Raw genomic sequence first — 115,343 nt, forward strand, 5'->3', positions numbered from 1 at the left:
CTCTTCCTGTCCCAGCTCGATAACCGCATCCGCACGCATCTGACGCATCTCTGCCTCCGGCAACCAATATACCGAAAGGCTTGCAAAAATCGTGCAAGTTATTTTTGCGACAGGACAGTAGGACATGTCTTCGCTCCTTTGGGTTGATCGGTCAGCGCGCTCGCCCGAGTGCGCCTCGCATCCTATCGACGAACGAACGCAATCCAGATCGACATGGCCTGCCGGGCAGGCATGACACGCGCGCCCTGTGTCGGTACGGCAGCCGTGCCGCAGCTGAATGCGTGCCGGGTCAGCCGCCGCAGCGGCCTTGGTCTACCCCCCTCGCGATCCTCGAACGCTGACTGCACGGCCTCGATCGGACGCGAAGCCGAGGCCTCATCCCTCCAGCCGCGGGTACTCCTTCGCCGGCTTGCCCGACACGCGCCACCCGTTCTCCTGAATCGAGCGAATCATGCGAACGGCATCTGCATCGGGCATCTCCAGCACGTCCTTCATGCGCTGCTGCGCGCGCTGAAAGCGCATGAGGCCCCGCGCAGCTTCGCCCACGGGACTACTTCAACGTAGGTCGCAAGACGACGGGTTCGTGCCCGCCCTCCACGCAAGATGGGCCATCCCCTCCTCACCTTGGCCCGTCCACCCCCATGAAAACCACTTCCCTGCGCACCGTCAGCCGATCGACCCCCTTGCAACTCGCCCTGCAGGGCGGGGGCGCCCACGGCGCCTTCACCTGGGGCGTGCTCGACCGCCTGCTCGACGAGGAGGGCATCGACCTCGGCCAGATCAGCGGCACCAGTGCAGGCGCCTTGAACGGTGCGGCCCTGGTGTCAGGCCTGGCGCACGGCGGCCGGGCCGGCGCCAAGGACCACTTGAACCGCCTTTGGCATGGCGTTGCCGTAGTGGGCACGCCACTGGCCTGGCTGTTGACGCCACTGCGCAAACCCGGGCTTGGCCTCTGGGACGACGCCATGCCGTTGGTGTCTCCCTACCTCGTCAACCCTCTCGCGATGGAACCCCTGCGTGCGCTGCTGGCCGGCGTGGTCGACGTGGACGCACTGAACGTCACGGGGCCGAACAGCCTGTTCGTCAACGCCACGAATGTGAACACCGGTCGGTGCCGGGTGTTCGGGCCGGGCGAACACAGTTTGCAGACGATTCTGGCCTCTGCCTGTGCGCCGATGGTTTTCCAGGCGGTGGTGATCGACGGGCAGTCGTATTGGGATGGCGGCTATGCCGGAAATCCGTCGATGTGGCCCCTGTACCAGAGCGCCCCGCAGACCGACATCCTGCTCGTTGAACTCACGCCTTTGCAACGGGTAGAGACGCCGACCACGGCCAAGAACATCCTCAACCGGATCAACGAGATTGCCTCGATCCAGGGGCTGGTCGCCGAGCTGCAGGCGATCGATGCCATGAACCGAACGGCGCGGGACGTAGACGTCCGGCTGCACGTGGTCAGTCTGCCAGACGCCGGGACGGCGCTGGAGATCGAACCGTCCATCAAACGCACGGTCGCGCTCGAACTGTTCTATGTGTTGCGGCAACGCGGTGTCGCTGCTTGCGAAGCCTGGCTGGCAACGCGCAGAGGCAAGCAACTCCCCACGCCGGTCGACATCGCGACCCGGTATCTGGGCCGCGAAGAGCCAGCAGTCCATCGCGCGGCATGAGTGGCGGGGCGGCGCACCTGGGCAGTGCGGCGTAGCATGGCCGGCGTGGTTGTAGCCCATCCTTCAGGAGACACCCCGTGGAAACGACCTTCGAAGCGACACGCAACGCGACGATCGGCGCCATGCGCAGGATGACCTTCATGGTGTTCGCCGTGGCGGGCACGCTCTCGTGCGGCGGCGGTGGCGAGGGCAATGACCCTGCCCCCACGCCGCCGCCCGCACCACTGGCAGCGCCGCAACTCACCACCCTGCACACCACCTTGCAGAACCCGTGGGGCCTGGCGGTGCTGCCCGATGGCCAGATGCTGGTGACGCAAAAGGCCGGTAGCCTGCTGCGCCTGTCGGCTGACGGGCGCACCACGCTGGCGCCCATCGGCGGCGTGCCGGGCGTGGCGTCAGCCGGCCAAGGCGGCCTGCTCGACGTGGCGATCGACCCGGACTACTCGGCCGCTGCGCCGTGGATCTACCTGAGCTATGCGGAGCCCGGTAGCGGCGCCGAGGCGGGGCTGGCCGGCACGGCCGTGCTGCGCGCGCGGCTCGTGGGCGATGCGCTGGCGGACGTCACGGTGATCTTCCGCCAGGCGCCCAAGGTGGCTGGCGGCAACCACTTCGGTTCGCGCCTGGTGTTCGCGCGCGACAAGACGCTGTTCGTGACATTGGGCGAGCGCTTCCTGTTCGACCCCGCGCAGGATGTGGCGCAGACGCTGGGCAAGGTCGTGCGCATTGCACGCGACGGCACGGCGCCCGCCGACAACCCGAACTTCGGCGCCCAGGCGCGCCCCGGCCTGTGGAGCATCGGCCACCGCAACTCGCAAGGTGCGGCGCTGCACCCGGACACCGGCGAACTGTGGGTCAGCGAACACGGCCCGCAGGGCGGCGACGAGATCAACATCGCGCGGGCCGGCGCCAACTTCGGCTGGCCGCTGCGCAGCTACGGCTGCCCCTACGACGTCGCGCCCAGCGCGGCCTGCCGCTATGGCGGCGGCGTGCACGCGCCCACGTTCGTCGAGCCATTGACGACCTGGGGGCCGCCCTCCATCGCGCCTGCGGGGCTGGCCTTCTACACCGGCACCATGTTCCCGGAATGGCAGGGCCAGCTGTTCAGCGGCGCACTGGCCGGCCGGGCGCTGTGGCGCCTGACGCTGAGCGGCAATGCGGTGGCGGCGCGCGAGGCCATGTTCGACACCCTGGGCGAGCGCTTTCGCGATGTGCGCCAGGCACCCGACGGTGCGCTTCTGCTGCTGACGGACAGCGGCAAGCTGATGCGGCTGGCGCGGTGAGCGCGGGCGCTAGACTTCTTCGGACTTGTCGAAGTCCAGCTCCACCTTGGCGCCATTGGGGTCATGGCAGAAGAGCTGCCACAGCCCGCCTGCCTGGCGCCGCAGGTCGTACTTCCAACCCGCCGCATCGAACCGGCCCTTCACGGCCTTCAAGCCCTGCGCGGTGAACGCCATGTGGTCGATCACCCCTGCGCGCTGCGCCGGCACCGGCCGGTCGAAATAGACGTGCAGCACGGCCTGCTTGGGGTCTTCGCCGTAGAGCCAGGCGCCGGGGAAACCCAGGTCGGGCCGAAAGCCTGGCTTCAGCCCGAGCAGACCGGTGTAGAAATCCATGGTCGCCTGCGGGTCCTCCGCGATCACGGTGAAATGGTTCATGCCGAGGATCATGGTGTGTGCTCCTTCAAGGGACCAGGATGATCGCACCCGTGCGCCCGCGCGATTCGAGGCGTGCGTGCGCCTCGGCCGCGGCCTCCAGCGTGTAGCGCTCGATGGTGGGCGCCTGGATGCTGCCGTCGGCCAGCGCGGCCCACAGGCGTGTGGCGCGGCGGGCCAGCGTCTGCGGCTCGGCGGTGTACGCGAACACGACCGGGCGTGAGAACGTGGCGGACTTCATCAGCAGCGCGTCCGGGTCCAGCGCGCCCAATGGGCCACTGGCCTGGCCCAGGCTGATCCAGTGGCCGCAAGGCGCCAGCGCCGCCATGTTCTCGCGCTGCGCCTCTTTGCCCAGCCCGTCGACGATGACGTCGGCGCCGCCTACGGCGCGCTGCACGGCGTCGGCGAAGCGGTAGTCCGGCGTGACGATGACCTGCGTGCAACCATGCGCGCGTGCCAGGCGGGCCTTGGCCTCGTTGGAGACGGTGCCGATGACCTGCGCACCCAGCCGGGCCGCCCAGCTGCACAGAACCAGGCCCAGCCCGCCGGCGGCCGCGTGCACCAGCCAGCGCGCACCCCGCTGCACGGGCGCGAGATCGTGCAGAAGAAAGTCTGCCGTCAACCCCTTGAGCAGCAGCGCGGCCGCCACCTCGTCGTCCACCGCCGGCGGCAGCCGCACCAGCCAGCGGGCCGGCACGCTGCGCACGGTGGCATAGGCGCCGGGCTGCGGCCCCAGGTAGGCCACGCGCTCGCCGGGCAGAAAGCCGTGTACGCCCTCACCGCAGTCCAGCACGCTGCCGGCCGCCTCCATGCCGGGCGTGCCGCCAGGCGCGAGCATGGTCGGCAGCTGGCCACGGCGCTGGTACACGTCGATGTAGTTCAGGCCGACGGCGCGCTGGCGGATGCGGACCTCGCCGGCCGCGGGCGGCGGCGCCTCGCCGTCCTGCACGCGCAGGTTGCCAGCGCCGCCATAGTCCTGCAGCACAACGCGCCGCGTGGGCAGCGCCAGCGCCGAGGGCATGGGCGCGCTGCCAGGGTCGCGCAGATCGGCGCCACGCTCCAGATGCCGGCGCAGGTTGGCGAAGCCGGCCTCATAGACGCCGTTGGCCACCATGTCGCGCAGCTCGCGCTCCATGCCCGGGGGCGTGGCGAAGGTCGATTCCCAATGCCAGAAGGTGCGGTCGCTGTCGGTGACGGGTTTGAGCGTGACGGTGGCCACATAGCGCTGCAGCGGCACCGTGGCCTCGACGATGCAGTAGGTGCTTTTGTAGAGTCGGTCGTCCAGCGTCAGCAGCTGCTCGCGGATGCGGTTGCCGTCCTTGAGCGAAAAGCTGCGCACACAGCCGACCTGGTCGCTGCGCTCGCCGCCCTCGATGCGGCTTTGGTCCACCACGTCGTGCCACTGGTCGTGGCTGTTGAAGTCGCGCAGCACGGCCCACACCCGCGCAATCGGCGCGTCGATGATGGTGGAGCGGACGACCTTTTGCAGCATCAAGCCCTCCGCCGGGCCGCCCCAAGGAGGGCCTGCACCCCCTCGGGGGGCAGCAAGTACACGGCGTGACGTGCGTGGGGGCCCATGCTCAGCGCCAGTGCTGTTTCAAGGCGTTGAAGCCGCCCTGGAACACACCCTCGGCGATGGTCTGCGTCAACGCCCGCTCACGGCCCTCGTCGCAATCGAACTCGGCGCTCCACTCGGCAAAGCAGCGGTTGCCATCGGTCACCGGCGTGAGCTTGAGCGTCGCCACGTAGTTGGCCACGCCCATCGGGCTCTCCAAAATCTCGTAGGTGCAGCTGAAGTCGTAGTCGGACAAAGCCAGCAGCCGTTCGCGGATGGTGCCCCCGTCGCGCGTGTGGAAGTGGCGGATGCAGCCGATGCGGTCCGAAGGCTCACCGTTCTCGATGCGGCTGTCGGCAATGCCCGGGTGCCACTGCGGCAGGCCGTTGAAGTCGCGCACGCGCGCCCACACGTTGTCGGCGCTGGCCTCGATCACGCTGGAGACGTAGAGGCGGATCATCGATCAAGCTCCCGCCGGGCCGCCCCAAGGGAGCTTGGCGCCCCCTTGGGGGGCAGCGAGTGCGTGCAGTGACAGCAGTGACGCGCGTGGGGGCTCATCGTGCCTCCTGCGGTTGTGGATGCGGCTGCGCCGGCGGCAAAGCCGCGTTGGCGCCAGAAGCGCCCCCGGCCAGCCGCTGGATGTCACCTGCATCCAGGCCGATCTCGCGCAGCAGCTGGTCCACCAGCGGCGCCTGCGCGCGAAAGCGCAGCGCGGAGTTGACGACCCCATCGGCAAACCCGCCGCCGCTGCTGCTGCCGTCGCCACCCCCGCCGCCACCGCCCAGCCCATCCACATGCAGGATCTTGATGCCCTCGATGCGCTCCATCGGCCGCACGGATTCGCGGATGATGCCCTCGGCTTTCTCGACCAGGCGCATGCGCAGGGCCGACAGACGCGCCTCGGGCGACAGCACGTTCTGCGCCTCGTTCATCCAGCGCTGGGCTTCGGCCTCGATCTCGGCGCGCACGCGGATGGCCAGCGAGCGGATGCGGTCGGCGTCGGCATCGGCCTCGGCCTGCGCGCGGATGGCGGTGCCACGGTCGGCGCTGGCCGTCATCTCGGCATGTGCGGCCACCGTCAGCTGCAAGGCCTCGCGCTCAGCCGCCTGCGATGCGCCGATCAGGTCGATGGCCTTCTTGCGTTCGGCCATCTCGACCTCGCGCGCGGTGAACACCTTCTCTTCGGCCGCCACCGCCAAGGCCCGCGCCACCTCGGCCCCGGCCTGCGCGTTCGACAGCGCCTCGCTCTCGCGCGCCACGGCAATCGCGCGCTGCTGCTCGGCCAGTTCCAGCGACTGCCGGCGTTCGATCTCGGCGGCCTGGATGCTGCTTTCCTTGCGGATGCGTTCCTGCTCCAGGCTTTGCTCGCTGCGGATGCGCGCCAGGTCGATGGCCTGCTTGGCGGTGATCTGCGCGCCTTCGGCATCCTGCTCGCGCTGGGCGCGCTCGCTGGTGAGCTCGGAGCGCTGGCGCGCGCGCGAGAACTCCACCTCGCGCTGCTGCGACAGGCGCGCCTGCTCGGCCTCGCGGTCGATGTCCAGGCTGAGCTTCTCGGCCTCCAGGTTCTTGTTGCGGATCGCGATCAGCGTGTCCTGCTCCACATCGTTGCGCTGCTTCTTGCGGTGTTCGATCTGCTCGGTCAGCCGCGTCAGGCCCTCGGCGTCGAAGGCATTGCTGGGGTTGAAGAACTCCATGCCGGTCTGGTCCAGCTGGGTCAGCGACGCGGCCTCCAGCTCCAGCCCGTTCTTGGTCAGGTCGCCGGCCACGGCCTCGCGCACGCGCTTGACGTAGTGGCCGCGCTTCTCGTGCAGCTCCTCCATGGTCATCTCGGCCGCCGCCGTGCGCAGCGCGTCGACGAACTTGCCTTCCACCAGCTCCTTCAGCTGCTCGGGCTCCATGGTGCGCAGGCCCAGCGTCTGCGCTGCTGCCGCCACGGCGTCGGGCTGGGCCGCCACGCGCACATAGAACTCGGCGATCACGTCCACGCGCATGCGGTCTTTGGTGATGAGGGCCTTGTCGCGCCCGCGGCTCACCTCCAGACGCAGCGTGTTCATGTTCACGGGGATCACGTCGTGCACGATGGGCAGCACGAAGGCGCCGCCGTCCAGCACCACCTTCTGCCCGCCCAGCCCGGTGCGCACGAAGGCGCGCTCCTTGCTGCTGCGCAGGTACAGCCAGTGCATCAGGCCGACCACGATGGCGACGACGATCGCCACCACGATCAGGCCCAACAGAAAACTGCCAAATTGCGTGCCGGTCATCGTGCGATCTCCGTGAAACGTCGGGTGGTTTCGGTCAAGGCGATTTCGGTGGGGAGGCGCTCCATCGAGCTGGCGCCGTAGAAGCCGTGCAGTTCAGGGCACTGGCCGAGGATCCAGCGCGCATCCTCGGGCGTGGCGATCGGCCCGCCGTGGCACAGCACCAGCACTTCAGGGTTCACGGCCTTGGCGGCGGCCGCCCACTCGCGGATCGGCGCCACGCAGTCGGACAGCTGCAGGGCGGTCTCGGCGCCGATGTTGCCGCCCGTCGTCAGCCCCATGTGGCACACCACGATGTCGGCGCCCGCCTCGGCCATGGCACTGGCCTCGGAGGCGCGGAACACATACGGCGTCGTCAAGAGATCCATCGCACGGGCGCGGCGCACCAGGTCCACCTCCAGCCCGTAGCCCATGCCGGTTTCCTCCAGATTGGCGCGGAACGTGCCGTCGATCAGGCCCACCGTCGGAAAGTTCTGCACGCCCGAAAAGCCCAGGTCGATCAGCCGGCGCAGGAACTGGTCGGGGATCATGAACGGGTCGGTGCCGTTCACGCCCGCCAGCACCGGCGTGTGCTGCACGACCGGCAGCACCTCGCGCGCCATCTCGCAGACGATCTCGTTGGCGTTGCCATAGGCCAGCAGCCCGGCCAGCGAGCCACGCCCGGCCATGCGGTAGCGGCCCGAGTTGTAGATGACGATCAGGTCGATGCCGCCGGCCTCTTCGCATTTGGCCGACAGGCCGGTGCCGGCGCCACCGCCGATCAGCGGCCGGCCCGCGGCGATCTTGGCGCGAAAGCGCTGCAGCAGCTCTTCTCTAGCGATGCGTGGCATGGGCCCGCTCCTGTGGATGGGTGGTGGGGGCCGAAACTTCGCGCCACGCGGCGACCAGCGCGTCGGCAAAGGCTTCGTCGTTGATGTGGTGCGGCAGGCGCACCAGCTTCCTCTGCGTGCCGGCGCGAAAGTTCTGCTCGATGGCGGTGAACAGCGCGCGGTCGGCCTCGGGGTCGTGGAAGGGCTGGCCAGGCTTGTCGATGGCCGAGACGCCGCCCTCGGGGATCAAGAGCCGCACCGGCCCGCGCATCGCGTTGCACTTGGCGGCCAGGAACTCGCCCATGGCGCGGCACTCATCCGGCGTGGTGCGCATCAGCGTCACGCTGGCGTTGTGCTGGTAGAAGCGGCGCTGGCGAAAGCGCTCGGGCACGGTGCCCTTCGCGCCGAAGTTCACCATGTCCAGCGCGCCGACCGAGCCGACCCAGGGCAACGCATGGCGCGCAAACACATCCAGCCGCGTCGGCCCGGCCGACATGATGCCGCCCACGATCTCGTCGGCGATCTCGGTGGTCGATACATCGATCACGCCGGCCAAGAGGCCCGAGTCGGCCAGCTTCTCCATGCTCTGCCCGCCCGTGCCGGTGGCGTGGAACACAAGGCAGTCGTAGTCGGCCTCCAGCTGCTTGGTGACCGCCTGCACGCAGGGCGTGGTCACGCCGAACATGGTCAGGCCCAGAGCGGGCTTGCGCACCGCGCTGTCGGGCATGGGGTGCGTGACCATGCCGGCCAGCGCGTGCGCGGCGTTGGCCAGCACCTTCTCGCTGATGCGGTTGATGCCCTGCACGTCGGTGACCGAATACATCATGCAGATGTCGCTGGGGCCCACATAGGGCCGCACGTCGCCGCTGGCCACCGTGCTCACCATCATCTTGGGCACGCCGATCGGCAGCGCGCGCATGGCCGGTGTGGCGAGCGACGTGCCGCCCGAGCCGCCGGCCGAGATCAGGCCGCCCAGGTCGCGCCGGGTCAGCACATAGCGCTCGAAGGCCAGCGCCATGGCCGTCACCGCCGTGCCACGGTCGCCGCTGAACACTGCCCCTTCTCCGCCGGGGTGGTGGCGCGCCACCTCACGCGGGTGCACGCTGGCGGGTGAGGGCTTGCCACTGGTGGCCAGGTCCACCGTCACCACGCGCAGGCCCAGCTTTTCCAGGCACTGGCGCAGGTAGGCCAGCTCACGGCCTTTGGTGTCGAAGGTGCCGGCCACGTAGGCCGCGCGTACGCTGGTGGCGGCAACGGGAAACTCGACGACGACGGCCGGCGCGGGTTTGGGGTTAAGGGGCGCCTCCGCCGCGCGTGAGATGTCGGTGACGGGCGCGGCCGCGTCGCCCGCGTTCCAGCGGTTGAAGCCGCGCACAGTGCGCGGCAACAAGGCGTCGAGCGAAGGCGCGCCGTCGCCATGGGCACGCGCCACGGTGAGGATGGTGGCGGGGGCACCAGCCGCAGCTGGCTGGGCAACGTCGTCCGGCTCGTCGGCGACAGAGCGCACCCCCAGCAGCCGCTCCTGCAGCGCGCGGTCGGCGCCCAGCTCGGCTGCCGGCATCAGCTGCGCGATGCGGCCGTTGACCATCACGCCGATGCGGTCCGACACCTCGATCGCCACGCCCAGGTTCTGCTCGATCAGCAGGATGCCGATCTCGCCCTCGGCGGCCAGCGCGCGCAGCGACTGGGCGACGTGTTCGACGATGACGGGCGCGAGCCCTTCCGTCGGCTCGTCCATCACCAGCAGGCGGGGTTTCAACAGCAGCGCGCGGCCGATGGCCAGCATCTGCTGCTCGCCACCTGACAACTGCGCGCCGCCATTGCCCTTGCGCTCGGCCAGGCGCGGGAACATGGCGTAGACGCGGTCCACATCGCCGCGCCTGGCCGCCACCAGGCGCAGGGTTTCGTCGACCGTCAGCGAGGGCCACACGCGCCGGCCCTGCGGCACGTAGGCAATGCCACGGCGTGTGATGCGGTCGGCCGGCAGGCCCAGGATCTCCTCGCCCATGAAGCGCACGCTGCCGGTCGCGCTGCAGTGCGCAGGCACCAGCCCGGTGATGGCATTGCACAGCGTGGTCTTGCCCATGCCGTTGCGGCCCACGATGCCGAGCACGCCGCGCTCCAGCAAGAGGCTCACGCCCTGCAGCGCGTGGGCGCGGCCGTAGTAGACGTCCAGGCCCTCGATGGCCAGAAGTGGTGCGGCCATATCAGTTGTCCATGGCGCCGCGCGCCAGGTCCAGCATGGTGGCGCGGTGCGGATGCATCAGTGGCGCCCTCCCATGTAGATCGCCTGCACTTCGCTGTCGTTCTCGATCTCGGCCGGCGTGCCGCTCTTGAGCACTCGGCCGTTGTGCATCACCGTCACGTACTCGGTCACGCGCAGCGCGATGTCCAGGTCATGCTCGATCAGCACGAAGCTCATGTGCGCCGGCAGCGAACCCAGCAGCGCCACCAGCTCGCGCCGCTCAGCCGGCGACAGCCCGGCCGCCGGCTCATCGAACAGAATCAGCCGCGGCGCGCCGGCCAGCGCCATGCCGATCTCCAGCTGGCGCTGCTGGCCGTGCGCCAGGTTGGCGACCAGCTCGTCGGCGATGTGCGCGAGGCGCGCACGCTCCAGCAGGTCTTGCGTGGCCAGGGTGGACGCATGCGTGGCCCCGGCGCGGCGCAGGCTGAAGCGGCCATTGGCCACGCCGCGCACGGCCAGGAACAGGTTGTCGCGCACCGACAGGTCGCGAAACAGCAGCGACGACTGGTAGGTGCGCCGCAGCCCCTTGCGGATGCGCTCGTGCGGCGGCAGCTCGGTGATGTCTTCACCGAAGAAGCGGATGCGCCCGCTGGTCGGCGGGAAGTCGCCCGTGATGGCGTTGAACAGCGTGGTCTTGCCCGCGCCGTTGCTGCCCAGCACCGCATATTTCTGGCCCGCCGCCACCGCGAACGACACCTCGTCGACGGCGCGCAGCGCACCGAAGGCGCGCGTCACGCCTTCGAGCACCAGCGCGTCGCCCGAGGCCAGCGCGCGCGGTGCTGCCGCGCGCGCAGGGCCGGGTCGCAAAGGGGTGACAGTGGCCATCGCTCAGAGCCTCATGGGCACGCTGGCACGTCGCGTGTACCGGTCTTGAAATCTTCCTTCTTCATGCCCAGCAACTGGTCGATGTTGTCGACCTTCTTGCTGACCTTGGTGGTGAGGTTGCCCTGCGCGTCCTTCACCACCTCGGTGACGAAGGTGGTGCCGATGGCCTGCCGGTTGCCGTCCAGCCGCACGTCGCCGGTGGGCGTCTTCAGCACCATCTTCTGCAGCGCTTCGCGGTACTTGGCCTGGTTGCCGGTCAGATCGCCCTTCACCGCATCCAGCCCGTCGAGCGCGGCCTTCATGTTCGTGTAGTACACGTAGGCGAACAGGCTGGGGCTGGGGAAGGCGCCGGAAGACACGGGGTAGGTCTTCTGGTAGTCCGCCACGAATGCCTTCCAGCCGGCGCCGTCGTAGCTGTCGGCCACGGGGCCCGCTGACAGCGTGCCCACCAGCGAATCACGCCGCTTGCCACGGTAGTTCAGCACGTCCTGGCTCACCGTGATCGAGCCGCCCAGCAGCGGCTTGTCGCCCCCGGCGTTCTCGTACTGCGTGAGGAAGTTGACCGCGTCGGCGCCGCCCAGCACGACCAGCAGCGCGTCCACATCCTTGGGAATGCGCGCGATGACGGAGCTGTAGTCCTTGCCGCCCAGCGGCACCCAGGCCTTGATCGGCACCTTACCGCCCTTGGCGCAGAACTCCGACATGAAGCCCTGCACCTGCGAGTACGGAAACGCGTAGTCCTCTGCGATGACCATCACACGCTTGTAGCCCTTGTCCAGCGCGGCCTGGCCCAGGCCCATCATCCACTGCGCGCCCTCGGTGTTGAAGCGAAAGAAGTTGGGGCTGGGGCTGTCCAGCGTGGTTGCCTGCGCGCCCGAGGCGCCGTTGATGAAGGTCACCTGCGGCTGCGTCTTGGAATAGTCCTTGACGGCGATGCCCTCGCCGCCCGACAGCGGGCCGACCATGATGTCGACCTTGTCCTGCTCCACCAGCTTGCGCGTGGCGTTGACGGCCACGTCGGGCTTTGCGTCCGAGCTGGCCTTGATGATCTCGATCTTGCGCCCGGCCACCATGCCGCCGCGCTCCTTCACCGCCAGTTCGGCCCCGCGCATGCCATCCGCGCCGCCGGCCGCGAACGGGCCCTCCAGCGTGGCCAACAGGCCGATCTTGATGGGCTGGCCCTGGGCCCAGGCACCGGTCACGACGAGGGCGGCCGCAGCCGCCAGCAATGTCTGCTTCATGTTCACGCTTGTCTCCTTGGGGTTGGCGTTGTGGCTTGCCGGGGTCCAAAGCGCGCACGCGCCTTGACCCACAATCCGAGCAGGCCGTCGGGGGAACACAGCACGATGGCGAGAAACACGCCACCGATGACCAGGTTGAAGCGTTCGCGGTCGACCAGGTCGATGGCGAAGGTCTGCAGCAGCACGAACAGCACGGCGCCGATGAACGCGCCGATGGGGTGCCGCATGCCGCCGAGCACGGCGATGACGAGGATGTTGATCAGCCAGCTGGTGCCCACCGAGCCCGGCGTCATGAGCCCGTTGTACCAAGCCAGCAGGATGCCGCCGACCGCCGCCAGCGCGCCCGCGAGCGCATAGGCCGCCACGCGGTGCGCCACCACGGCATAGCCCAGCGCGGCCATGCGGCGCGGGTTGTCGCGGATGCCCTGCAGCGCGATGCCGAACGGCGCGCGCACCACCCATTTGATGAGCCAGTAGCCGCCGAGCGCGCAGGCCAGCGACAAAAAATAGAACGGCAGCGGGTCGCGCCACTGCAGGCCGAACACTGTCGGCGGCTTGAGCTCGCGCAGGCCCTGGAAGCCGTTGAACACGCTGTAGTTCTGCAGCACCAGGTAGTAGAACGCCACGCCCACGGCCAGCGTGATCATGATGGTGTAGATGCCCTCGGTGCGCACCGACAGCCAGCCGATCAAGGTGGCGCAGGCGGTGGCGATCAACACCGCAAACGGGATCGCCACCCACCAAGGCCAGCCCAGGCTGATGACCGTGCTGCTGCTGGTGCCCAGCACGGCCACGCCGTAGCCCGCGATGCCGGCCACCGTCATCTGCGCCAGCGACACCATGCCCCCGTAGCCGCCCAGGAAGGTCAGCGACAGCGCGATAAGGCCGAGCACCAGCGCCTGGGATGCGACCTGGAACGTGAAGAAGGGCGAGGCGACGAAGGGCAACAGCAACAGCGCGATGAGCGTGATGGCGTGGCGGATGCGGATGGCGCGCCAGGAGGAGGTCCAGCGTGGTGTGGTGTCTGCGGTGGGTGTGACTTGCGTGAGCGGGTTGGGCACGCGGGTGCGAGCTGACGAGCCAGCCGGTTGCCGGTTCATGGCGCGGCGCCATTGGGATGCGCTCATGTTGGCTCTCCATGGCGCTGCGCTCTGGATGCAACTTGGGCGCGGAGGGCTTGGGGGCGCGGGCCGAGGTCACCGGGTAGCCCCTTCCGCGAATGTCCCCCGCCAGGGCCGCAGGCGGCCCAGGCTCCTCCTTGATTTCGCTGCAGGGGCCACCCGATACCCTCGGCCCTGACCACGGCGCGTCGTGCCGAGCGGTCAAGAACTGCGCTGACGGACCGCGACGATGGTGTGCTCTGCGCAGCGAAATAAAGGAGGAGGCCGCGCCGGCCGCAGGCCGGCGCGGCCGGGGGACATTCGCGGAGCGGAGTACACCGTCGGCGTGGGCCCGCCCCGAGCCTCTCCTCGCCCGTGCACCCAGATGGCATCACAAGGGTTGCCATCAAGCTGCCTTCCCCATGATCCCGCGCGGCCGGAACGCCAGCACCAGGATCAGGATCACGAACGTGAACACCACGCTGTAGGTCGGCGCGTAGGCCAGCCCATACGTCTCCGCCAGCCCCAGGATCACCGCACCGATGGCGGCCCCCACCACGCTGCCCATGCCGCCCACGATCACCACAATCAGCGAGGCCAGCAGCAGCCGGATGTCTTCGCCCGGCACCATCGACAACTCCACCGCGCCGATGACGCCGCCCAGGCCCGCGAGCCCGGCGCCCAGCATGAACGTCACCGCGAAGACGCGATCGACGTTGACGCCGGCTGCGGCCAGCATGCCGCGGTCGTCCACACCGGCGCGGATCATGGCGCCCACGCGCGTCTTGTTCAGCAGCCACCACAGGCCGATGCCGATCACGATGCCGAAGCCCAGCAGGCTGAGGCGAAACGCACCGTACGCATTGATCAGCGGGATGCCACGGATGGGACCCTGCAGCAGCGAAGGCGCTTCCATCTGGTGCACCTGGCCGGTGAAGATCCACAACAGCACATCGGCGATCACGATCGACAGTCCGATGGTCACCAGCGTCTGCCGCAAATCTTGCCCCTGCATGCGGCGCAGGACGAGAACCTGGATCAGCAGGCCCGCGATGGCCGCCGCCGCGAAGCCCGCCGCCAGCGCCAGCACCCACCAGCCCGTCTTGTCGGCCACCACATAACCCACGTAGCCGCCCAGCAAATAGAGCGAGCCGTGCGCCAGGTTCACGTTGCGCATGAGGCCGAACACCAGCGTGAAGCCGCTGGCCACGATGAAGTAGAGCGAGGCCAGCGTGAGGCTGTTCAGCAGCGTGACGAAGTACAGCCGCGTGTTGTCGGCCACGGCCCAGACCGAGAAGACGAGGATCGGGCCGCCGACCAGCAGCCACAGGGCGATGCGCTGGTTGCGGGTCATGTCGACCGCCTCCGAACGGTGGTGTTCAGGTCGCAGGTCGCGTGGGTCGGCGGCAGAGCGGCATCGCTGGGCCGATTCCCGCAAGCGGGGCCCCTCGTCCTCGCGCTCATGCAGCCCTCTCCCATCTGCGCTCATGCGCGACCGGCGGCGCCTTGGCGAACTCGCCATCCTTCATCACCGCCAGGATGCGCTTGGGGTCGCGCAGGATCGCCAGGTTGGCCAGCGGGTCGCCGTCCACCAGCAGCAGATCGGCCAGGCAGCCGGTGCGCACCAGGCCCAGCTCACCGGGCTTCATCATGATCTGGCCACCCAGCTCGGCGGTGGAGCGGATCGCCTCCAGCGGCGTCATGCCCAGGTACTTCACAAAGAATTCCAGGTCGCGCGCGTTCTGGCAATGCGGCGTGAACGCGAAGCCGTAGTCGCCGCCGGGCAGCACGCGCACACCGCGCTTGTGCATGGCCTTCAAGGACTCGATCGCGTGGTCCCACTCGTCCTGGTAGCCCATGCCGGTGGCCATGGCCTTGGTGATGCCCCAGGGTTCGGCCTCGTGCAGCATGGCGTAGAGGATGGCGATGCCGGGCGCGACGAAGACCTTGTCCTTGGCGGCCTCCAGCAGGTCCAGCGTCTCGGTGTCGGTGTAGCTGGCGTGGTAGATGATCTCGATGCCGTGGCGCAGCGCCTGCTTCACGCTGTCGGCCGAGCGCGCATGGGCCACGCCGCGCTTGCCGCGCATCTTGACCTCCTGCATGGCGGCGGCCACTTCGGCGTCCGTCATCCAGGTGGTGCCGGCGGGCGACTGCGGCGTGAAGTTGTCGCCGGACAGGTTCAGCTTGACCGAGTCGACGCCGTACTTCAGAAACCTGCGCACCGCGCCACGCATGTCGTCGGCGCCGGTCACGTTGACGCCGAAGCTGAACTCGGGGAACGGCAGGTGCGGCAGCGTCTCGTCGCCCAGGCCGCCGAGCACCGTGATCTCCTGGCTGGCGGCCAGGTAACGCGGGCCCGGGATCTGGCCGCTGTTGATCGCGTTGCGCGTGACCACATCCAGGCGCGGCTTGGCGCAGGCCGCGCCCACGCACGATGTGAAGCCGGCCTGCAGGTAGCGCCCCGCCACCTTGGCGCACCACAGGACGTGCTCTTCAAGCGGCATGGCCTGGATGGCGGCCAGCGTCGCCGCATCGTTCCAGCTGAAGTGCGTGTGCGCCTCGCACATGCCGGGCATCAAGGTGGCGCCCGCGCCGTCGATGACGGTCACGCCGCTGTTGAAGCCGCCGACGGGTGCCAGGCTGCGGCCGACCTCGCGGATGCGGTTGCCGCTGACGCGCACGCTGCCCTGGTAGGGCTGCTGCAGGTTGCCTTCGAGGATGCGGACGTTGGTGAACAGGACTTCGGCCATCGTGGTTTCCTCAAGCGGCCCAGCGGTTCATGGGGCGCGTGTCGGACTGCCCCGCCATGGCGCGCACCGGGGGCGCGCGGTGGAACTCGCCGTCCTTCATCACGGCCAGGATGCGCGCCTTGTCCTGCAGGATGGTGATGTCGGCCAGTGGGTCGCCGTCGATGAGCAGCATGTCGGCCAGGCAGCCTTCGCGCAGGTAGCCGATGTTCTTGCCCTGCTGCATCATCGGCCCGCCCCAGGCGGTGGCGGACAGCAGTGCCTCCATGGTGCTCATGCCCACGTACTTGACGAAGTACTCCAGGTCGCGTGCGTTCGTGCCGTGGGGTGTCCAGGCAAAGCCGTAGTCACCGCCGGGCAGGATGCGCACGCCGCGCCGGCGCAGGGCCTGCATGCTGGCAATCGCCGCCTCCAGCTCGCGGTGGTAGCCCATCTTCCTCGTGACCTCGGGCGTCAGGCCGTACTCGCTGGCGTTGTTCACGGTGCGGATCAGCCACGCCAGGCCCGGTGCGATGAAGTGCTCGTGCTTGTGCGCCTCCAGCAGGTCCAGCGCCTCTTCGTCGCAGAAGCTCGCGTGGTAGATCACCTCGATGCCCAGCTGCACGCAGCGCTTGATGGCCGGCGTGCTGCGGGCATGGGCGGCCACGCGCTTGCCCCAGGCCTTGGCTTCTTCGACGCAGACACGCACCTCTTCCGCGGTGAACTGGCTCATCTCCGACGACATGCCGGTGATCGACTCGCCGGACAGGTTGATCTTGAGCGTGTCCACGCCGTACTTGGCGAACATGCGCACGCAGCGGCGCATCTCTTCCGCGCCGCTGACGACAGCGCCGAACGCGAACTCGGGTTGCGGCAGGTGCGGCTGCGTGGTGTCGCCCAGGCCGCCGGGCACCGTGATCTCCTGGCTGGCGGCCAGGTAGCGCGGGCCGATGATGGTGCCGTCGTTGATGGCGTTGCGGATGACCACGTCGAGCCGTGGCTTGGCGGCGGCTGCCCCCACGCAGCTCGTCCACCCCATGTCCAGATAGCGCTTGGCGACCTCGGCGCACCACAGGATGTGTTCTTCGGGTGGCATGCGCTGGATGGCGTCCAGGCTGGGCTGGTCGTTCCAGCTGAAATGCGTGTGCGCCTCCACCATGCCCGGCATCAGGAAGGCGCCGCCGCCATCGATGACGGTGGCGCCGGCCACCGGTTGGCTGCGCTGGCCGAAACCGGTCTTGACGACGCGGCTGATGCGGTTGCCCGCCACCAGCAGCTCGCCCATGAAGGGCTGCTCGCCGCCGCCGTCGAAGATGCGCACGTTGGTGAAGTGGGTGTCGGCCATGTCAGTTCCTTTGGGACGACAGGAACTCGCTCAGCGCGCGCTGGCATTCCTCGGGCTTTTCCACCGGCGCCCAGTGCCCGCAACGCGGCAGCACCTGCACGCGCGCGCCGACGATCTTCTCGGCCATCGAGCGCACGGCCTGGGGTGGCGCCACACCGTCTTCGTCGCCGGTCACCAGCAGCGTCGGGCACACGATTCGGTCCACGGCGGCGGGCTGCGCGTTGGCCAGCGCCTCGCAGCTGCGCGCATAGGCTTCCGGCTCCTGGCGCATCAGGCTCTCGCGCACATAGGCCACGGCCAGCGGGTTGCCCTGGCGCGTCTCGGTCGACAGGGCCGCCTGCACCAGCGCGACGACGATCTCCTGCAGACCAGCCACGCCTTCGCGAGCCTTCACGGCGCGTGCGCGCATGGCCGCGCGGGCCGGTTCGGGCGGCGCGATCAGCGGGCCGAAGAGTGCCAGGCTGCGCACCAGCCGGGGCGCCTGCACGGCCAGGTGCTGGGCCACGATGGTGCCCATCGAATGCCCCAGCACATGGGCGCGCGTGACACCGGCGCGGCTGCACAGGGCCTGCACCGCCTCCACATAGCGTTCGATGGAAAGTTCGCCCTCGGCACGCTGCGAGCGCCCGCTGCCCGGCAGGTCCAGCCGCAGCACGCGGTGGCGCGACAACGCCGGCAGCAAGGGGCCGAAGCTGTTGGCGCTGCCGCCCAGGCCGTGGATGCAGACCACGGCATCGCCCTCGCCTTCGTCCTCGGCGACCAAGCGCTCGATCAGGTGCAAGGTCATGCGCTGGTGCTCACTGGAACCTGTTCTCGATCACGCCGATGCCATCGATCTCCACCTTGAACACATCGCCCGCCTTCAACCAGCGCGGCGGCGAAAAGCCCATGCCCACGCCCGAGGGGGTGCCCGTGGCGATCACGTCGCCGGGCAGCAGCGTGATGCCGCGCGAGCAGGTCTCGATCAGCGTGGGGATGTCGAAGATCATGTCCTGCGTATTGCCGTCCTGCCGCAGCTCGCCGTTGGCCCAGCCGCGCACGCGGGTGCGGCGCCCGTCCATCTCATCGGCCGTCACGATCCACGGGCCCATGGGGCAGAAGGTGTCGAAGCTCTTGCCCAGGTCCCACTGCTGGTGACGCGTCTGCACGTCGCGCGCGCTCACGTCGTTGACCACCGTGTAGCCGAACACATGGTCCATCGCGCGGGCCTTGGAGATGTCGCGCCCGGCGCGGCCGATCAAGACAGCCAACTCGCTCTCGTAGTCGATCTGCTCGGTGATGGCCCGGCCCGGCAGGCGCACGGTGTCGAACGGGCCGATCACGGTCTCGGGCGTCTTGGTGAACACGATGGGCCAGACATCCTCCTGCGGCAGGCTGTCGCGGAACACCGTGCCGGCCAGCTCGGCCGCATGCGCGCGGTAGTTGCGGCCCACGCAGAACAGGTTGCGGCGCGGCTTGGGCAGCGGGGCCCGCAGCGTGATGGCCGAGACGGGAAGGCGGGTGCCGCTGGCGGCCGGCAGCTGGCCGCCTTCGGCCAGCGCCAGGACCAGCGGCAGCACGCCGGCGGCGGCGTCGCGACACGCCAGCGGCGTCGCCTCGCGGCCGTCGGGCGAGATCAGCCCCACGTGGTCGGTTCCACCCCAGCGCCAGCTTGCCAGTCGCATGTGTTGTCTCCGTGCGGCCCACATGCAAGCACCAGGCCCGCTGTGAGATCTGTTGTCCAATATAAGACTTGCGTCTCAAATTGAAGGTGGCGCATCATAAGCAGCAAGCGCGGACACTCACAAGACCGAACAAGCCCGCAACGACCGGTACAAACCCGCATGGCGCGTCCCAAACACCAAGTCACCCCGCCACCCTGCGCGCCCGAGCGCGGCGTCAAGGCCTCGACCTTCAAGCTGCTGCTGGAGACGGCCATGGCCATCATTCAGCAGGACGGGCACATCCCTTCCGTGGCAGAGACGGCCGTGCGCTCCAACGTCTCGCGCGCCACGGCCTACCGCTACTTTCCCAGCCGCAGTGCGCTGGTGACGGCCGTCATCGACACCTCGCTCGGCCCGGTGCGCAGCCATGCGTCCGACCTGCCGGATGCGCGTGCGCGGCTGCACGAGCTGTTCAAGAGCACGTTCCCGCGCTTCAAGGAGTTCGAGCCGCAGCTGCGCGCCGCCGCCCAGCTGGCGCTGGAGCAGTGGGCCTTGGCACGGGCCGGGCTGCTGGAGGAAGAGCCCTACCGGCGCGGCCACCGCGTGGGCATCCTCGAACACGCGCTGGAGCCGCTGGCGCCGACGCTGCCCAAGACCGTGTATGACCGGCTGCACCGCGCGCTGTCGGTCGTCTACGGCATCGAGCCCTATGTGATCCTGAAGGACATCTGGGGCGTGTCCGACCGCGAGGTCGAGCGCACCGCGCTGTGGATGGCCGACGCCATGGTCGACGCCGCGATGCGCGAGGCCGGCCTGCCCCTGCCCACCCGCAAACGATGAAGGAGACGCCCGCCATGCCGCAGCACCCGCCCGCCTGGTACGACGCGCAGTACCACACGCGCGCCGCCATCCCGGAGCACCCCGCCATCCTGCAGTACTGGACCGAGGCCTCCGAGGCCGCGCGCGCCTCTCTGGTGGGGCGGCTCGACCTGCGCTACGGCAAGGGCCAGAACGAGACGCTGGATCTGTTCCCCGCCGCGCAGCCGGGCATGGGCGCGGGTGCGCCGCTTCTGGTCTACATCCACGGCGGCTTCTGGCGCGCGCTGGACAAGCGCGACCACAGCTTCATCGCCACGCCGTTCGTGCAGGCAGGTGTCTCGGTGATCCTGCCGAACTACGCGCTGGCGCCGGTCGTCAGCATCGCGCACATCGTCATGCAGCTGGTGCGCGCCATCGTGTGGATCTGGCGCGAGGCCGACACGCTGGGCGTGGACCGCAGCCGCATCGCCGTGGCCGGCCATTCCGCCGGCGGCCACCTGGCCACGATGCTGCTGGCCTGCCGCTGGCGCGATGTCGAGCCGCGCATGCCGGCGCAGCCGCTGCGCGGGGTGCTGTCGCTGTCGGGCCTGTACGAGCTGGAGCCGCTGCGCCACGCGCCCTTTCTGGCGCCCGATCTGCGGCTGACCGAAGCCGAGGCCCTGCGGCTGAGCCCGGCATGGATGCCGGCGCCACCGGGCCCGCTGATGGCGCTGGTCGGCGGCGACGAGAGTGAAGAGTTCCAGCGCCAGAACGCGTTGATCCGCGAGCGCTGGGGCGAGGCCGCAGTGCCGGTGTGCGAGAGCGTGCCGGGACGCCACCACATGAACGTGCTGCACGAGCTGGCCGACCCGCAGGCTCGCGCGCATGCGTTGGTGCGGCAGTTGCTGGGGCTGGACGGATAGAGCCGGTAGAGGCCGGCAAAGGCCGGATAGAAGCCGGGTAGCAGCGGCGTGAGAAGCCGTGTGAGAAACCGAGTGGAAGCCGAGTGGACGCCAGGTCTGTCCCGGCGCCGGCTTCAGTAGGTCTCCAGATGCAGGCGCCCTTCGCGCTTCAGCCCGGCAGCCACCGCTTCCCAATCCAACCCCGCCTCGGTCGCCACATCGCGCAGCGCCAGCACCACGCCCTCTTCCATGCTCTTCAAGCCGCACACGTAGAAATGCGTGTTGCCGTCTTTGAGCAACTGCACCAGATCCGGCGCGCGCTCGCGCATGCGGTCCTGCACGTAATGGCGCGGCTGGCCAGGGGTGCGCGAGAACGCGAAGTTGATGTCGATGAAGTCCTTGGGCAGGCTTTGCAGCGGACCGAAGTACGGCAGTTCCTGCTGCGTGCGCGCGCCGAAGAACAGCATCAGCTTGCCGCCTTCGAACTTGCCGCTGTTGCGCAGCCTGCGGCGCCACTCGGTCATCGCCCGCATCGGTGCGCTGCCGGTGCCGGTGCAGATCATGACGATGTGCGACTTCGGGTGGTTGGGCATCAGGAAGCTGCTGCCGAACGGGCCGACCACCTGCACCTTGTCGCCGACTTTCAAGTCGCACACGTAGTTGGAGCACAGGCCGCGCACGGGCTTGCCCTGGTGGTCTTCGACGACGCGCTTCACGGTGAGCGACAGGTTGTTGTAGCCCGGCCGCTCGCCGTTGCGCGGGCTGGCAATGGAATACTGGCGCGGCTGGTGCGCACGGCCCAGCGCATCGCTGCCGGGCGGCACGATGCCGATGGACTGGCCTTCGAGCACCGGGAACGGCATGGCGCCGAAGTCCAGCACGACGTGGTGCGTCTCGCTGTCGAAGCCGGCCTCGGTGCAGTTGAAGTTGCCGACCACGGTGGCGGTGGTCGCCTTCTTCGCCGTGTAGAGGTTGGTGTAGGCGTGCGCGGCCGACCAGGGGGGCAGAGTAGCGCCGTACTGCGCGGAATTGAAGGGCACGGTGCCCGGCTCGGGCGCGGCCTGCTCGGGCGCCGGGGCTGCGGCGGGCGTGGCAACTTCTGCATGGCCCACGCCCTCGGCGGCCAGTTGATCTGCCGTCCACTCGGCCGGCAGTTCGTCCCAGGTCAGCTGCTCCTCGATCGAATACGCACGCACCGTGGGCATGGTGCGCCAGTTGTCGATGGAGCCTGTCGGGCACGGCGAGATGCAGGCCATGCAGCTGTTGCACACGTCCGCCTTGACGACGTAGTTGCGGTCGTCGTGCGTGATGGCGCCGACCGGGCAGATGGCCTCGCAGGTGTTGCAGCGGATGCAGATCTCGGGGTCGATCAGGTGCTGCTTGATCACTGCAGCGTGTACGGCCATGTCCATGGGAGTCTCCTTCTTTTTGCTACAGCACCAACGGAGATGCTCCATGCCAGGGCACCCGCGGAACTGGCTCTGCCAGGCCGCTGGGTGCGCCCCCTGCAAGGGGGTTGGCGGAGCGACACGAAGTGCGCGGAGACTGGGGGTTAGCCAAAACGTACATACTCGAAATCCACCGGCTGGCGATTGATGCCCATCACCGGCGGCGCGATCCAGCCGGCGAACTTGCCGGGGTCGACCACGCGCCCCATCAGCGAAGCGACGAAGGCGAAGTCTTCCGGCGTGGGCAGCCACTCGGCCTTCTTCGCGGCCCATTCGGCCTCGCTCACCACACGGCCCTCGGGCGACAACTTGATGCCGGCCAGCGCGCCGATCTGGCGGTTGAAGGCCTTGTGGGGCACGACCAGGCGCGTGGGGATGCCGGCCTTTTCCAGCACCTTGTTCCAGCGGTTCACGCCGGCGACCGAGTCCTTGATGAAGTCGTCGCGCAGCACCTCGTTCAAGGCGTTGAGCATCGGCACTTCCTTCTCGACAAGCTGCCCGTTGACGACTTCGAGCACCTTGTAGGTCTGGCCCTTGAGCTGGTGGTCGTCAGTGCGCTTGCCTTCTTCGTAGCGGCCCTTCAGGCCCGAGCTGTAGAAGATGGCGGCGTTGCTCGACTGGTCGGCGCCGAACAGGTCGATGGTCACGCTGTAGTGGAAGTTCAGATAGCGCTGGACCGTGCCCAGGTCGATGGCGCCGGCCGCGCGCACCTGCTGCGGGTCGTCGGTCTTCAGATCGTTCATGACCTGCGCCGTGCGCTGGATCACACGCGAGACGCCGCTCTCGCCCACGAACATGTGGTGCGCCTCTTCGGTCAGCATGAACTTGGTGGTGCGGGCCAGCGGGTCGAACGCGCTCTCGGCCAGCGCGGCGAGCTGGAACTTGCCGTCGCGGTCGGTGAAGTACGTGAACATGAAGAAGGCCAGCCAATCCGGCGTCTTCTCGTTGAAGGCGCCCAGGATGCGCGGGTTGTCCTCGCTGCCCGAAGTGCGCTGCAGCAACGCGTCGGCCTCTTCGCGGCCGTCGCGGCCGAAGTGCTTTTGCAGCAGGTAGACCATGGCCCACAGGTGGCGGCCTTCTTCCACGTTGACCTGGAACAGGTTGCGCAGGTCGTACTGGCTGGGGCAGGTCAGGCCCAGGTGGCGCTGCTGCTCGACGCTGGCGGGCTCGGTGTCGCCCTGCGTCACGATGATGCGGCGCAGGTTGGCGCGGTATTCGCCGGGCACGTCTTGCCAGGCTTTCTCGCCCAGGTTGTCGCCGAAGTGGATCTTGCGCTCGGCATCGCCCGGGTTCAGGAAGATGCCCCAACGGTAGTCGCGCATCTTCACGTGGCCGAACTGGGCCCAGCCGTTCGGGTCGACGCTGACGGCGGTGCGCAGGTAGACGTCGTGGTTGGTCGAGGCTTCCGGGCCGACGTCGTCCCACCAGTGGATGAAGTTGGGCTGCCAGCCTTCGAGCGCGCGCTGCAGCGTGCGGTCTTCCGACAGATTGACGTTGTTGGGGATCTTTTCGCTGTAGTTGATCGTGCTCATGGGAATCTCCTTGAAGCTTGGAATGACGTTCAGACGCGGTTGAAATCGAAGCCGACTTTTTCGCCCTTGCCATACAGCTTGAGCGCACCCTTTTCGCCGACGGCGTTGGGGCGTTGGAAGATCCAGTTCTGCCAGGCCGAGAGGCGGCCGAAGACGCGCGTGACCATGTTCTCCTTGCTGGCGAAGCGCAGGTTGGCCTCCAGGCCGGTCAGCGCGTCGGGCGACATCGCGGAGCGCTCCTCCAGTGCGATGCGGATCTCGTCGTCCCAGTCGATGTCGTCCGGTGCGGCGGTGACCAGGCCCAGCGCCATGGCGGCGTCGGCGTCCAGCGGCTGGCCGGCTGCTGCGCGGGCTGCGTCCAGCGGGCCGGTCTCTTCGTAGAAGCGGCGCTGCAGGCGGCTCTGCTCGGTGACCAGCGGCAGCAGGCCGAAGTTGAAGTCGTCGAGCGTGAGCTTGGGCGCCTTGTCGGCATCGTCCGGCAGGGCCAGCATGTAGGTGCGGTCGGCGGCAAAGGCCAGTTCGGCCAGCATGCCGGCAAAGCACGAGCCGGCCTCGACCAGCGCGAACAGCGAACGCGAAGACACATCCAGGCGCGCGAAGGTGCGGCGCAGCAGGCCCAGGGTCTGGCGCACCAGCCAGTGGTCTTTGTTGGCAAGGATCGCAGCGTCGGCGGCCAGCACGGCGGCGGCATCGCCCTCGGTCTTCAGCAGCCAGGTGCCGATGTCCAGTTCGTTGGTGCGCAGGTTCAGGATGGCGTCGTCGAGCTGGCGGCCCATGGCCAGTGGCCACCAGGCGGCCCCTAGAGCCTCGATGCCGGCGATGTCGCTCGGCTGCGTGCCGGTGGGCGCCTTCACCGTCAGCGTGGCCGTGCGGCGAGCGCGGTCGATCACGACCTTGACGTGTTCGTAGGCGATGCCGTCCGCCGTGTCTTCACGCTCGATGCGCGGCAGCGTGATGCCCTTCGGCGCCGTGGAACGGCCACCTGCGGCGCCCATGCGCGTCGCCCGTTCCTGCACCGCCGCGCCGAACTGCGCGGGTTTGGCTACCGCATCGACCAGTCGCCAGTCCACCGCACGCTGGCCGCGCACGCCTTCCACGCTGGTGCAGAAGATGTCGGCCAGGTCGTGGCGCACCTTGCGCTTGTCGGTCACGCGGGTCAGGCCGCCGGTGCCGGGCAGCACACCCAGGAGCGGGACTTCGGGCAAAGAAACAGACGAGGACCGGTCATCGACCAGCACGATCTCGTCGCAGGCCAGGGCCAGCTCGTAGCCACCGCCGGCGCACGCCCCATTGACTGCGGCCAGGAACTTCAGCCCCTCGTGCTTGGACGAGTCTTCGATGCCGTTGCGGGTCTCGTTCGTGAACTTGCAGAAGTTGACCTTCCACGCGTGGCTGGACAGGCCCAGCATGAAGATGTTGGCACCCGAGCAGAAGATGCGGTCCTTCGCGCTGGTGACGATGACGGACTGCACTTCAGGGTGCTCGAAGCGCACGCGGTTCAGCGCGTCGTACAGCTCGATGTCCACGCCCAGGTCGTAGCTGTTGAGCTTGAGCTTGTAGCCCGGGCGGATGCCGCCGTCTTCCGCGATGTCCAGCGTCAGCTTGCCGATGGCGCCGTCGGTGCTGAGCTTCCAGTGGCGGTACTGGCTGGGGTCGACGCGGTAGTCGACTTGGGGGGACGCAGAAGCGGTGGGGTCGGTCATGGCAGGTCTCCTTGGGGCGGGCAACAGGCAAAATAGTGCACATCGCTTGTCTGGCATGCATCATCGTGCATGTTTTGTCGCGCGTCAATGCCTGGCTGGCTTTTTTGTCCAGGCTCTTCTAGTGCGCGGCGATGGACTGCCGCACCACGCCGCGCAACAGCTCGAACGCGTGCTGCAAGGTCTTGCCGCTGGTGTCCACGCGCATGTCGGCTTTGGAATAGAAGGCAGCCCGCCCGTCCAGGATGCGGCGCAGATCGTCCATGGCCTCGCGGCTGGCGGCCATCGGCCGGGTGTCGCCCTGGGCGGCCACGCGGCCCATGTGTTCCTCGGGCGCGGCCTGCAGCCAGACGGTGGTGCAGTGCGCCAGCAGCTCGTTGAAGGTGGCCGGGTCGGACACGATGCCACCGGGCGTGGCGATCACCGCCTCGCTGTAGATCTGCACGACTTCTTCCAGTGCGCGGCGCTCGTAGCGGCGGTAGGCGTTGGTGCCGTACAGGTCATGGATCTCGCGCACGCTGCAGCCGGCCATCTTCTCGATCTCACGACTGAGTTCGATGAAGGGCAGATCCAGGTCGTCGGCCAGCATCTGGCCCAGCGTGGACTTGCCGGCCCCGCGCAGCCCCACCAGCGCGATGCGGCGCGCACGGCCCGGGTCGGCGGCGGCCGTGCCCAGCAGTTCGCCGATGGCCAGGCGCACGCGGCGCAGGTCGGCCTCGGTGCGGCCGTCCAGCAGTTCGCGGATCAGCAGCCATTCAGGTGAGCTGGTGGTGACATCGCCGACCAGCTCGGCCAGCGGGCAGTGCAGCGCGCCGGCCACCTGCTGCAACACCAGGATGGACGCATTGCCGATGCCGTATTCCAGATTGGCCAGGTGCCGTTCGGACACATCGGCCGCCACGGCCACGGCCCGGCGTGTCAGCCCCCGGCGCGCGCGCAGGCTGCGCACGCGGTCGCCCAGCGCGGCCAGCAAGGCGTCGCGCGGCTCGGCCGGCTCGGCGGCCACGCCAGAGGTTTCGTTGGTGGCCACGGCGCGACCTGCCGTTGCCACTGCACTGTCTTCGTTCATTCGCTTGTCGATCCCCATGCCGCATTCTCAGGGTTAACACCATGCATGCACTATATTGCTTGACATGGGTCTTGGCGCCTACTATGGTTTGGCCACACGCACGATACTGCATGCAACCGGCCGCCGCAAGACGGCGCGACCCCCGCCCACGAAAGCCTGGCGCGATGATGGAACTACTGCGCCAGCACGCGGCGGGAAGCGGCGCCAGCACAGCCGCGCTGCAAGCGCCGAGCCCACAGGCGCACGACGGAAGACACCGGAGACACCACGATGAGCCTGCCCGCCCGCTTCAACTTTGCCGAGCACCTGTTCGCGCTGAACCGCGCCCGCCCTGAACGCGTCGCCTACATCGACGACCGGGGCGCGCTGACCTATGGTCAGCTGGAGCAGCGCGCGCGCCAACTGGCAGGTGCCCTGCGCGCAGCCGACCTGCGCCGTGAGGAACGCGTGCTGCTGCTGATGCACGACACGCACGACTGGCCCGTCAGCTTCCTCGGTTGCCTGTACGCGGGCGTGGTGCCGGTCGCCGTCAACACGCTGCTGACGCGCGAGGATTACGCCTACATGCTGGAGCACAGCCGCGCCCAGGCCGCGCTGGTGTCTGGCGCGCTGCTGCCCACGCTGGTGTCGTCCATGGAGACGGCCGCGCACGAGCTCGGCACGGTGCTGGTCGCGCAGCCGCAGGGCGATCTGCCCCCCGGCACGTTGGCGTTCGACACCGCCTTGGCCCAGGCCGAGCCGCTGGGCGCGCCGGCCGCCACCACGCCCGACGACCCGGGTTTCTGGCTCTATTCCTCCGGCTCCACCGGCAAGCCCAAAGGCACGGTCCACACGCACGGCAACCTGTGGTGGACGGCCGAGCTGTACGGCAAGGCCGTGCTGGGCCTGACCGAGCGCGACGTGTGCTTTTCCGCCGCCAAGCTGTACTTCGCCTACGGGCTGGGCAATGCGCTGACCTTCCCCCTGAGCGTGGGCGCCAGCGTGCTGCTGATGGCCGAGCGGCCCACGCCCGATGCTGTGTTCCAGCGCTGGACGCGGGCCACGCACCAGCCGACGGTGTTCTTCGGCGCGCCCACGGGCTTTGCCGGCATGCTGGCGTCGCCCCGGCTGCCGGCGCGCAAGGATGTGGCGCTGCGCATGTGCTCGTCGGCCGGCGAGGCGCTGCCGGCCGACATTGCGCACCGCTTCAAGGCCCACTTCGGCTGCGACATCATCGACGGCATCGGCTCCACAGAGATGCTGCACGTCTTCCTGTCCAACCGCCCGGGCGACGTGCGCTACGGCACCACCGGCAAGCCGGTGGACGGCTACGAGATCCAGCTGCGCGGCGAAGACGGTGGGCCGGTCGCCGATGGCGAAGTGGGCGATCTCTACATCAGCGGGCCCAGCGCCGCGCTGATGTACTGGGGCAACCGCGCGAAGACGCGCGACACCTTCCAGGGCGGCTGGACCAAGAGCGGCGACAAGTACGTGCGCGACGCCGACGGCTACTACACCTACGCCGGCCGCAGCGACGACATGCTGAAGGTCAGCGGCATCTACGTCTCGCCATTCGAAGTGGAGGCCACGCTGATGCAGCACCCCGCCGTGCTGGAGGCCGCCGTCATCGGCACGCTGGATGCCGAGGGCCTGACCAAGACCAAGGCCTTCGTGGTGCTGAAGGATGGCGCCGGCGCGAGCGACGAGGAGTTGAAGGCCTTCGTCAAGGAGCGGCTGGCCCCGTACAAGTACCCGCGCCTCATCGAGTTCCTGGCCGAGCTGCCGAAGACGGCGACGGGCAAGATCCAGCGCTTTCGGCTGCGCGAACGCGAAGCACAATGAACGGCGAGATCCGACACGTCCATCTTCCCTGCCAAGGCATATCGACATGACGCAGTTACGCGAAGCTTTCGTCGACATCGGCTGGCGCGGCCGCACGGTGCGCATCGAGCACCAGTGGATCACGCCTGCTGGTACGAACGAAGCGCCGGCCGCCGCCCCGCTGTTGGTGTTCCTGCACGAGGGCCTGGGCTCGCTGGCGATGTGGAAGGATTTCCCGCAGCAGCTGTGCGAGGCCTGCGGCATGCGCGGCCTGGTGTTCTCGCGGCCCGGCTATGGCCGCTCGACCCCGCGAGAGGCGGACGTGGCGTGGGCGCCAGACTTCATGCACCGCCAGGCCGATGAAGTGCTGCCCCCGCTGTTCCACGCGCTGGGCGTCACCGGCAAGCCATGGCTCTTCGGCCACAGCGACGGTGGCTCCATCGCGCTGCTGTACGCGGCCCACCACCCGCGGCGCGTGGCCGGCCTGGTGCTGCTGGCGCCGCACCTGTTCGTCGAAGACATCACGGTGGCCAACATCGACAAGGCGCGCGAGACCTACACGACCAGCGACCTGCGCGCCGGACTGGCGCGCTACCACGACGAGCCGGACTCGGCCTTCTGGGGTTGGAACCGCATCTGGCTCGACCCGGCGTTCCGGGACTGGAACATCGAGGCGGAGATCACCGCCATCCGCTGCCCCGTGCTAGCCATGCAGGGGCTGGACGACGCCTACGGCACGCTGGCGCAGATCCGCAACATCCAGTGGGCGGTGCCCAGCACCGAGCTGCTGGAACTGCCGGCCTGCGGCCATTCGCCGCACCGCGACCAGCCGCAGGCGGTGATCGCGGCGACCAAAGCCTTCATCCACCACCAGGCATCCAGCCAGGTACAACAACAGCGCAGCACGCGCACCGAGGAGACGCTATGACGACATCTTCGCCCCCCCAGGCGCGGCTGCGGCACGGCGCAAGACTGTGCCTGGGCCTGGGTGCCCTGGCCCTGCTGGCCGCCTGCGACCCTGACGCGCCGATCCCCGACCGCGCGGCCTTGCAGCAGTCCTGCCCCAAGCTTGGCGGCAAGACCGTCGCCGCCAACGCCATCGGCCTGCCTAGCGGTGCGGCCACCGTCACGCGTGCCACGCTGGTCGCGGCCGCCGGCGCCTTGCCCGAATACTGCGAACTGCAGGGCGAACTGGCCGCGCGCACAGAGGGCGCGGACGCCATCCGCTTCCAGCTGAACCTGCCGCTCACCTGGAACGAGAAGGCGCTGATGGTGGGCGGTGGCGGCTTCAACGGCACGCTGACCACCGGCACGGCCGCGCTGCGCGACGCCGCGCCCGGCCAGCCCCAGCCGCTGGCGCAGGGCTACGCCACCTTCGGCACCGACTCGGGCCATGACGCTGCGGCCTACAACACCACCGACCCAGGCAAGTTCGCGCTGAACGACGAGATGTTCGAGAACTTCGCCCACGCCTCTTACAAAAAGGTCAAGGACGTGGCGCACGCGCTGCTGCGCGAGTACTACCTGCGCGCGCCGGCCCACCAATACTTCTACGGGGGCTCGGAAGGCGGGCGCGAAGGTCTGGCGATGGCGCAGCGCTACCCCGAGGATTTCGACGGCATCGTCTCGGTGGTGCCGGTCATCCAGTGGACAGGCCTGTTCAACGGCTTCATCAACTTCACGCAGCCGCAGTTCAACGGCGGCACGCTGAGCGCGGCCAAGGTGCGCACGGTGGCCGACGCCGTCAACACCGCCTGCGATGCGCTGGACGGCCTGGCCGATGGCGTGGTCAACGACTACCTGGGCTGCCCCACGCGCTTCAACCTGGACAGCCTGCGCTGCCCGGCCGGCGCGGACACCGCCGACAGCTGCCTGTCGGACCCGCAACTGGCCACGCTGAAGGCCGCCTACGGCCCCACCGTGATGCCGTTCGCGCTGGCCAACGGCATCACCACCTACCCCGGCCGCCTGTTCGGCGGTGAGATCCAGACGGGCGGCGAAGGCATCGCGCGCTGGGTGTCGACCGGCGCCGTGCCCACGGTGCCCACGCCGCTGGCCACTGATGCGCGCGGCGTGAACTACGGCGGCAGCTACGCCCGTTACGTGATCGCGCGCGACGCCAGCTTCGATGTGCGCAACTACACGGCCCAGGCCTACGCGGCGCGCATCCAGGAGGTCTCGGCGCTGATGGACGCGACGAACCCGGATCTGTCCGCGTTCTTCCGCCGTGGCGGCAAATTGATCATTCGCGAGAACGCGGGCGACATGGCGCAGAGTGCGGTGGCCGGCATCCAGTACCACCAAAGCGTGGTCACGCGCCTGGGCCAGGCCGAAGCCGACAAGTCGATGCGCCTGTACGTGTCGCCCGCCTCGCACCACGGGGGCGGCGCCACGAGCCTGACCACGGGTGTGGAGGTGCCCACCAACCACGACATGCTGACCACGCTGGACCAATGGGCCAGCGCCGGCACGGCCCCGGCCGATGCGCTCGTGCAGGTGCGCAAGGCCACGGCAGCGCCCTACACCACGCTTGCCACGCGGCCGCTGTGCCGCTATCCGAACTATCCGCGGTATGTGGGTGGCGACACGCTCAGCGCGGACAGTTACCGCTGCGTCGCATCGGCACCGTGACCCGGCTGGTGCCGGCCCCGCGTTGGCGGGCCGGCCACCGGCAGGCTACCGAGCCTTGGCCGGCGCCGCTGCCGCACCGGCGAACGTCGCGCCGCTGATGTCGTTCGCCGCGTAGCCCCGGTTCACATCCAGTCCGGTGATGCGCCAGTCGTGCGCCGGCAGTGCGAGCGGGTGCACGACGCGCTCGTACGAACGCATCGGCCACACCACGCCGAAGTGGCGCTCGTGCTCGAAGGTGTCCACCTCGGCCACCGCCCCGCGCGTGTTCACAAAGCCTTCGAGCGTGAAGCGCATGCGATGCACCAGACCGTCGCCCCGGTCGATGCACAGCGCCACACGGTCGGCCGCGACACGGCCGAGGCCCGGCCGCAGCCACACATCGACCACATCGCACAGGCGGCCATCGACACGCTCGGTGCCGCGCGTGCGCACCGGCAGGCCGCGGTCGGCCAGCCACAGCGGGCCCAGCAGGAACAGGCCATAGGCCTCGGCCACCAGCGCGGCGGCGTCCTGCGCGGCGGTGTCGCTGCTGCGCACGCCGTTGAGCCAGACCGACACGTCGCCCAGGCCATCTCTGGTGCCCACCGCAGCGCCACGCCGCCACACCACCTGCTTGCGGCCCTTGGGACCGGTGTAGGCCTGCGCGACCAGGCCCTGGCGCGGCAGCAGCCGCTCTTCGGAGCGGCCCCGAAAGCCGGCATCGACCAGCTCGGGCTGGATGCGGTCGATCAGCGGCCGCCATTCGCCGTTGTAGGCCACGTTGATGTCGGTCAACTGGCGGTAGGCAAGCAGGCCGTGGGCCAGCGCGGTGTCGCGCAGCCGTGCAATGGCATCGGCGGCGTTGGCCGCATCGGCATCGGCACCCGGTGCCGGGCCCAGCGGCAGCGGTGTGCTGCACCCGGCGACGAGCCAGGGCAGTGCCAGGCCGGCCAACATGGCGCGGCGCGAGACGGGATGTGCTGTGTGTTCCATGTCGTTCCTCGTCGGGTCGCGTGCGCGCCTCACCGAACCAGCGGGCGAATGGTGGTGAAGCCACCGTCGACGGCAATCACCTGGCCGGTGATGCGCGCGGCAGCCTCGGACAGCAGCCAGGCCATGGCATCGGCCACCTGCGCTGCGCTCTGCACGCCGCCCAACGGGTACTGTTTGCCGGCGCCCTCGCGCATGGCGTCCACGCGCAGCATGCTGGCGGTCATCGGCGTGTCCGTCATGCCTGGCGCCACGGCATTGACGCGCAGCCGCAGCGGCGCGTAGGTGGCGGCCGCACTGCGCACCAGCGCCTCGATGCCGCCCTTGGCCGCGGCGATGGCCTCGTGGTTGGCCACGCCGATGCGGGCCACCACGCTCGATGCAAACACCGCCGCGCCGCCCTCGCCTGCGGCACCGGCTTCTCGCATCGCGTCGACCCAGGCCTGCAGCATGTAGACGGCGCTGTCCAGATTGATGCGCATGACCTCGCGGTACTGGGCCGGGCTGGTGCGGTGCAGCGGCGCGATCAAGGTGCTGCCGACGCAGTGCGCAAGCAAGGTGGGCACCGCGCCGAGTTGCGCGCGGCAGGCGGCGATGGCCTGGGCGGCGCCCTCGGCGGTGGTGGTGTCGAACGCGAGATGCGCGTCGGCCTGGACTGTGGCGAGCGCGGTGGCGTCGCGGCCGACGGCGGCCACGCGGTGCCCGGCGCTGCGCAGGCGGGCCACCACCTCGGCGCCGATGCCGCCGCGTGCGCCGGTGACCAGGGCCACGAAATTGTGTGGAGCGTTCATGGTGTCGGTTCGTTGGTTCAGAAATGAAGAGTCAAGCCACCGGAGAGGCCGCTGCAAGCAGCCCGACCTCGCCGCGCCGGATGGCGCCGGCCCGCTCGACCACGGCCTGCCGCTGCGCATCGCTCAGGCGCGCCAGGTTCTTCACCTGCAGCGCCATGCGCGGGTGCGCGGCCAGCAGCGCCTCGTGGCGCATCAGGAAATCCCAATACAGCGTGGTGAACGGGCAGGCGCGCGCGCCCTCGCGCTGCGCGGGGTCATAGCGGCAGCCGGCGCAGAGCGCGCCGCCCATGCGCTCGATGTACTTGCCGGTGGCGATGTAGGGCTTGCTGCCCATCAGCCCGCCATCGGCGTACTGGCTCATGCCCAGCGTGTTGGGCAGCTCGACCCACTCGACCGCGTCCACATAGACCGCCAGGTACCAGGCGTGCACCTGCTGCGGCTGCACGCCCAGCATCAGCGCGTACAGACCAGTGACCATCAGGCGCTGGATGTGGTGCGCGTAGCCATGCGTCAGCGTCTGCGTGATCGCGTCGTGCAGACAGGCCATGTCGGTGCCGCCCGTCCAGTACCACGCCGGCAGCGGTTCCTGCGCGTCCAGCGCGTTCAGGTCGAGGTAGGACGGCATCTGCGTCCAGTAGATGCCGCGCACGTATTCGCGCCAGCCGAGGATCTGCCGCACGAAGCCCTCCACGCTGGCAAGCGGCGCACGGCCCGCGTGATACGCCGCCTCGGCCGCCTGCACCACCTCCTGCGGGCTCAAGAGCTTCAGGTTGAGCGCGGCCGACAACAGCGAGTGGTACAGCCACGGCTCTCCCGGCCACATCGCGTCCTGGTACTGGCCGAACAGCGGCAGGCGGTGGTCGATGAAGGCGCTGAGTGCCTGCAGTGCCTGCGCACGCGTCACGGGCCAGCCAAAGCTGTCGAGCGTGCCGGGGTGGTCAGCGAAACGGGTGTTGACGAGGCCGATGACCTGGCGCGTGGTCGCATCCGGTTCGAAGCGCGGCGGCGCGGGCAGCGCGCCGGGGCCGCCCGGGCCAAACGCACCGCGGTTCTCGGCGTCGAAGTTCCATTGGCCGCCGATGGGCTTGCGCCCTTCCATCAACACGCCGTGGCGCTGGCGCATCTCGCGGTAGAAGTACTCGAGCCGCAGGGATTTGCGGCCCTGCGCGTGGGTCGTGAACTCACGCACGGTGCAGTAGAAGTGCCGGTCGTCGCGCACGTCGAGCGGCAGGTCGGCCAGCTTCGCCACGCTGCGGATCGATTGGTAGACGCGCCAGTCGCCGGACGCGCACAGCACCAGCTGCTGGGGCTTCAGCCGTGCGATGGCCTGGCGCAGTGCATCGGCCAACGTGCCGCTGTCCGAGGCCTCGTCGAGCGCGGTGTAGTCCACGCGCCAGCCTTCGGTGCGCAGGCCCTCGGCGAAGTGCCGCATCGCTGCCAGGAAGACGGCGATGCGCTGCTTGGCGGACCAGACGTGCGTGGACTCTTCTGCGACCTCGGCCATCCACACGGCGTCATGCGCGGAGTCGAACCCGTCGAACGCCGACGACTGGCGGTCCAGCTGGTCGCCCAGCACGATGACCAACGCGCGCAGTTCAGGCATCGGCTGGCGCCTTCGCGTGGCCGCGCTGTCGGCAGGCGTCGGAGCAGAACTTCACCTCGGCCCAGTTCTTCGCCCAGCGCTTGCGCCAGACCATGGGCCGCCCGCAGGCCACGCACAGCTTGCTGGGCAGCGATGCCTTGTTGCCTTTGAACGATGGCACAGGGTTTGACTTCTGATTGAGTTGGGTTTGACGCATGATTTTTTAGCGCATGACGCCGAAATGTACCGTTTACCCGCATGGTTTGCATGAAACCTCGATTCAACCCCAAGTCATACGGCCACGGGCGGGCCTCAAACTGCCCATGTGCCTGTCTGGCAACGCCACAAGAATCGGTCTAACCTTCCTCTTGAACGTGCGGGTCTTCCACCCGCTGCCCACACCGTGGAGCCCGCCCATGCACACCTCATCCACCTTCCTCGCGACCGATGGCGACGGCTACGAGCTGACCATGGGCCGCTGGAGCCGCCGCCTCGCGCAGCCGTTCCTGGACTTCATCGACCTCGGCGCCGCCACCCGCGTGCTGGACGTGGGCTGCGGCACGGGCCATCTGGCTGGCGCCGTGGTTGCCCGCAGCCCCAACGCGCAGGTCCACGCCGTCGACCTGTCACCCATCTATGTCGAGGCCGCAACAGCGCGGTACGCCGGCGCGGGCGTGCAGTTCAGCGTGGGCGATGCCTGCGCCCTGCACTTCCCGGACCAGCACTTCGACGCCGTTCTGTCGCTGCTGGTCCTGCACTTCGTGCCGGACACGCGGGCCGCGTTGGTGCAGATGCGCCGCGTGGCGCGGCCGGGCGCCGTGGTGGGAGCGGCCGTGTGGGACGTGCGCGGTGGCTTCGTGGCCAACCGCATGTTCTTCGACACCGCCGCAGCGCTGGACCCCAAGGCCGTGGAACGGCGCGCCAGGAACTACACGCGGCCGATGACGCGGCCGGGCGAACTGGCTGCGGCATGGCGCAACGCCGGCTTCGCCGATGTCGTGGAGACCACGCTGCAGATCCGCATGGAGTTCACCGAATTTGCCGACTACTGGGCGCCCTATGTCGGCAAGGAAGGGCCGGCCGCCGAGTACGTGGGTTCGCTGGACGCGACGGAGCGGGCCAGGCTGGGGGCGGGGGTCAGGTCGGCATACCTGGACGGAGAGCCGGATGGCCCCCGCTCCTACGCTGCGCTGGCCTGGGCGGTGAAGGGCACGGCTTAACGGCGGGCGGGCTCTCGGAACCCGGCTGGCCCGCCAGACCGCCGAATGGTTCGCCGCCGCCGGCGAGCGCCCGCAGCCGCGCATCGAGCTGAACTTCAACGATGCGATGAAGAGCCTCGTCGCGGCAGGCTATGGCGCAGCGCTGTTGCCGCACGAAGCAGGCGCGCCGGCACCCGATCCCCGCATCAGTACGCGGCCGCTGCAGCCGCCTCTGTTCAGAGCCCTGGGCATTGCGCATCGGACCAAGCTGGATGACGCCGCGACGCAGGTGGCGCTTGCGGCCTTGTGGAGCATGAAGGAGCGCTGAGCGGACGGTGGGTCGCGCGAGGCCCGCTCCGGCGGCGACTGTCCCTGAAAATCGCGGCATGACCATGTACGAGATCAGCCTCCTCCTGCCCGATGCAGACGACAAAGGCGTTCACCGATTCCGCGTGAGCGAGCACTACATCGCCAGTGAGCACAGCTTGAGCGACGACCAAAAGGCCGCCATTCGCGCGCTGCCCCCAGGGGGCGTGTGGTCTGGGAACGTGATTCAGGTGCAGCGGCTCATGGAACACTGAAACGGCCCGACACCCCCCGAGCGGCCCGCATGGCGCCCCCTTCTCCCCCACCCGCCGCTCCCGCGTCCGCCGGGTTCTCCTTTCGCCGCATCGCCATCCCGGCCTTCGGCCCCTCGCTGTTGTTCGGCCTGGGCGAGGGCGCCATCCTGCCCATCATTGCCCTGATGGCGCGCGAGCTGGGCGCCTCGGTGCCGATGGCCGCGCTGGTCGTCGCGCTGATCAGCATCGGCTCGCTGCTCAACAACATCCCGGCCTCGCTGATCACCATGCGCTGGGGCGAGCGCCGCGCCATCGTCGGCGCGGGCATCTGGAGCGCGCTGGGCATGGTGCTGTGCGTATCGACGTCGCGGCTGGGCCTGTTCGCGGCCGGCTGCCTGATGGTCGGCATGTCGCAGGCCATCTACAACCTGGCGCGCCAGAGCTACATGTCGGACGCCGTGCCGGTCCAATACCGCGCGCGGGCGCTGTCCACGCTGGGCGGGGTGATGCGGATCGGCATGTTCATCGGCCCGTTTGCCGGGGCGGCGGCGGTGCATGCGTTCGGCCTGTCGGCGGCCTTCGGTGTCGGCATCGCCGGCGTGCTGGGTGCCGCGGCCCTGGGCGCGCGCGTGCCGGATCTGGTGGCGCCGCCGCTGCCGGCCGGCCAGGCGCCGCCTGCCTCCATCACCATCGTCTCGACGCTGCGCGACCACCGCCGGGTGTTCCTCACGCTGGGCATCGGCGTGCTGCTGGTCAGTGCCGTGCGATCGTCGCGGCAGGTGGTCATTCCCCTGTGGGCAGACCATCTCGCGCTGGCCCCAGCCGTGGCATCGCTGGTGTATGGCCTGGCCGGTGGCATCGACATGCTGGTGTTCTACCCGGCCGGCAAGCTGATGGACCACAAGGGCAGGCGCTGGGTGGCGGTGCCGTCGATGGTCATCATGGGCACGGCGCTGTTGCTGATGCCGCTTGCCACCGGCTTCACCTCGCTGTTGATCGCCGCGCTGGCCGTTGGCTTCGGCAACGGCATTGGGTCGGGGATGATCATGACGCTGGGCGCCGACCACGCGCCGCGCCACGGGCGGGCGCACTTCCTGGGGGTGTGGCGGCTGATGTCGGACATCGGCAGCTCGTGCGGGCCGGCGCTGCTGTCGTTTCTGGCGGGCAGCCTGTCGCTGGCGGCGGGGATTGCCACCATCGGCTTGATCGGGTTCGCGGCGGCGGCGGCGCTGGGGTACTGGATTCCGGGGCGTCTACCGGATGGGCAGGCGCGCTGAGCCGGCACGGGTTGCGTATCGGGCCGCCGTTCCCGCGCTGCCCGCCGGGCGTCTGAACCAAACGCGCGTCGCTCGAGCGCATGGTGGTGGCGCCGACGCTGATCCGGTCGCCCGCAGCTGATCTGATGCTGTCTGGCCGCCCACGCATGCGGCATGATCGACAGCGTGAATGCCATCTCCTGCCTGCGCGCATTGCGCAACCCATTGCTCGCCGCCGCCCTGCCCCTCACGCTGCTGGCGGCCCCCGCCGCAGCGGCCCCGCCCACCATCGAAGACAGCATGGCCCAGCGCATGGTGGCCTGCACCGTCTGCCACGGCCCTGCCGGGCGCGCCGCGGCCGATGGCTATTACCCGCGCATCGCAGGCAAGCCGGCCGGCTATCTGTACCACCAGCTCGTGAACTTTCGCGATGGCAGGCGCCACTACGGCCCGATGACGCGCATGGTCGACTTGCTGAGCGACGACTACCTGCGCGAGATTGCCGGTTACTTTTCTGCGCTAGACCTGCCGTATCCGCCGCCTGCGCGCACCGGCGCCACGGCGCAGCAGCTGCAGCGCGGCCAGCAGCTGGTGCAGCAGGGCGATGCGGCGCGCGGCTTGCCGGCCTGCGCGCAGTGCCATGGCACGGCGCTGACCGGCGTGGCGCCCCACGTGCCCGGCCTGCTCGGGCTGCCGCGCGACTATCTGAATGGCCAGCTCGGCGCCTGGAAGACGCAGGAACGCCGGGCCCATGCGCCCGATTGCATGGCCGACATCGCCCGGCGCCTGCCGGATGAAGACGTGGCCGCCGTGTCTGGCTGGCTGGCCGCACAGCCGTTGCCGGCACAGGCCAAGGCTGTGGCCCAGGCGCCGGCCTGGCCCGCACAAGTGCCGCGCATTCCGTGCGGCAGTGCGCCTGAATTGGGAGCCGTGCCATGAGCCGCCGCCTACTGCAGGCAGCCGCGCTGCTGGCCGTGTTGCTCGCCGCCGGTGCCGCGCTGGTCTGGTGGCTGAACGTGCGGGGCGAGCCCGATCTGTCCGCCGCCGGGCCGGCCGTGCCCGCGACCCCGGCGCAGATCGCCCGTGGCGCCTACCTGGCCCAGGCCGGCAACTGCGCGGCCTGCCATACGAGCCGGGGCGGCACGCCGTACGCCGGGGGTGCGGCCCTTCAGACGCCGTTCGGCACGCTGTACGGCAGCAACCTCACCCCCGACCGCGAACACGGCCTGGGCGCCTGGTCGTCCACCGCGTTCTGGCGCGCGCTGCACCATGGACGGTCACGTGATGGAAGGCTGCTGTACCCGGCGTTTCCGTACACCAGCTTCACGCAGGTGACGCGCGGGGATTCCGATGCGCTGTTCGCTTACCTGCAGAGCCTGCCGGCCAGCCCCGAGCCGAACCGCGCGCACGCGCTGCGCTGGCCGTACGACCAGCAGGCGGCGCTGGCCGTGTGGCGGGCGCTGTTCTTTCGCGCCGGCGAGTTCCAGCCCAATGCGGCGCAGTCCGCGGAATGGAACCGCGGCGCCTACCTGGTGCAGGGCCTGGGCCACTGTGCGGCCTGCCACAGCGCCCGCAACACCTGGGGCGCGACGGACGACCGCCAGGCGTTGTCCGGCGGCCTGATTCCGATGCAGAACTGGTATGCGCCAGCGTTGACCTCACCCAGCGAAGCCGGCGTGGCCGACTGGCCTCTGGCCGACGTGGTCGCGCTGCTGCAAAAGGGCGTGTCGCCACGTGGCTGGGTCAGCGGCCCGATGGCCGAGGTGGTGCTGCGCAGCACCCAGCATCTGACGGATGCCGACCTGTCGGCCATGGCCGGCTACCTCAAGAGCCTGCCGCAGTCGCCGGCCAGCCCGGCCCCCCAGCGCATCGCGCCGCCCGCCGCGGTCGCCACACTCGGCGCCAAGCGCTACGAGCAGCATTGCGCGCAGTGCCATGGTGCGGACGGCCAGGGCGCTGGCGGCCTCTATCCGTCGCTGGCGGGCAACCGCGCCGTGACCATGGCGTCCACGGCGAACCTGGTGCAAGTGGTACTGCACGGCGGTTTCGCGCCGGCCACGGCCGGCAATCCGCGCCCATTCGGCATGCAGCCCTTTGTGCTGGCGCTGCCCGACAGCGAGATCGCGGCGGTGTTGACGCATGTGCGCGGCGCCTGGGGCAACAGCGCGCCGGCGGTCAGCGAACTCGATGTGAACCGGCTGCGTTCGACGACGCCGCCTTGAGCGGACCGCATCGCGCGCTGCTGGCGCTGCAGGCGCGGTGAGCGCGGTGAGCGAGCTGAATTGCGCTCAGTGCGCCGACACACCGGCCGTGGTGCGCTCGACCACGTGGCGCGCCATCGACTGGGCCAGCTCCTGCTCACCCAGAAACACCCGGCCCGCCTGCTCTTCGTTCAGCAGGCGCGCCTCGGTCTCGCTGTGGGTGCGCACGGCGATCTCGATGGCAGGGTTCAGCGCGCGCGCCACGCCGATCATCTGGCGCACGTTCAGCGAATCGGGCGTGGCGATGACCAGCATGCGCGCGCGGGCGATGTGGGCCTGGATCAGCGTGGCCGGCTCGGACGCATCGCCGAACACCGCGGCCATGCCTTCTCCGCGCAGCCGCTCGACGGTCTCGCGGTTCTGCTCGGCCACGACGAAGGGGATGTGGTGCGCCTGCATGGCGGCGGCGATGCGACTGCCGACACGGCCATAGCCCACCAGCACCACCTGGCGCGCCAGGTATTTCTGTTCGGTGTGCAACGGCAACTCGGCCATGGGATCGTCACGCGCCTCCATGCGGCGGGCCAGCGGCGAGCGTGCGAGGATCCAGCGCTGCATGGGCTCGGCGCAGTAGAAGGCGGCCGGGTTCAGCGCAATGGAGATCAGCGCGCCGGCCAGCACCAGGCTTTGCCCCTCGGGTGGCAGCAGGCCCAGGGAGGCCCCCAGGCCGACCAGGATGAACGAGAACTCGCCGATCTGCGCCAGGCTGGCCGACACCGTGAGCGCCGTATTCAGCGGGTAGCGGAAGGCCAGCACCAGCGCAGCAGCGGCAATGGACTTGCCCACCACGATGACGCCGACGACGGCCAGCACCTGCAGCGGCCGCTCGATCAGCACCCAGGGGTCGAACAGCATGCCGACCGAGACGAAGAACAGCACGGCGAAGGCGTCGCGCAGCGGCAGCGACTCTTCTGCCGCGCGGTGGCTGAATTCGGATTCGCGCATGACCATGCCGGCAAAGAACGCGCCCAGGGCGAACGACACGCCGAACAGCGCTGTCGACCCCACGGCGATGCTGACAGCCGCCGCCACCACGCACAGCGTGAACAGCTCGCGCGAGCCGGTGCGCTGCACCTGCCAGAGCAGCCACGGGAACAGGCGCCGGCCGACCACCAGCATCAACCCGACAAACAGGCCCACCTGCAACAGCGTGACGCCCAGCGTATGGGCCAACTCGCGCAGGTCGGTCGCCTCGCTGCCGGCCAGCCATCCGCCCAGGGGTGGCAGCAGCACCAGCACCAACACCATGGCCAGGTCTTCGACCACCAGCCAGCCCACTGCAATGCGGCCGTTGAAGGTGTCGAGCAGGCCGCGGCTCTCCAGCGCGCGCAACAGCACCACCGTGCTGGCGACCGACAGGGACAGGCCGAACACCAGTGCGCCGCCCAGGTTCCAGCCCCACCAGCAGGCCAGGCCCATGCCCAGGGCCGTGGCCACCGCCATCTGCACCACAGCGCCAGGCAGCGCGATCTTGCGCACGGCCAGCAGATCGTCCAGCGAGAAATGCAGGCCCACGCCGAACATCAGCAGCATCACACCGATCTCGGCCAGTTGGGCGGCGATATCGGCATCGGCCACGAAGCCGGGTGTGAACGGCCCGATCACCACCCCGGCGAGCAGGTAGCCCACCAGCGCGGGCAGCCGCAAGCGCGCCGCCAGCATCCCGAAGATCAGCGCCAGACCGAGGCCGGCCGCCACGGTGCTGATCAGGGAAACGCTGTGGGGCATGGGGTGGGCTTCTGGTTGCAACGCGCGGGAATGTCCAAGTCAATTTACTGTACCGACGCGGCACCCGTTCGCGCAGGCGAAAAAAAACCCGCCGCAGCGGGTTTCGGGGTGGGCGGGCAGCCCCGGATGTGGGGCCGTCCGGCGTCAGCCCATGTGCAGGCCGCCGTTCACCGAGAAGTCGGCGCCGGTGGAATAGCCACCTTCTTCGGACGCCAGCCACGCGATGATGGAGGCGATCTCTTCAGGCTGGCCCAGACGCTTGACCGGGATGGTGGCGACGATCTTGTCCAGCACGTCCTGGCGGATGGCCTTGACCATGTCGGTGCCGATGTAGCCCGGGCTCACGGTGTTGACCGTCACGCCCTTGCCTGCCAGCTCTTGCGCCAGCGCCATCGTGAAACCGTGCATGCCGGCCTTGGCGGCCGAGTAGTTGGTCTGGCCGGCCTGGCCCTTTTCGCCGTTGACCGACGAGATGTTGATGATGCGGCCCCAGCCCTTCTCCACCATGTCCGCCACCACTTGCTTGGTGACATTGAACATGCTATTCAGGTTGGTTTCGATGACGGTGTCCCAGTCCTCGCGTGTCATCTTGATGAACATGCGGTCCTTGGTGATGCCGGCGTTGTTGACCAGCACGTCAATGCTGCCGTGCTCGGCCTTGGCCTTGGTGAAGGCCTCGACCGTGGAATCCCAGGCGCCTACGTTGCCTGCCGATGCGTAGAAGGTGTAGCCCTCGGCCGCCTGCTCGGCGATCCATTTGGCGTGGTCACGCGTGGGGCCGCAGCCGGCGATGACCTTGAAGCCCTCCTTGTGCATACGCCGGCAGATGGCGGTGCCGATGCCGCCCATGCCGCCGGTAACGTAAGCGATCTTTTGTGTCATGTAAATTCTCCGTTATAGGTGCGAATGACCTACCGGGAACTGTACCGAAAGTGACACAGCCCACGCCCTGCGGAAAACACTGAAGGGTTAAGCATTTGTAAGGACGCGGCGCATCCTGTGGGGTACGCCAGCGCCTGAAGTCGGTGCACGGAGCCGCACGCTCTCAGCGGCCGGTCCAGTTGGGCGCGCGTTTTTCCGCGAATGCGGCCGATCCTTCGCGCGCATCGGTCGAGGTGAACACCGGTGCCGCGATCGGCCGCTGCAGCGCGAACATCTCCTCACGGCTCCAGTCCGCCGACTCGGTCACGATGCGCTTGCTGGTGGCAACAGCCAGCGGGCCGTTGGCGGCCACGACGGCGGCGAACTTCAGGGCCTCCTCCAATGCCTGGCCCGGCTCGGTCAGCCGGTTCACGAGGCCAAAACCGTGAGCGCGCTCGGCGTCCAGCATCTCGCCGGTGAGCGCGTATTCCATGGCGACGTGGAACGGGATGCGGCGCGGCAGCCGCATCAGCCCACCGGCCGACGCCACGAGCCCGCGTTTGACTTCGGGCAAGCCAAACTTGGCCGCCCGGGAGGCCACGACGAGGTCGCAGGCCAGCACCAGCTCGAAGCCACCGGCCAGCGCGTAGCCCTCGACGGCGGCGATCAGCACCTTGCGCGGCGGGCGCTCGGTCAATCCGCCGAAGCCGCGGCCCTCGACACTGGGCCGCTCGCCCCGCAGAAAACCCTTGAGGTCCATGCCCGAGCAGAAGGTGCCGCCGCCACCGGTGACGATGCCCAAGCGCAGGTCGTCGCGGGCGTCGAGTTCGTCGAGCGCGGCGGCCAGGGCGTGGGCGGTGGCCTGGTCCATGGCGTTGCGCGCCTCCGGCCGGTGGATCGTCATGACCAGCACGTTGCCGCGCACTTCGGTCTGCAAGCTGTCTGCCATCGAAAACTCCTTTTGCTCCGTAAGAGCGCCGAGTTTCAGATCTTTCGCGCACGGCGCTGTTACCGGGGCGACAGGGCGCACACCGGCGGCCCCCCAGCAAAAAGCCCCGTGGACACGAGGTTCACGGGGCTTGCTGGCTGGCGGAGAGGGTGGGATTCGAACCCACGGTAGGGTCGCCCCTACGCCTGATTTCGAGTCAGGTACATTCGACCACTCTGCCACCTCTCCTGAAATTCTGCGTGGCGATCCCGGTGGTCGACCCGGGTTGCGAAGCCCGCGATTCTAGCAGGACAAACGCGCAAGACCGCCCAGATACGGGCGCAAGGCTTCGGGAATGCTGACCGAGCCGTCCTCGTTCTGGTGGTTCTCCAGCACTGCCACCAGCGCACGGCCCACGGCCAGGCCAGAGCCGTTCAGCGTGTGCAGCAACTCGTTCTTGCCCTGCGCGTTCTTGAAGCGTGCCTGCAGCCGCCGCGCCTGGAAGGCCTCGCAGTTCGACACCGAGCTGATCTCGCGGTAGGTGTTCTGCGCCGGCAGCCAGACCTCCAGATCGTGCGTGCGCGTGGCGCCAAAGCCCATGTCGCCGGTGCACAGGCACATCACGCGGTACGGCAGGCCCAGCGCTTTCAGCACGGCCTCGGCATGGCCGGTCATCTCGTCCAGCGCTTCGTAACTCTTGTCGGGGTGCACGATCTGCACCATCTCGACCTTGTCGAACTGGTGCTGGCGAATCAGCCCACGCGTGTCGCGCCCGGCGCTGCCGGCTTCCGAGCGAAAGCACGGCGTGTGCGCGGTCAGGCGCATCGGGAGCTGGTCCAGCGGCACGATCTCGTCGCGCACGAAGTTGGTCAGCGGCACTTCGCTGGTGGGGATCAGGTAGAGCGCGGTGTGGTCGGGCACCTCCTCGCCCTCCTGGCCACCCTTCTTCGCGGCGAACAGATCGCCCTCGAACTTGGGCAGCTGGCCGGTGCCCTGCAGCGTCTCGGCGTTGACCACATAGGGCACATAGCACTCGGTGTAGCCGTGCTGCTGCGTCTGCAGGTCCAGCATGAACTGCGCGAGCGCGCGGTGCAGGCGGGCGATCGGGCCTTTCATGACGGTGAAGCGCGCGCCCGCGAGCTTGACGCCCATCTCGAAATCGAGCCCCAGCGGCGTGCCCAGGTCGACGTGGTCGCGCGGCGTGAAGCTTAGCAGCTGGGGGTCCTGGCCCGAGGGGCTCCAGCGGCGCAGCTCGACGTTGCCGCGCTCGTCGGCGCCCACCGGCACGCTGGTGTGCGGCAGGTTGGGCACGGCCAGCAGCAGGGCGTGCAGTTCCGGCTGCAACTGGTCCAAGCGCGCGGCCGAAGCGTCGAGCTCGGCCTTCAGGGCGTTGACTTCGGCCATCACGGCGTCGGCACTCTCGCCCTTGGACTTGAGCTGACCGATCTGCTTGGAGAGACTGTTGCGCCGTGCCTGCAGCTCTTCGGTGCGCGTCTGCAGGCTCTTGCGCTCGGCCTCCAGCGCTTTGAAGGCGGCAACGTCCAGGTAGGGTTGGGGGCTCTTGCGTTGTTCGAGACGCGCGACGACCGAATCCAGGTCTTTGCGAAGTAGGTTGATGTCCAGCATCGTGGGATTCTAAATTTCAGGCCAAGGTGGCCGGGTCGACGTTGCCGCCGCAGATGATCAGGCCCACGCGCTCGCCGGGCTGCGGGCAGTAGGCGCCGCAGCGCAGGGCCGCCAGGCCGAGGGCGGCCGCCGGTTCGACGGCCAAACGCAATTCGCGCCACAGCCACCGCTGCGCGTCGCGGATGGCGTCGTCGTCCAGCAGCAGCGCGGTGTGCACATGGCGCTCCGTGATGTCCCACGAGATCGCGCCGATGCGGCGCGCACCCAATGCGTCAGCGGCGATGCCGGCCACGTCGACATCGACCGGCGCGCCGGCTTCGCGCGCACGGAATAGGGTGGGCGCCAGCGCAGGCTCCAGCGCCACCACGCGCGCGCGGTCTTCACACCAGGCCGCGATGCCGCCGATCAACCCACCGCCGCCCACGCTGACGAGCAGACTGTCGGGCAATGCGCCGGCCTGCTGCTCGATCTCGCGCGCGAGCGTGCCGGCGCCGGCGACCACCTCGGGCTGGTCGTAGGCATGGGTCAGCAGCGCGCCCGTCTCCTGTTGGCGCGCCAGGCAGGCCGCCAGCGCCTGGGCGTAGGCCTCGCCCACGACGAACAGCTCAGCCCCCAACGCGCGCAGCCGCGCCTGCTTGGCGGGCGCGCTGATGGTGGGCACGAAGACCTCGCAGCGCACGCCCAGGGCCTGTGCGGCTGCGGCGGTCGCGATGCCGGCGTTACCGCCGGAGGCAACGACCACGCCACTGGCGGGAATCGGCTGCGCCAGCAAGCGGTGCAACATGCCGCGGGCCTTGAAGCTGCCCGACACCTGCAACTGCTCCAGCTTGAGCCAGACCTCGGCGCAATCGATGCCCAGCTGCGCGCCGGTCAGGCGCCACAGCGGCGTTTGCCGCAGGAAATTCGCGGGGCCTTGCTGCAGCCGTGTGGCTGCGGCCTCGATGTCGGCACGGTGGACGGTCGCCTCCATCAGTAGCCGCCTTCGGAACCTGCGGCCAGGCTCTCGAACTTGGTGATGTTGCGCAAGAAGGCGAGCTTGACGGTGCCGGTCGGGCCGTTACGCTGCTTGGCGATGATGATTTCGGCGACGCCCGGCTCCTTGCAGGCGTCCTTGGTGTAGTACTCGTCGCGGTAGATGAACATGATGATGTCGGCGTCCTGCTCGATGGCGCCGGATTCGCGCAGGTCGCTCATCATCGGGCGCTTGTCGGGCCGGGTCTCGACACTGCGGTTGAGCTGGGACAGCGCAATCACCGGGCACTGCAGCTCGCGCGCCAGCATCTTCAGGCCACGCGAGATTTCACCCAACTCCGTTGCACGGTTCTCGTCGCTGCCGCCGCTGGAGCCGCTCATCAGCTGCAGGTAGTCCACCACGATCAGGCCCAGCTTGCCGCACTGGCGCGCCAGCCGGCGCGAGTTGGCGCGCAGCTCGCTGGACGTGAGGCCCGGTGACTCGTCGATGTGCAGCGAGATGGTGCGCAGCTTCTCGATCGCCTCGGTCAGCCGCGGCCATTCGTCATCGGTCAGCTTGCCGGTGCGCAGGTGCCCCTGGTCGATGCGGCCGATCGAGCCGACGATCCGCACAGCCAGCTGGGCCGCGCCCATTTCCATCGAGAAGATGGCGACCGGCAGGCCTTCGTGCAGCGCTACATGCTCGGCGATGTTGACTGCGAACGCGGTCTTGCCCATGGACGGGCGTGCCGCCAGCACGATCATGTCGCCGGCCTGCAGACCCGACGTCATGCGGTCCAGATCGGCAAAGCCGGTGGGCACGCCCGTGATGTCGTTGTCGTTGTCGGCCATCTCCTGTACGCGGTCCAGCAGGTTGACCACCAGACTGTCCATGCCCTGGAAGCCCTGCTTGTTGCGCGCGCCCTCTTCGCCGATGTTGAAGATCTTCTGCTCGGCTTCGTCCAGGATTTTTTCGACCGCGCGGCCCTGGGTGCTGAAAGCGCTGGTGGCGATCTCGTCGCTGGCGGTGACCAGTTTGCGCAGGATGGCGCGCTCGCGCACGATCTCGGCGTAGCGCCGGATGTTGCTGGCGCTGGGAACGAACTGCGCCAGCGAGTTCAGGTAAGCCAGCCCGCCGATGTCGTCGGCCTTGCCGACCGACTGCAACTGCTCGAACACGGTGATCACGTCGGCCGGCCTGTCGCCGTTCACCAGGTCGCGGATGGAGCCGAAGATCAGCCGGTGCTCGTAGCGGTAGAAGTCGTTGTCCTTGAGCAGGTCGCCCACGCGGTCCCAGGCGGTGTTGTCCAGCAGCAGCCCGCCCAACACGCTGGACTCGGCCTCGATGGAGTGCGGAGGCACGCGCAACTGGGCGATCTGGCGATCCTGCGGATCGTCGTCGATGGTGTACAGGGCGGACATGGAGACCCTCAGGCGAAACGGCGGATGCTACGGCGCGGGGCTGTCCGCGTCATGGGACAAGCCTGTGCATAAGCGGTGGAGCAGCGGTGATTTTGCAGCCGCTGCCTGTGCAGAACCCAGCGCTTGGGCAGCCCCAAAAGAAAAGCCGCCGGGCTTGCGCCTGGCGGCTCGTGTCACGGAAAACGGATCAGGCCGTTTCGCCGTAGACCGACACGTTGATCTCGACCACGACGTCGGTGTGCAGGGCCACGCTGGCCGTGCTGTCGCCGACATTCTTGATCGGGCCGTTCGGCATGCGCACTTGCGACTTGACGACCTTGTAGCCGAGCTTGTTCAGCTCTTCGGCAACGTCGGCGTTGGTGACGGAGCCGAACAACCGGCCATCGACGCCAGCCTTCTGCGTCAGCTTGACGGCGGTACCGGCCAGCTTTTCGCCTTGGGCCTGCGACTCGGCCAGCTTGGCAGCTGCGGCCTTTTCCAGTTCCACGCGGCGGGCTTCGAACTCCTTCTTGGCCGTCTCGGTGGCGCGACGGGCGCGGCCGGAGGGGATCAGGAAATTGCGCGCGTAGCCGTCCTTGACCTTGACGATCTCGCCCAGGTTGCCCAGGTTCACAACCTTGTCGAGCAGAATGATTTGCATGTTCGGCTTTCCTTAGATGCGGTGCTGGTCGCTGTACGGCAGCATGGCGAGGAAACGCGCACGCTTGATGGCCGTGTTCAGCTGACGCTGGAAGAAGGCACGGGTGCCTGTCAGTCGCGCGGGGATGATCTTGCCGTTCTCGGCAATGAAATCGCGCAGCGTGTCGATGTCCTTGTAGTCGATGTGCTCGACGCCGGTCACCGTGAAGCGGCAAAAGCGCTTGCGCTTGAACAGAAGCGATTGCGTGTTGCGCTTGGGACGCTTGTCCTTGTTATTGAAACGCCTGGGTCCAGCCATGGTGGGCTCCTGTCAATCTGTTGAATCTGGTTGAAACTCTTGCACGTGCAGAACGACGCTCTTGCCGACGCGCTGGTTGGCGATGAATCCGTCGAACCGCCAGCTACTGCCGACGGTGGTTTGACGCATTCTCTCGGCCACCGCGCCGAAAGCGACTGCCTTGATCGTGGCCTTGACCTGCCGGACTTGCCCTGCCTCTTCGATCTCTGACTCGTGTTCGAGCACCAGATCTTGGACGGGGATGCCGGACGGTGTGTAGCGCAGGGCCTTGACCTCTGCGATACGGGCCGTCAAGTGCAGCTGGTTCAGTCCCGCTGCGATGCGAACTCGGCCTGCTGCGTCTTGCGCGCTTCTTCGCGCTCGACGGTCTTCATCATCGACGACGGGCCGGTTTCGGCCTTCTTCAACTGCACCGTCAGGTGGCGCAGCACGGCGTCGTTGAACTTGAACGCGTGCTCGAGTTCGGCCATCACGGCCTGATCGGCCTCGATGTTCACGCACAGGTAGTGCGCCTTGGCCAGCTTGTTGATCATGTAGGTCAGCTGACGACGGCCCCAGTCTTCCACGCGATGGATCTTGCCACCGCCGTTGGTGATCATGGACTTGTAGCGCTCCAGCATGGCGGGCACTTGTTCGCTCTGATCCGGGTGGATCATGAGAATGATCTCGTAATGACGCATGGACTCTCCTTGAGGTTAAAGCCACCCGCTGCGTCCAGGATCTGCGGATGATCCAAGGCGGTGTGGCAAGGCAAAGCCGGCGATTATAGCCCGCTACCCGCCAGCCTTGCCAAGTGGGCCCTGCCGCGCGGCCAGACTCACGGCCACGATCATGACGGCGCTGGCCGCGACGCCGAAGACGCCGGCCGACACGGGCTGGATGCCGAACCACAGTCCGTGGCCACTCAAGCCCAGCGCCGCGCGCACGGTGGCGGTGTGCAGCAGCATGTAGGCCAGCGTGGTGCCGGCACCGGCCAGCATGCCCGCAACGACCCCGGCACGCGACGCGCGCGGCCAGAAGATGCCGGCCACCAGCGCAGGAAAGAACGTTGAGGCCGCGAGCGAGAACGAAGCGGACACCAACACCAGGATGTCAGCCGAGCGCAATGCCGCCACATAGGCCGCCGCCAGTGCCACCATCAGCAGCGCGAACTTGGAGAACACCACGCCGTAGATGGCACTCACACGCTGCTTGCGGCTCTTCAGGTAAATGTCGTGGGCAATGGCGTTGCCCATGGTCAGCAGTAGGCCGTCGGCGGTGGACAACGCGGCCGCCAGCCCGCCGGCCGCCACCAGGCCGGACACGACGTACGGCAGACCACCCAGCTCCGGCGTGACCAGCATGATGATGTCCGCACCGATCCGGATCTCGGCAAACTGGAGCAGCCGGTCGCCATTCACGTCGGCCACCGAGATCAGGGCAGGGTCCACCTGCGCCCATTGCGCGATCCAGGCTGGCAGCGTGTCGAAGCTCTTGCCGACCAATTCGCTCAGCACCTCGTACTTGACCAGCACTGCCAGCGCAGGCGCGGCAACGTAGAGCAAGGCGATGAACAGCAGTGACCAGGCCACCGAGCTGCGCGCCGTCGCGGCCGAGGTGGTGGTGAAAAAGCGCGTCAGCAGATGCGGCAGGCCGGCCGTGCCCAGCATCAGGCAGAACATCAAGGCCATGAAGTTCAGCCGCGACCCTTCGAAGGCTGCGCGCTCAGCTGGCGTGCCGGCGGGATCGCCGGCGAACGGCAGGCTCATCGGTGCCACGCCGGCAAGCGGGCGGGCACGCTCCAGGTTGTCGGCCCGCGCACGGGTCCAGCGCTCGCGCGCGGCCTGCACGCTGACTGGCAGGGCCGCCAGCGCGCGGCTGGCGGCCTGCTGCACGGCGTGCGGCGCCTCCTGCCGGCGCAACTGCAGGACGCGTTCGCGCGCGGCCTGGCGCTCGCGCAACAGCGCGGCCGGCACGTCCTGCAGCATGACGGCGTAGGTTGCCGCCCGGCGCGCGTACTCGGCCAACACCGCCTGCTCGGCCGGCGAGTCGTGCAGCGCGCGCTCCATCGCGGCGATCTTCCCCATTTGCGGCCCGTAGACCAGCGGCGCCAATGGGTTGCCCAGCTGCTTGTAGGCCAGCCAGGAGACCGGGATCATGAAGGCCAGGATCAAGATGACGTACTGCGCGACCTGGGTCCAGGTCACGGCCCGCATGCCACCCAGAAAAGAACAGACCAGCACGCCACCGAGGCCGAGCAGGATGCCGATCTCGAACTGCACGCCAGTCAGCCGCGAGGTGATCAACCCCACGCCGTAGATCTGCGCGACCACGTAGGTGAAGGAGCACAGCACCGCGGCCAGCGCCGCCAGCAACTGCGGCCAGCGGCCACCGAAGCGCACGGCGAAGTAGTCCGGTACGGTGTAGATCTCGGCGCGGCGCAGCGCCGGGGCGATCAGCAGCGCGACCAGGCAGAAGCCGCCCGTCCAGCCCAGGATGTAGGCCAGCCCGCCGGCCTGCGTTTCCGAGCCGGAAAAGCCCTGCAGGTACAGACCGCCCGACAGGCTGATGAACGAGGCCGCGCTCATCCAGTCTGCGGCTGTGGCCATGCCGTTGTAGACCGGCGGCACGCGGCGGCCGGCGACGTAGTACTCGTTGGCGTCCGACGTGCGGCAGAAGATCCCGATGCCGGCGTACAGCGCCAGGCTGGAGAACAGGAAGATGCCGCCGATCCACGCGCGTGGCAGGCCGGCGCGCTCGGCCAGCGCCATGCCGGCCAGGAACAGCAACAGGCACAGCACGTACAACCCGAAGATGCGGTGCAGCCGCCCGTCGGTGGCAAAAGGGAGGCGGTCGGGCCTAGCACGCGCGTACACGACCACGATGGCGATGAACCCGAGCACCGCGCCCTGCGCGCAGAGCCAGTAGTTCAGCGGCCAGCCGGCCACCGTCAGGTTCAGGTCGCGGGCGAACCAGGCCGGCCCGAAAGCCAACAGCGCCCACAACGACAACAGCACGCCTCGCAACAACCGCATCTCCTCCCGGCTGCAGCACGCAGCCCGCTCAACAAAAAAGCGCCCCGCAGGGCGCCCTGGCGGTGCGGGCCGGGCGGCCCGCTCCGTCCTCGCGCTACGCCGCTTTCAGGCTGGGGTAGCGTACATGCTCGACCAGCTCCTGGATCTGCCGGTTTGGCGCCGGCGTGACCAGGCTGACCAGCAGGATCACCGCGAAGCCGACCGGCACGCCGAACAGGCCCGCCGAGATGGGCTGGATGCCCCACCAGAGCTCGACCGGCGAGGTCACGCCGAACATGCCGCGCAGCCAGGGTTGGGTGGTCACCATGTAGTAGACGGTGACCCCCAGGCCCGCGACCATGCCGAGCGACGCGGCAATGCCGGTGGTGCGTTTCCAGAAGATGCCCAGCACCAGGGCCGGGAAGAACGCCGCCGCCGCGAACGAGAACGCAGCGGAGACCAGGAACAGGATGTCCGCCGGTTTCTGCGCGGCCACATAGGCGGCTGCGAGAGCCACGACCAGCAGCAGTGCCTTGGAGATGGTGACGCGGCGCTTGGTGGACGCGTTCGGGTCGATCATCTTGTAGTACAGGTCGTGGCTCAGCGCGTTGGCAATCGTCAGCAGCAGGCCGTCGGCAGTGGACAGCGCCGCCGCCAGGCCACCGGCCGCCACCAGACCGGAGACGACGTAGGGCAGCCCGCCGATCTCCGGCGTGGCCAGCACCACGATGTCGCCGCCGATGCTCATCTCGCCCAGCTGCAGGATGCCGTCCTTGTTGATGTCGGTCACCGACAGCAGGGTGGGATCGACCTGGCTCCAGGACGCGACCCAGGCCGGCAACTGCGCAAACGGCGTGCCCACCACCGCCGTGAACACCTCGTACTTGACCAGCACCGCCAGCGCTGGCGCGGTGAAGTACAGCAGGAAGATGAAGAACAGCGACCAGGCGACCGACTGGCGCGCCTCCTTCACGCTGGGCACGGTGTAGTAGCGCATCAGGATGTGCGGCAGCGCAGCCGTGCCCACCATCAGGCAGAACACCAGCGCCAGGAAGTTGCGGCGTGAGGTGTCGTAGGCCGTCTTGGCCGCCGCGTCGCCGTTCGGGTCGCCCGCGAACTGCGCCGCGTGCGGCGGCATGCCGGCCAGCGGCCGCGATCGGGTGTCGGCGCCGGTCTTGGCCGCCGTCCACGCGCGCACGGCGGCGGCTTCGTCTGTCGGCACAGCGGCCAGCGCCGTCTCGGCGGCCGTCAGCTCGGCGGCGGGGGAGTTGGCGGCCTTGAGGTCGGCCACCCGCTTTTCTGCCGCAGCACGGTCTGCTGCCAGCGACGGGCCGGGGTTCTTGATCTTCTCGGCCAGGGCGTCGGAGCGCTGCTTGTAGATGGCGCGCACTTCCAGCTCCTTGGGGTCGCTGGTCAGGCGCTTCTCCTGCTCGGTCACCTTCTGCAGCTGGTAGCCGTAGGAGATCTGCGGCACCGGCATGCCGGTCTGCTTCACGCCGAGCCAGACCACCGGGATCATGTAGGCAATGATCAAGATGATGTACTGCGCCACCTGCGTCCAGGTCACGGCGCGCATGCCTCCCAGGAAGCTGCACACCAGGATGCCGCCCAGGCCCAGGAAGATGCCCAGCTCGAACGCTACACCCGTCAGGCGCGAGGTGATCAGCCCCACGCCGTAGATCTGCGCCACCACATAGGTGAAGGAGCACAGGATGGCCGCCAGGATGCCGATGAACCGCGGCAGGTTGCCACCGTAGCGCTCGCCCAGAAAGTCGGGGATCGTGAACTGGCCGAACTTGCGCAGGTAGGGCGCCAGGAACAGCGCCACCAGGCAGTAGCCGCCGGTCCAGCCCATGATGAAGGCCAGCCCGCCGTAGCCCGTCAGGTAGAGCGTGCCGGCCATGCCGATGAACGAGGCCGCGCTCATCCAGTCGGCGCCCGTCGCCATGCCGTTGTAGATGGCCGGCACGCGGCGGCCGGCCACGTAGTACTCGGCCGCATCGGTGGTGCGGCTCATGATGCCGATGCCGGCATACAGGCCGATGGTGGCCAGCAGAAAGGTGAAGCCGATCCACCGGCGCGGCAGGCCCATCTGCTCCAGGATGGCCAGCGCCACCACGAACACCAGGAAGCCACCCACGTACCAGCCGTAAATCTTATTGAGCTGGTCCTTGAACGCGCGGTTGGAGGCAGCCGTATTGGTGCCGCCGTCAGATCCGAACATGCCAGCCATGTCAGTCCTCGCTTTCTGCGACGCCGTACTCTTCATCGAGTCGGCCCATGTAGCGCGCGTAGTACCAGATGATCACGCAGTACACGACGAGCGCGCCCTGCGACGCCATCCAGAAGCTGAACGGCCAGCCGAAGAAGGTGAAGTTGAGATCGCGGGCGAAGAAGCCCACGACGAAGGTCACGAGGAACCAGATCACCAGCAGGATCGCCGTGATCCTGAGGTTCTTTTGCCAGTACTGGCGGTGTCGGTCGGTCAGTTGCACGATGCCTCCACGAACAACAAGGCCCTTACGGGCATATCGCGGCCACCACCTGTCCCCGGGTGGTCTGCCTCCGGGCCGCGTCCTTCAACTGCCGTCCGCCGGTCGCTCGACTCACTGCTCCGTGCGCAGACCCGTCTCGCGTTCCAGCTGGGCGGCCACTTTGGGCTCGAACCGATGAAGGTGGCGAATGATCTTCGCCGCCTCATCCGGTCGCTCCCGCTCGACATGAACCCGGGCCAGCTGGTACCAGCCGTACGGGCTCATGGGCTGCAGTTCGGTGTTCTTGCGCAAGGCCTGGGCCGCCTCGTCCAGGCGGCCCAGGCGGATCAGCACCAGGCCGAGTCCGTACCAGGCGCGGTCGAGCGTGGGCTGCAGCGCGACCGCGCGGCGCAACGTGACCTCGGCTTCGTCGAGCAGGCCCGCCTCTTCCAGCATGAAGCCCAGGTTGAACAAGGCCGCTGCGTCGTCGGGGTGCGCCTGCAGCAAGGCGCGGTGGGCCGCGATGGCCGCGTCTGGTTCGCCCAGTTCGGCCAGCACATGGGCGCGGCTGGCCAGTGCGTGGCGGTCGCGCGGGGCCAGGGCCAGCAAGCGTTCAAACCGGGCCAGCGCCGCGCGCCGCTTGCCAAGCACCAGCAACGCGCGCGACTGCAGGCGCAGGCAGGCCGCGTTCAGGCGCTCGGCCCAGGGCGTGCGAAGGGTAGGCGCGCTGGTGGAAGAAAAAGGATGGGTCATGCAAAGCCCTTTGCGCCAGGCACTGCGGCACAGACCTCATGAAGCGAGCGGGCGATGGTCATTGGCACAGCGCGATCCCGATGCGCAGGCAGGTCTGGATCTTGGTGACCGTGGCGACCAGCCAGACGAAGCTCAACAGCAGAAAGGCCACAAGCGGCACATGGCGGTCCAACACCACGCGGGGCGACACCCAGCGCGCCAGACGCACGAACGGCCTGCCAACCGTGGCCAGCACTTGGTAGAACAGGTTGTCTTGCTTGCGGTTGCCGGCCAGCAGACCGACGACCCACTGGCCGAGCAGCGCCAGCAGGGCGATTTCAGCGATCAGCTTGACGGACGAGACCAGCAGCAGCATCCGGGGGCTCCGAAGTTGCCGCCATTCTTCGCGCCGCGCTTACCAACGGCTTACAAATTCACACCATTGACGCGAGGCCCGGGGAAGTCCCAAGAGGGTTGACACCGAGCAAGCTGAGCGCGCCGCCTTCGGCACGGCTCTGCGCCAGCGGCAGTCATTGAAAGCGCTGGTGCACAGGCCGTGTCAGCCAAAGATCAACTTGAGGACTAGATGCGCAAACCACAGGGCGGCTGCGATCAGACCCAGCACGAACACCCAGAGGAAGAAGTTGGGCGCCACCCACCCCACACACATCGGTAGCAACAACAACAGCCGAATGGGTGGTGGGAGCATGGGCGCAGATTGTGGCGCCGTGGGAGCGCCCCGCTCTTGCCCTGCTGCTCTCAAACCGAGTCAATCGTGAATCAACGCACGGCCGTACGCAATGCGATGCGCACTCACCATCTCGACGCGCGGTGGCAGGGATCAGCCCGCCAACCGCTGCCAGGTCGCCACCACGCTGTCGGGATTCAGCGAGATCGATTCGATGCCCTGGTCGGCCAGCCACTGCGCGAAGTCAGGGTGGTCACTGGGCCCCTGGCCGCAGATGCCGACGTACTTGCCCTGCGCCTTGCACGCCTTGATGGCACGGCTCAGCATGGCCTGCACGGCCGGATCGCGCTCGTCGAAATCGGCGGCCAGCAGTTCCAGGCCGGAATCGCGGTCCAGGCCCAGCGTCAGCTGCGTGAGGTCGTTGGAGCCAATGGAGAAACCATCGAAGAACTGCAGGAACTCGTCGGCCAGGATGGCGTTGCTGGGCACCTCGCACATCATGATGATCTTGAGGTCGTCCTGCCCGCGCTTGAGGCCGTGGTGCGCCAGCAGGTCGGTCACTTTCTCGGCCTGCTTCAAGGTGCGCACGAAGGGCACCATGACCTGCACGTTGTTGAGCCCCATGTCGATGCGCACGCGCTTGATGGCCTGGCATTCCATGGCGAAAGCCTCGCCGAACTCGGCGCTGATGTAGCGTGCCGCACCACGGAAGCCCAGCATGGGGTTCTCTTCCTCGGGCTCGTAGCGGCTGCCGCCGATCAGCTTGCGGTACTCGTTGGACTTGAAATCGGACAGGCGCACGATCACCGGCTTGGGCCAGAAGGCGGCAGCGATGGTGGCCACACCCTCGGCCACCTTGTCGACGTAGAAAGCACGCGGCGAGGCATGGCCACGGGCCACGGACTCGACGGCCTTCTTCAGGTCGGCGTCGACGTTCGGGTAGTCGAGGATGGCCTTCGGGTGCACGCCGATGTTGTTGTTGATGATGAACTCCAACCGCGCCAGGCCCACACCATCGTTGGGCAACTGGCAGAAGTCAAAGGCCAGCTGCGGGTTGCCCACGTTCATCATGATCTTGGTGGCGATCTTGGGCATGACGCCGCGCTCGACTTCGGTGATCTCGGCCTCCAGCAAGCCGTCGTAGACGCGGCCCGTGTCGCCCTCGGCGCAGCTGACGGTGACCAGCGTGCCGGTCTTGAGCTTCTCGGTCGCGTCGCCGCAACCCACCACCGCCGGGATGCCCAGCTCGCGCGCAATGATGGCGGCGTGGCAGGTGCGTCCGCCCCGGTTGGTCACGATGGCGCTGGCGCGCTTCATGACAGGTTCCCAGTTGGGGTCGGTCATGTCGGTGACCAGCACATCACCGGGCTGCACCTCGTCCATCTGGCTGATGTTGTGCACCATGCGGACGGGGCCGGTGCCGATCTTCTGGCCGATGGCGCGGCCTTCGGCCAGCACATTGCTCTTGCCCTTGAGCTTGTAGCGCAACTCGGCCTTGCCTTGCTGCTGGCTCTTCACCGTCTCGGGGCGGGCCTGCAGGATGTAGAGATGGCCATCACCGCCGTCCTTGCCCCACTCGATGTCCATCGGGCGCCCGTAATGCTCCTCGATCACCAGCGCGTAGCGCGCCAGTTGCTCGACATCGGCATCGCTCAGCGAATAGCGGTTGCGCTGCTCGGTCGGCACGTCGGTGGTCTTGACCAGCTTGCCACTGGCGGCCTTCTCGGCCGCGGTGGAGAACTCCATCTGGATCAGCTTGCTGCCTAGGTTGCGGCGGATCACGGCCTTCTTGCCAGCTTTCAGCATGGGCTTGTGCACGTAAAACTCATCGGGGTTGACGGCGCCCTGCACCACCGTCTCACCCAGCCCGTAGCTGGACGTGACGAACACCACCTGGTCGAAGCCAGACTCGGTGTCGATCGTGAACATCACGCCGGCGGCGCCCAGGTCCGAGCGCACCATGCGCTGCACGCCGGCCGACAGCGCGACCACGTCATGCGCGAAATTCTTGTGCACGCGGTAGCTGATGGCCCGGTCGTTGTAGAGCGAGGCGAACACTTCCTTCATCTTGTGCAGCACGTCCTCGATGCCGACGACGTTCAGGAAGGTCTCTTGCTGGCCGGCAAACGAAGCGTCCGGCAGGTCTTCGGCCGTGGCCGACGAGCGCACCGCGAAGCTCGCTTGGTCCTGCCCGCCGGACAGCGTGGCGAATGCGTCGCGCACTGCCTGTTCGAGGTCAGCGGGAAACGGCTGGGCTTCGATCCAGCCGCGGATCTCGGCGCCCGCGACGGCAAGCGCGCGCACGTCTTCGGTGTCCAGCGTGGTCAGCCGGGCGCTGATCTTTTCGGTGAGGCCCTCATGCGCCAGGAACTGGCGGAAGGCGTGGGCCGTGGTCGCAAAGCCCGTAGGCACGCGCACGCCCGTAGGCAGCTGCGAGATCATCTCGCCGAGGCTGGCGTTTTTACCGCCGACGGCCTCGACGTCGCTCATTCTCAGGTTCTCAAACGGAACGACCAGGGCGGTCGGGCTAAAAAGTGCAGACATGGGAAAGCTCCAAAGGTTGAAACCGGGTCTGCGCGCCCTGCCCGGAGAACCACTCCCGGGCGGCGGCCCATGTGTGCGGCGCAACTTGGGTGTTGTTGCTTTGTGTGCGCCGGCGACATGGCTGAAATCCTGTACATCGGGCCGGATTGTAGGGGCCGTGTCGCGAAGACGGTGTAGTCCGGAAAGCCGGCACGATTCCTGCAAAATGGAGCGAAGACCTTGGAGACCCTGCATGACGACCCGCACCGTGTACTTCATTTCCGACGGAACGGGCATCACCGCCGAGACGTTCGGCAACGCCATCCTCGCGCAGTTCGACATGAAGTCGCGCCACGTGCGCCTGCCCTTCATCGACAGCATCGACAAGGCGCACCAGGCAGTGCGCCAGATCAACCACGCAGCTGAAGTCGAAGGCCGCAAGCCGCTGGTGTTCACCACCATCGTCAACATGGAGGTGCTGCACTTTTTCGAGGCCAACTGCCAGGGCATGCTGCTGGACATGTTCGGCACCTTCGTGCGGCCGCTGGAAGTCGAACTCGGCATCAAGTCGCACCACCGCGTGGGGCGCTTTTCCGACATCAGCAAAAGCCAGGCTTACCACGACCGCATCGCCGCCATCAATTTCTCGCTGGAGCACGATGACGGCCAGTCCGACCGCGACCTGCAGCAGTCCGACGTGATCCTGGTCGGCGTCAGCCGCAGCGGCAAGACGCCCACCTCGCTTTACCTGGCCATGCAGTACGGGCTGAAAGCGTCCAACTATCCGCTGATCCCGGAAGACTTCGAGCGCCAGCAACTGCCGCCGGCGCTGATGCCGCACCGCCCCAAGATCTTCGGCCTGACGATCCAGCCGGAACGCCTCAGCGAAATCCGCAACGAGCGCCGGCCGAACTCGCGCTATGCGTCCATCGAAAACTGCCGCATGGAAGTGTCAGAGGCCGAATCCATGATGCGGCGCAGCGGCATCCGCTGGCTGAGCACCACGACCAAGTCGATCGAGGAGATCGCGACGACGATCCTGCAGGAGATCCGGCCGGAGCGGCTGAGCTACTGAGCCTTGCCGGCCACCTGCTCGCCGGCCACCCGGCGCGCCAATTGCTCCAGAGCGGCGCGCTCGTCGTCCAGCACCATGCTCTCGCGCGCCACGCGCCAGCCGCGCCAGGCCAGGCGGCGTGACTCGGTTGCCAGTGCGCCGCCGGTCGACGAGGCAATGGCGTCCAGCAGCTTGATGACGCGCGTCTGCACATCGTTGTTGGCGCCGGCATCGCGCTGCAGCGGCGCAAATGCATCGCGCACCAGGTCGGCTTCATCGAGCACGGGCACGAAAACCAGGGGACAGCCGGGCGCGTTCTTGCCGTCGTCCTGCTGCGCCTCCAGCCACGTGTCCACGAGCGCGCGCGTGATGGCACCGCCCACCATGATGGCCGAGCCGGGGTCGTTGACAGCTGGGGACAGTGCGCGCTGGCCGATCTCGCTGAGCACCAACAGTCCGAACCGTGGGTCCTGGTCGAAGCTGCGGTCGGCGCCGACTTCGATGGCCGCGCCGAGGGCCTTCATGCCCTCCTCGTCCACCGCAGTGGCGCTGGACGTGGCGTGGACCAGCACCGCCAGCGGCTGCCCGCGCACGACGAATGCGCCGGGTCGTGCGCGCAGGTACACGCGCACATCCAACGCCTTCGCCTGCTCTTGCAGGGCCTCCATGTCCAGGTGATGCACGTAACCGGTGGACTGCGCAGTCACCGGCGTGCCGGGCGGCGCATCGTCCCCGTGCAAGGGCTGCCCGCCCATGGTAGGGGCCTTCCAATAGGCGCGCAGGGCCGCACGCGCTGCCGCTTCGACGCGCTCGACGGTGTGGCCCATGCGACCCAGAAGAGACAGCGTGCGGATCCAGCGGATCAGCATGACGATCACCTGCAGCATCACGGCGATCGTGAACAGCAGCAGCACGAACCGCCCGGCCGCCCCGTAGTAGCCAACGCCCAGCGCGAGCAGCGCGATCACCGCGTAGATGAATGCCGCGATGAAGGTGGCGATCGCCGTCTGCGCGTTGTCGTCGGCCGTGATGACCCGCAACGCGCGCGGCGTGGCACTGCCCGCCGCAGAGGAAAAAGCCTGGACGAGGATGGACAGCGAGAACGTGCTGACCGTGAGCATGCTCGACGCGAGGATCGTCAAGAGACCCTGCAGCGTCTCCTGCTCGACATCGGGCAGCGCGTCGTCGGACACGAACTGGTTGGCCAGCGCGGCCCCCAACGCCACCAGCGTGGCGACCACGCCCCACCAGGCCGGCTTGAACCAGAGCTGTTGGCGCAGTTCGGTCCAGAGTCGCTGCGGTCGTGCAAGCATGGTGATGGCGGCAGTGCGCAGGGGTGGCGGGGGGGCGCGATTGTAGGAGCCCCCGCGTGGCGGCACCGACCCTGCGCCATGGCACGCCGCGACCGTTGCAAGGGCATTGGCGCGGGCCGGCGCCTGCCTTCGTCGTTCATCGACCGAACTTCGGCCTCACCTGCGGGGCGCGCCTGTGCAGGCGACCGGGCGAGGCTCAGGCCGCGACCGGCGCCGGGCTGCGGATCAGGTGGTCGAACGCGCTCAGTGCCGCCTTCGCACCCTCACCCGCCGCGATCACGATCTGCTTGTACGGCGTGGTCGTCGCATCGCCAGCCGCAAACACGCCGGGCAGCGAAGTCTGGCCGCGCGCGTCCACGATGATCTCGCCGTACTTGGACAGCTCGACCGTGCCCTTGAGCCATTCGGTGTTGGGCACCAGGCCGATCTGCACGAACACGCCTTCCAGTGCCACCAGCTGCTCAGCACCTGTCGCGCGGTCCTTGAAGCGCAGGCCGTTGACCTTGCCTTCGGCCCCGGTGATTTCCGTGGTCTGGGCGTTGGTGTGCACCGTCACGTTGGGCAGGCTCAGCAGCTTGCGCACCAGCACCGCATCGGCCTTGAGCTGGTCGGCGAACTCGACCAGCGTCACATGGGCCACCAGGCCGGCCAGGTCGATTGCGGCCTCGACACCCGAGTTGCCGCCACCGATCACCGACACGCGCTTGCCCTTGAACAGCGGGCCATCGCAGTGCGGGCAGTAGGCCACGCCCTTGTTGCGGTACTCGGCCTCACCGGGCACGTTCACGTTGCGCCAGCGCGCGCCGGTGGACAGGATCACCGTCTTGGACTTCAGCACGCCGCCGTTGGCCAGATGGACCTCGACCAGGCCACCGGGCTCCACGGCCGGCACCAGCTTGTCGGCACGCTGCAGGTTCATGATGTCCACGTCGTAGGCGCGCACGTGGGCTTCCAGGTTGGCCGCGAACTTGGGTCCGTCGGTTTCCACGATGGAGATGTAGTTCTCGATGCCCAGCGTGTCGTTCACCTGGCCACCGAAGCGCTCGGCCGCCACCCCGGTGCGGATGCCCTTGCGCGCGGCATACACCGCAGCAGCAGCGCCGGCTGGGCCACCGCCGACGATCAGCACGTCGTAGGCCGCCTTGGCCGACAGCTTGGCCGCGTCACGCGCGGCAGCGCCCGTGTCCAGCTTGCCCACGATCTCCTCCAGCGTCGTGTGGCCGGAGTGGAACATCTGCCCGTTCAGAAACACCATCGGCACAGCCATGATTTCGCGCGCAGTCACCTCCTGCTGGAAGGCGCCGCCTTCGATGACGGTGGTCTTGACGCGCGGGTTCAGCACCGCCATCAGTGCCAGGGCCTGCACCACGTCCGGGCAGTTGTGGCAGGTCAAGCTCATGTAGACCTCGAACTGGTAGTCGCCGTCCAGCGCCTTCACCTGGTCGATCACGTCCTGCTCGACCTTCGGCGGATGGCCGCCCGTCCACAGCAGCGCCAGCACCAGCGAGGTGAACTCGTGGCCCAGCGGCAGACCGGCAAAGCGCAAATGGGTATGGGTGCCGGCACGCTGCACGCTGAACGAAGGCTTGCGGGCATCGGTGCCGTCGGTGCGCAGTGTGATCTTGTCGCTGCGCAGGCTTTGGATGGTCTCCAGCAGGCTGCGCATGTCGCGCGCGGTCTCGCTGTCGTCCAGGGAAGCCACCAGCTCGAACGGCTGCGTGACGCGCTCCAGGTAGGCGCCGAGCTGGGTCTTGAGTTGTTCGTCGAGCATGGTGAACTCCTTTGAATGTCGAATACTGCGGGCTGGCTCACCCCAAGGTGAGCCGCCCTGCGGGCCCAACCGGGCCGAAAAAGGGCGAAAAAAAGCCGGACGGCACGGCGGATGACCGCCATGACGCTGTCCGGCTGGTGAGCGCTTGCGCGCTCGGCCGTCGTCGAACGCGGCTTAGATCTTGCCGACCAGGTCCAGCGAAGGCGTCAGCGTCTTGGCGCCTTCCTTCCACTTGGCGGGGCACACCTGGCCGGGGTGGGCGGCGGTGAACTGGGCAGCCTTCAGCTTGCGCAGGGTTTCCGACACGTCACGGGCGATTTCGTTGGAATGCACTTCCATGGTCTTGATCACGCCATCGGGGTTGATCACGAAGGTGCCGCGCAGTGCCAGGCCTTCTTCGGCGATGTGCACGCCAAAGGCGTTGGTCAGCTGGTGCGTCGGGTCGCCCACGAGAGGAAACTTGGCCTTGCCGACAGCATCAGAGGTCTCGTGCCAGACCTTGTGCGAGAAGTGCGTGTCGGTGGTCACGATGTAGACCTCGGCACCAACCTTCTGGAATTCGGCGTAGTTGTCGGCCGCGTCTTCGATCTCCGTCGGGCAGTTGAACGTGAAGGCAGCCGGCATGAAGATCAGGACGGACCACTTGCCCTTCAGGTTCTCTTCGCTCACTTCGATGAACTCGCCTTTGCCGGCGCGGTTCACGAAAGCGGTGGTCTTGAAGGGCTGGACTTGCGTGTTGATCAGTGACATGTGGATCCTATGAGGCGGTTGAGAAATTCGAGAAGCCCGAACTTTAACGCTGGCATGTGGCGCCACGCCAATCGTTTGACGATATGGGATGCATTGAAAATGCCAATGCACCGGCACCCGCGCTCGCGCGCCCACCCATAAGGAAACTCCATGCAAGGCGACCCTCAAGTCATCACCCACCTGCAAGCCCAGCTGAAGAACGAGCTCACGGCCGTCAACCAGTATTTTCTGCACTACCGCATGCTCAAGCACTGGGGCTTGGACAAGCTTGCCAAGAAGGAATATGAGGAATCCATCGGCGAGATGAAGCATGCCGACAAGCTGATGGACCGCATCTTCATGCTGGACGGCCTGCCCAACCTGCAGGACCTGGGCAAGCTGATGGTCGGCGAAGACGTGCCCGAGATCCTGAACTGCGACCTGAAGTCGGAAACCGGCGCCCAGGCCACGATCAAGGACGGCATTGCCCACTGCGAAGCCGTGCGCGATTACGTCTCGCGCGATCTGCTGCAGGGCATCCTGGACGACACGGAAGAGCACATCGACTTTCTGGAAACACAGATCGATCTGCTTCAAAAGGTGGGCATCCAGAATTATCTGCAGAGCCAGATGGGCGAGATCAGCTAGTCGTTCAGACGGCCACATTGCGGCCGGGTGACCGGCGGGCACCGGCTAAATGCACAACGGCGGGTTCTCCTGCCGTTTTTTTCGCCTGCAATTCAATGCATTCGCGGCAAATTCGCGTCGGCAACGGTGGGCCTTGGCACCACTATTTCACGAACTGTCCACAATCCAAACAGATCGTCCACAACAAAGAACTAGTACACATTCAGAAACAGTGCGTAACAAAACAATTCGGAGACCGCGGCACCCACGCCGCTTCACGGGCCTCCGATGTCGCACTCTCCCCGCCCCGTTCGCACCTTCCGCCTGGGACTCCACACACTCGCAGTCGCCGCTGCGCTGTTGGCGGCCACGTCTGCCGCAGGCCAAACCGTACCGGCGAGCCGGTCCTTCGCCGAAGACCTGCGTCAGCAGGAACGCGAGCGGGCCCTGCGTGCACAGCAGGAGCGCGCGGTCGATGCCACGCTACCCGGCTCCGACGCGCCGACCATCGGGCGCCTGCCCGAGACCGAATCGCCCTGCTTTCGCATCGACGCACTGGCGCTGACCGGCCCACATGCCGACGCGTTCCAGTGGCTCCTGTCTGCCGCAGCGGGCGACCAGTCCGATGACAGCCCCATCGGGCGCTGCCTGGGCACGCAGGGCGTCAACACCGTCCTGGCCCGCCTGCAGCAGGCATTGATCGCGAGCGGCTGGATCACCACCCGCGTCCTCGCCGCGCCGCAGGATCTGGCCGGCGGCACGCTCACGCTGACGCTGGTGCCCGGGCGCATCGCCGCCATCCGCTTCGCCAGCGACACGGCCGACCGCACCAGCCTGCGCAGTGCCATTCCGGCCGCTGTCGGCGACCTGCTGAACCTGCGCGACGTCGAGCAAGGGCTGGAGAACCTCAAGCGCCTGCCCACGGCCGAGGCCGACATCCAGATCGAGCCATCGCAAGCACCGGATGCTCAGCCGGGTGACAGTGACCTCGTCGTGCGCTACACGCGCCGCTTTCCGCTGCGCACCACGCTGAGCCTGGACGACAGCGGCACCCGGGCCACCGGCCGCATCCAGGCCGGCACCACCTTCGCCTGGGACGGCCCGCTCGGCCTGAACGACCTGGCCTATATCAGCTTCAACCACGACGCCTTTAACCCCGGCGCACGGGGCACGAGCGGGCAGACGCTGCACTACGCCGTGCCCTACGGCTATTGGCTGCTGTCTGCCACCGCCAGCCGCGGCCGCTACCACCAGCGCGTGACCGGGCTCGACCAGGACTACGTGTACGCCGGCGATTCCAGCAACGCCGAGGTGAAGGTGTCCCGGCTGGTCTGGCGCGACCAGCGCCGCAAGACCACCGTGGCCGTGCGCGGCTGGCGGCGCGCGTCGGCCAACTTCATCGACGACACCGAGATCGAGGTGCAGCGCCGCGTGGTCGCGGGCTGGGAACTCGGGCTGAACCACCGCGAATTCATCCCGCTGTTCGGGCACACGGCCACGCTGGACGCAAACGTGCACTACCGCCACGGCACCGGCGCTTTCCGCGCCATCGCAGCGCCGGAAGAAGCGTTCGGCGAAGGCACTTCACGCATGCGCATGTTGACGGCCGACACCAGCCTGGAGATCCCATTCAGTATCGGCGGCCACAAGCTGCGCTACGCCGCCCTGTGGCGCGCGCAGTGGAACCGCACGCCGCTCACGCCGCAGGACCGCTTTGCCATCGGCGGGCGCTACACGGTGCGCGGCTTCGACGGCGAAAGCAGCCTGGCCGGCGAACGCGGCTGGCTGTGGCGCAACGACATCGGCCTGGCCCTGGGCGCAAGCGGCGCAGAGCTGTACGCCGGCATCGACCACGGCCAGGTGCGCGGCACCTCCACCACCGCCCTGCCCGGCCGCAGCCTGACCGGCGGCGTGATCGGCGTGCGCGGCAGCTGGAAGGGCCTGAGCGTCGACGTGTTCGCCGGCGCGCCGATCCGCAAACCTGCGCGCCTCGGCACCTCGGGCGTAACGCTCGGCTTCCACCTGAACTACAGCTTCTGACCCTCGCGGAAATCACACCATGAACAAGAATCTCCACCGCATCGTCTTCAACGCCGCGCGCGGCACGCGCATGGCCGTGCAGGAAACCGCACGCAGCGCCGGCAAGGCCGCTGGCGGCGCCACCTCGGCCCTGGGCACCGCCACGCTCGCGGCGCTGCTGTTCGCCACGCCGCTGCATGCCCAGATCAAGGCCGACCCCGGCGCCCCCGGCCACCAGCGCGCCACCGTGATCGCAGGCCCCAACGGCATGCCGGTGGTCAACATCCAGACACCCAGCGCCGCCGGCGTCTCGCGCAACGTCTACAAGCAGTTCGACGTCCAGGCCCACGGCGCCATCCTCAACAACAGCCGCAGCGGCGCGCAGACCCAGCTCGCCGGCCCGGTGCAGGGCAATCCGTGGCTGGCCAAGGGGCCGGCGCGCATCATCCTGAACGAAGTCAACAGTGCCGACCCGAGCCAGTTGCGCGGCTATGTCGAAGTGGCCGGCCAGCGTGCCGAAGTGGTCATCGCCAACCCGGCCGGCATCCAGGTCGACGGCGCCGGCTTCATCAACGCCAGCCGCGCGACGCTCACCACCGGCACGGCGCAGTTCGGTGCCGACGGCGGGCTCGCCGGCTTTCTGGTGCGCGGCGGCACCATCCGCGTCGAAGGTGCGGGGCTTGACGTCAGCCAGACCGACTACGCCGCCATCCTGAGCCGCGCGCTGCAGGTCAACGCCGGCATCTGGGCGACAGAGCTGAAGGTGGTTACCGGCGCTGGCGAAGTCTCGGCCGATGCAGGCCAGGCCAGCCCCAGCCCAGGCGCGGGCAGCGCGCCCGCTTTCGCACTGGACGTGGCGGCACTCGGCGGCATGTACGCCGGCAAGATCACGCTGATCGGCACGGAGTCCGGCGTGGGCGTGCGCAACGCCGGGCGCATCGGCGCCGGCGCGGGCGGCCTCGTTGTCACGGCCAGCGGGCGGCTGGAGAACACCGGCACCATCGAAGCGCAACAGATCGCCCTGACCAGCGCGGGCGACATCGACAACCGCGGCGGCACGCTGCGCCAGAGCGGCACCCAGGGCCTGGTGCTCAGCGCCCACACCGTGCGCAACACGGCTGGGGGCGTGATTGGCGCGGAAGCGACTGCACCCGCCTCCGGCGCCGAAGCCGGCATGCCGGCCACCACGCCAGCCCCACAGGCCAGTGCCTCCGGCACCATCACGGCCGCCGGCACCCTGCACAACGAAGGCGGCCACATCCAGACCGGTGGCGCCATCACGCTGCAGACCACGCGGTTGGACAACCAGAGCGGCGCCGAGCTGCACCTGGACACGCTGGCATTCACCGGCGAGCGCTTCAGCAACGCCGGCGGCACGCTCAATGTGCGCAACGCCTTCAGCGCCGAGGTGGGTCGCTTCGACAACAGCGCCGGCACGCTGCGAGCGGGTACGGTGGCCGTCACCGCCACGGGCGACCTGCTCAATGTCGGCGGCTTGCTCGCCAGCCGGGGCGATGTCAGGCTCGCAGCCGCGGGCGAGCTGGACAACACGCGCGGCGCCATGGCCGTGGGTGGTGATATGGCGGTGCAGGCTACAACTCTCGCCAACAACGGCGGCAGCGTGGACGTGGCAGGCGGTGCAGCGCTCAACAGCGTGCGCTTTACCAACGCAGGTGGCACGCTGACCGTGGGCCGCGACCTCAGCGCCTCTGCGCACCACTTCGACAACAGCGCTGGCCACATTAGCGCCCAAGGCGCGCGCATCGCCACCACCGAAGACCTGCGCAATGTGGGCGGCACGCTCGTCAGCAGCGGCGGAGTGCAGCTGGACGTCGCCGGCCAGTGGGACAACACGCGCGGCCATGTGGCGTCGGGCCAGCACCTCGTCGCGGATGCGGCCGGCATCGTCAACGACGGCGGCACGTTGCAGGCAACCGGAGACTTGGCACTGACGGCTGAGCGCTTCGGCAACGCAGCCGGGGTGGCGCAAGCGGGCGGCGCGTTCATCGCGGACACCGAGCAGTTCGACAACCGTCATGGCACGGTGCAGGCTGCCAACGTACGCGTCACAGCCAGCGCAGAGCTGCGCAATGCCCAGGGCGCCATCACCAGCGCAGGCGATGCCCGGCTGGTGGCAGCCGGGGAGCTGGACAACACGCAAGGCCGTATCGCCGTAGGCCAGGACCTCGGCATCGAGGCGGCGGGGCTGGTGGGTGGCGGCACCGTGGATGTGGCAGGCGCGATGACCTTCAAGGGCGAGCGCTTCGTGCATGCCGACGGCACGCTGCACGTGGGCCAGGCCTTCGAGGTCGACGTGACCACCTTTGACAACAGCGGCGCCAGCGTACAGGCCGGCAGCCTGCGCATCGGCGCGCGGGACGGTCTGACCAACGCGGGCGGCACGCTGGGGAGCATGGGCGACGCCCACTTCGTCACAGGCGGCGTGGTGGACAACACGCGCGGGGTTGTTGCGGTCGGCGCAGACCTGCGGGTGCGCGCCACTGACTTGGGCAACGACAACGGCCAGATCGATGTGGCCGGCACGCTGGCCTTCACCGGCGAGCGCCTGCGCAGTGCCGCAGGCCAGATTCATGTGAACCAAGCGTTCAGCGCGCAGGTCGACCGCTTCGACAACAGCGCCGGCGTGCTGCGTACCGGCAGCGTGTCCATCGTCGCGACGGGTGGATTGCGCAACGCGGGCGGCACGATGGTCAGCACCGGCGCCATGCAAGCCGATGCCGCCGCAATCGACAACCGGGCCGGCACGGTGCATGCAGACAGCCTGCACATCCGCGCGCAGGGTGCCATCACGAACGCCGAAGGCAAGCTCCTGAGTGCGGGCGACGCCAGCGTGGTGGCCGGTGGCCCACTGGACAGCACGCGCGGCCACATCGCCACGGGCGGCCACCTGGCGGTGCGGACCAGCAGTCTGGTCAACCAGGACGGCGTGCTCGACATCGCAGGCAATCTGGCTTTCATGGGCCAGCAGTTCAGCAATGCGGCAGGACAGGTGCAGATCGGCCAGGCCTTCAGCGCCCAGGTGCGCAGCCTCGACAACAGCGCCGGCTCGCTGGCAGCGGGCAGCATGGCCATCGCCGCCACGGGCGAGGTGCGTAACGCGGGCGGTTCGCTTGCCAGCACCACCACCTTCAGCGCCGACGCCGCCAGCCTGGACAACAGCGCCGGCACGCTGCACGCGGCGCACGTTCGCGTTGCTACGGCAGGCGACGTCCGCAATGCCGATGGCACGCTGGCCGCCACGGGTGCAGCAAGCGTGGTGGCCGGCGGCACGCTGGACAACACGCGCGGCGCCGTCGCAGCAGGCCAGGACCTCGGCATCCAGGCCACGCGCCTGGCCAACACCGGCACCGTGCGCGCCGGCCACGACATGGCGCTGCGCCTGGCTGACGCCCTGCAGAACGACGGGGCGATCACTGCCGCGCGCAACGCCCAAGTCACGGCCGCCAGCGTGCGCGGTGGCAGCGCTGGCGTGCTGGGGGCCGGGATCCGCGCAGACGGCCGCCTGGGCACCAGCGGCGACCTGAACGTCCGCGCCACGCAGGCCCTGCAGGCCCAAGGCACCCTGCTGGCCGCCGGCAGCGCCACGCTGACCGGCGCCAGCGTCGACCTCACAGGCAGCACCACCAGCGCCACGCAACTGGCCATCACCGCCACGCAGGGCGACGTGCGCACGCGCCAGGCCCAGGTGGTCGCCAGCGGCACGCTGGCCATCACCGCTAGCGCGCACACGCTGGACAACGAGGGTGGCGCACTGAGCGCCGGCCAGCTCGCCATCGATGTGGGCCACCTGGCCAACAGCCACGGTGGCGACATCGTGCAGACCGGCACCGGCGCCACCCGCATCGCCGTGGCCGGCGTGCTGGCCAACAGCGCAGGCCGCATCGCCAGCAACGGGGTCGACTTGCAGTTGCAGGCCGCCACGCTCGCCAACACGGCCGGCCACATCCAGCATGCCGGCACGGGCACGCTGACGATCACGGCCACGGTGTTCGACGGCGCCAGCGGCAGCCTGGCCAGCAACGGGGCGCTGGCGCTGCAAGCCGCCAGCACGGTGCACGATGGCGGCGCGATGGCCGCGCGGCAGATCGCCATCGACACCGGCACGCTGCGCAACCAGGGCGGGCAAATCCTGCACACCGGCGCAGGCGCGGCACGCATCAGCGCCAGCGGCGCCCTCAATAACCGGGGCGGCCTGATCGCCACAGCCAGCGGCAGCCAGGCCGAGCTCGCGGTCACCGCAGCCGACATCGACAACCAAGGCGGCCGCATCGTGGCCGACGCCCGCTTGCAGCTGCAGTCTGGCGGCGCCCTGCAGAACACCGACGGCAGCCTGCGCGCCACGAGCGGCCTGGCCATCGCAGCCATCGGCCAGGTCACCAACTCACGCGGCGCCATCGAAGCCGCAGGCCAGGCCGCCGCGCTGTCGCTGGCTGCGGCACAACTGGACAACACCGACGGCCGCATCGCCAATGCCGGCACGGCCCCAACGCTGCTCGCCGCCGACCACATCGTCAACGGCCGCAGCGCGGGCGCCGCGGCCGACACCGGCCTCATCACCACCAACGCCGCACTCATGCTGCAGGCCACCACGCTGCACAACCAGGCGGGCGGCCTGGTCACGGCCGGCGCTGCGCTGGACATGGCGGTCACCGGCACGCTGACCAACCGCGGCACCATCGCCAGCGGCGGCGCGCTGGTGTTCGACCAAGCCACGGCCCGCCTGGACAACGCCGGTGGCCAGATCAGCGCAGCAGGCCACGCCCGGATCGCCGTGCGCGACATCGCCAACGACGGCGGCAGCATCACCACCATCGCAGGCTCGGGCGCCGACCTGGCCCTCCACGCGCAGACCCTGTCCAACCAGGGCGGCACGCTGGCCAGCGACCGCGACTTGCGCTTGACGCTGCCTGGCGACTTGCGCAACGCCGACGCCCTACGCGCCGGGCGCGATCTGCACCTGACGCTGGGCGGCGCGCTGGACAACACCGGCATGCTGCAGGCCGGCGCCACGCTGCGCGCGCACGCAAGCGCTATCGACAACGCGGCGACCGGCCGCATCCAGGCGCAAGACGTGGACGTGCAAGCCGCCGGCACCGTGCACAACGCTGGCGAGATCACCGGCGCGGCCCGCGCGCACATCGATGCGGCCAGCATCGTCAACACCGGCGCGATCTCAGGGGGCCAAGTCGCGCTGGCGGCGCAGGACATCGCCAACACGGGCGCCCAGGCCCTGATCGGCGCCACGGGAGATGTCGCGCTGTGGGTTGCGGGCGGCCTGCACAACATCGACGGCGCCACCCTCTACGCCGGCCGCGATGTCTTCGTCGGCGCCAGTGATGCTCGCAACGCACTGGGTCAGGTCGCCCATGCGGCAGGGGCGCTGGTCAACCGCGCCGCCACCATCGAGGCAGGCCGCCACATCGACATCGCCGCAGGCACGGTGCTCAACGAACGCCCGGGCGTGGCCATCGAGCAGGAGACATCGCTTGACGAGCGGCACACCCTGCACATGCCCAGCTGGTGGCACAACCGCGAAGGCAACCGCCACTACTACGCACCGCTGGCCACCAACTACTCGCCCTACGAGGTGTACTACGTCAACCCGGCCGACATCCTGGAGAGCAGCTCCATGGTGACGCCAGATGGCTACACCATCGGCCGCGTCGTCTTGCGTACGCATGCCAACGACACGGTGTTCTTCAGTGCCCGGGCGGGCTACAACGGCGCCTATGGCCACCGCGAGCGCATCACCAGCACCGAGGGCACCCGCGTGCTGTACCACTTCGGCGGGCAAGCGGTCGCGCCCAACCCCGACCAGGTGCCCGGCATCACCAGCGGCGTCTGGCAGGGCGAGGAGGCGGTCACCCACTGGGACGCCCCGCCGCCCGCATTCGATGCCGCCTACGGCAACTGCAACACGAACTGCGTGCGTCTGGTGACGCAGCCCGGCTACACGGACCCCAACAGCACCATCATCCGTGACACGCAGGATGTGCGTGGCCCGCACACCTCGCTCTACGAGCTGAGCCGCGACGCGCACGTGCGCGCCGTCGACGACCGGTTGGTGACCGGCGCCGGCCAGGTCGGCCGCATCGTGGCAGGCGGGGACATCCGCGTGGGCTTCACGCAGTCGCTGACCAACCAGTACGGCGAGATCCTGGCCGGTGGCCAACTGCGGCTCGACGGCGCGGCCGGCGCCAGCCTGGACAACGTGGCCACCACGCTGTACCGGCGCTACAGCTTCGACGGCGTGCGCCACTACGCGGACGGCGTGGCGCTGACCTACCAGCAGCCGGGCATCTCGCAGGTGATCGGCAGCGTGGCCGGTGTGCTGTCTGGCGCGCAGGGCGTGCACATCACGGGCGGGGCGATTCGCAACCTGGACACCAGCGCCGGCACAGCTGCCAACATCGTCCAGCAGGTGCGCCTGTCTTCGGGCAGCGTGGCTGGCGCCAGCGGCCCAGCCCCCGCCACGGGCGCCCAGGCCACGGGCCATGCCGGTGCGGTGGATGGCAGCGCCGCCCTGGCCGGTGCCAGCGGCGCACCGGGCGCAGGCCTGATCGCCCCTGATGCTGCGGGCGTTCGCCTCCAGCGCGCAGACCGCATCACCCCGCTGGCCGGCCCCACCACCGGCCTGGACAGCGTGACCGCTCGCACGCCCTCCCTGCCGCCGGGCGGCCTGTTCATCACGCACACCGAGGCCACCAGCCAGCACCTCTACCAGACGCGCGCCGGCTTCAGCAGCCCGCAAGGCCAGACGTCCAGTGACGCGCTGTTCAGCGCCATGGGCCTGGACCCGACCCGGATGCAGAAGCGCCTGGGCGACGGCTTCTACGAGCAGCGCCTGGTGCGTGAACAGGTGGCCGAACTGACCGGCCGACGTCATCTGGCCGGCCAGAGCGACGACGACGCGCAGTACGCCGCGTTGCTCAGCGCCGGTGCCACCTTTGCACAGCACTACAACCTACGCCCCGGCGTGGCCCTGTCGGCCGCGCAGATGGCCGCGCTGACCAGCGACATCGTCTGGATGGAGACGCAGAGCGTGACGCTGGCCGACGGCAGCGTGCAACAGGTGCTGGCGCCCAAGGTCTATCTGGCGCAGCTGGGCCAGGGGGCCGTGCACCCGGGTGGCGCGCTGATCACCGGGGCGGACATCCGCATCGAGGGTGATTCCATCGTCAACCGTGGCGGCACGATCGGCGGCACCAACACCGGCCGCGCCGTGCTGGTGGCCCGCCAGGACATCGTGAACCAGGGCGGCACCATCCAGGCCGACACCATCGGCCTCATCGCCGGGCGCGACGTGCGCAACGAGAGCCTGGCGGTGACGCAGGCGTGGAGTCAGCAAGCGGGCAAGGTCGATGCCACGGGCCGCCACACCAGCCTGTCCAACACCGCGAACATCCAGGCCGGCCGGACGCTGCAGATCCAGGCCGGCCAGGATGTGATGGACCTGGCCGGGCGCATCCACGCCGGCGGCGACGCCCGTGTGCAGGCCGGGCGCGATGTGGTGCTGGGTACGCTGGAGACCGGCAGCCATTACCAGTCCCGCATCGGTACCGCCAGCACGCTGCGGGCGAACACACAGGCCCAGGTGGGCCAGCTATCTGCCGGCGGCGATCTGGCGCTGCACACAGGGCGGGACCTGCGACTGACGGGCGCGCAGGTTGTAGCCGGCGGCGATGCCAACCTGGCCGCAGGCCGCCACATCGAGCTGCAGGCGGCCAGCAGCAGCACGCAGCGCGACCAGCGCAACGACCCCACCGGGACGCGGTTCCGCCAGAGCGCAAGCGCCACGACGGTGCAGGGGGCCAGCGTGCAAGCGAGCGGCAACCTCACAGCCCAGGCCGGCACCGCAGAGACCGGCAACCTGACCCTGACAGGCAGCGGCCTCCAGGCCGGCGGTATGGCCTACCTGGGCGCCAGCGGTGACATCGCGCTGAAGGCTGCCCGCGAAACCAGCGAGATGAAGCTCTTCACGCACGGGACGAGCAAAGGCCTGCTGAGCAGCAAGACCACCACCGAGCATCTGGTGCGCAGCAGCGACACATCTGTGACGAGCAGCGTGGCAGGCGGCATGGTGGCCATGGCGGCGCAGGGCCACATCACAGGCGAGGGGGTGCGGATCCGCGGGAACGATGGCGTGATGCTTCAGGCCGGCCAATCGCTGGATCTGCGCGAAGCGCGCGATCAGCACCAGGAAAGCCACCAGCTGTCGGTCAAGAAGTCCGGCTTTGCAGGCAGCTTCATGGGCATGCCCATCCCCACCAGTGCGGCCGCCCGCGACACGGCGACCTCCGCCAGCAATACGGCAGTGGTCAGCACCGTCACCAGCGAGAACGGTGGCGTGCTGCTGCAGGCCGGCCAGGTCGTGAACCTGCAGGGCGTGCAGATCAGCGCGCAGCGCGACCTCAACATCCAGGGCGCGGCCGTGGCCATCGCCGGGGCGACCGACCAGTTCAGCGCCAGCAGCGAGCAGTACCGCAAGGGCACGCACATCGGCCTCACGGGATTGCACAAGCCGGGCGACGGCATCCATGCGCGCAAGACCGACACCACGGCGCAGCAGGACACGGCACTGGTGCGCAGCACGCTGCAGGCGGCCAACGTGCACATCCAGGCCAGCGCCGTCCAGGGCGCAGATGGCCCTGTCGGCGGTGTGCTGGCTCTGTCTGGGACCCGCATCGAGACCCCGGGCACGCTGACGCTTGCGGCCGACACGCTGGCGCTGCTCACGCAGACCACGCAGTCCGACCGCAGCCAGACCCGCCACGGCAGTGACCTGGCCTGGCAAAAGGCCAAGGGCGAGGGCAACAGCGATCAGACGACCCACTACAACCAGTTCCATATGGGCACGCTGGCCACACCGGTGGCCCAGGTGCAGGCCGGGCTGGGCGCGCGCGACAGCGTCCAGGCCCTGGCGCAGCAGCCGGGCATGGGCTGGGTGCAGCAGATCACCCAGGATCCGCAGCTCAGCGGCAAGATCGACTGGGCGCAGGTGGATGAGGCTCATACAAGCTGAACTACAGCCAGCAAGGGCTGACGCCTGCCGGTGCGGCGGTGCTGACGGTGGTGGTGGCGTACTTCACCGCAGGCGCAGCTTCGACCTGGGGGACCAGCGTGGGCAATGCGGTCGCCGCCAGCACGGGCATGGGCGCCACAGGCGCTGCTGTCGTGGGCGGCGCAGTCACGGCCGGCGTCACCACACTGGCCAGCCAGGCCGCCGTCTCCCTGGTGAACAACCAGGGCAACCTGGGCAAGACGCTGGACGACCTGGGCAGCAGCGCCAGCGTGAAAGGCCTGCTCACGGCCATCGCCACGGGCGGCGTGCTCGGAGGGCTGAACCTGAACCCCACGGGCACGCCCACCACGAGCGGTGGAGCGCAGCCGTTCATGGACCAGTTGGGCCAGAACCTGAAGGCCGGCGCGGCGCGCGCGGTGATCGGCACGGCGATCAATGGGGGGAGTCTGCAGGACAACCTGGGGAGCGCATTGACCACGGCGTTCATCGATACGGCGGCTGCGCAGGGCGCCTTCGCCATTGACAGTCATCTGGAGCCGGGCAGCGTGGGGAACACGTTGGCTCATGCGATCACAGGATGCGCTGCGGGCGCGGCACGCATGCCGGGCGGCTGTCAAGCCGGCGCAGTCGGCGCGGCCATTGGTGAGCTTGCAGCAAGCCTCTACGACCCGACTGGCACCGATCCGCAAGGCAACACGGTGGAGTTCGCTTCGATGATGGCCGGCATCGCTGCAGCCATTGCAGGAGGCGACGCAGCAGACGTCCAGGTGGCAAGCCAGGCCGGCGGCAACGCGGCGGCGAACAACTGGCTGGCGACGCAACAGCTCCAGCAGATCACCAAGGAAATGACCGCTGCGAACTCAGCGCTCGACAAAGCCGTAATACTGGGCAAGTGGGCGCTGACGAGCGCGAGACAGGACGCGCTGACCGCATCGGGGATCGGCAAGGGGTTGGCCGAAGCGGGCATTGCAGATATCCAAGGGATGGCCGAGTTCCTGCAGCATCCGATCGAAGGGCTGAGCGGTCTGAAGGAGATCATCAGCAACCCGGATGCGCGCCAGGCACTAGGTGACAGCTTGTTCAGGGAACTGGACGCCACGATTGACCGCATGCAAACTGCCTTGCAAGTCGGTGGTGATCAGAACGCAGAGCGGTTGGGCAAGGACCTGGGGGCTGTCATCTGGCACGTCGGAGGAACTCTGACAGGGTTAGTTGGCGCGAGCAAGGCCGTCACGGCTCTGGGCAACGTTGGCATCAAGGCCGCCAAAATCGTTGACCTCAAACCGGATGCTTCCACCAGTGCTGCGCTACCCGATCACCTACTTGCAGAGGCAGATTTTGCTGCGCGCACTCCGACGCGATCAGACCTGCAGCATCATCTAACCAACGCCAAGGTCTCAAACAAGCAAATCACGGGTGGGCACAACATGGTCAATTTCGAGTTGACGCTTAGCGGCGCAGGAGGTTCGATAGTTGGAAAAGTCGAGATTGCTCCCGGCATCTTCGAGATCAAATATAAGTTGCCGAAGGGAGTGAACGGCGAGCCTCAGACCAAGACCGTCTACGACCCCGCAGTTCACAGCGATGTAGCAATGGGGAGCATGGCGTGGGATGCGGCGGCCCGCTCACAGATTCAGTTCCTCGCCACCGGGGTTGCTGATCAATATGTCCAGGTCAATGGTTTGTGGTTCTTTGCTCCAGTCAAGATCGACAACAAGACTGGCGCTGTCACTGGGGTGCAGACCGTATTCCCCACAACTTCACCGACGAGGATTCAGTGACCAAAGTATGGATCGGTAGCTATGTGTCGTTCGATGCGGAGTTCCAAAGCGACAAGGATCTTCCACTGCTGTTCTGCTTGAGATTCGCCATCCAACCGGCACGGCTGGACTTCTATCTCAACAGAATTCTCGGGAGACAGATGGACTGTCCAGGCGGTGGCGATCCTGGATGGTCCATCAGTTGGGTTTCTTCCGCCGACGACGCCTACCTGCCTTTCGAATGGAAGGCATGTATGGATGCACTTCCAACCAGCGAACGGGGCTGCTACGAGGCCTGGACGCACCAGCCGATCAGCGACCTTGATCCACCCTGTGCCTACTACTCTGAACATGTGTTGCGCCGGCATGTACTGGACGTGCTGAACAACATGCGCGCGCGGCTGCCTGAGTGCAGGATTGCAGTCGATGCAACGATTCGGAAGTTTCAACTTTAAAAGATCTGACAAGGTACCTTGGCGCCAACCCGGAGACGTTTTCCATCCGCGAATTGCCTACAGGCGCCAAGCCGGCCAGGCTCAGGAGATTCAGGTCGATAGGAATGTATAGACGTGCCAGGTCGGATCGGCCAAGGGTGGAGCTACTTCGACGGGCAAGCCAGACCCGCATTCGATGCCGCCTACGGCAACTGCACTGACCTACCAGCAACCGGGCATCTCGCAGGTGATCGGGAGCGTGGCCGGTGTGCTGTCGGGCGCGCAGGGCGTGCACATTACGGGCGGGGCGATTCGCAACCTGGACACCAGCGGCGGCAGTCAAGCGCAGCCCAAGAAGCAGGCTTGCAGGCCGAATTGGGCGAGTTGGCAAGGATTTCGGTCGATGTGAGTCGAGATGCGGAATACATCGCGAAGACGGACGTCAGCGTCCTGAAGCAGAACAACTTCGACATTAACCATGTACTTGCTGGAGAAATCAACCACAAAAACAAGGCGACCGGATATCACGCCGAGTTCGCGGCCGATGTCAGCACGCATCAAGCCCGGTGCGCAAGTACTGCAAAATTCTAATGGGACGTACGAAGCGCCGGTACAGATCTGGAATGACAAGACTAAACAATGGCAAGATAAGTCTGGGCAAGGTTCAACGTTCTTCCCACCATCATGGTCGCAAGCGCGACTTCAGCCTAAACCGCAACACTCCTGGTTACTGAACGAAGACAGGGGCCTGCTGCGCAATGACCAGTAGGTGCAAAAAGACACCCAGTGGCGTGTCGAAGCCATAGGTTGCGCGACATCGCGTTGAACGCTGCCCGCGACCCCAACGCGCTGGAGCACCACATGCATGCCAAGACCAAGGGGCTGCTGAGCAGCGTGCCCACAACAAGGCATCTGTGTGCGCCTCCAACCGTCTGTGACCCCTTTACCAAGCCGAAACCCCCCGGCGACACAATGCACATCGCCGCCCGGTCCGCGGATTCGATACTCGCGCCACCGCACCCCCTGGCAGGCGCTCGCGCCTCACCCGCCAACCCACCTCGACACCACCCTTGGCCACTCGCACCTCTTCTCTCTGGCCGCGCCTGGTCGGCATCGCACTGCTTCTTGCGGCACTCGCTGCCGCAGGCCCCTTCGCCTGGAAAACCTGGTTCCAGACTGCCAACCCGCGTGACCAGTACCAGATCGCCACCGTGCAGCGCGGTGACATCGAGGATCTGGTCTCGGCCACCGGCACGCTGCAACCGCTGGACTACGTGGACGTGGGCGCGCAGGTCAGCGGCCAGTTGAAGAAGATCCACGTCGAAGTCGGATCCCTCGTGCAGCAGGGCGACCTGCTCGCCGAGATCGACCCCACCGTGCTGCTGGCCAATGTGGACGCCAGCCGCGCCGGCCTACGCAATCTGCAGGCCACGCTGCTGGTGCGCGAGGCCGCCCTGGTGCTGGCGCGCGACCAGCACCAGCGGCAGAAGAACCTGATGGCCGAGGACGCCACCACCGTCGAGGCGTTGCGCACGGCCGAGAACAACCTGCGCTCGGCCGAGGCGCAGCTGGCAGCGCAGAAGGCATCGATCGAGCAAACCCAATCGACCCTGCGCGCGAGCGAGGCCAACCTGAATTACGCACGCATCTACGCGCCGATCGCCGGCGTCGTGGTCTCGGTCACGGCGCGCCAGGGCCAGACGTTGAACGTCAACCAGTCGGCGCCCACGCTGCTGCGCGTGGCCAACCTGGCGACCATGACGGTGCAGACCCAGGTGTCCGAAGCCGACGTGGGCAAGCTGCGCAGCGGCATGTCCGCCTATTTCACCACGCTGGGCAGCCAGGGCCAGCGCTGGTATGGGCAGCTGCGCAAGGTGGAGCCGACGCCCACGGTGACCAACAACGTGGTGCTCTACAACGCGCTGTTCGACGTGTCCAACGCCAATCAGTCGCTGATGACGTCGATGACGGCGCAGGTCTTCTTCATCGCCGCACAGGCGCAAGACGCCCTGCTGGTGCCGGCCGGCGCCGTGCAGCTGGCGCCGCGCGGGCCGCGCCGGGCTGCAGGCGCACAGGGTGGCGCACAGGCCGGCCCGGCTTCGGTTGCAGCTGCATCCGGCACCGCGTCGGCAACGGGGCCGGCAGGCAGCGCCGAATCAGCGAGAGCAGCCACCGCTCCCGCCAGCGCGCCGGCAGGCGAGCGTCAGCAAGCGCGCGAAAGCCGCCGCGCCGATACCACCGGCACGGGCGAGCAGCAACGCCCGACTTTGGCCGAACAACCACGGCGCGCTCGCGAGGCAGGCGCTGCCCCACCTGCCGCGCCGACGGCGGCAGCCAGCGCCGCCCGCTCGCCAGGCGCCGAACGTGCAGCCGAAGGTCGCGCGCCCGGCCAGGCCGCTGCGGCCGTGCGCCGCGGTCTGTTCACCGGCCCTGCCGGCGGCGCCCAGCGCGCACCGCGCCGCGCCACGGTGCGTGTGATCGACGCGCAGGGCCGGATCGAAGACCGCCAGGTCGAGGTCGGCATCAGCAACCGTGTGCAGGTGCAGGTGCTGTCGGGTCTGAACGAGGGCGACGAAGTCATCGCCGGCCAGCGCCTGCCGGCTGGCAGCGCGCGCGAGGGCCAGGGCGGCCAGCAACGTACCGGCTTGCAGCAGGGCGGCATGCCGCCCGGGGGCATGCCGCCGGGAGGCCCGCGCCGATGAAGCTGGCGGAAGACCCGGCGCTGGGCGCGCCGTCGGCCACCAGCCGGCCGGCACTGATCGCGCTGCAGGGCGTCACCAAGACGTATGCCAACGGCGACCTGGCGGTGCAGGTGCTGCATGGCATCGACCTGACGATCCACGAGGGCGAGTTCGTCGCCATCATGGGTGCGTCCGGCTCGGGCAAGTCCACGCTGATGAACATCCTTGGCTGCCTGGACAAACCGACCACCGGCCGCTATGACTTCCTCGGCCAGGACGTGGCCAACTTCTCGCGCGACGAGCTGGCCACACTGCGGCGCGACGACTTCGGTTTCGTCTTCCAAAGCTACAACCTGATCGGCACTGCGAGTGCGGCCGAGAACGTGGAGGTGCCGGCCATGTACTCCGGCATGCCGCCCGCCCAGCGCCACGGCCGGGCCATCGAGCTGCTGCGTGGCCTGGGCCTGGGCGAGCGCTTTCACCACCGGCCGAACCAGTTGTCGGGCGGGCAGCAGCAGCGCGTGTCGATCGCGCGGGCGCTGATGAATGGCGGGCGCATCATCCTGGCCGACGAGCCCACCGGCGCGCTGGACAGCAAGAGCGGCGCCGACGTGATGGTGCTGCTGGCCGAACTGTCGGCCCAGGGCCATACGGTGATCCTGATCACCCACGCACGCGAGGTGGCCGAGCACGCGCACCGGCTCATCGAGATCAAGGACGGCCACATCCTGTCGGACAGCGGCACGGCCGACCGCCCACCCGAGAACACGGCCTTCACGCCGCAGCCACACCGCGGCGGCGGCTCGTTCCTGGGCGATGTGGTCGAGGCTGCCAAGATGGCGCTGCGCTCCCTGCGCGCCAACGTGTTCCGCTCGGTGCTGACGCTATTGGGCATCGTCATCGGCGTGGGGTCGGTCATTGCCATGCTGGCGATCGGCGACGGTGCCAAGCAGGCGGTGATCGACCGCATCAGCGCCATGGGCTCGAACCTGTTGCTGGTGCGCCCGGGCGCGCCGAACCAGCGCGGCTTCAGCAGCACGGCCACGCTGGTGTTGCCCGACGTGCAGGCCATCGACACCGTGCCCAACATCCTGGCTGCCGTGCCGGAACAATCCAGCACCGTCACGGCCCGCTACGGTGGCGCCGACTACAGCACCAGCGTGACGGGCACCTCGTCCAAGTTCCCGCTGGCGCGGCAGTGGCCAGTGGCGCGCGGCACGTTCTTCAGCGTCGACGACGAAGAGAACTACGCCACCGTCGCCGTGCTGGGGCAGACGGTGGTGAACGCGCTGTTCAGCGACGGCACCGACCCGATCGGCCAGTTCGTGCTGGTCAACAACCTGATCTTCCAGGTGGTGGGCGTGATGTCCGAGCGCGGCGCCTCGCCGATGGGATCGGACCAGGACGATGTCGTCTTCGTGCCCTACGCGACCAGCAGCCTGCGCCTTTCGGGCCAGCGCTTTCTGCGCAACGTGACGGTGGCGGTGGACGATGTCGCGCGCATCGATGCGACCCAGGCCGATGTGGAAAAGCTGCTGCTGGAGCGGCACGGCGTGGTGGACTTCCAGATCCGCAACATGGCGTCCATCCTGGAGGCCAGCGCGGAGACGCAGAACACCATGACCATCCTGCTCGGCTCCATCGCGGCAATTTCGCTGCTGGTAGGCGGCATCGGGGTGATGAACATCATGCTGGTCTCGGTGACCGAGCGCACGCGCGAGATCGGCATCCGCATGGCCACCGGCGCGCGGGAGCGCAACATCCTGCAGCAGTTCCTGATCGAGGCCGTCGTCGTCTCGGCGCTGGGTGGCGCCATTGGCGTGGTGATCGGTCTCGTGGCGGCATCCGTCATCGGCGCCTTCGGCATGCCGGTGCAGTATTCGCTGACCCCGGTGCTGTTGGCTTTCGGCTGCGCTTTCGGCACCGGCCTGCTGTTCGGCTGGCTGCCGGCGCGCAAGGCCGCGCGGCTGGACCCGGTGGTCGCCCTCTCTTCGGAATAGCCATCGCCCGCATGCGCTTGCCCTCTACTCTCGCCCGCCCCGCTGCGGCAGCCCTGCTGATGACGTTGCTGGTCGGCTGCGCCGCACCACCGCACGAGCCACCACGCCAGACGCCGGCCTTGCCCACCGCCTTCAGCGAGGCGCCAGTCGGCGCCGATGCCATCCAGCCCGACTGGTGGAACGCGTTCTCTGCACCCGAGCTCACCCGTCTGGTCGACGAGGCCACGGCCGGCAGCACCGACCTGGCCATCGCCGCCGAGCGCGTGCGCCAGGCCGAGCTGGCCGTGCGCAACGCTGGCGCGACGCTGTTCCCCTCGCTCAGCGGCGGCGCCAGCACGGCCGACCGCTTCACCGAGGCACTCGGGAACGGCGGCAGCGGCGGCAACACCGCCCGCTCGTCCGGCGTGTCGCTGTCGGCCAGCTACGAGATCGACCTGTGGGGCCGGCTGGCTGCCGGTGTGACGGGCGCCCGGGCCTCGCTCGATTCCTTCCGCTACGACCAGCAGGCCGTGCGGCTCAGCCTGGCCAGCGGCGTGGCCAACGCCTACTTCCAGGTGCTGGCGCTGCGCGTGCGGCTGGCGATTGCGCAGGAGAACCTGGCGATCGCCGAGCGCGTGTTCAAGGTGGTGCAGGCGCGCTACAACAACGGCGCCGCCTCGGCCCTGGACGTGTCGCGCCAGCGCACGACGGTGCTGAGCCAGCGCGCGTCCATCGAGCCGCTGCAGGTGCAGGAGCGCCAGACGCTATCGGCCCTGGCGCTGTTGCTGGGGCGCTCGCCGCAGGGTTTCCAGATCGTCGGCATGCCGCTGAACGCGCTGGCCGTGCCGGCCGTGGCCACTGGCCTGCCGTCTGACCTGCTGCTGCGCCGGCCCGATCTGGCGAGCGCCGAGGCGCAGCTGCAGGCGGCCGATGCCGACGTGACGGCCGCGCGCGCCGCGCTGTTGCCCAGCATCCAGCTGTCGGGCTCCACCGGCCTGGCCAGCACGGCCCTGCTGTCGCTGGCCAACCCGGCGTTCAGCGTCGGGCTGACGGCGTCGATCGCGCAGACGCTGTTCGACGGTGGCCGGTTGCGCAACCAGGTGCTGCTGTCCGAATCGCAGCGGCGCGTGCTGGTCGAGAGCTACCGCCAGGCCATCCACGTGGCGTTGAAGGAAGTGGAAGACAGCCTGGCCAACATCGCCCGCGACCGCAACCAGGAGGTGGCGCAGCAGGCGATCCGCGACGAGGCCCAGCGTTCGCTGCGGCTGGCCGAGCTGCGCTACCGCGAAGGCGTGGACGACCTGCTGACCACGCTGGATGCGCAGCGCACGCTGTTTTCGGCGCAGGACGGCCTGGCCCAGCAGCGGCTGGCGCGGCTGACTTCGGCCGTGGACCTCTACAAAGCGCTGGGCGGCGGCTGGGTGCGACCCACGCTCTGACGCGCGGCGCTGCAGCGGCGGCCCGTCCGATCACCGGCCATGCGCCGACCCCGTCTTTAACGTTCAGCCCCGCTCCGCTGCAGAGCGCTGCCGCAGCACGACCCGTTGTGCTCCCGCAACGATTTGGGTGCAAATCTAAATGCGAGCGATTTGTATTAGTGATAATTCCCGACGAACCAAGCCCGTCGCCAGGTCGGCCCGAGGCGCCGGACGCAACACGCGCCCGGCGTCGTCATCCATTCGTATCTCAGGGGGAATATTCACGTGTCGTCAACCGCTCCAACCACTCGCTTCAAGCCCAGCCGCACCCTGCGTGCGCTGGGCATCCTCCCATTGGCCGCTTCGTCCAAGGCCTTGTTGCCCCTGGGCGCGTTGCTGCTGGCCAGCTCGGTCAACAGTTGGGCGCAGGGCGCTGCCGACAAGACGCTCGGCACCGTCGTGGTGAAGGACCGCGCCGAGGCGCAGTTGGGCAAGGACGCGGTGCGCGCCACCACCTCCACCATCGGCAAGGGCAACCAGCAGCTGCGTGACATTCCGCAGTCGGTCACCGTCGTCACGGAAAAGCTGATCGACGATCGCAATCTGGACACGTTGAAGGACGTGCTGCAGAACACCGCCGGCGTGACTTTCCTGGCGGCCGAAGGCGGCGAAGAAGACATCCGCCTGCGCGGCTTCTCGTTGGCGGCCACGGGCGACATCTTCATCGACGGCATGCGTGACCCGGCGTTCTACGACCGCGACACCTTCAACCTGGACCGCATCGACCTGCTGCGGGGCTCGGCGTCCATGCTGTTCGGTCGGGGTTCCACCGGCGGCGCGGTGAACCAGGTCAGCAAGCAGCCACGCCTGGTGAATGAGCACGAGACCACCACCACGCTGGGCAACCACAACTACCGGCGCCTGCTGGGGGACTTCAACTTCAAAACCGGCGAAGACGCTGCCCTGCGCATCAACGCCATGACGACCAAGGCCGACAACAACGGCGCCGGCAGCGGCATCGACAAGAGCGGCATCGCGCTGGGATACCGCTTCGGCATCGGCACGCGCGACGAGTTCGCCCTGAACCTGTTCTATCTGGACAACGACAACCCGCGCATGAACTACGGCCTGCCGTGGATCAAACCGAACGCCAGCGACACGTCGGCGGCCAACACGATCATCTCCAGCCTGAGCCCGGACGCCTACTACGGCATGGCCAGCGACTACAACCGCGGCATCGCCAAGCACGTCACCTTGAGCCATACGCATCGCTTCAGCAGCGACAGCGAGCTGAAAACGGCCATTCGCACCGGCAAGTTCTCGCGCGACCAGCGTGCGGGCACGGTGCGCTTCGGCAACGCGGCCCTCAACGGCGCGGCCGTGGACTTGAGCAACTTCGGCCCGAACACCGTGTTCACGCGCGGAACGCAGACGAAGATCCAGGACGTCCGTGGCACCTACCTGCAAACCGACTACAGCAGCAAGTTTGCGGCCCTGGGCCTCAAGCACGAGGTGTTGGCGGGCGTGGACTTTTCGCATGAACGCAAGGCGGTCTACGCCTTGCGCAACGCGGCCCAGGGCGGTGTCAACCTGACCAAGCCCAACACCACTGCCGGCACGCCCGACGATGGCGCCTGGATCGATGAAGGCAGCCGCGTGCTGCGGCCCAACAACGAGTTCACCTCCAAAGGGCTCGGCATCTACGCGCAGGACCTGGTGCAGGTGGCGCCCCACTGGAAGGTGCTGGCCGGCCTGCGCTATGACCGCATGAAGGGCGACTACGGCATCTACAGCAACCCGGCCACTGCGGCGACCCCGATCGCCATCGCCACGGCCTACCAGCAGGACGTCAACGAGCTGAGCAAGCGCGTGGGTGTGCTGTTTCAGCCCAACGATCTACACTCGTTCCACATCTCCTACGGCACCTCGTTCAACACCTCGGGCGATACCTACTCGTACAGCGCGTTGAGCGCCAACACGCCGCCCGAGCAGAGCGAGAACATCGAGATCGGCGCCAAGCTGGATTCGGCCGACAAGCGCTTCACGACCCGCCTGGCGCTGTTCCGCTCGACCAAGAAGAACGAGCGCAATACCGACCCGGACACCGCGGCCACCCAGTTCCTGTTGTCCGGCAAGCGCCACACGGCCGGCTTCGAGCTGGACCTGACCGGGCGCGTGACCCCGAAGTGGGAGGTGTACCTGTCGTACATGTGGATGCCGATTGCCAAGGTCGACGTGGCCGCTTCCACCGCCAACACGGTGGGAAACCGCGTGGGCGACCGCCCCGGCCTGTCGCCGCGCCATAGCGGCGCGGTGTGGAGCACCTACCAGGTCACGCCCGCCCTGCGCGTCGGCGGCGGCGTCAACTTCCGCAGCGGCCAGGCGGCGCCCGATGTCACGGCACCGTCCTGGGAAGCGCCTGGCTACGCCACGGTCGACCTGATGGCCGAGTACACCTTCAACCCCACCTTCACGCTGAAGGCCAACGTGTCCAACGTCGGCGACAAGCTCTATGGCAACGCGCTGTACCGCGGCCACTACATCCCCGGCCCAGGCCGGCTGTACCAGATGGCGCTGACTGCGAAGTTCTGACCGAGCACGGGCGGCCCAGGGCACTGGCGGCCCAGGCCGCCTTGCTACACTCGATTCACTTGCAGCCGACCTCCCCGAGGTCGGCTTTTTTGATTCCACCGGGCCCGCCATGCTGCTGCAGATCCCGCAAGTATTCAGTTCCGACGAGGTGCGCGCGGTGCGCCAGCGGCTGCTCGAGGCTACCTGGGACGACGGCCGCGCCTCGGCCGGCGCGCAGGCCGCCACCGTCAAGAACAACCAGCAACTGGCGCATGACCACGAGGCCGCGCGCAGCACACGCCAAGCCGTGCTGCAAGCGCTGGACCGGCACCCCACCTTCTTCGCCGCAGCGCTGCCCAAGCGCGTGTTCACGCCACGCTTCAACCGCTACAGCGGCGCCACCAACGCCTACGGCAACCACGTCGACAACGCCGTGCGCTACGCACCCGACACCGGCATGCGCGTGCGCACCGACATCTCGTGCACGCTGTTCCTGAGCGATCCGGCCGACTACGACGGCGGCGAGCTCGTGGTGCAGGACACGTTTGGCGAGCAGCGCATCAAGCTGGCGGCCGGCGACCTTGTCATGTACCCCGGCACCAGCGTCCACCAGGTTCTGCCGGTGACGCGCGGCGAGCGGCTGGCCTGCTTCTTCTGGATCGAAAGCATGGTGCGCAGCGACGAGCAGCGCCGCCTGCTGTACGAGCTGGACCAGAGCATCCGCCGCCTGCGCAGCGACCACGGCGAAACGCCTGCCGCCGTGGCGCTGACGGGCACCTACCACAACCTGTTGCGCATGTGGGTGGACACCTGATGGCGGCCACGCCCGCCGTCGAGAGCCTGCCTGCCGGCGTGGTGACGCTGGCCGACCACGAGGCCCACGCCCACACGCGGCTGGACGACAACGCCTGGGCCTACTTCAGCGGCGGTGCCGGCGACGAGATCACGCTGCGTGCCAACCGCGCGGCCTGGGACGCGCTGCGGTTGCACCCGCGCGTGCTGCGCCCGCTGGCCGGTGGCCACACCCGGGTCGAGCTACTGGGCCGCACGCTGGCACATCCGATCCTGCTGGCGCCGGTGGCCTTTCAGCGCATGGCGCATGCCGATGGCGAGCTGGCCGTGGCCCATGCTGCGGCCGCGCTGGGCGCCGGGCTGGTGCTGAGCACGCAGGCCAGCACCTTGCTGGAAGACGTGGCCGCTGCCATCGGGCACGACCGCGGCCGCGGTCCGCTGTGGTTTCAGCTGTACGTGCAACACGACCGCGGGTTCACGCGCGAGCTGGTGCGCCGGGCCGAAGACGCCGGTTACGAGGCGCTGGTGCTGACGGTCGATGCCCCCACCAGTGGTGCGCGCGACCGCGAACGCCGCGCCGGCTTTCGTGTGCCGACGGATGCGGCGGCGGTCAACCTGGCCGGGCTGGCGCCAACGCCGCCACTGCGGCTGGCGCCGGGCCAGAGCGCGCTGTTCGACGGCCTGCTGGCCCATGCCCCCACCTGGGACGACGTGGCGTGGCTGCAGTCCATCACGCGGCTGCCGCTGCTGCTGAAGGGCGTGGTGCACGCCGACGATGCGCGCCAGGCTGCCGCGATGCAGGTGGCAGGGCTGATCGTCTCCAACCACGGCGGCCGCACGCTGGATACGGTGCCCGCCACCGCAACGCTGCTGCCGCGCATCGTCGAGGCCGTCGGCCCGCAGCTGCCGGTGCTGGTGGACGGCGGCATCCGCCGAGGCACCGACGTACTGAAGGCGATGGCGCTGGGCGCGCGGGCGGTGTTGATCGGCCGGCCGTATGTGCACGGGCTTGCGAATGCGGGCGCGGTCGGCGTCGCGCATGTGCTGCGCTTGCTGCGCGACGAGCTCGAGATCGCCATGGCGCTGTGCGGCTGCGCCACGCTGGCCGATTGCGGCCCGGGCCTGCTGTGGGATGTGGGACATGCGCCACGCTGAGGCCGATGACCCTGCGGCTCGGTGGCTTACCGTCGAAGTTAATCAAATGCGACGGATTCGCATTTATAATTGGCGCTGTCATCAACAGCCAGCCATCCCGAGCCTTCACCGCCATGATCGTCTGCGTGTGCCACCGGATTTCCGACCGCGATATCGTCCGCTTTGTACGGGCCGGCCGGGGGTTCGACGACATCCAGCTCGAACTGGGCGTCGCCACCCAATGTGGCAACTGTGAAGACTGCGCACGCGAGGTCGTGGAGCAGTGCAGCCGCACCCACCCCATGGCCGCCCTGCACTGCGCCATCGAGCCCGACCAGCGCGGTCTCGATGCCCCCCTGTCCCAGCTCGCCACAACCACCTTGGAAGGTAGAGCATGGAATTCCTCTCACTCGGCGGCAGCCTGATTCTGGTCATCGGCTCGGCCTGCTGGATCTTTCGCCGCTAGCCGTGCCCGGGCCGGGCGCCCGGTGCGCACCGGGTGCCCCGCTTGATGTGCGCGCCCTCCTGCTCTGATCACCTTCTTTCGCACCATGGCCTCGCGCATGTCATCCCCTCCCAGCGTCCTCAGCCGCAATGTTGTCATTGCCGGCAGCGTCGTCCTGTTCCATGCGGCGGCCTTGTGGGCGCTGCAGAGCGGCCTGCTGCTGCGGGCGGTAGAGGTCGTGGTGCCGGTCGAGATCCTGAGCGAGTTCATCGACCCACCCAAGCCCACGCCACCACCACCACCGCCGCCACCCCCACCGCCCGCCCCACCGGCACCGCCGCGCGAGCCGGTCGTGCGGCCCAAGGCGCCGGCGCCGCGCCCCGCGCCCAGGCCGATGGCGATCCAGGACCCGACCCCTGCCCCCGCGGCGCCGGTCGGTGTGACGACGCCACCCGCCCCCCTGCCGCCGATCGAGCAGCCGGTGGCCCCGGCGCCCGAACCTGCACCGCCGCCGCCGGCCCCACCGGCGCCGCCGCGTGTGCAGCTTCCATCCACGGACGCGGCCTACCTGCAAAACCCCAGCCCCGTGTACCCGGCCATCAGCCGGCGCCTGGGCGAGCAGGGCAAGGTGGTGGTGCGCGTGCTGATCGGCACCGACGGCGCGCCCGAGCGGGCCGAGATCAAACGCTCCAGCGGCTTCGAGCGCCTGGACCGCGCGGCAACCGACTACGTCATGAAATGCCGCTACGTGCCGGGCAAGGTCAACGGCGTGGTGCAGGCCATGTGGTATGAGGCGCCGGTCAACTTCGTCCTCGAATAAGTTCGTTTTTCCTATCTCTGGAGTAGTTCATGGAATCGCATTTCGGCATTGCCAACGTCTGGCACCAAGGGGACCTCGTGACCAAGGGGGTGGCGGTGCTGCTGCTGGCCATGTCGCTGGCCTCGTGGATCGTCATCATCATCAAGGCGCTGGACGTCATCAAATACAAGAAGCTGGCGCGTGGGTCGGAGACCTTCTGGCACAGCGAAGACTTCGCGGCTGGCCTGCACAAGCTGGGCACCGATCCGTCCAACCCCTTCCTGCGCCTGGCCGAGGAAGGCCGCGAAGCCACCGCGCACCACCGCAACACTAAGGCCCATCTGCACGACAGCCTGGACGTGAGCGACTGGGTCACGCGCTCGCTGCGCAACAACATCGACGAGTTCACGGCGCGCCTGCAGGCCGGGCTGGCGATCCTGGCGTCGGTTGGCTCCACGGCCCCCTTCATCGGCCTGTTCGGCACGGTCTGGGGCATCTACCACGCGCTGCTGGCCATCGGCCTGTCGGGCCAGTCGACCATCGACAAGGTGGCCGGCCCCATTGGCGAGGCGCTGATCATGACGGCGCTGGGTCTGGCGGTCGCCATCCCCGCGGTGCTGGGCTACAACGCGCTGGTGCGTGGCAACAAGTCCGTGCTGACCAAGCTCAACAGCTTTGCCCACGACCTGCACGCCTACTTTGTGACCGGGGCCCGCGTCGCATCGTCGAACGGCCCGGCCAACATCGTGCCGATGAAGAAGGGCGGCTGACATGGCCTTCGGCACGCAAGACGAACCCGATGAGGTGATGAACGAGATCAACATGACGCCGCTGGTCGACGTCATGCTGGTGCTGCTGATCATCTTCATCATCACCATCCCGGTCATGAAGCACTCGGTCAGCATCGACCTGCCGCGCGCGACCAACCAACCTGTAGACACCAAACCCGAGACCGTGCGCCTGAGCGTGGCGGCCGACGGCAGCTACTTCTGGAACGAAAGCCGTATCGAGGACGCCGAGCTGTTGCCCCGCCTGCAGGCCGAAGGCAGCAAGGACCCCCAGCCCGAGCTGCACATCCGTGGCGACAAAGAGGTGCGCTACGAGCGCGTGGCACTGGCCATGTCGGCGGCGCGCCAGGCCGGTGTGCGCAAGATCGGCTTCATCACCGAACCCCAACCCTGACGCAGCCAGGGTAAATCAACCCGGTACTCTTGACTTTCAATTGCGAATCATTATCATTCACTCCATCGCAACCGAGAGGAACCCAGACCATGCACGCTGCCTCCCCCACCTTGACCCTGATGTCGGCAGGCACCGCCGTCGCCACGCAGCGTGATCAGCTGGCGGGCGTCGCGCGCATCAATGCCGCCGACGCACTGAGCGTCGACAGCCAGGCGCTGCTGCAGGGGCGCAAGACGGTGGAGATCAAGCACAACGGTTTCATCTACCGCCTGCAGGCCACCAAGCTGGGCAAGCTGATCCTGACCAAATAGGTTTCATCGTGGGGCGACTCAAAGGCTGATCGCAGTCTCCAGGGGTCGTTTTTGCTAGCCAACGGGCGTGCCCGACTAGCCAAGCTTTTTTCCCACACCCACCAACACAAAGCCGGCCACTTGGGCCGGCTCTGTCGTTGTGGCGGCAGGCAGCGGGGGCCTGCCCCGCTGCGCGCATCACAGGCCGATGGCGGCGATGCCGGCACGCGCGATCTGCGCGTCTTCGTTGGATTTCACGCCGCTGACGCCGACGGCACCAATGCAGTGGCCGTCCTTCATGATGGGGACGCCGCCTTCCAGCAGGCCCTTGAGGTCGGGTGCGCTCAGGAACGCCACGCGGCCGCCGTTCACGATGTCCTCATACACCTTGCTGTCGCGCCGGCCCATGGCGGCAGTGTTGGCCTTGGCCGGGGCGATGTGCGAGGAGATGGCCGGCGCGCCGTCCAGGCGCTGCAGCCATAGCAGGTGGCCGCCGTCGTCGACGATGGCGATGGTCACGGCCCAGGCGTTCTTGAGGGCTTCTGCCTCGGCGGCAGCGGCGATCAGCTTGAGGTCGGCGAGTTCGAGAAAGGACTTGGTCTTCATGGCGGGCAAGATGTTGGAAAGGGAGCGAGCATAAACCCTGCCCAGCGACAGCGGGCCCAGGTGGGCAAAGCGCTCGGCCGCCAGAATTCCCTACTGAATATAGGCAGCTGGCCGTGTGGTATTTCCTCCTGGGCACTTGATTGCTCCTAGAATTTCCCCATCTGCCAGCCATGGCAACGAAGGAGCTTTCAGTGAACGATCAAGTCCGCACTTATGACAATGCCGGTTTCGGCTACGTCGCCTCGCAAGAGGAACGCAACAAGGTACTGCGCAACACCTATTGGCTGCTGTCGCTGAGCCTGCTGCCCACCGTCTTGGGCGCGTGGATCGGCGTGGCCACCGGCATCACGGCGGCACTGAGCGGCGGGCTGGGCCTGGTGGTGTTCCTGGGTGGAGCTTTCGGCTTCATGTACGCCATCGAGAAGACCAAGAATTCCGCCGCCGGTGTGCCGGTGCTGCTGGCCTTCACGTTCTTCATGGGCCTGATGCTGTCGCGCATGATCGCGATGGTGCTGGGCTTCAAGAACGGCTCTGATCTCGTCATGACGGCGTTCGGCGGCACGGCAGGCGTGTTCCTGGCCATGGCCAGCCTGGCCACCGTGATCAAGCGCGATCTGTCGGCCATGGGCAAGTGGTTGTTCGTCGGTGCCATCGTGCTGATGGTGGGCGGCATCATCAACGTGTTCGTCGGCTCCACGGCCGGCATGATGGCCTTGTCGGTCGCCGCCATCGGCATCTTCAGTGCCTTCATGCTCTATGACCTGAAGCGCATCATGGACGGCGGCGAGACCAACTACATCAGCGCCACGCTGGCCTTGTACCTGAGCTTGTTGAACGTGTTCCAGAGCCTGCTGGCCCTGCTCGGTATCGCCGGCGGCGAGCGCGACTGATCAACGCGCCTCTCCCCGCAAAAGGCCCTTCGGGGCCTTTTTCTTTTGCAGCTTTCGGGCCAAAAACGGGCTTTATTAGCACGGGCCAAGTGCCGATAATGAACCTATGGCCTGTTGTTCCTCCCGTTACACCTTGCGCGCAGCTGGCGCGGCCGTGCTGGTCGTGCTGCTCTCGGGCTGTGAGATTCCGGGCATCTACCCGGACCCGAAGGTTCTTCAGCGCGAAGCCGAAGCCAAGGCCACAGGCGGCGGCTGCCGCCACGCGCAGCGCGGTCTGGAAGACTGCTACACGTTGAACCCCAAAGCGCCTCGCGCCGCAGTTTTCGCCGGCTGGAAAGACATGGACGAATACATGCGCGAGAACAAGATCGAAGGCACCAAATCCGTGGTTCCCACCGCGACGTCGGAGGCGGAAGAGGAGGCGGTGGCCAGCGGCCGGGACAAGGCCGCACCGGACGCCAAGGACCGACGCAGCAGCCGGGACAAGGCCTCTTGAGGCCGCCGAGGAACGGCCAACCCTCGGCCCGCTCCGCCGGAAGCGCCAACGCGGCCGGGGCCAGCTGGCCCTCAGCCCCCCTTTAGCCAACCACGCGCTCGAACTGCGCAATGCTCTCCACATGCGCCGTGTGCGGGAACATGTTCACCGCGCCCGCCGCGACGCAGCGGTAGCCCGCCTCGTTCACCAGCACCGCCGCATCGCGCGCCAGCGTCGCGGGGTTGCAGCTGACATAGACGATGCGCGAAGGCGGCGCCCAACCGATGCGCTCCGCATTGGCCGCCTGCAGGATCGCCAGCGCCTGCACCAAAGCATGTGCGCCCTCACGCGGCGGGTCGATCAGCCATTTCTGGGCGGTGCCGTCTTCGGCCAGCTGCTCGGCGGTCATCTCGAACAGGTTGCGCGCCGCGAACGTCGTGGGCGCCAGCGGCCCGAAGTTGCCCCGCTCAGCGGCGTTGAGGGCGTAGTTGGCGCGCGAGCGCGCCACCAGCGCCTCGCTGCCTTCCACACCCAGCACCTGGCGCGCCCGCGTGGCCAGCGGCAGGCTGAAGTTGCCCAGGCCGCAGAACCAATCGATCACGCGCTCGTGCGGCTGCACGTCCAGCAGGCGCATGGCCTGGTGCACCAGCACCCGGTTGATGTGCGCGTTGACCTGCGTGAAATCGGTCGGGCGAAACGGCATGCGGATGCCGAACTCCGGCAGCAGGTACGCCAACGGCGTGCCGCCCTCGTCCAGCAGGTGCACGCTGTCCGGCCCCTTGGGCTGTAGCCACCACTGCACGCCGTGCGCCGGTGCGAAGGCACGCAGCCGGGCCAGATCGGCAGCGCTCAGCGGCTCCATGTGGCGCAGCACCAGCGCCGTCACGCCCTCGCCCACCGCCAGTTCGATCTGCGGCAAGGTCTCGCGCGCGTCCATCGCGCCGATCAACGCGCGCAGCGGCAGCAGCATGGCGCTGACGTGCGGCGGCAGCACACGGCATTCGCGCATGTCGGCCACGTAGCGGCTCTTGCGTTCGTGAAAGCCGACCAGCACCTCGCCCTTCTTGCGCACGTGGCGCACCGACAGCCGACCGCGGTCGCGGTAGCCCCAGGCCGGCCCTTCGATCGGGCGCAGCATCATCTCGGGCCGTACACGGGCCAGGTGCCACAGGTTGTCTTCCAGCACGCGCTGCTTGACGGCAACTTGCGCACCGATGTGCAGGTGTTGCATCTTGCAGCCCCCGCAGGCGCCCTCGTGCAGGCCGAAATGTGGGCACGCGGGCCGCACGCGCTGTGACGACTCGCGCTGGATCTGGCCCAGCGTCGCCTGCTCGAACTGGTTCTTCTTGCGGTAGACGTTGGCGCTCACGCGCTCGAAGGGCAGCGCACCTTCGATGAACACCACCTTGCCGTCCTCGCGTCGCGCGACGCCCTGCGCTTCGAGGTCAAGGGAGGTGACGTCCAGCCAGGTCGTCGGGAATTCTTCAGGGGGGATCCGGGCATCGCTCATGCCCGGATTGTCTCAGCAGCAGCGCACGCACCTGCCGCGTGCGCCAGCGTCGCCTCGCATGCCTACAGCAGCACGTCCTTGGTCACGCCGTTGCGGGCCAGTTGCTGCTTGAGCTTGCGCAGCGCCTCGTTCTGGATCTGCCGCACGCGCTCGCGCGTCAGCCCGAGCCGCTCGCTCAAGGTATCCAGCGTCTCGGGCTCACGGTCGTGCAGGCCGAAGCGGCCGTCGAGCACCTCGCGCTCGCGGGCGGACAGCGCCGAGATCCAACTCTCCAGCAAGTGCTCGACCTCGTGCGCCTGCGTCACGATGGAGGGGTCTGGCGCCTGATCGTCGGTCAGGCTGTCGGCCAGCGTGCCGCCGTCCTCGGAACGGTCCATCGTGGCGTCCAGTGAACGTGGTGTCTCGGCCATGGCCAGCAGGTCGGCGACGTCCTGCACCTCGCGCCCGAGCAGCGCGGCGATGTCGTCCACCCGCACGCCCTCGGGCCGCATGGCGACGAAGGCCGCGTCGTTCTCCAGCGTGCGGCGGGCCCGCAGCACCTGTTGTAGTTCACGCACGACGTGCACCGGAAGGCGGATGACACGGCCCTGGTTCATGACGGCGCGCTCGACCGACTGGCGGATCCACCACGTGGCGTAGGTGGAGAAACGGAAGCCGCGCTCGGGCTCGAACTTGTCGATGGCGTGCATGAGGCCGAGGTTGCCCTCCTCGATCAAGTCGCTCAGGTGCACGCCGCGGCCCAGGTAGTTCTTGGCGATGCTGACCACCAGCCGCAGGTTGTGCTCGATCATGCTTTGGCGCGCCTCGAAATCGCCGGCGCGCGCGCGTGTGGCGGCCTCGAATTCTTCAGCTGGCGTGAACAGCGCCGTGCGCCGTACATCGCGCAGGTACATCGTGAGGATGTCGCTGGATTCGCTGTCTACTGCCACACCGTCGAGGAGGGCTTCACGTACAGCGCCGTCGTCCGATGGCGGCATGTCCTGCGGCGCGCCATCCGCTGCCGCACTCAACGCATCCTGCCGTAAGGTCAAGCTGGATGCGTTGCGCTTCTTCATGGCGCCGGGCGTGGTGGCAGGTACTTCATCGGATCGACAGGCTTGCCCTGGCGACGGATCTCGAAATGCAGTTTGACGCGATCGGCGTCGCTGTTGCCCATCTCGGCCACTTTCTGGCCTTTGCGCACCGTCTGGTCTTCCTTGACCAGCAAGGACTGGTTGTGCGCGTACGCCGTGAGATAGGTGTTGTTGTGCTTCAGGATGATCAGGTTGCCATAGCCGCGCAGGCCAGCGCCGGCGTAGACGACCTTGCCGTCGGCGGCGGCCAGCACGGCATCGCCGGACTTGCCGGCCAAGTCGACGCCCTTGTTGCGCGCCTCGTCGAAGCCGTTGATCATGGTGCCGGACGCCGGCCAGATGAACGCCATCTCGTCGTCGCCACCGGAGCTCGCCGGCGGGGCCGCCGGGGCCGCTGCCGGCGCTGCCGGAGCTGGCACCGAGGCCGCGACAGCCGGTGGTGCCATGGCCACGGTCGTGCTCGCCGGCTTGGAGGCGCTGGCCGCGCTCGCGGGTGCCAACGGTGCGGCGGACACACTGCTCGCCGGTGCCACGGGGCGCGACACGACGCCGGTTTCGGAGGCGGTTGCTGCAGGGCCCGCAGTGGCGAGCGCGACTGGCGGCACCACACGCAGCACCTGGCCGACTTCGATCAGATTGGGGTTGTCCATCGCGTTCCAGCGCGCGATGTCACGCCAGTTCTGCCCGCTGTCCAGGCCGATGCGGATCAAGGTGTCGCCCAGCTTGACCGTGTAGTAACCAGGCTTGCCGGCATTTGGGTCGGGCGGACGCGGCGTCTCCGCTGGCGTGCCCGCGGCCACCGCCGCCTCACCCGCGCTGGTGCCCAGGCTCTCGACCGGCGCGCCACGCACCGGAGCGCGGCTCGCACAGGCGCCCAACGCAAGCGCCATCCCCAGCGCCAGCGCCATGTGCAACTGCCGAACCTTCAACACACCCATAAACAAGCTCCGTTCAACCAACGCCAGATTTTAAAGGGACAAAATGAACGGCCTCGAGCATCTGCTGACGCAGGCCCTGGGGTGTCCGGTCGATCACGATGAGGGCCTGCTGACCGCCGACGCCGGCCACCGGCGCGACCAGGCGGCCACCCACGGCCAGCTGGTCCAGCCAGGCCTGCGGCACGGCCTCGCCACCCGCCGCCGCGATGATGGCCGCATAGGGCCCACCTTTGGCATAGCCCAGCATCCCGTCGCCGAACAACAGATGGACGTTGGGCAGACGAAACGGCCGCAGGTTCTCGCGCGCGCGCTCGTGCAGGCCGCGCAGGCGCTCGATGCTGTAGACCTCGCGCGCCAGCATGCCGAGCACGGCGGCCTGGTAACCGCAGCCGGTACCGATCTCGAGCACGCGCGCAGGCTTGGCCTGGCGCGACAGGTCTGCCGCCAGCAGCAGTTCACACATGCGCGCGACCACCGCGGGCTTGGAGATGGTCTGCCCCAGGCCGATCGGCAGACTGGTGTCTTCATAGGCCTGGTTGACGAGCGCACTGTCGACGAAGCGGTCACGCTCCACCGTGCCCATCGCCTGCAGCACGGCAGGCGAATGCACGCCTGTCGCAACCAGGCGGCGCACCATGCGCGCACGCATGGCGCTGAAGTCGGGTCGGACCGCAGTCGGTGCCGCTGCGGGGCCGGCTGAGGGCCGTGCCGCCACAACCCGCGGCTTGACCGGCGTGGCAACCATGCCGCGGTCCAGGCGCGCGGGGAAGGTGGGCCGGTCGGCCATCAGTGTGCCGAAGCGTGCGCGGCCGAGACGCCCGCCGCGACGTCGGCCCAGAGCGCCAACCGCGGGTGGTCCGTCAGATCGACCTGCAGCGGCGTGATGGCCACGTGGCCCTGCGCAGTGGCGTGGAAGTCCGTGCCCTCCGCGCCATCCTTGGCCGCGCCGGCGCCGCCGATCCAATACATCGTCTCGCCGCGCGGGCTGTCCATGGTGATCACGCGCTCGGCTGCATGCCGACGCCCGAGGCGACAGACCATCGCCGGCTTCAACTGCTCGAACGGCAGATTGGGAATGTTGACATTGAGCAGCCAGGGCGTGCCGTCGATGACGCGCTGGCGCATCAGTTGCTCCACCAGCGCGCGGGCGGTCGCTCCCGCGGCGTCGAGGTGCTGCCAGCCCTTTTCGGTCTGCGAGAAGGCGATGGCGGGCACGCCGAACAGGTAGGCCTCCATGGCCGCGCCGACGGTGCCTGAGTAGATGGTGTCGTCGCCCATGTTGGCGCCGTTGTTGATGCCCGAGACCACGAGGTCGGGCCGATACCCCAGCAGGCCCGTCAGCGCGATGTGCATGCAGTCCGCAGGCGTGCCATTGACATAGCGAAAGCCGTTGGAGGACTGGTGCACGTAGAGCGGCGCATGCAGCGTCAGGGCGTTGGACTTGGCGCTGTTGTTCTGCTCGGGGGCGATGACCTCGACCTCGGCCACGTCTTTCAGCGCCTCGTACAGCGCAGCCACCCCGGGCGCCTGGTAGCCGTCGTCGTTGCAGATCAGGATTTTCATGGTCTCGCTCGGAATGCGCGCATTGTAGGGGGGCACCTGCGCGCGCAACATGGTCACGACAGGGACATTCGACGGGACGTCGGAGGGGGCTCAGGTCCTATGATCCCGCCACATTTGCAGCTCACCAGAAGGAGACATCGATGCATGCTTGGCTATGTGAAAACCCCGTTGGCGTGGACGCGCTGACCTGGAAGGAACTGCCCACGCCGACCCCCGGTGCGGGCCAGGTGCTGGTCCGCATCCATGCCGCCAGCCTGAACTTTCCCGATCTGCTGATCGTGCAGAACAAGTACCAGAACAAGCCGGCACTGCCGTTCGTTCCCGGATCCGAATACGCCGGCGTGGTCGAGGCCGTGGGCGAAGGCGTGCACCACCTGACGGTGGGCCAGAACGTGGCCTGCCTGTCGGGCACCGGCGGCTTCGGCACTCACACGCTGGCCCCCGCGGCGCAGTGCATGCCGCTGCCGGCCAACTTCCCGCACGTGGATGCGGCGGCCTTCATCATGATCTACGCCACCTCGCACCACGCGCTGGTGGACCGGGCCCAGCTGAAGGCCGGCGAAACAGTGCTGGTGCTGGGTGCGGCCGGCGGCGTGGGCACCTCGGCGATCCAGATCGCCAAGGCCGTCGGGGCGCGCGTGATCGCCGCCGCATCGACCGACGAGAAATGCGCGTTGTGCCGCTCCATCGGCGCCGACGAGACCATCAACTACACGCGCGACAGCCTGCCCGGCGGCTTCCGCGATGCGATCAAGAAGCTCACCGACGGCAAGGGCCCCGACGTCATCTACGACCCGGTCGGCGGCGACTTTGCCGAGCCCGCCTTCCGCTCGATCGCCTGGCGCGGCCGCTACCTCGTGGTGGGCTTCGCGTCCGGCCCGATCCCAACGCTGCCGTTGAACCTGATGCTGCTCAAGGGCGCCTCGATCGTGGGCGTGTTCTGGGGCGGGTTTTCCAAGCAGGAGCCCAAGGCCAGCGCCGCCGCCATGGCCGAGCTGGCGCAGTGGTACGCGCAAGGCAAGATCAAGCCGGTGATCGACCGCACCATGCCCATGGCGGAACTCAAGGCTGCCTACGAGCGCATGGGTTCGCGCGGCGTGATGGGCAAACTGGTGCTCGTCAACCCGGCCTGATCAGGCGGTGCGCAGCCGCTGCAGAAAGGCATCAGGCCGCAGCGGGCGCGCGAACAGATAGCCCTGCGCGTAAGTGCACTGCAGGTGGCGCAGCCGCTGCGCGATGGTGTCGGTCTCCACACCTTCAGCCAGCACGTTCAAGCCCAGACTCTGGGCCAGCGAGATGATGCCGCGCACGATGGCGGCGTTGTCCGGGTCCTCGATCAGGTCGCAAACGAAAGACTGGTCGATCTTGATCTTGTCGAACTTGAAGCGGCGCAGGTAGGCCAGGCTGGAATAGCCCGTGCCGAAGTCGTCCATCGCCAGCTTGATGCCCAGTGCCTTCAAGCGGCGCAATGTGGCCATCACGGCGTCCCCGTCGTGCAGCAGTACCGACTCGGTCAGCTCCAGCTCCAGCCGGTCGGGCGCGATGCCCGAGGCCACCAGCGCCGCCTCCACCTGCTGCAGCACCACGCCGCGCTGGAACTGCCGCGCCGACAGGTTCACCGCCATCATCAGTTCGGGATAGCCCGCGTCGTGCCACTGGCGCAACTGCTGCGCCGCCGTCTTCAGCACCCAGCCGCCCAGGGCCTCGATCAGGCCGCAGTCCTCCGCAATGGGAATGAACAGCCCCGGTGGGATCGAGCCGCGCTCGGGGTCGTCCCAGCGGCACAGGGCCTCGGCACCCACGATGCGCCCGCTGGCCAGGTGGACCAGTGGCTGGTATTCCAGCCGCAGCCCTTCGGTCTCGATGGCGCGGCGCAGCGAGGCCTCGATCTGCAGCCGGTCAATCGCCGCCTCGTTCATCAGCGCGCTGGCGAACTGGTAGGCCGCGCGGCCGTTGCGTTTGGCCGCGAACATGGCGGCATCGGCGCGCCCGAACAAGGTGTCGAAATCGGTGCCGTCGCTGGGGAACATGGCAATGCCGGCCGAGATCGAGACGTTCACCGGCACGTCGCCCAGCACCACCGGCTGACCCACCACGTCCATCAGCTCGCGCACGGCATGGGCCGCCTCGGTCGTGCTGTGCACCCCCGGCAGCAGCAGCATGAACTCATCACCGCTGAGCCGGCCGATGATGGTGCGCTCGCGCGCCAGCGTGCCCAGACGGGCGCCAATTTCACGCAGCAGCTGGTCCCCAGCGCTGTGGCCCAGCGAATCGTTCAGGTTCTTGAAGTTGTCGACGTCGATCACCACCAGCGCCACACGGTCACCGTTGGCCGCGGCATGTTTGAGTGCCAGGCCCGCCTGCAGGCCGGCTTGCGCGCGGTTCGGCAGGCCGGTGATCACGTCCTTGCTCGACAGATAGGCGATCTTCTCTTCTGCAGCCTTGCGCGAGCTGAGGTCGGAGAACGCCGCCACGTAGTGCGTGATCTCGTCGGTCGCGCGCTGGCGCAGCGCCGACAGGCTGAGCCACTGCGGGTAGACCTCGCCGTTCTTGCGCCGGTTCCAGATCTCCCCGCTCCAGCGGCCCTGCTCGGCCAGCACGCTCCACATCTGCGCGTAGAACGCCTTGTCGTGCTGGCCCGAGGCCAGGAACTTCGGGTCACGGCCCAGCACTTCATCGGCCTGGTAACCGGTGATCTCGGTGAACGCGGCGTTCACCATGATGATGCGGTTGTCCGCCTCGCTGATGATGATGCCGTCGGTGCTCTGCTCCAGCACGCGCCCGGCCAGTTCGAGCTTGGTGGCGGCAATGCGCTGGTCGGTCACGTCGCGCCGCACCACCAACAGGTGCAGCCGCTGGCCACGGCGGCCGAAGGTCGGCACTCGGATCACGTCGTAATAGCGCAGGTTGCCTTGCCCGTCGTCGCTGGCCTCCTGCGCATGGGAGATGCGGCCGGATTGCCAGGTCGCCTCCTCGGTCAGCGCGCTGCTGTGGCGCAGGTCCATGCTGCCCGGCTCGGCGGCATCGGACACATCCAGGCTGAACTGGCCGTAGCGGGGCTGCTCGGTCAGTCCCAGCACGGCCCGGGCGGTGGGGTTGGCCAACAACCAGCGGCCCTCGCCGTCCTTCAGGTAGACCATGTCCGGCAGATGCCGGAACACCGAGCCCAGCAGCTTGTCGCGGTCACGCAGCAGGCGGTGCGAATCGGAATGCGCCGTGATGTCCAGGCCGATGCACCAACGCGGGCCGTCGGGGCCGCCCAGTGCCTCGATCGACGACCAGGCGATGCGGCGCTTGCCGGCCGATTTGCTGTCCAGCGTCCACTCCAGGTCGCGGAAGCTCGCCCCCTGCTGCAGATAGTCCGCCTCCTTGCGCGCGCGGTACAAGGGCTCCGGGTACAGCAGCTCCAGCGCACCGGGGTTGCCCACGATCTCCTCGGCGCTGTAGCCCGAGCAGCGTGCGCATTCCCGGTTCCAGTAGAGGATGGGCAGCGTCGCGCCGATATCCAGGCAGCACACCAGCACGGGCAGGGTCTCTAAAACCGCGATCAGGTCGGCCGGGACCCCCAGGTTGCCCTCCAATCGCAGTTTCGAGCCATGGCCCGCGAGGTGAAATGGCTCACCCATGGCGGTGCCACCCGCGGTGATGCTGGATGCGCGATGGAACCTCAGTGCTGCTGGACACGACTCTCTCCTGCTACGCCCGCCGCGCGGGTTGTCCGTCCGATTCGCTCAAACATCGAGCGACACGACGCCGGACCGTAGCACATCCGGACACCGATCGCGCGCCATGCAGGCGACAGTGACGCCACCGAAGCGCCCTTCCAGGACTACGTGCGGCCGGTCGACTCGCAGGCCGTCAGCGCGTTGGCCAGCCTGCCGGACGGGCTGCGCGCGGTCCATCGCATCAGCCTTCCGTACCTGCTGGCCTGCACCGCATCGGCCGCGCGGCTGCGGCTAGGCCGAGCACGTCCGCGAACGGCCAAGAAAAAAGCCCCTGGGTCGTGACCGACTCAGGGGCTCTCAAAAACGTTGGGGTGGCTGATGGGGCTCGAACCCACGACAACAGGAATCACAATCCTGGACTCTACCAACTGAGCTACAGCCACCGCGAAGCCGCAGATTATAGCGCGGTGATCAGCGTGTGGCGTTCGGCAGCGCAAGATCGCTCATGGGGCCGGGGGCTGCGACATCGATCCGCACCTTCAGGCGCTCCTTGAGCAGGTTGTAGTACGCCAAACTTTCGGCGGCGCCCCAGGCCTGGGCGTATTGCTGGCGGGCCTGGGTCTGCATCGCAGCGTCCATCGGCTTGGACGGGGCAACCTTTTCCACGCGCACGACCGCGTAGCCGGCATCACCCAACTCGACACCCATGGTTGCGGGCAGCGCGGCCGGGTCGGCACGCAAGGCAGCGTCCACGACCTGACGCGGCATCTGGCGCGCATCCTCACGCGACACCGTCACTGCCGCCGGCAAGCCTGCAGGGGTCGCCTGGCCCTTCCACTCGGCCAGCTTGGCCTCGCCCTGCTTCTTGGCCAGCTCGGCCGCGCGCTGTGACAGCCACTGCGTCTTCACGCGGTCGCGCACTTCATCGAAGGCCAGCGTGCGGGCCGGCATGTGCTCGACGACGCGCGCCGACACCAGCTGGCTCGTGCCGGTTTCCGTGGCCTCGGTGTTGCGCTTCTTCTGCGTGGCATCGGCCGAGAAGACGGCGGTCAGCAGCCGGTCGTTGGCCAGCGGGCCGGTGGCGCCCGGGGCGGGGGTCGGCGTCACGGTCGCGGTCTGGACCTGCAGCTTGAGCTTCTCTGCTGCCGGCTGCAGGCTGTCCGACTGCTCGTACACGGTGTTGGTGAAGGTCTCGGCCGCTTCGGCGAAGCCGCGTTGCGCCTGCTGCGTGCGCAGATCGGCCTCGAGTTGCGGGCGCATCTCGGCAAAGGTGGGCACCTTGGGCGTGCGCACATCGGTCAGCTGGATGATGTGGTAGCCGAAGTCGGATTCCACAACGTCGCTGATATCGCCCTTCTTCATGGCGTAGGCCGCATCTTCGAACGGCTTGACCATGGCGCCGCGTGCGAAGAAATCCAGGTCGCCGCCGTTGGCGGCCGAACCCGTGTCCTGGGAATTCTTGCGGGCCACCTCGGCAAAACTCGCCGGCGCCTTGCGGACCTCGGCCAGCAGTTGCTCGGCCTGGGCCTTGGCCTTCGCGCGTTCCTCGGCCGAAGCCGTCTTGGCCGCATTGATCAGGATGTGGCTGGCGCGGCGCTCTTCCTGGCCGGCCGCGCGTGCGCTGTTCTGCTCGTAGTAGGTCTTCAGGTCCTGCTCGTTGATCGCCATGTTCTTCTTCACGGCGTCCAGGTCCAGCACCAGGTATTCGATCTTGGCCTGCTCGGGCGATGTGAATTGCGCCTTGTGGCCCTCATACCAGGTCTGCAGCTCGGCGTCGGTGGGCGCCAGGCCGGCGGCGAAATCGCCGGCGTTGAAACGCGCCACGCGAATCTCGCGTTGCTGGAAGAACGCGTCGAACGTGGCATCGGCCGCCGCAGCCGCACCGAACGACGACTCGCCCACACCCGCCAGCACTTGGCGCGTGGACAGCTGCCGGCGCACGTTGGCCTCGAACATCTCGGGCGTCATGCCCTGCGCGCCCACCAACATGCGGTAGCGCTCGACGTCCAGCGTGCCATCGGCATTGCGCAGGGCGGCGATGTTCGGGTCTTCCTGCAACGTGCGGGCCAGGCGGCCATCGGTCGTCACCAGCTTGCTGTCGTCTGCGGCAACGGCCAGCACGCGGTCACGCACCAGCTTTTCCAGCGTGGCGTATTTGGCCTGCGGCGAGTCGAGCAGCCGCGGGTCGATGCCGGGCGTGGACGCCAGGATGCGCTGCACCTCGTTGCCGTGGGCGGCGTCCCACTCGGCCTGCTTGATCTCGGTGCCCGCCACGCGGGCCACCACGCCACCGCCCTCGTTCATGGAATTGGAGTAGCCCTCCAACCCGAACAGCACGAACGACGGGATGATCAACAGGAACAGCACGCCCATCATGATCTTGGTGTGCTTGCGGACGAAATCAAACATGGGGCGCTCTCGCGAAAAAGAAAAGGCGAACAGTCGTTCGCCTTGATCTGGATGGGGGTGGTGGGTGCTGACGGGCTCGAACCGCCGACCTACGCCGTGTAAAGGCGCCGCTCTACCAACTGAGCTAAGCACCCCACCTGCATCGGTGTCAGTTCAACGCATCTTTCAATGCCTTGCCTGGACGGAACTTGGGGACCTTGGCGGCCTTGATCTTAATCGCAGCGCCAGTGCGCGGATTGCGGCCGGTCCGCGCCGCACGTTTGCCCACCGCAAAGGTACCGAAACCGACCAACGACACCGTCCCGCCTTTTTTCAAGGTTTTCTTCACCGCCTCGATCGTGGACTCCAGCGCGCGCGTCGCAGCAGCCTTGGAGATGTCGGCGTTGTTGGCAATGTGTTCGATGAGTTCGGTCTTGTTCACGAAAGGGTCCCTCGCATGGAGTGTGCTGTCAGCTTGACAAGGAGTGTCTCCGCGGCTCGCGGCCAGGCGGCGCGCAAGGGGCGAGGGGGGCGGAAACGTATTGTTGCGGTGCCATCTGCAAGATGCCGGAGCCTGTTCCAAAAGGCGCGGCAGGCTCGTCCGTCGGGCGGCGCGGAGGCGGATTCTAGACGCAATCGAGAGGGCGGCGCTTGACGTAGACCCGGGCTTGGCAAGGCCAACGGATGCGTGCGCGACAGCCCTCCGACTGCCGTCAAAGGGCCTCGACGATGGCCCGACCGAGATCGCTGGTGGATGCCTTGCCGCCGATATCCGGCGTGCGCGGCGCGCCACTGCCGGGCGCCAGCACGGTCTCGATGGCCTTGAGCACGGCATCGTGTGCGTCCTTGCGGCCCAGGAACTCCAGCATCATCGCGCCGCACCAGATCTGGCCGATGGGGTTGGCGATGCCCTGCCCCGCGATGTCCGGCGCCGACCCGTGCACCGGCTCGAACAGCGAGGGCGTGGTGCGCTCCGGGTTCAGGTTGGCGCTGGGCGCAATGCCGATGGTGCCGGTGCAGGCCGGCCCCAAATCGGACAGGATGTCGCCGAACAGGTTGGACGCCACGACCACATCAAAGAAGTCGGGCCGCTGCACGAAGTGCGCGGTGAGGATGTCGATATGGAACTTGTCCAGCTTGACGCCCGGGTAGGCCTTGGCCATCTCGGCCACGCGCTCGTCCCAGTACGGCATGGTGATGGCAATGCCGTTGGACTTGGTAGCGCTGGTCAGGTGCTTCTTGGGGCGCGACTGCGCGAGCTCGAACGCGAACTTGAGCACGCGGTCGACGCCGATGCGCGACATCACCGTCTCCTGCATGACGATCTCGCGCGACGTGCCTTCGTACATGCGGCCACCGATGCTGGAGTATTCGCCCTCAGTGTTCTCGCGCACGATGTACATGTCGATCTCGCCGGGCGCGCGGGCGCTGCCGTCGCGCCGCACCACGGGCGCGATGATGCCGGGCATCAGCCGCGCCGGGCGCAGGTTGATGTACTGGTCGAATTCGCGGCGAAACAGGAGCAGCGAGCCCCACAGCGACACGTGGTCGGCGATCTTCTCGGGCCAGCCGACGGCGCCGAAGTAGATGGCGTCATGGCCACCGATCTGGTCCTTCCAATCGTCCGGCAGCATCTTGCCGTGCTTCTCGCAGTAGTCCCAGCTGGAGAAGTCGAAGTGGTCGAACTGCAGGTCCATGCCGAAGCGGCTGGCCGCCGCCTCCATCACGCGGATGCCCTCGGGCATGGTTTCCTTGCCGATGCCGTCTCCGGCGATGACCGCGATGCGTTGCTTGCTCATGGTGTGCTCCTTGTGTTGGTGGGCGCGCGCACGACCAGCGCGACGCCGAAGGCCGTCAGCGCCGTGCCGGCCAGGGTGAAAACAGTGATGGGTTCGGCAAACAGCGCCCAGGCCATGAGGGCCGTGGTCGGCGGCACCAGATACAAGAGGCTGGTGACCTTGGTCGCCGCGCCGCGCTGGATCAGGATGTACAGCAGCGAGCTGCCGCCCAGCGTGAGGACCAGCACCGACCAGGCCATGGCGCCGATGAAATCAGGGGTGAACTGGATCGCCTCGGTCTCCAGCAAGAGCGCCAGCGGCAGCACCACCAGCAGAGCCGCGATGTTCTGCACGCAGTTGGCGGTCGGCACTGCGCAGGGCTGCAGGTAGCGCTTCTGGTAGAGCGTGCCGATGGTCATGCTGACCAGTGCCAGCAGCGCCAGCGCCAGGTTCGCGCCGCTGACTTCGCCCAGGCCCAGCTTCTGCCACACCACCAGCGCCAGCCCGCCGAAGCCCAGGGCCAGCCCCAACCATTGCCGGGCCGCGACCTCGCCACCTCGCGAAGAGATCCAGATAGCAGTCAGCACCGGCTGCAGCCCGACCAGCAAGGCGGCCAGCCCGGCGCCCATGCCCAGCTTGACAGCAGCCCAAACACCGCCGAGATAGCCCGCGTGCATGAAGACACCGGTCACCATCAGGTGCGCCCACTGCCGCCCGCCGCGCGGCCAGACCGCACGCGCCAATTGCGCCCAAAGCCCAAAGCACAGCACGGCCAGTGCGAAGCGCATGGCCAGGAATTTGAGTGGCGGCGCGTGCGGCATGCCGTAGCGCGCGACGATGAAGCCGGTGCTCCAGATCAGCACGAACACCACCGGCATGGCACGCACCCAGCCGCTGGGCTGGTTCACGTCCAAGCCTTCCGATGGCAGGCGCTCATTTGGCGCGTGCCCGGATCTCGGGGATGGCCTTCTGCAGGTAATAGACCATGGACCAGACCGTCAGCACGGCGGCAATCCAGATCAGCCAGACGCCCCACAGATGGGTGTCGATGACCTCGAACACGACGCCGTCATACAGCAGGAACGGAATGGCCACCATCTGCATGACGGTCTTGAGCTTGCCGATCATGTGCACGGCCACGCTGCGCGAAGCGCCGATCTGCGCCATCCACTCGCGCAGGGCCGAGATGGCAATCTCGCGGCCGATGATGATCAGCGCCACGAACACATCGGCCCGGTTCAGGTGCACCAGCACCAGCAGGCTGGCGCAGACCAGGAACTTGTCGGCCACCGGGTCGAGGAACGCGCCGAAGGCCGAGGTCTGGTTCAGCTTGCGGGCGAGGTATCCATCCAGCCAATCGGTGGCGGCGAACACGACGAACATGACCGTGGCCAGCAGGTTGGCCGTGGCCGGGTCCATGGGCAGATAGAACACCCCGATGATCAATGGGATCGCCACGATGCGCGTCCACGTCATGATGGTGGGGATGGTCCAGAACATGGCGACGATTGTGTCATGCGCTACTTGACCGCCCGCCGGCGCACCGGGCTTCAATGCAACGCGCGGTAGATGCGTTCCGCCAGTTCATGTGAGACGCCTTCGACGGTGGCGATGTCCTCCACGCTGGCCGCCGCCACGCCCCGGATGCCGCCAAAGCGCTGCAGCAACCGTGCCCGGCGCTTGGGGCCAATGCCGGGGATCTCTTCGATCTTGCTGCCGCCCACCCGCACCTTGGCACGCGCCGCGCGCATGCCGGTGATGGCGAAGCGGTGCGCCTCGTCGCGGATCTGGGCCACCAGCATCAACGCGGCCGAATCGCGCGCCAGCGTGGCCTTGTGGCGGCCATCGGCAAACACCAGCTCTTCCAGCCCCACCTTGCGGCCCTCGCCTTTCTCCACGCCCACGATCAGGCCCAGATCCAGCCCCAGCGCGGTGAACACCTCGCGCGCCATGCTGACCTGGCCCTTGCCGCCATCGACCAGCACCAGGTCGGGCAAGCGGGCGGTAGCGGTCACGGGCGTCGGCGCCACCGCATCGGGCAGCAGCTGCGCCTCGGCCGGCTTGGCACCAGTCGCTTCGGCGACCGCCGGCATGGCCGCCGCATCGGTTGCCACAGCGGCCGCCTCGTTCGATCCGGCCTCTTCGGTGCCGACTGCGGCCTCGGCGGGGGCCGCGTCGCCGGCACCGCCGGCGCCGTCCAACTCCCCGGCCAGCGGCACCTGGGCAAACTTCGCATAGCGCCGCGTCAGCACCTGGCGCATCGCCGCGTAGTCGTCACCCGGCGTGATGCCTTCGATCTTGAAGCGCCGGTATTCCGAGCTCTGCATCTTGTGGTGGTGGAACACCACGCACGAGGCCTGGGTCGATTCGCCCGCCGTGTGCGAGATGTCGAAGCACTCGATGCGGAACTGGTCCAGGTCGTCTGGCGCCAGGTCCAGCGCGTCGACCAGCGCACGCGTGCGCGCCTGCTGCGAGCCCTCTTCGGCCAGCAGCCGGGCCAGCTGCAGCGCGGCGTTTTTCTCGGCCATCTCCAGCCACTGGCGGCGCTGCTCGCGCGGGTTGTGCACAGCTGCCCGGCGTTGGCCGGCCTGGGAAGACAGGGCGTCCATCAGCTCTTTGGACACCGGCTCGCTGGTGATGAGCGCTGCCGGCACGGGCACGTCGATGTAGTGCTGTGCGATGAACGCTTCGAGTACCTGCACCTCGACCGGCTGCGCGGCGCCCTCAACCTCGGCGGCCTGCAGCGCCACAGCGTCTTCCACATGGCTGGGAAAGTAAGGCCGGTCGCCCAGGTGCCGGCCGCCACGCACCATCGCCAGGTTCACGCAGGCGCGCCCGCCGTGCACCTTGACGGCCAGGATGTCGACGTCTTTGTCCGACCCCGTCTCCATCGACTGCTGGTGCAACACGCGCGACAGCGCACCCATCTGGTTGCGCAGCTCGGCCGCCTGCTCGAATTCGAGCTTCTCGGCGTGCGCCATCATGCGTTGCTCCAACGCCTGCAGCACTTCCTGCGTTTCGCCATCGAGAAAGCGCTCGGCATTGCGCACGTCCTGCGCGTAGTCGGCCGGCGCGATGCTGTGCACGCAGGGCGCCGAGCACCGCTTGATCTGGTAGAGCAGGCATGGCCGCGTGCGGTTGGCGAACACCGTGTCTTCGCAGGTGCGCAGGCGAAACACCTTTTGCAGCAACAGGATCGATTCCTTGACTGCCCAGGCGCTGGGGAAGGGGCCGAAGTAGCGGTGCTTCTTGTCGACCGCGCCGCGGTAGTAGGCCACGCGCGGAAAGTCCGACGGTGCGGTCTGCCGTGAGGTCGACAGCTCGGTCGGCCCGGCCGCCGTGATCTTCAGATAGGGGTAGCTCTTGTCGTCCCGGAACAGGATGTTGAACTTGGGCCCGAGCGTCTTGATGAGGTTGTTTTCCAGCAGCAGCGCCTCGGCCTCGGAGCGCACCACCGTCGTCTCCATGCGCGCGATGCTGCCCACCATGTGGCCGATGCGCGTGCCGCCATGGGTCTTCTGGAAGTAGCTGGAGACACGCTTCTTGAGGTCGCGCGCCTTGCCCACATACAAGAGCACGCCAGCGGCGTCGAAATAGCGGTAGACGCCCGGCAGCGCAGGCAGCGCTGCCACCTGGGCCAGGAGTTCGTCGGAATGCGCACGGGACATCGGCCTATTGTGGCGACCTCACGCCCGGGGCCGGCCGGGGCGTCTGCGGCACCCCGGCGTCAAGCAGCTGACCGGCGCCCGTGGGCCGACCGGCTCGCCTCTTATTCCGCCTCGATCTTCGCGCTCTTGACCACCGTGGCCCAGTTCGCAAGGTCAGCCTTGACCCGCTCGCCCAGCGCCGCCGGCCCCTGGTAGTCGGCCGTAGCGCCCTGCTCCTGCGCCTTCTTGCGGAACGCCGCACTCTCGACCACGCCGCGCGCATCCGTCGCCAGCTTGTCGACGATGGCCTTGGGCACGCCGGCCGGCGCGAACAGCGCGAACCACGACGTCGCGTTCACGCCGGGGTAGCCGGCCTCGGCCGTGGTCGGTGCGTCGGGCAGGCTGGGCAAACGCTCTTTGCCGGTGACGGCCAGCACGCGCAGTTTGCCGGCCTGGATGTGCGGCATGAACGGCGGCGCCGTGCCGAAGGTCAGGTCGACCTGGCCGCCCAGCAGGTCCTGCAGCGCCGGGCCCGTGCCCTTGTACGGCACGTGGATCATCTTGATGCCGCCCTGCTGCTCCAGCATGGCGCCGGTCACATGCTGCAACGAGCCGTTGCCCGACGAGGCGTAGTTCAGCTTGCCGGGGTTGGCGCGGGCGTAGGCGATCAGCTCGGGCAGCGTCTTGACCGGCAGGCTGTCGCGCACGACGATGATCTGCGGCGCCGAGATCACATTGGCCACGGGTTGGAAGTCGCCCTGCTCCCACTGCTTCACATTCGTGAGGTGGGGCGAGATCACGTGGTAGCCCGAGTACTGCAGCAGCAGCGTGTAGCCGTCCGCCGCCGCACGCTTGACGATGCTGGCCGCGATGGCGCCGTTGGCGCCGCCCTTGTTGTCCACCACCATGGACTGGCCGAGCACCGGGCCGAGGGCCTGGGCCAGCATGCGGGCCGACAGGTCGGTCGTGCCGCCAGTGGCCGTGGGCACAACGAGCGTGACGGGCCGGTTCGGATAGTCCTGCGCCAGGGCCGGCGCGGCGATGGTGGCGGCCGCGGCGGCCAGAGCGATGAAATGCCTGCGAGCGAGTTGCATGGATCGGTGTCTCCTGAAATGAATGAAAAAAACTCAATCGACCTGGGCGCCGGTCTCTTTGACCACGCGTGCCCACTTGGGTAGGTCGGACTGCACCAGCGCAGCCAGTTGCGCGCCCGTGCCCTTGAACGGCTCGCAGCCCACCACCGCCAGCTTGTCGACCGTTTCCTTCTGGTCCAGCGCGGCCGCCACGGCCGCTTGCAGCCGCGCGACGATGGGCGCCGGGGTGCCAGCGGGTGCAAACATGGCATACCACGGCGCCTGGCCGAAGCCCTTGAGCGTCTCGCCAATGGTGGGCACGTCCGGCAGCGCGGCAACGCGCTTCTCGTTCACCACGCCCAGCACCTTGAGCTTGCCGCTCTTCACCAGGCCGATGACCGAGGGCAGGCTTTGCACGGACAGCGGCACCTGCCCGCCGGCCACGTCCGCTGCGGCCTGCGCCGAGCCCTTGTACGGCACATGCTGCAACTGGATGCCGGCGGACTTCTGCAGCATCTCGCCGATCAAATGGTTCAGCGTGCCGTTGCCGGCCGAGGCATAGGTGTATTTGCCGGGCGCGGCCTTGGCCAGTGCCACCAGCTCGGCGACGTTGTTGGCCGGGAAGGCCGGATTGGCCACCAGCGTGTAGCCGGCGGTGGCAATCGGCGCGATGGGTGTGAAGTCTTTGACCGGGTCGAAGCCAGGCGTCTTGTACAGCGCCGGGCCGATGACGTGCGCGCTGTCGGCCGTGACCAGCAGCGTGTAGCCGTCGGGCTTGGCGCGCGCGGCGTTGGCCGTGGCCAGCGTGCCGCCGGCGCCGGGCCGGTTGTCGACCACCACGCTCTGGCCCAGTTGCTCGGACAGGCGCTGTGCCAGCACGCGGGCAATCGCGTCGTTGGCGCCGCCTGCGGCCTGCGGCACGACGAGCGTGATGGGCTTGTTGGGATAGGCGTCCTGCGCGTGCGCGGCCAGTGCGCTGGCGGCCAGGCCCAGCAGCAGCGTGCGGCGGGCGATGCGGTTCAACTTCATCTGCTGTCTCCTTGGATGGTGAAAGGTTCAGGCCCGCGCCAGCGCCCGTGCGCGGGTGGCCTCGAAATCGGCGGGTACCGGGTGCAGGTCCAGCCGGCGGCCGGCCTTGACGATCTGGCCCGGCAGCTCGTGGCCGATCAGCGCCGGCAGGCGCGCAGCGGCGGCCAGCAGCTGCGCCAGGTCGACGCCAGTGTCATAGCCCATCAGTCCGAGCGCGTGCACGATCTCTTCGCTGCAGACATTGCCTGACGCGCCGGGCGCATAGGGGCAGCCACCCAGGCCGCCCAGCGAGGTGTCGTAGCAGTCCACGCCGGCGGCGATGCCGGCCAGCACGTTGGCCAGGCCCATGCCCCTGGTGTTGTGGAAGTGCAGCGTGAACAGCATGCCCGGCCAGCGTGCCCGCGCGGCCGCCGCCAGCGGCAGCACCTGCGACGGATATGCCATGCCGGTGGTGTCGCACAGCGTGATGCCGGCCACGCCCAGATCGGCGAAGCGCTGCACCCATCCGAACACGGCATCCAGCGCCACATCGCCCTCCATCGGGCAGCCGAACACGCAGGACAGCGAAACATTGACCGGCACCCCGGCCGCCTGCGCCGTGGAGATGACCTGGGCCAGGCCGGCAAACGACTGTTCCTGCGTCATGCGCAGGTTGGCCAGGTTGTGCGTGGCGCTGGCCGACATGACCAGGTTCAGCTCGTCGGTGCGGGCCTCGATGGCGCGCTCGGCCCCGCGCACGTTGGGCACGAGCGCGGTGTAGACGACGCCCGGCGTGCGCGCAATCTCACGCATCACGATCTCGGCGTCACGCAGCGCCGGGATGGCACTGGGCGAGACGAAGGAGGTGACCTCGATCTTGGCCAGGCCGGCGGCCGACAGCGCATTGACCAGCGCGATCTTGTCCTCGGTCGGCACGAACGCCTGCTCCATCTGCAAGCCGTCGCGCATGCCGACCTCCTGCATGTGGATGCGGCGGCCGGCGCCTTGCCAGATGTCGTCTGCACTCATGCGATCACTCCTTTGGCGCGCAACAGCGCGATCTGTTGGGGATTCAGGCCGGCTTCTGCGAGCACGGCATCGGTGTCGTCCCCCAGGCGCGGTGCGCTGCTGCGCACGCTGCCGGGCGTGGCCGAGAGCTTGGGCACGATGCCGGGCACTTGCAGCTGGTGGCCGTCGCGCGTGGTCTGCTGGAGCAGCATGTCGCGGGCGCGGTAGTGCGGGTCTTGCGCAATGTCGCGCGCCGTGTAGACCTTGCCGGCCGGCACGCGGGCAGTGCCCAGGGCGTCCTGCACCTGTTGCACGGTGCGCGGGGCAGCCCAGGCGGCGATGGCGGCGTCGATCTCGGCCACGCGGGCCACACGGCCGGCATTGACAGCCAGGTCCGGCGCATTGGCCAGGTCGTCGCGGCCGATGGCGGCCATCAGGCGTTTGAAGATGCTGTCGCCATTGCCAGCCACCAGCACCCACCCGTCGCTGCAGGCGTAGGCGTTGCTGGGGGCAATGCCGGGCAAGGCGCTGCCCGCCGCCTCGCGCACGGCACCGAAGGCGCTGTACTCGGGGATCAGGCTTTCCATGCAGTTGAAGACCGCCTCGTGCAGCGCCACGTCGATGACCTGGCCCTGCCCGCCGTTGACCTTGCGGTGGTAGAGGGCCGTCAGCACGCCGATGGCGCCGTGCAGCGCGGCCAGGGTGTCGCCGATCGAGATGCCGCAGCGCACCGGCACGCGCCCGGGCTCGCCCGTCAGGTGGCGCAGGCCGCCCATGGCCTCGCCGACCACGCCAAAGCCCGGCAGGTCGCGGTAGGGGCCGGTCTGGCCGTAGCCGGAGATGCGCAGCAGCACCAGGCCGGGGTTCAGCGCGTGCAGTTCGTCGGGCGACATGCCCCAGCCCTCGAGCGTGCCGGGGCGGAAGTTCTCGATCAGCACATCGGCCTGGGCAATGAGCTTGCGCGCGATGTCCTGGCCTTCGCGCTGGCGCAGGTCCAGCGCCAGGGAGCGCTTGTTGCGTGACTGCACCTGCCACCAGACCGACGTGCCGTCCTGCAGCATGCGCCAATTGCGCAGCGGGTCGCCGCCGCCGGGGGCCTCGATCTTGATGACGTCGGCGCCGAACTCAGCCAGCGTCTTGCCACAAAAGGGGCCGGCGATCAGTTGGCCCATCTCCACCACGCGTACGCCGGCCAGGGCCATGGGCGTCATGCGGGTCGTTGTCTCCATCGTCATGCAAGTCTCCGTGTCGTGACCGGGGCGCATCATGCAGCAGGCCCGGCACAGGCGCATAACCCCCATGCGCGACGCTGCCATCGCGATCCGGCATGGCAGACTGGGGGCTTGAAACTTGACCCACTTTCGCTGCGCCTGTTCGTTGCCGTGATGGAAGAGAACGCCATCGCCCGCGCCGCCGCGCGCGAACACATCGCCCCGTCGGCCGCCAGCCGGCGGCTGGCTGAGCTGGAGCAACAGCTGGGCGTGGAACTGTTTGCCCGCAGCAACCGCGGCAGCATGCCGACGCCCGCCGCCTATGCGCTGCTGCACCTGGCGCGTGGCGTACTCAACGACCTGGACGGCATCGCCGCCCAAATGCGGGACTACGGCGCCGGGGTGCGTGGGCAGGTGCGCGTGGTCGCCAACATCTCGGCCATCACGCAGTTCCTCCCGGACGAACTGCAGCGCTTCATGGCGCTGCATCCGCAGGTGCAGGTGCGGCTGCAGGAGCAGATCAGCACGGCGATTGCGCAGTCGGTCGCCGAGAACGCGGCCGACGTCGGCATCCTGAACGACGGCGGCTACGGCGACCGGCTGCAGCTGCTGCCCTACCGCGAAGATGAGCTGGTGCTGGTCGTGCCGGCCACGCACGCGCTGGCGCGCCGCAAGGCCGTCCGGCTGGCCGAGGCCCTGCCCTACGACGTGGTCGGCATGCACCCGGGCAGCGCCATCCACAACCAATTGGTGCGCGCGGCGGCCGACGCCGGCCTGCAGCTGCGCCTGCGCATGCAGGTCACGAGCTACGACGCACTGTGCTCGATGGTGGCGGCCGGGCTGGGGTTGGGCCTGATCCCGCGCCGCAGCGCACAGATCTTTCGCGGGCTGGCGATCCGGCTGGTGGCGCTGACCGAGCCCTGGGCCCGGCGCCGGCTGATGCTGTGCGTGCGTGCGAACGAAGTGCCGACCGGTGCAGCTCGGCTGCTGGTGGCGCACTTGCAGAGCGGTGGCGAGGCCGCATCGTGAGTGACGCACGGCCGCCCCAGGCGTGCGCAGCCGCACCAGACGGCGTCTCGGCCGAGAGCTTGCGCTGGGACGTGTTCTGCCGCGTGATCGACAACCACGGCGACCTGGGCGTGTGCTGGCGGCTGGCGGCCGACCTGGCGCGCCGCGGCCATGGCGTGCGGCTATGGTGCGACGACGCCAGCGCCCTGGCCTGGATGGCGCCGCATGGCCAGCCGGGCGTGGACGTGCTGCCCTGGCGGGACGTGCCGCCGCCCGGCGGCATCGGCGACGTAGTGGTCGAGGCGTTCGGCTGCGAGCCGCCGCCGGCCGTGCTGGCGGCCATGGGCCAGGCTGCGCGCGCGCCGGCGTGGATCAACCTGGAATACCTGTCTGCCGAGGACTATGTGGCACGCTGCCATGCCCTGCCCTCGCCGGTGATGGCCGGGCCGGCGGCCGGGCGCACGCGCTGGTTTTTCTACCCTGGGTTCACGGCGCAGACGGGCGGGCTGCTGCGCGAGCCCGACCTTCTGCAGCGCCATTCGCGCTTCGACGCCGCCGCCTGGCGGACGCGCCACGGCGTCGGCCCTGACGCGCTCGCCGTTTCGCTGTTCTGCTACGAGCCGCCGGCGCTTGGTGCGCTGCTGAGCCGACTCGGCCAACGTGGCAATGTGCATTTGCTGGTGACGCCGGGGCGGGCCGCGGTGGCGATGCACGCGCTGCCGGCGCCTGCGCTGCCCACCCGCTTTCTGCCGCACTGCCCGCAGCCAACCTTCGACGAGATGCTGTGGGCCTGCGACCTGAACTTCGTGCGCGGCGAGGATTCGCTGGTGCGCGCGCTGTGGGCCGGCCGCCCCTTCGTCTGGCAGATCTACCCGCAGGACGACGGCGCCCATGCAGACAAACTGCAGGCCTTCTTGGACTGGCTGCAGGCGCCCGTGTCGCTGCGGCGGTTCCACGCCGTGTGGAACGGGCTGGCCGCCGGCGAGCTGCCAGCTTTGGACGATCCGACGCTGGCCGATTGGCGCGATACCGTGCACAACGTCCGCAAGACCCTGCTGGCCCAGCCGGATCTGGCGACCCAGCTGATCGGGTTCGTGCGCGAAAGGCGATAAAATGCTGGGCTTTGCGAATTCTCGCAACTCCTGACGCAGCCCGCTCCATGTTGAGGGTTGCGCCCCGGCGGCCTCGCTGCCCCGGGCCTCACAACCTCCGACAGAACCTCTATGAAGATCGCTCAAGAAATCCGCGCCGGCAACGTGATCATGCACGGCAAGGACCCGATGGTCGTGCTGAAGACCGAATACAGCCGCGGCGGCCGCAATTCCGCCACCGTGCGCATGAAGCTCAAGAGCTTGATCGCCAACTTCGGCACCGAAGTCGTGTTCAAGGCCGATGACAAGATGGAACAGATCGTTCTGGACAAGAAGGACTGCACCTATTCCTACTTCGCCGACCCCATGTACGTGTGCATGGACAGCGACTACAACCAGTACGAAGTCGAAGCCGAGAACATGGGCGACGCGCTGAACTACCTGGAAGACGGCATGGCGGTGGAAGTGGTGTTCTACGACGGCAAGGCCATCTCGGTCGAGCTGCCGACCAGCGTGGAGCGTGAAATCACCTGGACCGAACCCGCTGTCAAGGGTGACACCTCGGGCAAGGTGCTCAAGCCCGCCAAGATCGCGACCGGCTTCGAAGTGCCGGTGCCGCTGTTCGTGGCGCAGGGCGACAAGATCGAAATCGACACCCGCACGGGCGAGTACCGCAAGCGCGTCTGAGCGCCGGTCCCGGCCCCACAAAAAAAGCGCCCGAGGGCGCTTTTTTGTTGGGCGCGCCCCGCAAGGCGCGTTGGGTGGTCGCTCAACGCTTGAGCAACACCTTCAGCACGGTCTGCACCCGGCGCGCAGTGGCCGCGTCGTAGGGGCTGGCGAGCACCTTGGCCGTGTCCTGCGGCCAGGTCTGCGCGGGCGACGGATCGTTGCGACGCGTCAGCAGCTGCAACTGCAGCATGCGGCGGGCGCTGATCTGCTCTGCCGG

97 protein-coding genes, 3 tRNA genes and 2 pseudogenes (1 of these 102 running past the window's edge) are annotated in these 115,343 nt (G+C 68.2%); 38 read left to right on the forward strand and 64 right to left on the reverse strand.

The window, feature by feature from the left end:
• The first annotated feature begins 683 nt into the window (after positions 1-683).
• Positions 684-1,664, forward strand: a complete 981-nt coding sequence (locus AC099J_RS23960) for a patatin-like phospholipase family protein (protein ID WP_479617810.1) — start codon at positions 684-686, stop codon at positions 1,662-1,664.
• Positions 1,665-1,741: 77 nt separating this feature from the next.
• On the forward strand, positions 1,742-2,944 hold the full coding sequence (locus AC099J_RS23965; protein WP_479617811.1) for a PQQ-dependent sugar dehydrogenase: 1,203 nt from the start codon (positions 1,742-1,744) through the stop codon (positions 2,942-2,944).
• Positions 2,945-2,953: 9 nt separating this feature from the next.
• Here AC099J_RS23965 and AC099J_RS23970 read toward each other — a convergent pair whose 3' ends face one another.
• The 15 genes and pseudogenes from AC099J_RS23970 to AC099J_RS24040 form a co-directional block, all read right to left on the reverse strand.
• A complete protein-coding gene (locus tag AC099J_RS23970) occupies positions 2,954-3,331 on the reverse strand; it encodes a VOC family protein (protein ID WP_479617812.1) in 378 nt (125 codons plus the stop codon).
• A gap of 13 nt (positions 3,332-3,344) precedes the next feature.
• On the reverse strand, positions 3,345-4,808 hold the full coding sequence (locus AC099J_RS23975; RefSeq protein ID WP_479617813.1) for an SRPBCC family protein: 1,464 nt from the start codon (positions 4,806-4,808) through the stop codon (positions 3,345-3,347).
• Between the two features lie 88 nt (positions 4,809-4,896).
• The gene (locus AC099J_RS23980) at positions 4,897-5,331 is read right to left on the reverse strand and encodes an SRPBCC family protein (protein ID WP_479617814.1); all 435 of its coding nucleotides are present in this window, start codon (positions 5,329-5,331) and stop codon (positions 4,897-4,899) included.
• A gap of 94 nt (positions 5,332-5,425) precedes the next feature.
• Positions 5,426-7,132 carry a flotillin family protein gene (locus AC099J_RS23985; RefSeq protein WP_479617815.1) on the reverse strand — a complete coding sequence of 569 codons (1,707 nt, stop codon included), beginning with the start codon at positions 7,130-7,132 and terminating at the stop codon, positions 5,426-5,428.
• A complete protein-coding gene (locus AC099J_RS23990) occupies positions 7,129-7,959 on the reverse strand; it encodes a phosphoenolpyruvate hydrolase family protein (RefSeq protein ID WP_479617816.1) in 831 nt (276 codons plus the stop codon). The genes AC099J_RS23985 and AC099J_RS23990 overlap by 4 nt, the downstream gene beginning before the upstream one ends.
• Entirely contained in the window at positions 7,943-9,163 is a 1,221-nt protein-coding gene (locus AC099J_RS23995) for a Tm-1-like ATP-binding domain-containing protein (protein ID WP_479618001.1), read from the reverse strand. The genes AC099J_RS23990 and AC099J_RS23995 overlap by 17 nt, the downstream gene beginning before the upstream one ends.
• Before the next feature lie 510 nt (positions 9,164-9,673).
• A pseudogene (locus tag AC099J_RS24000) lies at positions 9,674-10,144 on the reverse strand (ABC transporter ATP-binding protein); the annotation flags it as partial.
• Between the two features lie 57 nt (positions 10,145-10,201).
• Entirely contained in the window at positions 10,202-11,008 is an 807-nt protein-coding gene (locus AC099J_RS24005) for an ABC transporter ATP-binding protein (protein ID WP_479617817.1), read from the reverse strand.
• Between the two features lie 11 nt (positions 11,009-11,019).
• A complete protein-coding gene (locus AC099J_RS24010) occupies positions 11,020-12,249 on the reverse strand; it encodes an ABC transporter substrate-binding protein (protein WP_479618002.1) in 1,230 nt (409 codons plus the stop codon).
• A 2-nt stretch (positions 12,250-12,251) separates the two neighbouring features.
• The gene (locus AC099J_RS24015) at positions 12,252-13,376 is read right to left on the reverse strand and encodes a branched-chain amino acid ABC transporter permease (RefSeq protein WP_479617818.1); all 1,125 of its coding nucleotides are present in this window, start codon (positions 13,374-13,376) and stop codon (positions 12,252-12,254) included.
• A gap of 379 nt (positions 13,377-13,755) precedes the next feature.
• Positions 13,756-14,703: a branched-chain amino acid ABC transporter permease gene (locus AC099J_RS24020; protein ID WP_479617819.1), complete on the reverse strand. Its 948-nt coding sequence runs from the start codon at positions 14,701-14,703 to the stop codon at positions 13,756-13,758.
• Between the two features lie 106 nt (positions 14,704-14,809).
• Positions 14,810-16,099, reverse strand: a complete 1,290-nt coding sequence (locus AC099J_RS24025) for a metal-dependent hydrolase family protein (protein ID WP_479617820.1) — start codon at positions 16,097-16,099, stop codon at positions 14,810-14,812.
• A gap of 10 nt (positions 16,100-16,109) precedes the next feature.
• A complete protein-coding gene (locus tag AC099J_RS24030) occupies positions 16,110-17,420 on the reverse strand; it encodes a metal-dependent hydrolase family protein (protein WP_479617821.1) in 1,311 nt (436 codons plus the stop codon).
• Between the two features lies 1 nt (position 17,421).
• A complete protein-coding gene (locus AC099J_RS24035; protein ID WP_479617822.1) occupies positions 17,422-18,207 on the reverse strand; it encodes an alpha/beta fold hydrolase in 786 nt (261 codons plus the stop codon).
• A gap of 10 nt (positions 18,208-18,217) precedes the next feature.
• A complete protein-coding gene (locus AC099J_RS24040) occupies positions 18,218-19,084 on the reverse strand; it encodes a fumarylacetoacetate hydrolase family protein (RefSeq protein ID WP_479617823.1) in 867 nt (288 codons plus the stop codon).
• A gap of 159 nt (positions 19,085-19,243) precedes the next feature.
• On the opposite strand from AC099J_RS24040, the gene AC099J_RS24045 reads away from it, so the two are divergent.
• Both AC099J_RS24045 and AC099J_RS24050 read left to right on the forward strand, forming a co-directional pair.
• Complete coding sequence (locus AC099J_RS24045) at positions 19,244-19,903, forward strand: TetR/AcrR family transcriptional regulator (protein ID WP_479617824.1); 660 nt, start codon at positions 19,244-19,246, stop codon at positions 19,901-19,903.
• Positions 19,900-20,784, forward strand: a complete 885-nt coding sequence (locus AC099J_RS24050) for an alpha/beta hydrolase (protein WP_479617825.1) — start codon at positions 19,900-19,902, stop codon at positions 20,782-20,784. The genes AC099J_RS24045 and AC099J_RS24050 overlap by 4 nt, the downstream gene beginning before the upstream one ends.
• A gap of 113 nt (positions 20,785-20,897) precedes the next feature.
• On the opposite strand, the gene boxA is transcribed toward AC099J_RS24050, so the two are convergent.
• The 4 genes from boxA to AC099J_RS24070 form a co-directional block, all read right to left on the reverse strand.
• On the reverse strand, positions 20,898-22,175 hold the full coding sequence (boxA, locus tag AC099J_RS24055; RefSeq protein WP_479617826.1) for a benzoyl-CoA 2,3-epoxidase subunit BoxA: 1,278 nt from the start codon (positions 22,173-22,175) through the stop codon (positions 20,898-20,900).
• A 140-nt stretch (positions 22,176-22,315) separates the two neighbouring features.
• Positions 22,316-23,743, reverse strand: a complete 1,428-nt coding sequence (boxB, locus tag AC099J_RS24060; protein ID WP_479617827.1) for a benzoyl-CoA 2,3-epoxidase subunit BoxB — start codon at positions 23,741-23,743, stop codon at positions 22,316-22,318.
• A gap of 29 nt (positions 23,744-23,772) precedes the next feature.
• Positions 23,773-25,446, reverse strand: a complete 1,674-nt coding sequence (gene boxC, locus AC099J_RS24065) for a 2,3-epoxybenzoyl-CoA dihydrolase (RefSeq protein WP_479617828.1) — start codon at positions 25,444-25,446, stop codon at positions 23,773-23,775.
• Between the two features lie 118 nt (positions 25,447-25,564).
• Complete coding sequence (locus tag AC099J_RS24070) at positions 25,565-26,512, reverse strand: helix-turn-helix transcriptional regulator (RefSeq protein WP_479617829.1); 948 nt, start codon at positions 26,510-26,512, stop codon at positions 25,565-25,567.
• Positions 26,513-26,782: 270 nt separating this feature from the next.
• On the opposite strand from AC099J_RS24070, the gene AC099J_RS24075 reads away from it, so the two are divergent.
• From AC099J_RS24075 to AC099J_RS24085, 3 genes are read left to right on the forward strand one after another with little or no spacing between them, the layout of a single operon-like run.
• Positions 26,783-28,333, forward strand: coding sequence for a benzoate-CoA ligase family protein (locus tag AC099J_RS24075; protein WP_479617830.1), 1,551 nt, complete (start codon positions 26,783-26,785; stop codon positions 28,331-28,333).
• 46 nt (positions 28,334-28,379) lie between these two features.
• Positions 28,380-29,240, forward strand: a complete 861-nt coding sequence (locus tag AC099J_RS24080; RefSeq protein ID WP_479617831.1) for an alpha/beta fold hydrolase — start codon at positions 28,380-28,382, stop codon at positions 29,238-29,240.
• Positions 29,237-30,943 carry a tannase/feruloyl esterase family alpha/beta hydrolase gene (locus AC099J_RS24085; RefSeq protein ID WP_479617832.1) on the forward strand — a complete coding sequence of 569 codons (1,707 nt, stop codon included), beginning with the start codon at positions 29,237-29,239 and terminating at the stop codon, positions 30,941-30,943. The genes AC099J_RS24080 and AC099J_RS24085 overlap by 4 nt, the downstream gene beginning before the upstream one ends.
• A gap of 45 nt (positions 30,944-30,988) precedes the next feature.
• Here AC099J_RS24085 and AC099J_RS24090 read toward each other — a convergent pair whose 3' ends face one another.
• Genes AC099J_RS24090 through AC099J_RS24105 form a run of 4 tightly spaced genes read right to left on the reverse strand, consistent with a single transcriptional unit; the run spans position 30,989 to position 34,502 of the window.
• Positions 30,989-31,915 carry a hypothetical protein gene (locus AC099J_RS24090; RefSeq protein WP_479617833.1) on the reverse strand — a complete coding sequence of 309 codons (927 nt, stop codon included), beginning with the start codon at positions 31,913-31,915 and terminating at the stop codon, positions 30,989-30,991.
• Positions 31,916-31,944: 29 nt separating this feature from the next.
• Entirely contained in the window at positions 31,945-32,703 is a 759-nt protein-coding gene (locus AC099J_RS24095) for an SDR family NAD(P)-dependent oxidoreductase (protein ID WP_479617834.1), read from the reverse strand.
• A 31-nt stretch (positions 32,704-32,734) separates the two neighbouring features.
• Positions 32,735-34,306 carry a cryptochrome/photolyase family protein gene (locus AC099J_RS24100; protein WP_479617835.1) on the reverse strand — a complete coding sequence of 524 codons (1,572 nt, stop codon included), beginning with the start codon at positions 34,304-34,306 and terminating at the stop codon, positions 32,735-32,737.
• Positions 34,299-34,502: a DUF2256 domain-containing protein gene (locus AC099J_RS24105; RefSeq protein WP_479617836.1), complete on the reverse strand. Its 204-nt coding sequence runs from the start codon at positions 34,500-34,502 to the stop codon at positions 34,299-34,301. Before AC099J_RS24105 ends, AC099J_RS24100 begins: the two co-directional genes overlap by 8 nt.
• A 199-nt stretch (positions 34,503-34,701) precedes the next feature.
• Between AC099J_RS24105 and AC099J_RS24110 the strand changes: the two genes are divergently transcribed.
• The 6 genes and pseudogenes from AC099J_RS24110 (at position 34,702) to AC099J_RS24135 (ending at position 39,522) form a co-directional block, all read left to right on the forward strand.
• The gene (locus AC099J_RS24110; RefSeq protein WP_479617837.1) at positions 34,702-35,505 is read left to right on the forward strand and encodes a class I SAM-dependent methyltransferase; all 804 of its coding nucleotides are present in this window, start codon (positions 34,702-34,704) and stop codon (positions 35,503-35,505) included.
• Between the two features lie 16 nt (positions 35,506-35,521).
• Positions 35,522-35,812 (forward strand): annotated as a pseudogene (locus AC099J_RS24115) (LysR family transcriptional regulator substrate-binding protein); the annotation flags it as partial.
• Between the two features lie 58 nt (positions 35,813-35,870).
• Entirely contained in the window at positions 35,871-36,065 is a 195-nt protein-coding gene (locus AC099J_RS24120) for a hypothetical protein (protein WP_479617838.1), read from the forward strand.
• A 29-nt stretch (positions 36,066-36,094) separates the two neighbouring features.
• Positions 36,095-37,321 carry an MFS transporter gene (locus AC099J_RS24125; RefSeq protein ID WP_479617839.1) on the forward strand — a complete coding sequence of 409 codons (1,227 nt, stop codon included), beginning with the start codon at positions 36,095-36,097 and terminating at the stop codon, positions 37,319-37,321.
• 153 nt (positions 37,322-37,474) lie between these two features.
• Positions 37,475-38,239, forward strand: coding sequence for a c-type cytochrome (locus AC099J_RS24130; protein ID WP_479617840.1), 765 nt, complete (start codon positions 37,475-37,477; stop codon positions 38,237-38,239).
• Positions 38,236-39,522 (forward strand): c-type cytochrome, encoded by a 1,287-nt coding sequence (locus AC099J_RS24135; RefSeq protein ID WP_479617841.1) that lies wholly within the window; start codon positions 38,236-38,238, stop codon positions 39,520-39,522. Before AC099J_RS24130 ends, AC099J_RS24135 begins: the two co-directional genes overlap by 4 nt.
• 66 nt (positions 39,523-39,588) lie before the next feature.
• On the opposite strand, the gene AC099J_RS24140 is transcribed toward AC099J_RS24135, so the two are convergent.
• The 18 genes from AC099J_RS24140 to ppsA all read right to left on the reverse strand — a co-directional run bounded on the left by AC099J_RS24140 (position 39,589) and on the right by ppsA (position 57,445).
• Positions 39,589-41,289 carry a cation:proton antiporter domain-containing protein gene (locus tag AC099J_RS24140; RefSeq protein WP_479617842.1) on the reverse strand — a complete coding sequence of 567 codons (1,701 nt, stop codon included), beginning with the start codon at positions 41,287-41,289 and terminating at the stop codon, positions 39,589-39,591.
• A 144-nt stretch (positions 41,290-41,433) separates the two neighbouring features.
• A complete protein-coding gene (gene phbB / locus AC099J_RS24145) occupies positions 41,434-42,171 on the reverse strand; it encodes an acetoacetyl-CoA reductase (protein ID WP_479617843.1) in 738 nt (245 codons plus the stop codon).
• Positions 42,172-42,334: 163 nt separating this feature from the next.
• Positions 42,335-43,099 carry a crotonase/enoyl-CoA hydratase family protein gene (locus tag AC099J_RS24150; protein WP_479617844.1) on the reverse strand — a complete coding sequence of 255 codons (765 nt, stop codon included), beginning with the start codon at positions 43,097-43,099 and terminating at the stop codon, positions 42,335-42,337.
• 138 nt (positions 43,100-43,237) lie between these two features.
• Positions 43,238-43,327: transfer RNA gene (locus tag AC099J_RS24155), tRNA-Ser, on the reverse strand.
• Between the two features lie 54 nt (positions 43,328-43,381).
• Entirely contained in the window at positions 43,382-44,704 is a 1,323-nt protein-coding gene (serS, locus tag AC099J_RS24160; protein WP_479617845.1) for a serine--tRNA ligase, read from the reverse strand.
• A gap of 16 nt (positions 44,705-44,720) precedes the next feature.
• Positions 44,721-45,674, reverse strand: a complete 954-nt coding sequence (locus tag AC099J_RS24165; RefSeq protein ID WP_479617846.1) for a threonine/serine dehydratase — start codon at positions 45,672-45,674, stop codon at positions 44,721-44,723.
• Positions 45,674-47,077, reverse strand: coding sequence for a replicative DNA helicase (gene dnaB, locus AC099J_RS24170; RefSeq protein ID WP_479617847.1), 1,404 nt, complete (start codon positions 47,075-47,077; stop codon positions 45,674-45,676). The genes AC099J_RS24165 and dnaB overlap by 1 nt, the downstream gene beginning before the upstream one ends.
• A gap of 187 nt (positions 47,078-47,264) precedes the next feature.
• Positions 47,265-47,717, reverse strand: a complete 453-nt coding sequence (rplI, locus tag AC099J_RS24175; protein ID WP_479617848.1) for a 50S ribosomal protein L9 — start codon at positions 47,715-47,717, stop codon at positions 47,265-47,267.
• Between the two features lie 12 nt (positions 47,718-47,729).
• The gene (gene rpsR / locus AC099J_RS24180; protein ID WP_056186748.1) at positions 47,730-48,014 is read right to left on the reverse strand and encodes a 30S ribosomal protein S18; all 285 of its coding nucleotides are present in this window, start codon (positions 48,012-48,014) and stop codon (positions 47,730-47,732) included.
• Between the two features lie 12 nt (positions 48,015-48,026).
• Complete coding sequence (gene priB / locus AC099J_RS24185; protein ID WP_479617849.1) at positions 48,027-48,308, reverse strand: primosomal replication protein N; 282 nt, start codon at positions 48,306-48,308, stop codon at positions 48,027-48,029.
• A gap of 11 nt (positions 48,309-48,319) precedes the next feature.
• Entirely contained in the window at positions 48,320-48,694 is a 375-nt protein-coding gene (rpsF, locus tag AC099J_RS24190; RefSeq protein WP_479617850.1) for a 30S ribosomal protein S6, read from the reverse strand.
• A 93-nt stretch (positions 48,695-48,787) separates the two neighbouring features.
• Complete coding sequence (locus tag AC099J_RS24195) at positions 48,788-51,028, reverse strand: VC_2705 family sodium/solute symporter (protein ID WP_479617851.1); 2,241 nt, start codon at positions 51,026-51,028, stop codon at positions 48,788-48,790.
• 94 nt (positions 51,029-51,122) lie between these two features.
• Complete coding sequence (locus AC099J_RS24200) at positions 51,123-53,240, reverse strand: sodium:solute symporter family protein (RefSeq protein WP_479617852.1); 2,118 nt, start codon at positions 53,238-53,240, stop codon at positions 51,123-51,125.
• Between the two features lies 1 nt (position 53,241).
• Entirely contained in the window at positions 53,242-53,502 is a 261-nt protein-coding gene (locus AC099J_RS24205) for a DUF4212 domain-containing protein (protein WP_479617853.1), read from the reverse strand.
• A gap of 111 nt (positions 53,503-53,613) precedes the next feature.
• Positions 53,614-54,234, reverse strand: a complete 621-nt coding sequence (locus AC099J_RS24210) for a tetratricopeptide repeat protein (RefSeq protein WP_479617854.1) — start codon at positions 54,232-54,234, stop codon at positions 53,614-53,616.
• Between the two features lie 58 nt (positions 54,235-54,292).
• The gene (locus AC099J_RS24215) at positions 54,293-54,589 is read right to left on the reverse strand and encodes a hypothetical protein (protein ID WP_479617855.1); all 297 of its coding nucleotides are present in this window, start codon (positions 54,587-54,589) and stop codon (positions 54,293-54,295) included.
• Positions 54,590-54,772: 183 nt separating this feature from the next.
• The gene (locus tag AC099J_RS24220; protein WP_479617856.1) at positions 54,773-54,922 is read right to left on the reverse strand and encodes a hypothetical protein; all 150 of its coding nucleotides are present in this window, start codon (positions 54,920-54,922) and stop codon (positions 54,773-54,775) included.
• Between the two features lie 132 nt (positions 54,923-55,054).
• Positions 55,055-57,445 carry a phosphoenolpyruvate synthase gene (gene ppsA, locus AC099J_RS24225; RefSeq protein WP_479617857.1) on the reverse strand — a complete coding sequence of 797 codons (2,391 nt, stop codon included), beginning with the start codon at positions 57,443-57,445 and terminating at the stop codon, positions 55,055-55,057.
• A gap of 232 nt (positions 57,446-57,677) precedes the next feature.
• Between ppsA and ppsR the strand changes: the two genes are divergently transcribed.
• On the forward strand, positions 57,678-58,499 hold the full coding sequence (gene ppsR / locus AC099J_RS24230; RefSeq protein ID WP_479617858.1) for a posphoenolpyruvate synthetase regulatory kinase/phosphorylase PpsR: 822 nt from the start codon (positions 57,678-57,680) through the stop codon (positions 58,497-58,499).
• Here ppsR and AC099J_RS24235 read toward each other — a convergent pair.
• From AC099J_RS24235 to ahpC, 3 genes are all read right to left on the reverse strand, one after another.
• Positions 58,493-59,791: a DUF2254 domain-containing protein gene (locus AC099J_RS24235; RefSeq protein WP_479617859.1), complete on the reverse strand. Its 1,299-nt coding sequence runs from the start codon at positions 59,789-59,791 to the stop codon at positions 58,493-58,495. The two genes, ppsR and AC099J_RS24235, sit on opposite strands and share 7 nt — an antisense overlap.
• A 196-nt stretch (positions 59,792-59,987) precedes the next feature.
• The gene (gene ahpF / locus AC099J_RS24240) at positions 59,988-61,562 is read right to left on the reverse strand and encodes an alkyl hydroperoxide reductase subunit F (protein WP_479617860.1); all 1,575 of its coding nucleotides are present in this window, start codon (positions 61,560-61,562) and stop codon (positions 59,988-59,990) included.
• A 174-nt stretch (positions 61,563-61,736) separates the two neighbouring features.
• Positions 61,737-62,312, reverse strand: a complete 576-nt coding sequence (ahpC, locus tag AC099J_RS24245) for an alkyl hydroperoxide reductase subunit C (RefSeq protein WP_479617861.1) — start codon at positions 62,310-62,312, stop codon at positions 61,737-61,739.
• A gap of 150 nt (positions 62,313-62,462) precedes the next feature.
• On the opposite strand from ahpC, the gene bfr reads away from it, so the two are divergent.
• From bfr to hemP, 18 genes are all read left to right on the forward strand, one after another.
• Positions 62,463-62,939, forward strand: a complete 477-nt coding sequence (gene bfr, locus AC099J_RS24250) for a bacterioferritin (protein ID WP_479617862.1) — start codon at positions 62,463-62,465, stop codon at positions 62,937-62,939.
• A gap of 267 nt (positions 62,940-63,206) precedes the next feature.
• A complete protein-coding gene (locus AC099J_RS24255; RefSeq protein WP_479617863.1) occupies positions 63,207-64,958 on the forward strand; it encodes a ShlB/FhaC/HecB family hemolysin secretion/activation protein in 1,752 nt (583 codons plus the stop codon).
• A 19-nt stretch (positions 64,959-64,977) separates the two neighbouring features.
• Positions 64,978-73,980, forward strand: coding sequence for a two-partner secretion domain-containing protein (locus AC099J_RS24260; RefSeq protein WP_479617864.1), 9,003 nt, complete (start codon positions 64,978-64,980; stop codon positions 73,978-73,980).
• Positions 73,981-74,018: 38 nt separating this feature from the next.
• The gene (locus AC099J_RS24265) at positions 74,019-75,761 is read left to right on the forward strand and encodes a DUF637 domain-containing protein (protein WP_479617865.1); all 1,743 of its coding nucleotides are present in this window, start codon (positions 74,019-74,021) and stop codon (positions 75,759-75,761) included.
• Positions 75,758-76,195, forward strand: a complete 438-nt coding sequence (locus AC099J_RS24270; RefSeq protein ID WP_479617866.1) for a hypothetical protein — start codon at positions 75,758-75,760, stop codon at positions 76,193-76,195. Before AC099J_RS24265 ends, AC099J_RS24270 begins: the two co-directional genes overlap by 4 nt.
• A gap of 342 nt (positions 76,196-76,537) precedes the next feature.
• Positions 76,538-76,765: a hypothetical protein gene (locus AC099J_RS24275; RefSeq protein ID WP_479618018.1), complete on the forward strand. Its 228-nt coding sequence runs from the start codon at positions 76,538-76,540 to the stop codon at positions 76,763-76,765.
• Positions 76,719-76,943 (forward strand): EndoU domain-containing protein, encoded by a 225-nt coding sequence (locus tag AC099J_RS24280; protein ID WP_479618003.1) that lies wholly within the window; start codon positions 76,719-76,721, stop codon positions 76,941-76,943. The genes AC099J_RS24275 and AC099J_RS24280 overlap by 47 nt, the downstream gene beginning before the upstream one ends.
• Positions 76,944-77,244: 301 nt before the next feature.
• Complete coding sequence (locus tag AC099J_RS24285; RefSeq protein ID WP_479617867.1) at positions 77,245-78,876, forward strand: efflux RND transporter periplasmic adaptor subunit; 1,632 nt, start codon at positions 77,245-77,247, stop codon at positions 78,874-78,876.
• Positions 78,873-80,855: a MacB family efflux pump subunit gene (locus tag AC099J_RS24290; protein WP_479617868.1), complete on the forward strand. Its 1,983-nt coding sequence runs from the start codon at positions 78,873-78,875 to the stop codon at positions 80,853-80,855. Before AC099J_RS24285 ends, AC099J_RS24290 begins: the two co-directional genes overlap by 4 nt.
• 11 nt (positions 80,856-80,866) lie before the next feature.
• A complete protein-coding gene (locus AC099J_RS24295) occupies positions 80,867-82,273 on the forward strand; it encodes an efflux transporter outer membrane subunit (protein WP_479617869.1) in 1,407 nt (468 codons plus the stop codon).
• A 264-nt stretch (positions 82,274-82,537) separates the two neighbouring features.
• Positions 82,538-84,844 (forward strand): TonB-dependent receptor, encoded by a 2,307-nt coding sequence (locus AC099J_RS24300; protein WP_479617870.1) that lies wholly within the window; start codon positions 82,538-82,540, stop codon positions 84,842-84,844.
• A gap of 109 nt (positions 84,845-84,953) precedes the next feature.
• Positions 84,954-85,637 (forward strand): Fe2+-dependent dioxygenase, encoded by a 684-nt coding sequence (locus tag AC099J_RS24305; protein WP_479617871.1) that lies wholly within the window; start codon positions 84,954-84,956, stop codon positions 85,635-85,637.
• A complete protein-coding gene (locus AC099J_RS24310) occupies positions 85,637-86,770 on the forward strand; it encodes an alpha-hydroxy acid oxidase (protein WP_479617872.1) in 1,134 nt (377 codons plus the stop codon). Before AC099J_RS24305 ends, AC099J_RS24310 begins: the two co-directional genes overlap by 1 nt.
• 113 nt (positions 86,771-86,883) lie before the next feature.
• A complete protein-coding gene (locus AC099J_RS24315) occupies positions 86,884-87,174 on the forward strand; it encodes a (2Fe-2S)-binding protein (RefSeq protein ID WP_479618004.1) in 291 nt (96 codons plus the stop codon).
• Positions 87,175-87,300: 126 nt separating this feature from the next.
• Positions 87,301-88,014, forward strand: coding sequence for an energy transducer TonB (locus AC099J_RS24320; protein ID WP_479617873.1), 714 nt, complete (start codon positions 87,301-87,303; stop codon positions 88,012-88,014).
• 29 nt (positions 88,015-88,043) lie between these two features.
• The gene (locus tag AC099J_RS24325; protein ID WP_479617874.1) at positions 88,044-88,763 is read left to right on the forward strand and encodes a MotA/TolQ/ExbB proton channel family protein; all 720 of its coding nucleotides are present in this window, start codon (positions 88,044-88,046) and stop codon (positions 88,761-88,763) included.
• A gap of 1 nt (position 88,764) precedes the next feature.
• Positions 88,765-89,175: an ExbD/TolR family protein gene (locus AC099J_RS24330; RefSeq protein WP_479617875.1), complete on the forward strand. Its 411-nt coding sequence runs from the start codon at positions 88,765-88,767 to the stop codon at positions 89,173-89,175.
• Positions 89,176-89,264: 89 nt separating this feature from the next.
• A complete protein-coding gene (gene hemP / locus AC099J_RS24335; protein ID WP_479617876.1) occupies positions 89,265-89,486 on the forward strand; it encodes a hemin uptake protein HemP in 222 nt (73 codons plus the stop codon).
• Between the two features lie 177 nt (positions 89,487-89,663).
• On the opposite strand, the gene AC099J_RS24340 is transcribed toward hemP, so the two are convergent.
• Complete coding sequence (locus tag AC099J_RS24340) at positions 89,664-90,071, reverse strand: GlcG/HbpS family heme-binding protein (protein ID WP_479617877.1); 408 nt, start codon at positions 90,069-90,071, stop codon at positions 89,664-89,666.
• Positions 90,072-90,262: 191 nt separating this feature from the next.
• Between AC099J_RS24340 and AC099J_RS24345 the strand changes: the two genes are divergently transcribed.
• Both AC099J_RS24345 and AC099J_RS24350 read left to right on the forward strand, forming a co-directional pair.
• The gene (locus AC099J_RS24345) at positions 90,263-90,961 is read left to right on the forward strand and encodes a Bax inhibitor-1/YccA family protein (protein WP_479617878.1); all 699 of its coding nucleotides are present in this window, start codon (positions 90,263-90,265) and stop codon (positions 90,959-90,961) included.
• Positions 90,962-91,067: 106 nt separating this feature from the next.
• A complete protein-coding gene (locus AC099J_RS24350) occupies positions 91,068-91,457 on the forward strand; it encodes a hypothetical protein (protein ID WP_479617879.1) in 390 nt (129 codons plus the stop codon).
• Positions 91,458-91,539: 82 nt separating this feature from the next.
• Here the strand turns inward: AC099J_RS24350 and rlmD are convergent, their stop codons facing one another.
• The 5 genes from rlmD to surE all read right to left on the reverse strand — a co-directional run bounded on the left by rlmD (position 91,540) and on the right by surE (position 96,520).
• Positions 91,540-92,946, reverse strand: a complete 1,407-nt coding sequence (rlmD, locus tag AC099J_RS24355) for a 23S rRNA (uracil(1939)-C(5))-methyltransferase RlmD (protein ID WP_479617880.1) — start codon at positions 92,944-92,946, stop codon at positions 91,540-91,542.
• Between the two features lie 62 nt (positions 92,947-93,008).
• Positions 93,009-94,001 carry an RNA polymerase sigma factor RpoS gene (gene rpoS, locus AC099J_RS24360; protein WP_479617881.1) on the reverse strand — a complete coding sequence of 331 codons (993 nt, stop codon included), beginning with the start codon at positions 93,999-94,001 and terminating at the stop codon, positions 93,009-93,011.
• Positions 93,998-94,957, reverse strand: coding sequence for a peptidoglycan DD-metalloendopeptidase family protein (locus AC099J_RS24365; protein WP_479617882.1), 960 nt, complete (start codon positions 94,955-94,957; stop codon positions 93,998-94,000). Before AC099J_RS24365 ends, rpoS begins: the two co-directional genes overlap by 4 nt.
• A 13-nt stretch (positions 94,958-94,970) precedes the next feature.
• Positions 94,971-95,744 carry a protein-L-isoaspartate(D-aspartate) O-methyltransferase gene (locus AC099J_RS24370; protein ID WP_479617883.1) on the reverse strand — a complete coding sequence of 258 codons (774 nt, stop codon included), beginning with the start codon at positions 95,742-95,744 and terminating at the stop codon, positions 94,971-94,973.
• Positions 95,744-96,520, reverse strand: a complete 777-nt coding sequence (gene surE, locus AC099J_RS24375) for a 5'/3'-nucleotidase SurE (protein ID WP_479617884.1) — start codon at positions 96,518-96,520, stop codon at positions 95,744-95,746. The genes AC099J_RS24370 and surE overlap by 1 nt, the downstream gene beginning before the upstream one ends.
• 140 nt (positions 96,521-96,660) lie before the next feature.
• Here surE and AC099J_RS24380 point away from each other — a divergent pair, with 140 nt between their 5' ends.
• Positions 96,661-97,653 (forward strand): NADPH:quinone oxidoreductase family protein, encoded by a 993-nt coding sequence (locus AC099J_RS24380; protein WP_479617885.1) that lies wholly within the window; start codon positions 96,661-96,663, stop codon positions 97,651-97,653.
• On the opposite strand, the gene AC099J_RS24385 is transcribed toward AC099J_RS24380, so the two are convergent.
• The 13 genes from AC099J_RS24385 to AC099J_RS24445 all read right to left on the reverse strand — a co-directional run bounded on the left by AC099J_RS24385 (position 97,654) and on the right by AC099J_RS24445 (position 112,316).
• A complete protein-coding gene (locus AC099J_RS24385) occupies positions 97,654-100,146 on the reverse strand; it encodes an EAL domain-containing protein (protein ID WP_479617886.1) in 2,493 nt (830 codons plus the stop codon).
• A 406-nt stretch (positions 100,147-100,552) separates the two neighbouring features.
• Positions 100,553-100,628, reverse strand: a tRNA-His gene (locus AC099J_RS24390).
• 28 nt (positions 100,629-100,656) lie between these two features.
• Positions 100,657-102,594: a SurA N-terminal domain-containing protein gene (locus AC099J_RS24395; protein ID WP_479617887.1), complete on the reverse strand. Its 1,938-nt coding sequence runs from the start codon at positions 102,592-102,594 to the stop codon at positions 100,657-100,659.
• 58 nt (positions 102,595-102,652) lie between these two features.
• Positions 102,653-102,728: transfer RNA gene (locus AC099J_RS24400), tRNA-Val, on the reverse strand.
• Positions 102,729-102,742: 14 nt separating this feature from the next.
• Positions 102,743-103,015, reverse strand: coding sequence for an HU family DNA-binding protein (locus AC099J_RS24405; protein ID WP_056672701.1), 273 nt, complete (start codon positions 103,013-103,015; stop codon positions 102,743-102,745).
• A gap of 271 nt (positions 103,016-103,286) precedes the next feature.
• Positions 103,287-104,372 (reverse strand): tartrate dehydrogenase, encoded by a 1,086-nt coding sequence (locus AC099J_RS24410; RefSeq protein ID WP_479617888.1) that lies wholly within the window; start codon positions 104,370-104,372, stop codon positions 103,287-103,289.
• Positions 104,369-105,229 carry a DMT family transporter gene (locus AC099J_RS24415; RefSeq protein ID WP_479618005.1) on the reverse strand — a complete coding sequence of 287 codons (861 nt, stop codon included), beginning with the start codon at positions 105,227-105,229 and terminating at the stop codon, positions 104,369-104,371. The genes AC099J_RS24410 and AC099J_RS24415 overlap by 4 nt, the downstream gene beginning before the upstream one ends.
• Before the next feature lie 55 nt (positions 105,230-105,284).
• A complete protein-coding gene (gene pgsA, locus AC099J_RS24420) occupies positions 105,285-105,851 on the reverse strand; it encodes a CDP-diacylglycerol--glycerol-3-phosphate 3-phosphatidyltransferase (protein ID WP_479617889.1) in 567 nt (188 codons plus the stop codon).
• A gap of 50 nt (positions 105,852-105,901) precedes the next feature.
• Positions 105,902-108,019: an excinuclease ABC subunit UvrC gene (gene uvrC / locus AC099J_RS24425; protein WP_479617890.1), complete on the reverse strand. Its 2,118-nt coding sequence runs from the start codon at positions 108,017-108,019 to the stop codon at positions 105,902-105,904.
• A gap of 101 nt (positions 108,020-108,120) precedes the next feature.
• On the reverse strand, positions 108,121-109,092 hold the full coding sequence (locus AC099J_RS24430) for a Bug family tripartite tricarboxylate transporter substrate binding protein (RefSeq protein WP_479617891.1): 972 nt from the start codon (positions 109,090-109,092) through the stop codon (positions 108,121-108,123).
• Between the two features lie 33 nt (positions 109,093-109,125).
• Positions 109,126-110,100, reverse strand: a complete 975-nt coding sequence (locus AC099J_RS24435) for a Bug family tripartite tricarboxylate transporter substrate binding protein (protein ID WP_479617892.1) — start codon at positions 110,098-110,100, stop codon at positions 109,126-109,128.
• A gap of 27 nt (positions 110,101-110,127) precedes the next feature.
• Positions 110,128-111,108, reverse strand: coding sequence for a hydroxymethylglutaryl-CoA lyase (locus tag AC099J_RS24440; RefSeq protein ID WP_479617893.1), 981 nt, complete (start codon positions 111,106-111,108; stop codon positions 110,128-110,130).
• Positions 111,105-112,316 carry a CaiB/BaiF CoA transferase family protein gene (locus AC099J_RS24445; protein ID WP_479618006.1) on the reverse strand — a complete coding sequence of 404 codons (1,212 nt, stop codon included), beginning with the start codon at positions 112,314-112,316 and terminating at the stop codon, positions 111,105-111,107. Before AC099J_RS24445 ends, AC099J_RS24440 begins: the two co-directional genes overlap by 4 nt.
• 114 nt (positions 112,317-112,430) lie before the next feature.
• Between AC099J_RS24445 and AC099J_RS24450 the strand changes: the two genes are divergently transcribed.
• The 3 genes from AC099J_RS24450 to efp all read left to right on the forward strand — a co-directional run bounded on the left by AC099J_RS24450 (position 112,431) and on the right by efp (position 115,084).
• Positions 112,431-113,327 (forward strand): LysR family transcriptional regulator, encoded by an 897-nt coding sequence (locus AC099J_RS24450; RefSeq protein WP_479617894.1) that lies wholly within the window; start codon positions 112,431-112,433, stop codon positions 113,325-113,327.
• The gene (gene earP / locus AC099J_RS24455; protein WP_479617895.1) at positions 113,324-114,418 is read left to right on the forward strand and encodes an elongation factor P maturation arginine rhamnosyltransferase EarP; all 1,095 of its coding nucleotides are present in this window, start codon (positions 113,324-113,326) and stop codon (positions 114,416-114,418) included. Before AC099J_RS24450 ends, earP begins: the two co-directional genes overlap by 4 nt.
• A gap of 111 nt (positions 114,419-114,529) precedes the next feature.
• The gene (efp, locus tag AC099J_RS24460) at positions 114,530-115,084 is read left to right on the forward strand and encodes an elongation factor P (protein ID WP_479617896.1); all 555 of its coding nucleotides are present in this window, start codon (positions 114,530-114,532) and stop codon (positions 115,082-115,084) included.
• Positions 115,085-115,166: 82 nt separating this feature from the next.
• Here the strand turns inward: efp and AC099J_RS24465 are convergent, their stop codons facing one another.
• Positions 115,167-115,343: the final stretch of a DUF349 domain-containing protein gene (locus AC099J_RS24465; RefSeq protein ID WP_479617897.1), read on the reverse strand. The gene runs 2,577 nt beyond the window's last position; only the last 177 of its 2,754 coding nucleotides appear in the window; its start codon lies beyond the right edge, outside the window — the gene reads right to left on this strand; its stop codon occupies positions 115,167-115,169.

Source organism: Rhodoferax sp. RT4P68, from assembly GCF_056521305.1.

Coding starts and splice junctions, on each gene's coding strand:
- AC099J_RS23970 (WP_479617812.1), bottom strand. CDS start 3,331: ATGATCCTCGGCATGAACCATTTCACCGTGATCGCGGAGGACCCGCAG.
- AC099J_RS23975 (WP_479617813.1), bottom strand. CDS start 4,808: ATGCTGCAAAAGGTCGTCCGCTCCACCATCATCGACGCGCCGATTGCG.
- AC099J_RS23980 (WP_479617814.1), bottom strand. CDS start 5,331: ATGATCCGCCTCTACGTCTCCAGCGTGATCGAGGCCAGCGCCGACAAC.
- AC099J_RS23985 (WP_479617815.1), bottom strand. CDS start 7,132: ATGACCGGCACGCAATTTGGCAGTTTTCTGTTGGGCCTGATCGTGGTG.
- AC099J_RS23990 (WP_479617816.1), bottom strand. CDS start 7,959: ATGCCACGCATCGCTAGAGAAGAGCTGCTGCAGCGCTTTCGCGCCAAG.
- AC099J_RS24005 (WP_479617817.1), bottom strand. CDS start 11,008: ATGGCCACTGTCACCCCTTTGCGACCCGGCCCTGCGCGCGCGGCAGCA.
- AC099J_RS24010 (WP_479618002.1), bottom strand. CDS start 12,249: ATGAAGCAGACATTGCTGGCGGCTGCGGCCGCCCTCGTCGTGACCGGT.
- AC099J_RS24015 (WP_479617818.1), bottom strand. CDS start 13,376: ATGAGCGCATCCCAATGGCGCCGCGCCATGAACCGGCAACCGGCTGGC.
- AC099J_RS24020 (WP_479617819.1), bottom strand. CDS start 14,703: ATGACCCGCAACCAGCGCATCGCCCTGTGGCTGCTGGTCGGCGGCCCG.
- AC099J_RS24025 (WP_479617820.1), bottom strand. CDS start 16,099: ATGGCCGAAGTCCTGTTCACCAACGTCCGCATCCTCGAAGGCAACCTG.
- AC099J_RS24030 (WP_479617821.1), bottom strand. CDS start 17,420: ATGGCCGACACCCACTTCACCAACGTGCGCATCTTCGACGGCGGCGGC.
- AC099J_RS24035 (WP_479617822.1), bottom strand. CDS start 18,207: ATGACCTTGCACCTGATCGAGCGCTTGGTCGCCGAGGACGAAGGCGAG.
- AC099J_RS24040 (WP_479617823.1), bottom strand. CDS start 19,084: ATGCGACTGGCAAGCTGGCGCTGGGGTGGAACCGACCACGTGGGGCTG.
- AC099J_RS24045 (WP_479617824.1), top strand. CDS start 19,244: ATGGCGCGTCCCAAACACCAAGTCACCCCGCCACCCTGCGCGCCCGAG.
- AC099J_RS24050 (WP_479617825.1), top strand. CDS start 19,900: ATGAAGGAGACGCCCGCCATGCCGCAGCACCCGCCCGCCTGGTACGAC.
- boxA (WP_479617826.1), bottom strand. CDS start 22,175: ATGGACATGGCCGTACACGCTGCAGTGATCAAGCAGCACCTGATCGAC.
- boxB (WP_479617827.1), bottom strand. CDS start 23,743: ATGAGCACGATCAACTACAGCGAAAAGATCCCCAACAACGTCAATCTG.
- boxC (WP_479617828.1), bottom strand. CDS start 25,446: ATGACCGACCCCACCGCTTCTGCGTCCCCCCAAGTCGACTACCGCGTC.
- AC099J_RS24070 (WP_479617829.1), bottom strand. CDS start 26,512: ATGAACGAAGACAGTGCAGTGGCAACGGCAGGTCGCGCCGTGGCCACC.
- AC099J_RS24075 (WP_479617830.1), top strand. CDS start 26,783: ATGAGCCTGCCCGCCCGCTTCAACTTTGCCGAGCACCTGTTCGCGCTG.
- AC099J_RS24080 (WP_479617831.1), top strand. CDS start 28,380: ATGACGCAGTTACGCGAAGCTTTCGTCGACATCGGCTGGCGCGGCCGC.
- AC099J_RS24085 (WP_479617832.1), top strand. CDS start 29,237: ATGACGACATCTTCGCCCCCCCAGGCGCGGCTGCGGCACGGCGCAAGA.
- AC099J_RS24090 (WP_479617833.1), bottom strand. CDS start 31,915: ATGGAACACACAGCACATCCCGTCTCGCGCCGCGCCATGTTGGCCGGC.
- AC099J_RS24095 (WP_479617834.1), bottom strand. CDS start 32,703: ATGAACGCTCCACACAATTTCGTGGCCCTGGTCACCGGCGCACGCGGC.
- AC099J_RS24100 (WP_479617835.1), bottom strand. CDS start 34,306: ATGCCTGAACTGCGCGCGTTGGTCATCGTGCTGGGCGACCAGCTGGAC.
- AC099J_RS24105 (WP_479617836.1), bottom strand. CDS start 34,502: ATGCGTCAAACCCAACTCAATCAGAAGTCAAACCCTGTGCCATCGTTC.
- AC099J_RS24110 (WP_479617837.1), top strand. CDS start 34,702: ATGCACACCTCATCCACCTTCCTCGCGACCGATGGCGACGGCTACGAG.
- AC099J_RS24120 (WP_479617838.1), top strand. CDS start 35,871: ATGACCATGTACGAGATCAGCCTCCTCCTGCCCGATGCAGACGACAAA.
- AC099J_RS24125 (WP_479617839.1), top strand. CDS start 36,095: ATGGCGCCCCCTTCTCCCCCACCCGCCGCTCCCGCGTCCGCCGGGTTC.
- AC099J_RS24130 (WP_479617840.1), top strand. CDS start 37,475: ATGATCGACAGCGTGAATGCCATCTCCTGCCTGCGCGCATTGCGCAAC.
- AC099J_RS24135 (WP_479617841.1), top strand. CDS start 38,236: ATGAGCCGCCGCCTACTGCAGGCAGCCGCGCTGCTGGCCGTGTTGCTC.
- AC099J_RS24140 (WP_479617842.1), bottom strand. CDS start 41,289: ATGCCCCACAGCGTTTCCCTGATCAGCACCGTGGCGGCCGGCCTCGGT.
- phbB (WP_479617843.1), bottom strand. CDS start 42,171: ATGACACAAAAGATCGCTTACGTTACCGGCGGCATGGGCGGCATCGGC.
- AC099J_RS24150 (WP_479617844.1), bottom strand. CDS start 43,099: ATGGCAGACAGCTTGCAGACCGAAGTGCGCGGCAACGTGCTGGTCATG.
- serS (WP_479617845.1), bottom strand. CDS start 44,704: ATGCTGGACATCAACCTACTTCGCAAAGACCTGGATTCGGTCGTCGCG.
- AC099J_RS24165 (WP_479617846.1), bottom strand. CDS start 45,674: ATGGAGGCGACCGTCCACCGTGCCGACATCGAGGCCGCAGCCACACGG.
- dnaB (WP_479617847.1), bottom strand. CDS start 47,077: ATGTCCGCCCTGTACACCATCGACGACGATCCGCAGGATCGCCAGATC.
- rplI (WP_479617848.1), bottom strand. CDS start 47,717: ATGCAAATCATTCTGCTCGACAAGGTTGTGAACCTGGGCAACCTGGGC.
- rpsR (WP_056186748.1), bottom strand. CDS start 48,014: ATGGCTGGACCCAGGCGTTTCAATAACAAGGACAAGCGTCCCAAGCGC.
- rpsF (WP_479617850.1), bottom strand. CDS start 48,694: ATGCGTCATTACGAGATCATTCTCATGATCCACCCGGATCAGAGCGAA.
- AC099J_RS24195 (WP_479617851.1), bottom strand. CDS start 51,028: ATGCGGTTGTTGCGAGGCGTGCTGTTGTCGTTGTGGGCGCTGTTGGCT.
- AC099J_RS24200 (WP_479617852.1), bottom strand. CDS start 53,240: ATGGCTGGCATGTTCGGATCTGACGGCGGCACCAATACGGCTGCCTCC.
- AC099J_RS24210 (WP_479617854.1), bottom strand. CDS start 54,234: ATGACCCATCCTTTTTCTTCCACCAGCGCGCCTACCCTTCGCACGCCC.
- AC099J_RS24215 (WP_479617855.1), bottom strand. CDS start 54,589: ATGCTGCTGCTGGTCTCGTCCGTCAAGCTGATCGCTGAAATCGCCCTG.
- AC099J_RS24220 (WP_479617856.1), bottom strand. CDS start 54,922: ATGCTCCCACCACCCATTCGGCTGTTGTTGTTGCTACCGATGTGTGTG.
- ppsA (WP_479617857.1), bottom strand. CDS start 57,445: ATGTCTGCACTTTTTAGCCCGACCGCCCTGGTCGTTCCGTTTGAGAAC.
- ppsR (WP_479617858.1), top strand. CDS start 57,678: ATGACGACCCGCACCGTGTACTTCATTTCCGACGGAACGGGCATCACC.
- AC099J_RS24235 (WP_479617859.1), bottom strand. CDS start 59,791: ATGCTTGCACGACCGCAGCGACTCTGGACCGAACTGCGCCAACAGCTC.
- ahpF (WP_479617860.1), bottom strand. CDS start 61,562: ATGCTCGACGAACAACTCAAGACCCAGCTCGGCGCCTACCTGGAGCGC.
- ahpC (WP_479617861.1), bottom strand. CDS start 62,312: ATGTCACTGATCAACACGCAAGTCCAGCCCTTCAAGACCACCGCTTTC.
- bfr (WP_479617862.1), top strand. CDS start 62,463: ATGCAAGGCGACCCTCAAGTCATCACCCACCTGCAAGCCCAGCTGAAG.
- AC099J_RS24255 (WP_479617863.1), top strand. CDS start 63,207: ATGTCGCACTCTCCCCGCCCCGTTCGCACCTTCCGCCTGGGACTCCAC.
- AC099J_RS24260 (WP_479617864.1), top strand. CDS start 64,978: ATGAACAAGAATCTCCACCGCATCGTCTTCAACGCCGCGCGCGGCACG.
- AC099J_RS24280 (WP_479618003.1), top strand. CDS start 76,719: ATGTCAGCACGCATCAAGCCCGGTGCGCAAGTACTGCAAAATTCTAAT.
- AC099J_RS24290 (WP_479617868.1), top strand. CDS start 78,873: ATGAAGCTGGCGGAAGACCCGGCGCTGGGCGCGCCGTCGGCCACCAGC.
- AC099J_RS24295 (WP_479617869.1), top strand. CDS start 80,867: ATGCGCTTGCCCTCTACTCTCGCCCGCCCCGCTGCGGCAGCCCTGCTG.
- AC099J_RS24305 (WP_479617871.1), top strand. CDS start 84,954: ATGCTGCTGCAGATCCCGCAAGTATTCAGTTCCGACGAGGTGCGCGCG.
- AC099J_RS24310 (WP_479617872.1), top strand. CDS start 85,637: ATGGCGGCCACGCCCGCCGTCGAGAGCCTGCCTGCCGGCGTGGTGACG.
- AC099J_RS24315 (WP_479618004.1), top strand. CDS start 86,884: ATGATCGTCTGCGTGTGCCACCGGATTTCCGACCGCGATATCGTCCGC.
- AC099J_RS24320 (WP_479617873.1), top strand. CDS start 87,301: ATGGCCTCGCGCATGTCATCCCCTCCCAGCGTCCTCAGCCGCAATGTT.
- AC099J_RS24325 (WP_479617874.1), top strand. CDS start 88,044: ATGGAATCGCATTTCGGCATTGCCAACGTCTGGCACCAAGGGGACCTC.
- AC099J_RS24330 (WP_479617875.1), top strand. CDS start 88,765: ATGGCCTTCGGCACGCAAGACGAACCCGATGAGGTGATGAACGAGATC.
- hemP (WP_479617876.1), top strand. CDS start 89,265: ATGCACGCTGCCTCCCCCACCTTGACCCTGATGTCGGCAGGCACCGCC.
- AC099J_RS24340 (WP_479617877.1), bottom strand. CDS start 90,071: ATGAAGACCAAGTCCTTTCTCGAACTCGCCGACCTCAAGCTGATCGCC.
- AC099J_RS24350 (WP_479617879.1), top strand. CDS start 91,068: ATGGCCTGTTGTTCCTCCCGTTACACCTTGCGCGCAGCTGGCGCGGCC.
- rlmD (WP_479617880.1), bottom strand. CDS start 92,946: ATGAGCGATGCCCGGATCCCCCCTGAAGAATTCCCGACGACCTGGCTG.
- rpoS (WP_479617881.1), bottom strand. CDS start 94,001: ATGAAGAAGCGCAACGCATCCAGCTTGACCTTACGGCAGGATGCGTTG.
- AC099J_RS24365 (WP_479617882.1), bottom strand. CDS start 94,957: ATGGGTGTGTTGAAGGTTCGGCAGTTGCACATGGCGCTGGCGCTGGGG.
- AC099J_RS24370 (WP_479617883.1), bottom strand. CDS start 95,744: ATGGCCGACCGGCCCACCTTCCCCGCGCGCCTGGACCGCGGCATGGTT.
- surE (WP_479617884.1), bottom strand. CDS start 96,520: ATGAAAATCCTGATCTGCAACGACGACGGCTACCAGGCGCCCGGGGTG.
- AC099J_RS24380 (WP_479617885.1), top strand. CDS start 96,661: ATGCATGCTTGGCTATGTGAAAACCCCGTTGGCGTGGACGCGCTGACC.
- AC099J_RS24385 (WP_479617886.1), bottom strand. CDS start 100,146: ATGGGTGAGCCATTTCACCTCGCGGGCCATGGCTCGAAACTGCGATTG.
- AC099J_RS24395 (WP_479617887.1), bottom strand. CDS start 102,594: ATGTTTGATTTCGTCCGCAAGCACACCAAGATCATGATGGGCGTGCTG.
- AC099J_RS24410 (WP_479617888.1), bottom strand. CDS start 104,372: ATGAGCAAGCAACGCATCGCGGTCATCGCCGGAGACGGCATCGGCAAG.
- AC099J_RS24415 (WP_479618005.1), bottom strand. CDS start 105,229: ATGCCGGTGGTGTTCGTGCTGATCTGGAGCACCGGCTTCATCGTCGCG.
- pgsA (WP_479617889.1), bottom strand. CDS start 105,851: ATGTTCTGGACCATCCCCACCATCATGACGTGGACGCGCATCGTGGCG.
- uvrC (WP_479617890.1), bottom strand. CDS start 108,019: ATGTCCCGTGCGCATTCCGACGAACTCCTGGCCCAGGTGGCAGCGCTG.
- AC099J_RS24430 (WP_479617891.1), bottom strand. CDS start 109,092: ATGCAACTCGCTCGCAGGCATTTCATCGCTCTGGCCGCCGCGGCCGCC.
- AC099J_RS24435 (WP_479617892.1), bottom strand. CDS start 110,100: ATGAAGTTGAACCGCATCGCCCGCCGCACGCTGCTGCTGGGCCTGGCC.
- AC099J_RS24440 (WP_479617893.1), bottom strand. CDS start 111,108: ATGAGTGCAGACGACATCTGGCAAGGCGCCGGCCGCCGCATCCACATG.
- AC099J_RS24445 (WP_479618006.1), bottom strand. CDS start 112,316: ATGGAGACAACGACCCGCATGACGCCCATGGCCCTGGCCGGCGTACGC.
- efp (WP_479617896.1), top strand. CDS start 114,530: ATGAAGATCGCTCAAGAAATCCGCGCCGGCAACGTGATCATGCACGGC.